Origin of the sequence: Nesterenkonia muleiensis (assembly GCF_003600155.1) — a bacterium.
Taxonomy (GTDB): domain Bacteria; phylum Actinomycetota; class Actinomycetes; order Actinomycetales; family Micrococcaceae; genus Nesterenkonia; species Nesterenkonia muleiensis.
This window is the reverse complement of the sequence record NZ_QWLD01000035.1, coordinates 1-110,240: the sequence shown is the minus strand read 5'-3', so window position 1 is coordinate 110,240 and position 110,240 is coordinate 1. Positions and strand designations below refer to the sequence as shown.

The 110,240-nt window shown below is 63.9% G+C and carries 92 protein-coding genes and 1 pseudogene; 53 read left to right on the top strand and 40 right to left on the bottom strand.

From position 1 onward, the window contains the following. The first annotated feature begins 138 nt into the window (after positions 1 to 138). From DVO78_RS09635 to DVO78_RS09605, 7 genes are all read left to right on the top strand, one after another. Positions 139 to 1,359: a DUF418 domain-containing protein gene (locus DVO78_RS09635; RefSeq protein WP_120004608.1), complete on the top strand. Its 1,221-nt coding sequence runs from the start codon at positions 139 to 141 to the stop codon at positions 1,357 to 1,359. A 230-nt stretch (positions 1,360 to 1,589) separates the two neighbouring features. Beyond that, positions 1,590 to 2,513, top strand: a complete 924-nt coding sequence (locus DVO78_RS09630) for an ABC transporter ATP-binding protein (RefSeq protein ID WP_120004606.1) — start codon at positions 1,590 to 1,592, stop codon at positions 2,511 to 2,513. Continuing rightward, positions 2,510 to 3,376, top strand: a complete 867-nt coding sequence (locus tag DVO78_RS09625) for an ABC transporter permease subunit (RefSeq protein ID WP_120004605.1) — start codon at positions 2,510 to 2,512, stop codon at positions 3,374 to 3,376. The genes DVO78_RS09630 and DVO78_RS09625 overlap by 4 nt, the downstream gene beginning before the upstream one ends. A 12-nt stretch (positions 3,377 to 3,388) precedes the next feature. After that, positions 3,389 to 4,843, top strand: coding sequence for a sensor histidine kinase (locus tag DVO78_RS09620; protein ID WP_120004603.1), 1,455 nt, complete (start codon positions 3,389 to 3,391; stop codon positions 4,841 to 4,843). Then, positions 4,840 to 5,637, top strand: a complete 798-nt coding sequence (locus DVO78_RS09615; RefSeq protein WP_120004601.1) for a response regulator transcription factor — start codon at positions 4,840 to 4,842, stop codon at positions 5,635 to 5,637. Before DVO78_RS09620 ends, DVO78_RS09615 begins: the two co-directional genes overlap by 4 nt. A 100-nt stretch (positions 5,638 to 5,737) precedes the next feature. Further along, positions 5,738 to 5,977, top strand: coding sequence for a type II toxin-antitoxin system Phd/YefM family antitoxin (locus tag DVO78_RS09610; protein ID WP_202912145.1), 240 nt, complete (start codon positions 5,738 to 5,740; stop codon positions 5,975 to 5,977). Next, positions 5,974 to 6,348: a type II toxin-antitoxin system VapC family toxin gene (locus DVO78_RS09605; RefSeq protein ID WP_120004599.1), complete on the top strand. Its 375-nt coding sequence runs from the start codon at positions 5,974 to 5,976 to the stop codon at positions 6,346 to 6,348. Before DVO78_RS09610 ends, DVO78_RS09605 begins: the two co-directional genes overlap by 4 nt. A gap of 30 nt (positions 6,349 to 6,378) precedes the next feature. On the opposite strand, the gene DVO78_RS09600 is transcribed toward DVO78_RS09605, so the two are convergent. Continuing rightward, positions 6,379 to 6,885: a hypothetical protein gene (locus tag DVO78_RS09600; protein ID WP_120004593.1), complete on the bottom strand. Its 507-nt coding sequence runs from the start codon at positions 6,883 to 6,885 to the stop codon at positions 6,379 to 6,381. A 170-nt stretch (positions 6,886 to 7,055) separates the two neighbouring features. Here DVO78_RS09600 and DVO78_RS09595 point away from each other — a divergent pair, with 170 nt between their 5' ends. The 4 genes and pseudogenes from DVO78_RS09595 (at position 7,056) to DVO78_RS09580 (ending at position 10,659) form a co-directional block, all read left to right on the top strand. Further along, positions 7,056 to 8,168: a sensor histidine kinase gene (locus DVO78_RS09595; protein WP_120004592.1), complete on the top strand. Its 1,113-nt coding sequence runs from the start codon at positions 7,056 to 7,058 to the stop codon at positions 8,166 to 8,168. Continuing rightward, positions 8,165 to 8,766, top strand: a pseudogene (locus DVO78_RS09590) (response regulator transcription factor). Before DVO78_RS09595 ends, DVO78_RS09590 begins: the two are co-directional and overlap by 4 nt. Before the next feature lie 90 nt (positions 8,767 to 8,856). Then, positions 8,857 to 9,174 (top strand): hypothetical protein, encoded by a 318-nt coding sequence (locus tag DVO78_RS09585; RefSeq protein ID WP_120004591.1) that lies wholly within the window; start codon positions 8,857 to 8,859, stop codon positions 9,172 to 9,174. 189 nt (positions 9,175 to 9,363) lie between these two features. Next, positions 9,364 to 10,659 (top strand): M18 family aminopeptidase, encoded by a 1,296-nt coding sequence (locus DVO78_RS09580; RefSeq protein WP_120004590.1) that lies wholly within the window; start codon positions 9,364 to 9,366, stop codon positions 10,657 to 10,659. 355 nt (positions 10,660 to 11,014) lie between these two features. Here the strand turns inward: DVO78_RS09580 and DVO78_RS09575 are convergent, their stop codons facing one another. The 5 genes from DVO78_RS09575 to dctP are packed head-to-tail and all read right to left on the bottom strand — an operon-like array spanning position 11,015 to position 17,047. Then, on the bottom strand, positions 11,015 to 11,857 hold the full coding sequence (locus DVO78_RS09575) for a carbon-nitrogen hydrolase family protein (protein WP_157983979.1): 843 nt from the start codon (positions 11,855 to 11,857) through the stop codon (positions 11,015 to 11,017). Positions 11,858 to 11,882: 25 nt separating this feature from the next. Beyond that, positions 11,883 to 13,649 carry a gamma-glutamyltransferase family protein gene (locus DVO78_RS09570; RefSeq protein WP_120004589.1) on the bottom strand — a complete coding sequence of 589 codons (1,767 nt, stop codon included), beginning with the start codon at positions 13,647 to 13,649 and terminating at the stop codon, positions 11,883 to 11,885. A gap of 46 nt (positions 13,650 to 13,695) precedes the next feature. Beyond that, positions 13,696 to 15,180 carry a TRAP transporter large permease gene (locus DVO78_RS09565; RefSeq protein ID WP_120004588.1) on the bottom strand — a complete coding sequence of 495 codons (1,485 nt, stop codon included), beginning with the start codon at positions 15,178 to 15,180 and terminating at the stop codon, positions 13,696 to 13,698. Continuing rightward, positions 15,177 to 15,740 carry a TRAP transporter small permease gene (locus DVO78_RS09560; protein ID WP_157983978.1) on the bottom strand — a complete coding sequence of 188 codons (564 nt, stop codon included), beginning with the start codon at positions 15,738 to 15,740 and terminating at the stop codon, positions 15,177 to 15,179. Before DVO78_RS09560 ends, DVO78_RS09565 begins: the two co-directional genes overlap by 4 nt. Positions 15,741 to 15,745: 5 nt before the next feature. Further along, positions 15,746 to 17,047 carry a TRAP transporter substrate-binding protein DctP gene (gene dctP / locus DVO78_RS09555; RefSeq protein ID WP_120004586.1) on the bottom strand — a complete coding sequence of 434 codons (1,302 nt, stop codon included), beginning with the start codon at positions 17,045 to 17,047 and terminating at the stop codon, positions 15,746 to 15,748. Positions 17,048 to 17,226: 179 nt separating this feature from the next. Here dctP and DVO78_RS09550 point away from each other — a divergent pair, with 179 nt between their 5' ends. Beyond that, positions 17,227 to 17,448, top strand: coding sequence for a helix-turn-helix domain-containing protein (locus tag DVO78_RS09550; RefSeq protein WP_120004585.1), 222 nt, complete (start codon positions 17,227 to 17,229; stop codon positions 17,446 to 17,448). 522 nt (positions 17,449 to 17,970) lie between these two features. Here the strand turns inward: DVO78_RS09550 and DVO78_RS09540 are convergent. The 6 genes from DVO78_RS09540 to pdxR all read right to left on the bottom strand — a co-directional run bounded on the left by DVO78_RS09540 (position 17,971) and on the right by pdxR (position 26,359). After that, entirely contained in the window at positions 17,971 to 19,464 is a 1,494-nt protein-coding gene (locus tag DVO78_RS09540; protein ID WP_157983977.1) for an ABC transporter substrate-binding protein, read from the bottom strand. Between the two features lie 97 nt (positions 19,465 to 19,561). Further along, positions 19,562 to 20,506 (bottom strand): ABC transporter permease, encoded by a 945-nt coding sequence (locus DVO78_RS09535; protein ID WP_120004583.1) that lies wholly within the window; start codon positions 20,504 to 20,506, stop codon positions 19,562 to 19,564. Further along, on the bottom strand, positions 20,503 to 21,423 hold the full coding sequence (locus tag DVO78_RS09530) for an ABC transporter permease (RefSeq protein ID WP_120004582.1): 921 nt from the start codon (positions 21,421 to 21,423) through the stop codon (positions 20,503 to 20,505). The genes DVO78_RS09535 and DVO78_RS09530 overlap by 4 nt, the downstream gene beginning before the upstream one ends. After that, entirely contained in the window at positions 21,420 to 23,069 is a 1,650-nt protein-coding gene (locus DVO78_RS09525; RefSeq protein WP_157983976.1) for a dipeptide ABC transporter ATP-binding protein, read from the bottom strand. Before DVO78_RS09525 ends, DVO78_RS09530 begins: the two co-directional genes overlap by 4 nt. A 59-nt stretch (positions 23,070 to 23,128) precedes the next feature. Then, the gene (locus DVO78_RS09520) at positions 23,129 to 24,301 is read right to left on the bottom strand and encodes a MalY/PatB family protein (protein WP_120004580.1); all 1,173 of its coding nucleotides are present in this window, start codon (positions 24,299 to 24,301) and stop codon (positions 23,129 to 23,131) included. Positions 24,302 to 24,856: 555 nt separating this feature from the next. After that, positions 24,857 to 26,359, bottom strand: a complete 1,503-nt coding sequence (pdxR, locus tag DVO78_RS09515) for a MocR-like pyridoxine biosynthesis transcription factor PdxR (RefSeq protein WP_120004579.1) — start codon at positions 26,357 to 26,359, stop codon at positions 24,857 to 24,859. A gap of 231 nt (positions 26,360 to 26,590) precedes the next feature. Between pdxR and DVO78_RS09510 the strand changes: the two genes are divergently transcribed. After that, entirely contained in the window at positions 26,591 to 27,913 is a 1,323-nt protein-coding gene (locus tag DVO78_RS09510; RefSeq protein WP_120004578.1) for an NtaA/DmoA family FMN-dependent monooxygenase, read from the top strand. Beyond that, entirely contained in the window at positions 27,906 to 28,919 is a 1,014-nt protein-coding gene (locus DVO78_RS09505; RefSeq protein ID WP_120004577.1) for a uroporphyrinogen decarboxylase family protein, read from the top strand. Before DVO78_RS09510 ends, DVO78_RS09505 begins: the two co-directional genes overlap by 8 nt. A gap of 28 nt (positions 28,920 to 28,947) precedes the next feature. Here the strand turns inward: DVO78_RS09505 and DVO78_RS09500 are convergent, their stop codons facing one another. Together DVO78_RS09500 and DVO78_RS09495 are read right to left on the bottom strand one after the other, a co-directional pair. After that, the gene (locus DVO78_RS09500; protein WP_120004576.1) at positions 28,948 to 30,414 is read right to left on the bottom strand and encodes an aldehyde dehydrogenase (NADP(+)); all 1,467 of its coding nucleotides are present in this window, start codon (positions 30,412 to 30,414) and stop codon (positions 28,948 to 28,950) included. Between the two features lie 39 nt (positions 30,415 to 30,453). Further along, positions 30,454 to 32,157 (bottom strand): thiamine pyrophosphate-dependent enzyme, encoded by a 1,704-nt coding sequence (locus tag DVO78_RS09495; RefSeq protein WP_157983975.1) that lies wholly within the window; start codon positions 32,155 to 32,157, stop codon positions 30,454 to 30,456. Positions 32,158 to 32,390: 233 nt separating this feature from the next. Here DVO78_RS09495 and DVO78_RS09490 point away from each other — a divergent pair, with 233 nt between their 5' ends. The 7 genes from DVO78_RS09490 to DVO78_RS09460 all read left to right on the top strand — a co-directional run bounded on the left by DVO78_RS09490 (position 32,391) and on the right by DVO78_RS09460 (position 37,938). Then, entirely contained in the window at positions 32,391 to 32,888 is a 498-nt protein-coding gene (locus tag DVO78_RS09490; protein WP_157983974.1) for a flavin reductase family protein, read from the top strand. Then, the gene (locus DVO78_RS09485) at positions 32,885 to 34,207 is read left to right on the top strand and encodes an MATE family efflux transporter (RefSeq protein ID WP_238385229.1); all 1,323 of its coding nucleotides are present in this window, start codon (positions 32,885 to 32,887) and stop codon (positions 34,205 to 34,207) included. The genes DVO78_RS09490 and DVO78_RS09485 overlap by 4 nt, the downstream gene beginning before the upstream one ends. A gap of 471 nt (positions 34,208 to 34,678) precedes the next feature. Further along, a complete protein-coding gene (gene rpsF, locus DVO78_RS09480; RefSeq protein WP_120004573.1) occupies positions 34,679 to 34,978 on the top strand; it encodes a 30S ribosomal protein S6 in 300 nt (99 codons plus the stop codon). Between the two features lie 59 nt (positions 34,979 to 35,037). Next, entirely contained in the window at positions 35,038 to 35,604 is a 567-nt protein-coding gene (locus DVO78_RS09475) for a single-stranded DNA-binding protein (protein WP_120004572.1), read from the top strand. A gap of 128 nt (positions 35,605 to 35,732) precedes the next feature. Next, positions 35,733 to 35,975 carry a 30S ribosomal protein S18 gene (rpsR, locus tag DVO78_RS09470; RefSeq protein WP_120004571.1) on the top strand — a complete coding sequence of 81 codons (243 nt, stop codon included), beginning with the start codon at positions 35,733 to 35,735 and terminating at the stop codon, positions 35,973 to 35,975. Positions 35,976 to 36,003: 28 nt separating this feature from the next. Next, positions 36,004 to 36,456, top strand: a complete 453-nt coding sequence (gene rplI, locus DVO78_RS09465; protein ID WP_120004570.1) for a 50S ribosomal protein L9 — start codon at positions 36,004 to 36,006, stop codon at positions 36,454 to 36,456. A gap of 174 nt (positions 36,457 to 36,630) precedes the next feature. Continuing rightward, complete coding sequence (locus tag DVO78_RS09460) at positions 36,631 to 37,938, top strand: glutaminase (RefSeq protein WP_120004569.1); 1,308 nt, start codon at positions 36,631 to 36,633, stop codon at positions 37,936 to 37,938. 24 nt (positions 37,939 to 37,962) lie between these two features. Here DVO78_RS09460 and DVO78_RS09455 read toward each other — a convergent pair whose 3' ends face one another. Continuing rightward, the gene (locus tag DVO78_RS09455; RefSeq protein WP_120004568.1) at positions 37,963 to 39,078 is read right to left on the bottom strand and encodes an LLM class flavin-dependent oxidoreductase; all 1,116 of its coding nucleotides are present in this window, start codon (positions 39,076 to 39,078) and stop codon (positions 37,963 to 37,965) included. A gap of 786 nt (positions 39,079 to 39,864) precedes the next feature. Next, positions 39,865 to 40,647: an alpha/beta fold hydrolase gene (locus tag DVO78_RS09450; RefSeq protein WP_120004567.1), complete on the bottom strand. Its 783-nt coding sequence runs from the start codon at positions 40,645 to 40,647 to the stop codon at positions 39,865 to 39,867. A gap of 198 nt (positions 40,648 to 40,845) precedes the next feature. On the opposite strand from DVO78_RS09450, the gene DVO78_RS09445 reads away from it, so the two are divergent. The 3 genes from DVO78_RS09445 to DVO78_RS09435 all read left to right on the top strand — a co-directional run bounded on the left by DVO78_RS09445 (position 40,846) and on the right by DVO78_RS09435 (position 44,734). Then, complete coding sequence (locus DVO78_RS09445; protein WP_120004566.1) at positions 40,846 to 42,288, top strand: condensation domain-containing protein; 1,443 nt, start codon at positions 40,846 to 40,848, stop codon at positions 42,286 to 42,288. A 48-nt stretch (positions 42,289 to 42,336) separates the two neighbouring features. After that, complete coding sequence (gene dnaB, locus DVO78_RS09440; RefSeq protein ID WP_420799085.1) at positions 42,337 to 43,701, top strand: replicative DNA helicase; 1,365 nt, start codon at positions 42,337 to 42,339, stop codon at positions 43,699 to 43,701. Between the two features lie 310 nt (positions 43,702 to 44,011). Then, a complete protein-coding gene (locus DVO78_RS09435; RefSeq protein WP_238385228.1) occupies positions 44,012 to 44,734 on the top strand; it encodes a hypothetical protein in 723 nt (240 codons plus the stop codon). 94 nt (positions 44,735 to 44,828) lie between these two features. Here DVO78_RS09435 and DVO78_RS17555 read toward each other — a convergent pair whose 3' ends face one another. The 5 genes from DVO78_RS17555 to DVO78_RS09410 form a co-directional block, all read right to left on the bottom strand. After that, complete coding sequence (locus DVO78_RS17555) at positions 44,829 to 45,278, bottom strand: hypothetical protein (protein WP_157983973.1); 450 nt, start codon at positions 45,276 to 45,278, stop codon at positions 44,829 to 44,831. Between the two features lie 45 nt (positions 45,279 to 45,323). Then, positions 45,324 to 45,527, bottom strand: coding sequence for a hypothetical protein (locus tag DVO78_RS09425; RefSeq protein ID WP_120004564.1), 204 nt, complete (start codon positions 45,525 to 45,527; stop codon positions 45,324 to 45,326). 215 nt (positions 45,528 to 45,742) lie between these two features. Next, the gene (locus tag DVO78_RS09420) at positions 45,743 to 46,510 is read right to left on the bottom strand and encodes a pyroglutamyl-peptidase I (RefSeq protein ID WP_120004563.1); all 768 of its coding nucleotides are present in this window, start codon (positions 46,508 to 46,510) and stop codon (positions 45,743 to 45,745) included. A gap of 3 nt (positions 46,511 to 46,513) precedes the next feature. Then, positions 46,514 to 46,732: a hypothetical protein gene (locus tag DVO78_RS09415; protein ID WP_120004562.1), complete on the bottom strand. Its 219-nt coding sequence runs from the start codon at positions 46,730 to 46,732 to the stop codon at positions 46,514 to 46,516. A gap of 318 nt (positions 46,733 to 47,050) precedes the next feature. Beyond that, complete coding sequence (locus DVO78_RS09410; protein ID WP_120004561.1) at positions 47,051 to 48,391, bottom strand: galactokinase; 1,341 nt, start codon at positions 48,389 to 48,391, stop codon at positions 47,051 to 47,053. A 151-nt stretch (positions 48,392 to 48,542) separates the two neighbouring features. On the opposite strand from DVO78_RS09410, the gene DVO78_RS09405 reads away from it, so the two are divergent. After that, positions 48,543 to 48,974 carry an organic hydroperoxide resistance protein gene (locus DVO78_RS09405; protein WP_120004560.1) on the top strand — a complete coding sequence of 144 codons (432 nt, stop codon included), beginning with the start codon at positions 48,543 to 48,545 and terminating at the stop codon, positions 48,972 to 48,974. 129 nt (positions 48,975 to 49,103) lie between these two features. Here the strand turns inward: DVO78_RS09405 and DVO78_RS09400 are convergent, their stop codons facing one another. Next, entirely contained in the window at positions 49,104 to 49,418 is a 315-nt protein-coding gene (locus tag DVO78_RS09400) for a hypothetical protein (RefSeq protein ID WP_120004559.1), read from the bottom strand. Between the two features lie 324 nt (positions 49,419 to 49,742). On the opposite strand from DVO78_RS09400, the gene DVO78_RS17550 reads away from it, so the two are divergent. Then, positions 49,743 to 49,898 (top strand): hypothetical protein, encoded by a 156-nt coding sequence (locus DVO78_RS17550; RefSeq protein ID WP_157983972.1) that lies wholly within the window; start codon positions 49,743 to 49,745, stop codon positions 49,896 to 49,898. 154 nt (positions 49,899 to 50,052) lie between these two features. Here DVO78_RS17550 and DVO78_RS09395 read toward each other — a convergent pair whose 3' ends face one another. Then, positions 50,053 to 51,369, bottom strand: coding sequence for a hypothetical protein (locus DVO78_RS09395; RefSeq protein WP_202912144.1), 1,317 nt, complete (start codon positions 51,367 to 51,369; stop codon positions 50,053 to 50,055). Positions 51,370 to 51,401: 32 nt separating this feature from the next. On the opposite strand from DVO78_RS09395, the gene DVO78_RS09390 reads away from it, so the two are divergent. After that, on the top strand, positions 51,402 to 52,631 hold the full coding sequence (locus tag DVO78_RS09390; RefSeq protein WP_120004558.1) for a pirin family protein: 1,230 nt from the start codon (positions 51,402 to 51,404) through the stop codon (positions 52,629 to 52,631). Between the two features lie 7 nt (positions 52,632 to 52,638). Here DVO78_RS09390 and DVO78_RS09385 read toward each other — a convergent pair whose 3' ends face one another. Continuing rightward, positions 52,639 to 53,355 (bottom strand): GNAT family N-acetyltransferase, encoded by a 717-nt coding sequence (locus tag DVO78_RS09385; protein WP_157983971.1) that lies wholly within the window; start codon positions 53,353 to 53,355, stop codon positions 52,639 to 52,641. A gap of 52 nt (positions 53,356 to 53,407) precedes the next feature. Here DVO78_RS09385 and DVO78_RS09380 point away from each other — a divergent pair, with 52 nt between their 5' ends. Next, complete coding sequence (locus tag DVO78_RS09380) at positions 53,408 to 53,950, top strand: NADPH-dependent FMN reductase (RefSeq protein ID WP_157983970.1); 543 nt, start codon at positions 53,408 to 53,410, stop codon at positions 53,948 to 53,950. A 224-nt stretch (positions 53,951 to 54,174) separates the two neighbouring features. On the opposite strand, the gene DVO78_RS09375 is transcribed toward DVO78_RS09380, so the two are convergent. Beyond that, on the bottom strand, positions 54,175 to 55,326 hold the full coding sequence (locus DVO78_RS09375; protein WP_120004555.1) for a mandelate racemase/muconate lactonizing enzyme family protein: 1,152 nt from the start codon (positions 55,324 to 55,326) through the stop codon (positions 54,175 to 54,177). A gap of 348 nt (positions 55,327 to 55,674) precedes the next feature. Here DVO78_RS09375 and DVO78_RS09370 point away from each other — a divergent pair, with 348 nt between their 5' ends. The 4 genes from DVO78_RS09370 to DVO78_RS09355 all read left to right on the top strand — a co-directional run bounded on the left by DVO78_RS09370 (position 55,675) and on the right by DVO78_RS09355 (position 59,871). After that, complete coding sequence (locus tag DVO78_RS09370; RefSeq protein ID WP_120004554.1) at positions 55,675 to 56,604, top strand: carbohydrate ABC transporter permease; 930 nt, start codon at positions 55,675 to 55,677, stop codon at positions 56,602 to 56,604. Between the two features lie 130 nt (positions 56,605 to 56,734). After that, positions 56,735 to 57,583, top strand: a complete 849-nt coding sequence (locus DVO78_RS09365; protein WP_120004614.1) for a carbohydrate ABC transporter permease — start codon at positions 56,735 to 56,737, stop codon at positions 57,581 to 57,583. A gap of 24 nt (positions 57,584 to 57,607) precedes the next feature. After that, the gene (locus DVO78_RS09360) at positions 57,608 to 58,981 is read left to right on the top strand and encodes a Gfo/Idh/MocA family protein (protein WP_120004553.1); all 1,374 of its coding nucleotides are present in this window, start codon (positions 57,608 to 57,610) and stop codon (positions 58,979 to 58,981) included. Next, positions 58,978 to 59,871, top strand: a complete 894-nt coding sequence (locus DVO78_RS09355) for an NAD-dependent epimerase/dehydratase family protein (RefSeq protein WP_120004552.1) — start codon at positions 58,978 to 58,980, stop codon at positions 59,869 to 59,871. The genes DVO78_RS09360 and DVO78_RS09355 overlap by 4 nt, the downstream gene beginning before the upstream one ends. Before the next feature lie 28 nt (positions 59,872 to 59,899). Here the strand turns inward: DVO78_RS09355 and DVO78_RS09350 are convergent, their stop codons facing one another. Genes DVO78_RS09350 through DVO78_RS09330 form a run of 5 tightly spaced genes read right to left on the bottom strand, consistent with a single transcriptional unit; the run spans position 59,900 to position 66,426 of the window. After that, positions 59,900 to 61,045, bottom strand: coding sequence for a M24 family metallopeptidase (locus DVO78_RS09350; protein WP_120004551.1), 1,146 nt, complete (start codon positions 61,043 to 61,045; stop codon positions 59,900 to 59,902). Continuing rightward, positions 61,042 to 63,102: a DUF6807 family protein gene (locus DVO78_RS09345; RefSeq protein ID WP_120004550.1), complete on the bottom strand. Its 2,061-nt coding sequence runs from the start codon at positions 63,100 to 63,102 to the stop codon at positions 61,042 to 61,044. Before DVO78_RS09345 ends, DVO78_RS09350 begins: the two co-directional genes overlap by 4 nt. Next, entirely contained in the window at positions 63,102 to 64,013 is a 912-nt protein-coding gene (locus DVO78_RS09340) for a sugar phosphate isomerase/epimerase family protein (protein WP_120004549.1), read from the bottom strand. The genes DVO78_RS09345 and DVO78_RS09340 overlap by 1 nt, the downstream gene beginning before the upstream one ends. Further along, positions 64,010 to 65,248, bottom strand: coding sequence for a dihydrodipicolinate synthase family protein (locus DVO78_RS09335; RefSeq protein ID WP_120004548.1), 1,239 nt, complete (start codon positions 65,246 to 65,248; stop codon positions 64,010 to 64,012). Before DVO78_RS09335 ends, DVO78_RS09340 begins: the two co-directional genes overlap by 4 nt. Positions 65,249 to 65,259: 11 nt before the next feature. Further along, positions 65,260 to 66,426 (bottom strand): Gfo/Idh/MocA family protein, encoded by a 1,167-nt coding sequence (locus DVO78_RS09330; RefSeq protein WP_120004547.1) that lies wholly within the window; start codon positions 66,424 to 66,426, stop codon positions 65,260 to 65,262. 106 nt (positions 66,427 to 66,532) lie between these two features. Between DVO78_RS09330 and DVO78_RS09325 the strand changes: the two genes are divergently transcribed. The 11 genes from DVO78_RS09325 to DVO78_RS09275 all read left to right on the top strand — a co-directional run bounded on the left by DVO78_RS09325 (position 66,533) and on the right by DVO78_RS09275 (position 81,988). Further along, entirely contained in the window at positions 66,533 to 67,543 is a 1,011-nt protein-coding gene (locus DVO78_RS09325) for a LacI family DNA-binding transcriptional regulator (RefSeq protein ID WP_120004546.1), read from the top strand. 403 nt (positions 67,544 to 67,946) lie between these two features. Beyond that, entirely contained in the window at positions 67,947 to 69,227 is a 1,281-nt protein-coding gene (locus DVO78_RS09320; RefSeq protein WP_120004545.1) for an ABC transporter substrate-binding protein, read from the top strand. Positions 69,228 to 69,238: 11 nt separating this feature from the next. After that, entirely contained in the window at positions 69,239 to 70,522 is a 1,284-nt protein-coding gene (locus DVO78_RS09315) for an ABC transporter substrate-binding protein (RefSeq protein WP_120004544.1), read from the top strand. Positions 70,523 to 70,585: 63 nt separating this feature from the next. Further along, a complete protein-coding gene (locus DVO78_RS09310) occupies positions 70,586 to 73,291 on the top strand; it encodes a glycosyl hydrolase (RefSeq protein ID WP_120004543.1) in 2,706 nt (901 codons plus the stop codon). A gap of 231 nt (positions 73,292 to 73,522) precedes the next feature. Continuing rightward, positions 73,523 to 74,821 (top strand): ABC transporter substrate-binding protein, encoded by a 1,299-nt coding sequence (locus tag DVO78_RS09305; RefSeq protein ID WP_202912143.1) that lies wholly within the window; start codon positions 73,523 to 73,525, stop codon positions 74,819 to 74,821. Between the two features lie 196 nt (positions 74,822 to 75,017). Next, positions 75,018 to 75,884 (top strand): DeoR/GlpR family DNA-binding transcription regulator, encoded by an 867-nt coding sequence (locus tag DVO78_RS09300; RefSeq protein WP_202912142.1) that lies wholly within the window; start codon positions 75,018 to 75,020, stop codon positions 75,882 to 75,884. Beyond that, positions 75,881 to 76,984: a galactose-1-phosphate uridylyltransferase gene (galT, locus tag DVO78_RS09295; RefSeq protein ID WP_120004541.1), complete on the top strand. Its 1,104-nt coding sequence runs from the start codon at positions 75,881 to 75,883 to the stop codon at positions 76,982 to 76,984. The genes DVO78_RS09300 and galT overlap by 4 nt, the downstream gene beginning before the upstream one ends. Further along, positions 76,984 to 78,174 carry a galactokinase gene (gene galK, locus DVO78_RS09290; protein ID WP_120004540.1) on the top strand — a complete coding sequence of 397 codons (1,191 nt, stop codon included), beginning with the start codon at positions 76,984 to 76,986 and terminating at the stop codon, positions 78,172 to 78,174. The genes galT and galK overlap by 1 nt, the downstream gene beginning before the upstream one ends. 102 nt (positions 78,175 to 78,276) lie before the next feature. Beyond that, positions 78,277 to 78,537, top strand: coding sequence for a hypothetical protein (locus DVO78_RS09285; protein ID WP_120004539.1), 261 nt, complete (start codon positions 78,277 to 78,279; stop codon positions 78,535 to 78,537). Between the two features lie 137 nt (positions 78,538 to 78,674). Next, complete coding sequence (locus tag DVO78_RS09280; protein WP_120004538.1) at positions 78,675 to 79,958, top strand: ABC transporter substrate-binding protein; 1,284 nt, start codon at positions 78,675 to 78,677, stop codon at positions 79,956 to 79,958. Further along, on the top strand, positions 79,958 to 81,988 hold the full coding sequence (locus tag DVO78_RS09275; protein ID WP_120004537.1) for a beta-galactosidase: 2,031 nt from the start codon (positions 79,958 to 79,960) through the stop codon (positions 81,986 to 81,988). Before DVO78_RS09280 ends, DVO78_RS09275 begins: the two co-directional genes overlap by 1 nt. Positions 81,989 to 82,044: 56 nt before the next feature. Here the strand turns inward: DVO78_RS09275 and DVO78_RS09270 are convergent, their stop codons facing one another. The 5 genes from DVO78_RS09270 to DVO78_RS09250 all read right to left on the bottom strand — a co-directional run bounded on the left by DVO78_RS09270 (position 82,045) and on the right by DVO78_RS09250 (position 87,596). Further along, positions 82,045 to 83,661 (bottom strand): aldehyde dehydrogenase (NADP(+)), encoded by a 1,617-nt coding sequence (locus DVO78_RS09270; RefSeq protein ID WP_238385227.1) that lies wholly within the window; start codon positions 83,659 to 83,661, stop codon positions 82,045 to 82,047. 39 nt (positions 83,662 to 83,700) lie between these two features. Continuing rightward, complete coding sequence (gene kdgD, locus DVO78_RS09265; RefSeq protein ID WP_120004536.1) at positions 83,701 to 84,654, bottom strand: 5-dehydro-4-deoxyglucarate dehydratase; 954 nt, start codon at positions 84,652 to 84,654, stop codon at positions 83,701 to 83,703. A gap of 126 nt (positions 84,655 to 84,780) precedes the next feature. Beyond that, entirely contained in the window at positions 84,781 to 85,683 is a 903-nt protein-coding gene (locus DVO78_RS09260) for a LysR family transcriptional regulator (RefSeq protein WP_120004535.1), read from the bottom strand. Between the two features lie 78 nt (positions 85,684 to 85,761). Next, positions 85,762 to 86,469: a FadR/GntR family transcriptional regulator gene (locus tag DVO78_RS09255; protein ID WP_238385226.1), complete on the bottom strand. Its 708-nt coding sequence runs from the start codon at positions 86,467 to 86,469 to the stop codon at positions 85,762 to 85,764. After that, positions 86,466 to 87,596, bottom strand: a complete 1,131-nt coding sequence (locus tag DVO78_RS09250) for an L-talarate/galactarate dehydratase (RefSeq protein ID WP_120004534.1) — start codon at positions 87,594 to 87,596, stop codon at positions 86,466 to 86,468. The genes DVO78_RS09255 and DVO78_RS09250 overlap by 4 nt, the downstream gene beginning before the upstream one ends. Positions 87,597 to 87,703: 107 nt before the next feature. On the opposite strand from DVO78_RS09250, the gene DVO78_RS09245 reads away from it, so the two are divergent. After that, positions 87,704 to 88,723, top strand: a complete 1,020-nt coding sequence (locus DVO78_RS09245) for a LacI family DNA-binding transcriptional regulator (RefSeq protein ID WP_120004533.1) — start codon at positions 87,704 to 87,706, stop codon at positions 88,721 to 88,723. On the opposite strand, the gene DVO78_RS09240 is transcribed toward DVO78_RS09245, so the two are convergent. Continuing rightward, on the bottom strand, positions 88,720 to 89,142 hold the full coding sequence (locus tag DVO78_RS09240; protein ID WP_120004532.1) for a hypothetical protein: 423 nt from the start codon (positions 89,140 to 89,142) through the stop codon (positions 88,720 to 88,722). The genes DVO78_RS09245 and DVO78_RS09240 overlap by 4 nt on opposite strands. A 224-nt stretch (positions 89,143 to 89,366) precedes the next feature. Between DVO78_RS09240 and DVO78_RS09235 the strand changes: the two genes are divergently transcribed. The 6 genes from DVO78_RS09235 (at position 89,367) to DVO78_RS09210 (ending at position 97,263) form a co-directional block, all read left to right on the top strand. Continuing rightward, entirely contained in the window at positions 89,367 to 89,714 is a 348-nt protein-coding gene (locus DVO78_RS09235; protein ID WP_120004531.1) for an L-rhamnose mutarotase, read from the top strand. A gap of 9 nt (positions 89,715 to 89,723) precedes the next feature. Then, positions 89,724 to 90,884 (top strand): L-rhamnose isomerase, encoded by a 1,161-nt coding sequence (rhaI, locus tag DVO78_RS09230; RefSeq protein WP_120004530.1) that lies wholly within the window; start codon positions 89,724 to 89,726, stop codon positions 90,882 to 90,884. Positions 90,885 to 90,980: 96 nt separating this feature from the next. Then, the gene (locus DVO78_RS09225) at positions 90,981 to 93,017 is read left to right on the top strand and encodes a bifunctional aldolase/short-chain dehydrogenase (protein WP_120004529.1); all 2,037 of its coding nucleotides are present in this window, start codon (positions 90,981 to 90,983) and stop codon (positions 93,015 to 93,017) included. 9 nt (positions 93,018 to 93,026) lie between these two features. Next, complete coding sequence (locus DVO78_RS09220) at positions 93,027 to 94,499, top strand: rhamnulokinase (RefSeq protein WP_120004528.1); 1,473 nt, start codon at positions 93,027 to 93,029, stop codon at positions 94,497 to 94,499. A 142-nt stretch (positions 94,500 to 94,641) separates the two neighbouring features. After that, complete coding sequence (locus DVO78_RS09215; protein WP_238385231.1) at positions 94,642 to 95,829, top strand: alpha-hydroxy acid oxidase; 1,188 nt, start codon at positions 94,642 to 94,644, stop codon at positions 95,827 to 95,829. A 156-nt stretch (positions 95,830 to 95,985) separates the two neighbouring features. After that, positions 95,986 to 97,263: an FAD-dependent oxidoreductase gene (locus DVO78_RS09210; protein ID WP_120004526.1), complete on the top strand. Its 1,278-nt coding sequence runs from the start codon at positions 95,986 to 95,988 to the stop codon at positions 97,261 to 97,263. A gap of 19 nt (positions 97,264 to 97,282) precedes the next feature. On the opposite strand, the gene DVO78_RS09205 is transcribed toward DVO78_RS09210, so the two are convergent. Further along, positions 97,283 to 97,591, bottom strand: a complete 309-nt coding sequence (locus DVO78_RS09205; protein ID WP_120004525.1) for a helix-turn-helix domain-containing protein — start codon at positions 97,589 to 97,591, stop codon at positions 97,283 to 97,285. A 167-nt stretch (positions 97,592 to 97,758) separates the two neighbouring features. Here DVO78_RS09205 and DVO78_RS09200 point away from each other — a divergent pair, with 167 nt between their 5' ends. Both DVO78_RS09200 and DVO78_RS18165 read left to right on the top strand, forming a co-directional pair. Then, positions 97,759 to 100,299 carry a winged helix-turn-helix domain-containing protein gene (locus tag DVO78_RS09200; protein WP_162301582.1) on the top strand — a complete coding sequence of 847 codons (2,541 nt, stop codon included), beginning with the start codon at positions 97,759 to 97,761 and terminating at the stop codon, positions 100,297 to 100,299. Continuing rightward, positions 100,296 to 103,022, top strand: a complete 2,727-nt coding sequence (locus DVO78_RS18165) for a LuxR family transcriptional regulator (RefSeq protein ID WP_120004523.1) — start codon at positions 100,296 to 100,298, stop codon at positions 103,020 to 103,022. Before DVO78_RS09200 ends, DVO78_RS18165 begins: the two co-directional genes overlap by 4 nt. 149 nt (positions 103,023 to 103,171) lie before the next feature. On the opposite strand, the gene DVO78_RS09190 is transcribed toward DVO78_RS18165, so the two are convergent. From DVO78_RS09190 to DVO78_RS09180, 3 genes are read right to left on the bottom strand one after another with little or no spacing between them, the layout of a single operon-like run. Further along, the gene (locus DVO78_RS09190; protein WP_120004522.1) at positions 103,172 to 104,398 is read right to left on the bottom strand and encodes a Dyp-type peroxidase; all 1,227 of its coding nucleotides are present in this window, start codon (positions 104,396 to 104,398) and stop codon (positions 103,172 to 103,174) included. After that, positions 104,395 to 105,234, bottom strand: coding sequence for a hypothetical protein (locus tag DVO78_RS09185; RefSeq protein WP_120004521.1), 840 nt, complete (start codon positions 105,232 to 105,234; stop codon positions 104,395 to 104,397). The genes DVO78_RS09190 and DVO78_RS09185 overlap by 4 nt, the downstream gene beginning before the upstream one ends. Next, a complete protein-coding gene (locus tag DVO78_RS09180) occupies positions 105,231 to 106,607 on the bottom strand; it encodes a right-handed parallel beta-helix repeat-containing protein (protein WP_120004520.1) in 1,377 nt (458 codons plus the stop codon). The genes DVO78_RS09185 and DVO78_RS09180 overlap by 4 nt, the downstream gene beginning before the upstream one ends. A gap of 249 nt (positions 106,608 to 106,856) precedes the next feature. Between DVO78_RS09180 and DVO78_RS09175 the strand changes: the two genes are divergently transcribed. After that, a partial coding sequence (locus DVO78_RS09175) for an SdrD B-like domain-containing protein (protein ID WP_157983969.1) occupies positions 106,857 to 110,240 on the top strand: 3,384 nt, incomplete at its 3' end.

The window sequence follows — 110,240 nt, the reverse complement described above, 5'->3', positions numbered from 1 at the left end:
ATGAAATCCCCACCCCAGCAATACCACGACGACATCGCCCACCAGAAGGTCGAAGCCTTCATCCGGGGCGAGACGGACCGGTAGAACTACGCCCCAGGGTGCATGCGGCACGGCACGGCAGTGTCCTAGGCTGGCTCCATGAGTGCTGAACACGGAGCCCAGAGCACCCAGACCAGCGCGATCCCGCAGCGGCTGCATGCGGTTGACGCACTCCGGGCTCTGGCGCTGCTGGGTATTCTCAGCGTCAACATCTGGTTCTTCGCCCATCCGGAGATGCTCCTGGGAGTCCGTGGCTCGGCGCCGGAGTCATCTGCGGATCAGCTGGTGCGCTTTGCCTCCTCGCTGATCTTTGAGGGCAAGTCCTATGTGGTGTTCAGCTTTCTGTTCGGGCTCAGCTTCGTGCTGGCCTGGGCGCGGGCCTACGAGACCGGCACCAGTGAGACCCGGCGGTCAGCACGCCGCTGCACCGCTCTGATGGTGCTCGGAGTGCTGCACGGACTGTTCCTGTTCGCCGGTGACATTCTGCTGGCCTACGGAATTCTTGGGTTCATCCTGCTGGGCCTGCGCCGCATCTTGGCCAAGGCGGCACTGATCACCGCAGCAGTGCTCTATGTGGCCGTGGTGGGCCTCCTGCTGCTGGTGGGCCTGGTCAGCATGTCCATGGAGGACTCCATGGGAGAGATGACCGAGTGGATCGGCGATCCGGAGCAGGCGGTTCAGGCCTACACCGGAACGGTGGGCGAATGGTTCGGCTTCCAGGCCGGGGTCTATCCCATGGTGGCGTTCTCGCTGCTGCTCGGTCAGGGTCCCTTGGCGCTGGCGGCCTTCCTGGTCGGCCTGGTGGTGGGTCGGGCACGGATGCTGGAGCGGATCGCCGCCGGGGAGTTCAGCACCGCACGCCTTCTGGCCATCGGTGTGCCGGCGCTGCTGTTAGGACTGGCGGTGAGTGCACTGGCTGCCGTACTGGTCTGGGGCGCACCCGGAAGCACCCGGGACACCACAGGCTATGGCTCCGATCTGCTGGGCACTGTGCTGAACCTGGCCGCCGGGCCGGTCCAGGCCTGCGGCTATGTGATTCTCCTGCTGCTGATCTTCCGCTCCACCGCACCGTTGACCAAAGCCTTGGCACCGGCTGGCCGGATGTCACTGACCAACTACCTGGGCCAGTCGGTGGTGATGGTGATCATCTTCGCCGGGATCGGATTCGGCCTGGGTGGGCAGCTGAGTGAGGTGACGGTGGGCGCCGTCGTCCTGGGAATCTGGGTGGTGCAGCTGCTGGTCTCCCACCTGTGGTTCACCCGGTTCCGCCGCGGTCCGCTGGAGGCTCCCTTCCGTGCGTGGACCTACGCGGGGCGCTGATTGCGGTGGACCTCGGTTTTTCGTAGGGCTTTCGACTCTGCGTAGCGCTGTAGCCCCACGCAAAGTCGAAAGCCCTACGAAGAATGACTGGAACACAGCAAACAGACCTACAGGATGAGGTGAAGATCCGTCTCCCGGCGGATGTGCTCAGCCCCACGGTGGAGAAGACTAGGGGGTGACCGAGCCGGGTATCCGGCTATGTGAGCACCCACCACCGGAAGCGAGCGCACGTGATCACCGCAGAGAACCTGCACAAGAGATACGGCTCAAAGACCGCCGTCGACGGCATCAGCTTTCAGCTGCCGCCCGGCAAGGTCACCGGCTTTCTGGGCCCCAACGGCTCCGGGAAGTCCACCACCATGCGGATGGCAGTGGGGCTGGACCGGCCGAGCTCCGGGACCATCACCATTGACGGGAAGCCCTTCGCCCAGCACAGGGCTCCTCTGCGCACCGTCGGGGCGGTGCTGGATGCCGGTGCCACCCACCCCGGCCGCACCGGACGAGCCCATCTGAGAGTGCTGGCAGCCACCCACGGGATCAGCCACCGGCGGGTCGAGCAGGTCATCGAGCTCACCGGTCTGGGCGAGGCCGCCCGCAAACGCATCAAGGGCTACTCCCTGGGGATGAACCAGCGGCTGGGCATCGCCGCGGCTCTGCTGGGCGATCCGGCGGTGCTCATCTTCGACGAACCGGTCAACGGGCTCGACCCCGAAGGGGTGCGCTGGGTGCGCGGCCTAGCCCGCGAGATGGCGGCCGAGGGCCGCACCGTGTTCGTCTCCTCCCATTTGATGAGTGAGATGTCCCAGACCGCCGATCACCTGATTGTGCTGGGCCGTGGCCGCATCATCGCCGATGCGCCCATCCATGAGCTGCTCGAGACTGGCGAGCATCGGGTGCTGGTGCGCACCGAGCAGGTGGCCGAGCTGGCCAACGCGCTGGAGTCCTCTGCGGTGAGCATCGAGCACATCGATGCCGAGACCCTTCAGGTGACCGGCCTCGATCCGCGCAGCATCGGCCGCCGCGCCCTGGAGATCCAGGCGGTCATCCATGAGCTCACCCCGCAGCTGGGCACCTTGGAGGACCAGTACATGAAGCTCACCGGAGAACACGTCGAGTACCGCTCCGGCAGCATCCCTGAGGAGGTCGCACAGTGAATCCCAATATCAACACCGCCACGGCCACCCCGGCTAGCTTCGAGGTGGACCCCACGCTGCCCGGAGTCAGCTTCTTCGGCACCGTCCGCTCTGAACTGGCCAAACTCAGGGCGCTGCGCACCAGTTGGTGGCTTTCGGCCATCACGGTGGGGCTCGGTGCCTTCATCGCCGGTGCAGTGGCCTTCTCCTTCCGATACTTCATGTCCAACGATCCTGATATCACCATGGACGCCTTGGAACTGGCTGTCCAAGGACAGGCCGGGGGCTACTTCGCGATGATCCTGATCGGTTCCCTGGGCGTGGTCGCGGTGACCACGGAGTACTCCACCGGGGCCATCCGCTCCTCACTGACCGCGGTGCCGCAGCGTCCTCTGCTGCTCAGTGCCAAGGCGCTGGCCCTGGCGTTGTGGACCGCAGCTGTGGCGGTGGCGCTGATTCTGGTCAGCCACCTGCTGACCAGTCTCATCGCTGAGCCGCTGGGTCTGGCGGATATCGCCGACCCAGAGATTGCCGGACTGTATCTCAGCACCTTTGCCTCGATTCTGCTGACTGCGCTGCTCGGCTTCGCCCTGGGTGTGCTGCTGCGCAGCTCCGCCGGGGGGATCGTGGTGCTGGCGGTCATCATGTTCGTGTTTCAGATTGTCCTCAACATCCTCTACGGGGTCACCCAGGGCGCAGCCTGGGTGGAGATCCTGGTACGAGTGGAGTTCATGCATTTGGTCGACAACCTCACCAACCCATTCGCCGGCGAGTACGGTTCGGTACCCGCCTGGGAGCCCTGGCAGGCAGGAATCGGCCTGGTGATCTGGGTGGCGGTGCCTCTGGTGGTCGGCGCCATCAGCTTCAGCCGCCGTGACTCGTGATGAGATAGGAGTATGACGACGACGCCGGCGGGCAGGGAGACTGATTCCGGCGGCGTCGTGCCCTCCTTGGCCCCAGCTCCCCTCGGATCGGCAGATCGGCAGGCCGAGCACGCCCCGGAGATGTTCGAGCGCTGGGAGTCGCTCGGGCTGGTCCGCAAGCCCGGGATCCGGGGCTGGTTCCGCCGGCACCCCGGGTGGATGACTGCCGTCGTCGTCGCTGTCTATGGGTTGTTCACGCTGGCGGCTCTGCCGCCGGCCTTCGTGGATATGGGCACCGGGGCCTGGTGGCTGCTGCTGGGCCATGGGGTGATTGCTGCTGCTCTGTGCTTCCGGCACTACCGGCCTGTGGCGGTGCTGATCATGGTCGTCCTGTTCGAGGCTGCCTTGCTCTTCTACTACCCCTGGCAGGGCGCGCAGATGATCGGGCTGTGCTTCGCCGCCTACGCGGTGGCCTATCGCTACGGTCTGCGCTGGGGGTTGGTCGCCGCCCTGCCGGTCTGCGGATTCGGGTATTTGACGTTCTTCGGTTTCGAGGGGTGGACCGCTGGGTATGGTGAGGGGTTCTGGGCGGAGTACTACCGCGAGCAGATCGGCATCGCCCCGTTCGAAGGGCTGATGATGACCGCGGTGATGATGTTCTTCTTCGTGGGGATCTCCACCGGCATCGGGGCGGCAGTCCGGCGCGGTCACCGGCATGAGCGGGAGATCCTGGACTGGGCGCGGAAGTCCCATGAGCTGGCCCAGCTGGGCGAGCGCAACCGGATCGCCCGGGAGATGCATGATGTGGTGGCGCATTCGCTGTCGGTGATGATCTCTCTGGCCGACGGCGCCCGGGTGGTCGCTAAGAAGAACCCCGAGCGTGCCGCCGAGGTCATCGGCGAGGTCTCCTCCACCGGGCGCGGGGCCCTGGCCGATATGCGCCGGGTCATCGGCGTGCTGCGCAAGGGTGAGCAGGTGGAGCAGGCGCGCCGGCCGATCGCCGATTCGCTGGAGGAGCTCTACGAGAGCTTCCGCCAGGCGGGGCTTCCGCTGCGGGTGGAGCAGACGGGACCGCCGCTGCCGGAGGACGCCGCCTTCGAGCTCACCGTCCACCGGATCATCAGCGAGTCACTGACCAATGCTCTGCGCTACGGAAGAGAGGTCACCCAGGTCGAGGTCGTCATCGAGCATGTGCCGGGCACCGACCAGGAGACCGCCGAGAAGCTCAAGAAGCAGGGATTCTCGGAGAAGGAGCAGCAGGCGCTGGGGCTGGTCGGCGAGGCGCAGGTGATCATCAGCGTCACCGATGACGGAGTGTCCCCTGCCGCGGGGACCAGACGCGAGTCGGTCGGCTCCCAGCTGGGCATCAAGGGGATGCAGGAAAGGGCGAGCTTCTACAACGGATCGGTCTACGCTGGTCCCGGCAGGCACCGCGGCTGGATGGTACGTGCGGTGCTGGAGCCTCCGCACCAGAAAGGAACGGCATGAGTGAGACGATCAAGGTGATGCTGGTCGATGATCAGCACCTGCTGCGGATGGGTTTCAAGCTCATCCTCGAGGGTGAGGATGACCTCGAGGTGGTCGGCGAGGCCGGTGACGGGCTCCAAGCTCTGGAGACCCTCGAGGCACTGGGTGAGCAGGGGCCGGATGTGGTGCTGATGGATGTGCGCATGCCCCGGATGGACGGGATCGAAGCGACAGCCAAGATCGCCGAGCGCTTCTGCGAGACCAAGGTCATCATCCTCACCACCTTCGACCTGGATGAGTACGCCTTCTCCGGGCTCCAGGCCGGCGCCAGCGCCTTCCTGCTCAAGGATGTGGAGCCCGATGACCTGGTCGATGCGGTGCGGGTGGTCGCCTCAGGTGATGCGGTGGTGGCCCCGCGCATCACCCAGCGGCTGCTGGAGATGTATGTCCGGAAGGGGACGCCGCCGCCGGCGGCTCCTCCGGCAGGCACCGGTGAGACTGCCCGGCCCAGTAGTGCCAAGGGCCGCGGTTCCGCCGGGTCGTCGGGAATAGCTGAGAAGTCTGCCCCCAACCGCAACGGAGCAGAGATCGCCCAGGCTCTCGACGACGGTGTGGTGCGTGAGGCGCTGACCGCCCGGGAGACCGAGGTGCTCTTCGCGGTGGCCGAAGGGCTCTCCAACGCGGAGATCGCAGCGCGGTTCTTCCTCTCCGAGGCCACGGTGAAGACTCATGTGCGCCGTATCCTCACCAAGCTCCAGCTGCGCGACCGGGTCCAAGCCGTGGTCTACGTGTACCAGTCCGGCCTGGCCGGCTGAACTGTGTCAGACGCTGCCTCCGCACGGCACCCCTGCGCGCGGGGACCGGCTTGATCACCACAAGTTGACCAACTTGGTCAACTAGGGGTATTTTCAATGCATGGGCGCTGAGATGATGAATGTCTATGAGGCGAAGTCACAGTTCTCGAAGCTGCTGGATCTCGCCGCACATGGTTCGGAGACGATTATCGCCAGATCGGGGAAGCCCATTGCGAAGCTCGTGCCCTGGCAGCCGTCGGCTCAACGCTCACCCGGAATCTGGGCGGGCAAGATCACCCTCAGCGATGACTTTGATACGTTCACCGAGCAGGATGCGCAGGACTGGTACGGCGAAGCGTGAACCTACTACTGGACACCCATGTGGCGCTCTGGTGGTTTGGTGACTCACCGAAATTGAGTCCACGGCACCGGGAACTCATCCACGACACTGGCCGTCGGGTGTTCGTTTCCAGTGTCTCGGTGGTCGAGATATCCATCGAAGCTTCCTTAGGAAAGCTCGATGCCCCACAAGGTGTGGTTGATGCCGTAGTTCAGAGCGGATTCGAATTGCTGGCGCTCGAGGGTTCCCACGCAGAGGAGCTGCGTGAGCTCCCGTGGCACCACAGAGACCCTTTCGACCGGATGCTCATCGCGCAGGCAAAAGTCGAGAAACTGACCTTTCTCACTGTCGATGAGAATATTGCTCGCTACGAAGGCTTCACCGTCGGTTGAGTCGTACTAGAGCTCACTGAGTTCCACGGCTCATAGGAAGAATCTGACCACGGCCTCGCCGAAGAAGCCGAACAGCACTCCCCAGCCGAGGATGGAGATGGCCTGCCAGATGTACACGGTGGTTTTGGAGGCTCCCAGGGCCACCAGTGTGGGCGCGGTGATCTGACTGGCCACCACCAGCGGGCCGAGCAGGCAGACGCCGGGCACTCCGAGGCGGTCGGCGTATGTGGCCACCTTCTGATGCCGTGCTGAGCGTTCCTTGGCGGGCCGTGCGGTGCGATGGCGGGTCGCAGCACCGCGGGCCCCGCCGGCCAGAGCAATCAGCAGGAAGGTGCTGACCACGTTGCCCGCCACCGCGGAGCCCACCACCAGAGCAGGGTTGATCCCCAGCAGCACGCCCAGGAAGCTGCCCAGGTAGGACTCGATGAAAGGGATGGCTCCGGCCAGCACAACGACCCCGATCTGCTGCCAGGGGTCAGCTCCGGTGGCCATCTCAGCCAGCCGGGCGAAGAGATCTGCGACGAAGTCGAAATTCATGAACAAGCACTCCTGATGATGTCTAGCCGGAGACCCGGATCAGATGCCGGGCTGTGTGGACACTGATCAGCCTCGGCCACACACGGGCTCAGCAGCAGGGCCGCAGCGTCCGGGGCTGATGTGACACAGCGTCACTGGTGGACCCGGCATCACTGAGTAGCCTGGTGCCCATGACCACCGTTGCGGCGACGTCCCAGGCCGCCTACCGCACCATCACCTCGCGCACCAGGAGGGCTTATGCCACCGCATTGTGCGTCAACGTGGGCATCGGTGCGCTGATCTCATCGGGCTGGCTGAGCATCGTCATGGTGATGCCCAGCATTGGCCTGGCCTCCGCCGTTCTGCTCACCGGGTGGCAACGGCCTCCGCACCGGCCCCTGCTGATCAGTTCGGCGCTCGTCTCAGGTGCGACACTGGCCTGGTCGGCACTCTCGCAGTCCACGCCCCTGGGCTCTCTGGGATTCGGGATCACCGCGGCGGTATGGATCATTCATCAGCGGCGTCCCAGGCGCCCGCTGGCACTGCTGGTGTGCTTGGTGATCATCACGGTGAACGTGCTGATGGTCTGGATGGTCGCCGGTCAGGTCCAGGACTGGGTGGCGACTGTTCCGATGATGGTCTTCGGTCTCATCTGGGTGCTGGTCATCGTGGAGGGCAACCGGGAGTTCCAGCTCTATGACCTGTTGAACCGTGCCAAGGATGCTGAGCGGGAGGCCTCGATCCTGCGAGAACGGAGCCGGTTCGCCGCGGACCTGCATGACATTCAGGGCCACACCCTGCATGTCATCAAGCTCAAAGCCGCAGTGGCCGCGCGGCTGCAGCACACCGATCCGGAACGTACCGCGGAGGAGCTGGCAGCCATTCAGCGCCTCACCGCTGAGACCATCGAAGAAGCGCGCAGCCTGGCCCACTCCACGCACCGGCTGGTCCTGGCCGCGGAATTGGCCAATGCGGTGGAGCTGCTGGAAGCGGCAGGAATCAGCATTGAGGTCCAGAACGCCGGAGCGCAGGACACCGCCTTCGATGCGGACTTCGCCCTGGTCCTGCGCGAGGCGACCACCAATATCCTGCGCCACTCCAGAGCCGAGCGGGTAGGGCTCACCATCACTGAGGACTCCTTGACCATCTGCAATGACGGTGCTCCCCGGGAGCAACGCGGCACCCTGGGCGGCCTGGCGAACCTGCGGCAGCGCATCTCCACCACCGCCGGAGGGGTACTCAGCGTCGACCAGGACGGGGAGATGTTTACGGTCTCTGCGCAGTTCGGTCAGGGGCAGGCATGAGCATCGGTGTGTTTCTGGCCGATGATGAACGGCTCATCCGCACAGCACTGGCCACATTGCTGCCGCTGGAAGGTGACATCGAGGTGGTCGCCGAGGCTGAGACAGGCACCGCGGCGCTCGCGGCATTCTGGGAGCATCGGCCCGATGTGGCCATTCTGGATCTGGAGATGCCGGAGCTGGATGGTCTGGCCGTTGCCTCCAGGATCCTCTCTTCCAGCCCGCAGCAGGCGGTGATGATGCCCGGCATGCCCGCCCCGGCATACTGCGCAGTGCCCTGCGTGCCGGTGTCCGAGGCTTTCTGGGGAAGGACTCGGACCCGGCGGTCATTGCCGCCGCAGCCCTTGAGATCGCTGCCGGGGGCCGGTACATCGATGCCAATATCTCGGCCCAGGCGGTGGTGGACGACTGTCCGCTGACTGATCGCGAACGCGATGTCCTGCGCGTGACCGGGGAGGGCTACTCGGTGCAGGACATCGCTCAGATCCTGCACCTGGCCGAGGGTACCGTCCGCAATTATCTCTCCGGGGCCATCGGCAAGACCCATACCGCCACCCGGCACGACGCCGCCCGTTACGCCCGCCAGAAGGGCTGGCTGTAGCTGACCGCTGAGGCGGCGCTCCACGCTGCGGCCCAGGGTGATGTGCTGAGAGGTGTTCTGATATTGAGCCGAGTTTGGGAGAATGGGGTCATGAACAGGTATCCACTGCCGCTGACTCCGGACCTGGCCCGTGCAGGCAGGGCGCTTGCCCAGGTGTCGGCCGAGGAGATCGCCAAGGCTTCCGGACTGGAGCCTCAGCAGCTCCGGCACTTCGAGAGCTCGGGGGCCTCCCTGGATTCGGCGGCCAAGGACCAGCTCCGTGCAGCCCTGGAGGCTTACGGGGTGGTCTTCTTCGCCGAAGACTCCCACGGAGGCTACGGGGTGCGCAGGAAGCACACCGCGGCGAAGGTCCGCCAGCTGCAGCGCTGGGAGGGCGAGGGCGGCCCCGCCTACGAGGACGATATCTAGGTCAATCATGATGGGCTCAGCGGTCCAGGGGCGCTGCCACGCCATGGTGGTCGAAAGAGTTTCATTCGGACTGGACACGTCCTCGCGGCAAGCCCTACACCTTCCGCCACCGGGCGGTGGAGGCTTACCTGACCAGCGGCTGGCTGGCTCTGGTGTGACCGGCTGACCTCCTTGGATAGTCTGGTCTCCATGGTTGCGAATACTGATGAGCTGATCGAGGATCTGGGCACCTACGTGAGGGAGTCCCCGTCGTCCTACCATGCGGCGGAGGTGGCCGCGCGCAGACTGGCGCAGGCCGGATTCACCCAGCTGGGGGAGCATCAGGACTGGCCGGCTGAACCGGGCAAGTACGTGGTGGTCCGCGACGGCGCGGTGCTGGCCTGGGTTCTTCCGGAGACAGCAGGGCCGACGACGCCGCTGCGCATCCTCGGTGCCCACACCGACTCCCCCGGATTCAAGCTCAAGCCGAAATCCACAGTGGTCAGGCAGGGCTGGATCCAGGCCGGGATGGAGGTCTACGGCGGTCCGCTGCTGAACTCCTGGCTGGACCGTGAGCTGCGCCTGGCCGGGCGGCTCGTCACTAGCGACGGCGCCACCCATCTGGCTGCCACCGGGCCGGTGGCGCGCATCCCGCAGCTGGCCATCCATCTGGACCGCCAGGTCAACGAGGGTCTGAAGCTGGGCAAACAGCAGCACACCACCCCGGTCCTGGGGCTGGCCGGTACTGCGGCGGGTGCCGCCGAAGCCGATGTGCTCTCGGTCATCGCCGCTGCCGCAGGCGTCTCCGCCGGGGAGGTCGACGGCTACGACATCGTCATCGCCGACGCTCAGGCCCCGGCACGGTTCGGCGCTTCCGGCGAGTTCTTCGCCTCCGGGCGGCTGGACAACCTCTCCAGCGTCTACACCGGTCTGCAGGCGCTGCTGGACGCAGACGGCCAGGCCCCGGTGATCCCGATGCTGGCCGCCTTCGACCATGAGGAGCTGGGTTCGGCCTCCCGCTCCGGTGCGGCCGGGCCGTTCCTGGAGGAGGTGCTGGGCCGGATCTACGAGTCCCTGGGCGCCACCGCCTCCCAGCGGGCGCAGGCCTTCGCCGCCTCCTGGCATCTGAGCTCCGATGCCGGGCACGCGGTGCATCCGAACTATTCCGAACGGCACGATCCGGCCAACCGCCCGCTGCCCAATGCCGGGCCGCTGCTGAAGATCAATGCCAACCAGCGCTACACCACCGATGCCACCGGTGCCGCCATGTGGGCCCAGGTCTGCCGCACCGCCGGGGTGCCCAGCCAGGAGTTCGTCTCCAACAATGACATCCCCTGCGGCTCCACCATCGGTCCGATCACCGCCACCCGGCTGGGTATCCGGACGGTGGATGTGGGCATCGCGCTGCTGAGCATGCATTCGGCCCGGGAGATGTGCGGAGCCGACGACGTCGCCCACCTCCGCGACGCCATCGCCGCCTTCTTCACCGCCAAGCTGACGGTCTGAGCAGCCTGGTCCCGGCCGCGGGGAGACCCCGCTGGCCTCTCGGTCGGCTCAGCACCGACCTTCACGTCTAAAGCTGGTCTGGTGACAGAGGAAGTTCGGCACACTGCGTTCACCGTGATGTGGTCCAGAGAATGGCGAGAGGCGCGGCGGTGCTCTGGTCACCGATGGGTGCTGTGCTGCGGCGAGTGTGCAGCAGGATGTTGATCAAGTGTTGGTCAGAACAGAGCAACCGCAGATCGACGTCGAATTCGCCTGCAGGCACGAAGTCTACCGTGCTGTTGTTGAGCGTCTCGGCTCTCAGCGGGGGTGACGCCGTGACTGAGGACGGTGGGGCACCAAACGTCGATGAGCTCTTTCAGACCCAGGTTCTGTAGACACAGTTGTCCAGGACAGGGTTTTCCGCCCTGGTCCGAGTGATCTTCTCCTTACCGAGGGTGCGGACCAACACAGTCTGCTCCGCTCCGGCTTCGCCTTCGACTGCGCCCATGGGGTCGGCGATCAGTGAGCCGCCGATTGCTTGCGGGCCGGCCTGGACCAGGCCGGCCACGAAGAGGGTATTTTCGATGGCTCGCGCTTTGACCAGAGTCGCCCACTGGTGTTCCTTCCGCGGACCCGGGACCCACGCGGTGGCGTAGACCAGCAGGTCAGCGCCGGCGTGGGCTGCCGCCCGCGCCCCTTCCGGGAAGCGCAGGTCGTAGCAAATCAGCAGTGCGACCTTCCAGCCATGGACATCGACCAAGGCCGGAGTCAGGTCTTCCCCGGCGGAGAAGTAGTCGCTTTCCACGTAGCCGTGGGCGTCGTAGAGATGGACTTTGCGGTAGATCTGGACGATCTCGCCGGAGGGGCCAACTGCTATCTGGGTGTTGAACGGCTTCTCCGAGTCCATGTGTGCCTCGGCCAGATTGCACAGAATGGTGACGCGGTGGGTGCCCGCCAGTCTCCGGACCTCGGTGATGAAGGGCCCGTCCAGGTTCTCTGCTTCGTCCCAGACCTGCGTGGTGAGTTGTCCGGGCATGTACATGAGGTACTCGGGCAGGACCACCAGGTCTGCTCCCTGTGCGCATGCCTGCTTCACCCACGGTTCAAGCAGCTGCAGGTTCTGGGCCTTGTCCGCCGTGGCGCTGAGCTGGCAGAGCGCTATGCGTAAAGGGGGGTGGTGCGGATCCTCTGTTGACGGTTCTTCGGCCAGTGCTGACATGTGGTGACCCTCCTGTGTCGGATTCTCAGTAGTCGTAGGAGCGGCCGTCGATCGCCGAGCTGCAGCGTCCTTCGGCATCTGCGGCGGCGATGTTGGCCCGCGCGAAGTCCAGTTCATGGGCGTTGGCGCTTTGCGGGACCACGGTGCGGTGGGCAGCGGCACAGTGCTTGGCATCCATCTGATGCACCACCGTGGTGGGGCCGCTGGAGTCGATGCGCGGTAAGGCCAGGGCTTCGGCGGGATCCATGCCGTCCTCCACCAGGGAGATGATCAGCTGGGTGACGGCACTGATGATCCGCCGGCCGCCGGAGGCTCCCAGTGCAGCTGTGGACTGTCCGCCGCGGGTGACCAGCGCCGGTCCCATGTTTGCCACCGGCCGCGCCCCGGACGAGATGCTGTTTGCCGCCCCCGGGGAGGCGTTGAACCAGGCCATGGCGGAGTCGAAGAGCAGGCCGGTGCGGGGGCACATCAGTCCGGAGCCGAAATGATGGGCGGAGGTGTGGGTGATCGACACCATCCACCCTTCCGGGTCGATGGCCGAAACGTGGGTGGTCCCTGAACTGGGGGTGCTCGCAGTCTTTGGCCTCCACTGCGGTGCTTTGCGGCCCATCGGGTCGAAGGTCCAAGGGTCGGTGACCGGGTGCCCTGCGAAGTGGATCCACGGGGGGACGCCTGGCGGCGCCAGGACGGGCATGCTTTCCTGGGAGCCTAGGCGCTGCGCCGCATGCCGGGTATAACCCTCGCTGAGCAGTGCCTCCGCGGGGACCGGCACCTTGTGCGGGTCGCCCAGCCAGTGGTAACGGTCCGCGAAGGCCAGGCGGAGCACTTCGTCGAGCCTGGTGAGTTTCTCCTCCCGCGGTACGGCTGATGCCCCCTCTGGGTAGAGCCTCTGCCAGATGGAGAGCGCTTGGAGTTCGGTGATGCCACCGCCGGGAGCTGATGGTGTCCACACATCATGTCTGTGGAACGACAGGTGCAGAGGCCGGACCATGCCGGGTGCGGAGCGGGCCAGGTCTTCTCGGCTCAGGAGCATGCCGAGCTCCTCTGAGCTCTGTAGGAGGCTTGTGGCCACATCACCCTCAGTAAGCGTGCTCAACGGCTGGTCGGCCACTGTTTCCAGGGTCGAGGCCAGACGGCTTTGCTGCACCGGGCGGGCGGAGTCCACTGACCTGCCGTAGGCAGCGGCGGAGTCGCAGCCGAGCGGGAGCCCCCGTTCGTCCAGGAAGGTCTCCCGGGTGACAGGATTCTCCCGGAGCGGATCGATGAGCTGTAAAGCGTGAACGATGAACCAGGCGTCGGCTGGAAACCCCGCACGGGCGGCCTGAATAGCAGGTGCCAGAATGGCTTTGCGTGGGAGTTTCCCCCACCGTTGGTGTGCTGTCAGCAGTCCGAGAAGGGTGCGCGGAACCCCGGAGGCCAGGGGTCCTATCACGTTGGCGTTGCCCACGACGGGTGCCAGGCCCAAGACGTTCGAGGAATCGTTGTTGTGCTCCATCTCGAACATGTCTGCATGAGCCGCCAGCGGTGCGAGTGGTCCGAACTCTATCGAGTGAGGGCCGTGATCCGGGTGATGCAGCAGCAGAAAGCCGGAGCCTGCCAAGCTCGTTTCGACCGGCTCCACCACTCCTGCCACCAGTGCTGCGCAGACACTGGCGTCGACGGCGTTTCCGCCGGCCTCGTACATCTCTAGCCCGGCGCGCACACTCTGGTCCCTGGTCGCAATGACAGTTCCCCGATCGCCGCCTGACCTACTGGCTGTTGGGATGCCGTCGGCGCTGTGGGATAGTTGCATATTCCTCTCCTTTGAGGTGCTTCGGTACGGAGCTGATTCCGTGCTCTCAGTCGCGGTTCTGCATCATCTCCGGGATCCACAGGGCGATCTCCGGGACGAATATCAGCAGTACGAGCATCGCCAGCGGGACGGGAAGGAACCAGACGGCCCCGATGAACACATCACCGAGGGTGACTTTCTTGCCGAGGTTGACTTCGGGGTCCTGGGCGATCTTGTGGACGATGAACGCCATCATCCCGGTCGGTGGGGTTATCACGGCCAGTTCCCCCATGGCCACCACGAAGACCCCGAAGAAGATCAGGTTGATGCCCAGCATGTCCACCGAGGGCAGCAGGAGGGGAACGGTGATCAGCATCATGGTCAGCGGGTCCACGATCATGCCCAGCAGGAAGTACATCACCATCAGGACCAGCAGGAAGGTGACCGCAGTGAGCCCGAGGGAGTCGATGAAGGTGGTGACCACATTGGCGGCGCCGCTGACGGTCAGTGCGCGGTTGAAGATCATCGCCCCGATGAACAGGAAGAAGATCGCCGCGGTGGAGCCGACCGTGCCCTGCAGGGACTTTCCCAGTGCGACGGTGGCGGCGCGGGGCCGCAGGTAGGTGAAGGTCAGCACCACCGCGCCCAGCGCTCCGATGGCTCCGGCCTCGGTGGTGGTGAAGTAACCGGCGTACATCCCGCCGAAGATGAAGATCACCAGCAGCGGCAGCGGCCACACGCCGGTCAGCGAGCGGAGCCTCTGCCCCCAGCTGTACTGCACCCGCCCGGTCCTGGAGCCCCTGACATGCCCGACCAGACTCGGCACAGCCATCACCACTGCGGCAATGACCGCCCCGTAGAGGACCAGCAGAAGCAGGCCGGGCACCAGGCCTGCCAGCAGCTGCGGTCCCACCGGCACCGAGACCAGCCCGGCGAAGATCACCAGGTAGATGCTGGGCGGGATCAGCTGACCGCCGGTGCCTGCCACCAGGATGGACCCGGCGGCCAGCCGGGGGTGGTAGTTCATCTTCAGCATCTCCGGCAGTCCGATTCTTCCCAGGGAGACGACGGTGGCCACTGTGGAGCCGGAGATCGAGGCCATGCCGCCGCCGGCGAAGTTCGTGCCGATGGCCAGCCCTCCTGGCAGCCATGAGAGCCATTTGGCCGCCGCGTCATAGATCCTGGCGGTGATCCCCGATCTCCACAGCAGCAGCCCCATGAAGATGAACATGGGCACCACGGTGTAGCTCCAGACCGCCGCGGTGCCGAAGGGAAGGGAGCGGAAGGAGCCGGCCATGACGTCGGCTCCTCGCATCGCGAGCAGCGCCAGCGCACCGGCTGTGCCCATGGCCACACCGATCGGCACGTTCATGAACAGCAGGGCGATCATCAGGCACGCCGCAAGACCGCCGACCGCCGGCAGCGGGAGGTCCAGGAACATGGCTGCTGCGGACAGCCCCGCCGTGCCGTAGAGGATCCCCCTGATGAGTGTGGAGTTCCAAGGTCTCTGGCTGGAAGCCTTGGTTGAGGTCAGGACCTGGGCAGTGCTCACGGGGTGTTCGCTCCTATGAGTTCGTCCTTGTGCTCTTCGGGCTGAGCCCCGGATCCGGGGCGGGGTGCGCGCAGATCACGGACCAGGCGGACAGCGATCTCGGAGGCGAAGAGCAGCGAGCAGAGGGGGACCAGGAAACGTGGCGGCCAGATGCTCACACCGCTTCCGATGCCGATCGCTCCTTGGCGCATCTGTGTCATGGCCTCTTCGAACCCCCACCACGCCATGGCCAGTAAGAAGACGATGGAGAGCATCGCGGCGATGAGGTGGAACTCCCTCTTCAGCACCGAGGAGACACGTTCATAGATGATGGGGGCACTGATGTGGTCATCGTTGCTGTAGGCCGCAGCCATGCCGAGGAAGATCGCTGCCGGCAGATACCAGTACTGGGAGATCTCCAGAGTGCCCGGCATGGTTCTGTTCACCGTGAACCGGAGCGCGACGTCGGCCACGACGTGGAGCATGAGCACCATGACCCCGATGCCACCCAGGTACCCGCCTGCGCGGGAGGCCGCAGCGACAATTCGGGGAATGAGAGCTCGGTGAGCCTCCGCGGTCATGGGAGTCACTCCGGACGGTGGGGTTGGACAACCTCTTCCTCGAAGGCTTCGAAGAACGGGTCCAGGTCCACAGGCTGGTCGCGATGGCTCTCTGCCCATTCCAGCCAGGTGGAGTGGTCGTCGTCGGAGTAGCCCAGGGCTGTGACCAGCTCCAGCCACCGCTCCTGATTCTCCTGGTAGTCCCCGATGAGGGTGTTCTCCCCGATGAGGTCGGCGAGACGGGCCTCAGCGTCGGTGATCGTGTCTTCGTGGTGGGCATTGAGCGCCTGGCGCACGTCGTCCTCGAACTCCAGGATCTCCACCTGTTCGTCGGCGGTGAGCAGCTCCTCGGCCGAGGAATCCATGCTGTACTGCATCATCGATCTCAGCAGTGTGGACCCGGCCTCGTCCCAGAGGATCTGCTGGGCCTCCAGCGGCAGGTCCTCCCAGACCCGCTCGGCGATGAGGATGTGGGTCGAGTTCCAGCCCTGGAAGGTGGTTTCCGAATCGACCACCCAGTAGTCGGCGACGTCGAAGAGCCCGGCCTCGTAGCTGTTGCCCGGGGCGACGATGGCGCAGTCAACGACCCCGCGCTCCAGGGACTCGTACACCTCGTTCTGCACGATGTTGACCGGGGTGCCGCCCAAGGACTCGACCTCACTGGCCCATCCGGCACCTGGTACCCGTATCCGGCTCCCGGCGAAGTCCTCCAGTGAGGTGACCGGCCCACCGGCGCACAGCAGCGGGTACCCGGAGTATTGATGGACCAGGGCGCTCAGAGACACCAGGCCGGCATTCTGGAGCTCGTTCTGCAACGGCTCGGCCAGTGACCCGAACTCTGATGAGCCGTAGCCCTGCAGGAAGGACAGCTGCGGACTCTTCTCCGGCAAGAAGGCGATCTCGGTGAACAGAGCGTTGATGGGCAGCTCACCGGGATCATAGGCCGGCATTGACCAGGCCATGTCCAGCAGTCCGTCACGCAGGGCGGCCTCCTGCTCGGCCACCTCCACGATGGAGGAGGAATAGGAGATCTCGAAGGTGATCTTCCCTTCGGTGGCCTCCTCCACCGCGTCCGCATAGTCATCCCACATCCGGGACATGAAGTGGTTCGGCCCGTACGGCGACTGCACCACCAGTGTGGTGTCGCCCATCTCCTCAAGAGACTCCGCGGAGCTTTCGTCTGCTCCGCAGCCGGCGAGCAGTAGGGCGGAGGCTATGGAGAGTCCGAGGATTGCCTTTCGGCGCCTGCGGACGATGCCCGGGGTTCCACGGGATTGAGTCGTGATGTGGTGGTCGAGCTGATGCGCGCTGTGATAGGTGGTGATCATTTTCCCTCTGCCTCGCGGTCGAGTGACGTGTGCCAAAGACCACTTTGGCGAATGGAACCACAAAAAATCCACATACTCATCAGTATCCACACTGATAAGTAGCACGCGAAAACATCTATCACCACTTGATACATATAAGTATGTAGACCGCAGCAAAAACTGTTTGAAAGATCGTTTATGTGGCGAAAGGGGATCTGCAGAGAAGAGTCGGGGTAAACCTCCGGCGCTACCGCCTGAAGCGCGGTATCTCACAGGAAGCCTTCGCCAACGTCCTCGGCGTCCACCGCACCTATATGGGCGGAGTCGAACGCGGCGAGCGAAACCTCACCCTGCAGTCAGTGGAGTCCATCGCCGAGCGGATCGGCCTGGACCCGCTGACCCTGCTGACCCCGGAGCGTTGAGTAAGGCGGCACACTCCACCACACGGGAAGTCACCCCTCATCCCTGACTTCAGCCTCAGGCTGTGCCCTGCTCCGGCACCCACTCAATGAGCTGAGGGGCCGATCGCGACTCAACCCTGACTGACGCGGTTCGCACACGGGACGCATCACTGGCCACACCCCACCCACACCGCTGCACGCTGTGCTGGCAGGGACACTCCGGCTAAATCAGCGCAGAGTAGCCACCGTCCACCACCAGCGAAACTCCGTTGACGCAGCTGGCCATCGAACTGGCCAGGAAGACCACCGTAGGTCCACGTCGAAGAAGTCGACCCGGTCGCTGAATCCTGCCTTGTTGACCATCACGTCGACGCCCCCTGCTTCGCAGCAACCCCTATGGCCGACCTGAACCTCAGGACTGCGGGGACAAGCTGGTCACACGGAGGTAGGGGATCACCACCGAGACAAACGCCCGGACCGGCAGTGACTGGCCAAATACCATCCTGCTAGTTGTGCCTGCGGAATGAGGCCTCCTGAAACGGTTCACTTGAGCACCATGTTCACAAAGTCGGGATCGGTGGCAGCGGTGGGCGACCACTGCAGGTTCTCGGAAACGGCGTGGTATCGCTCAAGCACCCCGAAGTTGAGCGTCGGCACCACCGGTTCGAGGGCTCGTGAAACCTCCTGGAAGGCGGCGTTGCGCTCCTCGCCAGTGAGCATCATCGCCGATTCGTAGAGCTCATCAATCTGCGGGTCACTGAACAGGCTGGCGCTTCCGCCAGAGTAGACGAATCGGCCAGCGCGACTGAAATCCATCGTCGGGTTGTCCGAGTCCACATAAAGCATGTCTGCGACCGTGTCTGAGGTGGGATCCGGGTCGTGGAACAGGCTCACCCACTGTTCGGGTTCAAGTACTTCGATCGTGACATTGAGCCCGAGCTCGTTCCAGGTCGCTGCAGCGTACTCGACGAACTCCGAAGAGCGCGGGAAGCGCCCGCTGCCCATCGGGTTGATCGTGATCTCGGCGCCTATATCGACGCCATCGGCACCTGCCTCTTCGATGAGGGCGGCAGCTCGGTCGGGGTCGTACTCCCATACGTCCAAGTCGTCGACATAGCCGATCGCACCGGGGTTGACCGGCTGGTTTCCGGTGACAGGTTGGGCCACCCCTTCCAACAGGGTCTCGGCTACCGAGGCAACGTTGATCGAGTCGAGCATCGCCTGGCGCACCCGACCATCAGACAGCGCAGGATGGTTGATCGTGTTCGGCCGCATCATGACGATGCTCGTTGTGTCCTGCTGAATGAGCTGCGGTACATCGGGGCTGTCGGACTCGACTTGCCAAGCCAACTGTGCCTCGTCTGCCCTGACCATGCTCGCCCGGACGGAGGGGTCCTCCCGGAACAGAATTTGCACCTCTTCGATACTCGGCGGTGAGTCCCAGTACTCCTGGTATCCGCTGAGCACGATCTCCTCACCGCGCGTCCACTCATTGAGTGTGTAGGGGCCGGTGCCATCCACCTCGGTGCTCAGGGCGTTGTCATCGCGATCCTCGGCGAACTCCTTCGAGGAGATGAAAGTACGAATCAGGTTCGCGTCGAGGATGGGGTCGGGGCTCTCCGTGGTGATTTCGACGGTTAGCTCATCAATGGCTTCGACCGATGCGATCGAGTCATGGTCGCTAGCGACGGTAGACTCCGGATCGATATAACGCTCGATGCTGTACACGACGTCCTCTGCATCCAACGTATCGCCACTGTGGAATGTCACGCCCTCGCGAAGTGTGAAAGTCCAGACCAGGTCACCGTCCCAGTCCCAGTCTGTGGCGAGCACCCCGACCGTTTCGCGCGCCTGTTCGTCGTAGCGCACGAGCGGCTCCTGAATCGACGTTGCGACGAACATGTACGAACCGGTCAGCCCTGATGCGGCGTAGTCCATAGTCGGCGGCTCTGCCGCCGTGACGACCGTCAACCTTGATGGTGCCTCCTCCTCAGGCATGCCAGCCGCACAGCCCGCCAGCGCAAGACCGCCTGCCATAGCGAAAGCGACTCCACAGGTAACTCGCCCATATTTACTTGTGATCATTATCTCTCCATTTCATAGCGGCAGCCTGGCTTCAGGCAACCTCGTATCGTTATCCGGCCGTAGGGGACTTTCTCTTGGACTGGTGGCGAATCTGAGAGCGCAGTTGCGGGTCAACCAGCATTCCCACCCGCCCACTGAGCGAATTCACCGCCAAGGCGGTAAGCATGATCGAAAGGCCCGGGAACACAATGAGCCACCACGCGGTGTCAATGTACGGTCTCGCCTGGGCCAGCATGAGGCCCCAGGACGCCTCAGGCGCTCTAATCCCGAACCCGAGGAAGCTCAGCCCAGCCTCGGAGAGCATTGCCCGGGTGAACTCCAGGGTTCCGAGCACCACAATGCTCGGATACAGGTTGGGAAGGATCTCCCGAAACATGATCCGCGCCTGCCCCGCACCCGCAGTGTGTGCCGCCAATACGAACTGTCGCTCGCGCAGCGAGAGCACGGCCGCGCGGGTGACGCGAGCGACGACCGGCCAACGGGTGAGGGCGAGCACCAGTGCGACGTTGACAAACCCTCCGCCCAACACGTATAGAACGAACAATGCAAGCAACAGCCCGGGGATCGACATGAAGACATCGGTCAGGCGCATGAAGACCGACTCGAGCCATCCGCCGTAGTAACCCGCGAGCAGGCCGATGATGACCCCGATGACGATCGAGCAGATCACCGTTAGAGCGCCTACCGCAAGCGAAAACTGTGCCGCGCGGATAATTCTGGAGAGCGCATCGCGGCCGAGGTAGTCGGTTCCCAGCAGGTGGAAAGAGCCGTCGGCGGCTGTGCCGGGCGAGCTGTTGCGAAGGAGCAGATTCTGCTCCTCTGGCGAGTACATCCATCCCATTGCCACAAGCAATGGTTGGGTGAGCGCAGCCAAGACGAGCGCGGTGAGGAATACCAGCGCGCCGTAGAACGCGAGATCCCCGATCCGCGCACGGGCCAGGCGGGCGCGGATTGTTCGGTGCACTTCGATTCGTGGAGCCCCGACCGTGCTCATCTGCGTCTCCTGACCCTCGGATCGATCCTGCCGTAGCAGGCGTCGATGATTGCATTGAGGCCGACGATCGCGGTCGCCGTCATCATGACGCTCGCCTGCACCACCGGCAGATCCCTTCCTTCGATGGCACCTACTGTGAGGTACCCGATGCCTGGCCAGCCGAACAGCACCTCGATCACTGTTGCGCCACCGATCAAAGTTGCGAACTCATCACCGCTGACGGTGAGCACCGGCCCCATGGCATTGCGCAAGACGTGACCGAAGACGATCCGCCGCTCCGGCACGCCCTTCGCACGGGCGGTCTTGACATACTGTGAGGTCATCTGCTCCTGCACCGAGGCTCGCACCACTTCCGCCAGGCGCCCGGTGATGCCCAGAGCGAGAGCGAAAGTGGGCAGCACGAAGAAGTGGAGAGCGCCGTAGCCGGAGGTCGGCAGCAACCGCAGACTGACTGCGAAGACGCTTATCGTGATCATGCCGGCCCAGAAGGTCGGCACCGAGATTGACACGATCGACAACGTTGAGGTGAGACGGTTTGCGAAGGAGTTTGGTCGCATACCGGCGACAGTTCCGACCGGCACGGCGATGAGCAGCGCCACGAGCTGGGTGGTGAAGGCCAGTAGCAGCGTCGGCACGAATGCCCGCAGGACGAGGGACTTCGCATCTACTCCGCTTCGAAGTGAGTCTCCGAAATCTAGCGTCACGACGCCGCCAAGATACTCTAGGAACCGCACGTGTATTGCTCGGTCGAAGCCCCGTTCTCGGCGAAACGCCTCGTAGGTCTCTTGGCTCGCGTCCATGGGGAGCATGAGCCGCGCCGGGTCACCGACGACCTCTCCGATGAGAAAGATGAGGATGGCGATGCCGAGCAGCACCGTCAGCGACTCGAGGACTCTTCGGACGATGACGCTGATCATGACAGTCTCTTCATCTCGCTGGCCGCGTTGGGGATGGCTTCCAGGAGCAGCCGGGTGTAGCTGTTCTGCGGATTGCCAAAAACCTCCGCAGTGGGGCCCTGCTCGACGATTTCTCCCGCGTTCATGACGATGACGCGGTCACACACCGACTTCACGGTGGCGAGATCGTGGGAGACAAACAGATAAGTGAGGTTGCGCTCTGCCTGCAGCCGGACAAGCAGGTCCAGCACGTGTGCCTGAACGGATACGTCCAGTGCTGAGAGCGCTTCGTCGAGAATGACGACATCCGGTTGAAGGATCAGCGCCCGCGCGATCCCGAGCCGTTGCCGCTGACCGCCTGAGAGTTCGTGCGGATATCGATCGAAAAACTCTGGCCCCAGGCCGACGGCGGTGAGCACGTCCTCGATGCGCTCATCGCGGTCCTTGCGGGATTGTCGCGACTGCCCGCGCAGTACGGCGTCGAGCGTGCGACGCACCGTGCGGAACGGGTTCAGGCTGGAGAACGGGTCCTGAAACACCATTTGGATCCGCGTGCCCACGCGCCGCATTCGGCGTGGAGACAGCGCGAGCAGATCGACGCCCTCGAACATGATCCGCCCTCGCTTCGGCGCGAGAAGGCGGACGACAGATCGGGCGGTCGTGCTCTTGCCGGAGCCAGATTCGCCGACGATGCCAAGGATCTCTCCTTGTTTGACGTCGAAACTAATGCCGTCCAGGGCGAGCTTGTACCGCTTCGAGAATAGTTGGCTGTTGGGGAGGCGGTACTGCACCTTGAGGTCCTCAACCCGGAGCAGGTCGGCCGGTTCCCGCTTGTGTCGCGGTTCGAGCTCGCCCGCCGGAGTGAAACGGCGGCGTGCCAGCGACGGCCCGTCCATCTCAGGTACCGCGTCGAGCAGCTCTTTTGTGTAGTCTCTGGCTGGTGCGGTGAGCACAGAGCGGACCGGTCCTGCCTCGAGCACTTCGCCGTGCCGCATCACAGCGAGATCGTTGGCGATCGAGGCGACGACGTTGATGTCGTGGGAGATGAACAGCATGGAAAGGCCGTCCTCGTCGCAGAGCTTCCTCAGGAGCCGGATGATCCGATCCTGCACGGAGACATCGAGCGCGGTCGTCGGCTCGTCGGCGAGGATGAGGGATGGGCTTGTGCCGATGGCCATCGCGATAGCGGCGCGCTGGAGCATCCCGCCGGAGAATTCGTGCGGAAAGGCATCGACCATTTCGTACGGCTGACGTACCCCGACGCGCTCGAGCAGATCGATCGCCTCGTGCCTTGCCTGGCGTCGCGACCAGCCACGGTGGATGACCAGCGGTTCGGAGATCTGCTGACCAATCCGCATAGACGGGTTGAACGAGGCCATGGGGTCCTGCCCAATGAGGGCGATGTCGCTGCCGCGCAGCTGCCGAAGACGGGCTTGAGTCGCGGCGGTTAGGTCCTCTCCCTGGAAGCGGATCGTCCCGTCGACGAGAAACCGCGGCGACGTCGGCAACATGCCCATGATCGCAAGCGCCGTGAGGCTCTTGCCGCTTCCGGACTCACCGACCAGACCCAGCACTTTGCCTTGCGGGACGTGAAGATTGACGTGGCGCAGAAGCTGCCTCGCGGAGTGCTGGCTTTCGATCTCGACCGAGAGATCCTCGATGCTCAAGAAGGCACCGTTCCCGATTACCTCCGCTCTTGCCGTGGTGCTCCCAGTGCCTTGCGCGTTCACAGTGACTCGATCCTGAGAGCAGATGCTCCAAGCCGCTCGATCAGACGATCAAGGGTTGACGCGTCAGTCGCGCAATTGATGCGTGCCCATTCGTCATATGCCCCTGCGATGCCGCAGGAGGCTCCGGGGAGCCATTCCACTCGCGCGCGGTCTGAGAGCTCAGCTACTGTGAGGCCAGAGTCGAGATAGGCACCAAGGTCCACCCAGGAAAGATAGGTCGCCTCGGGAACCTGCCACCGTGCCAGGGGGAGTTGCGTTGAGAGCCTTGCATGGAAATGCTCTAATGTCTCTCGGTACGCGGCGTTAGCTCCGTGCAGCCAGGCTCGTCCCTCGCTGGAGTAGGCCAGTGTCGAGGCGACGACGCCCAGAGTGCTCGGACCTGTGTGCCCGCTGATGACATGCTCATCCCAGCGACGGCGCAGCTGCGGATTGTCGATGACGACCTGGGCACACTTGAGACCCGCGATGTTCCATCCCTTGGATGCCGCGGTCGCGGTGATTGTGTGTTCGCGAGCGGAGGGAGAGACACTGGCATACGAGCGCATGGGACTGGTGCCGTGCACAACGGGCGCATGGATCTCGTCCGAGAAGACATGCCAGCCGTGCGCGGTGAGAACCTCGGAGAGGGCTGTCAGCTCCTCGAAGGTCGCGATGGATCCGGTCGGGTTATGCGGGTTGCACAGTACGAACAGTCCACCCGGATGGTGTGCGACGACTTGTTCGATGTGGTCCAAGTCGACGCTCCAGTGGCCAGCGGCATCCCATCGCATGGGGGAAGCGACCAGCCGCTTGCCGAACCTTTCAGGGATATCGAGAAAGGGCGGGTACGCCGGAGTCGGCACGAGGACGACGTCACCATCTCGGCCGACGGTCTTCAGCGCGATATCGAAGGCAGAGAGGACATCGGTGGCCAGTCGGACCGTTTCCCGATCGACCCGCCGATCGCAGAGCGCCGCATAGGTGACAAGGAATGAGTCCACCAGCGCCTGCTGTGGCTGATCCCAGAGGTATCCCAGCGAGCCCGAGCGCACGTAGTCGGCAAGAGCTTCTCGGATGAATTCTGGAGCGCCATAGTCGGATTCGGCGATTCCCACGCCGATGACGTCGGGAGCGACATCCCACTTGGAGGACGAGCGCAGCCGGATGGATGCATCGATCAGCGTGCTCATGCTGTTCTCCTGCCTGTGTCGAGATGCCGATAAGGTAAGAATTCTCTGCTGGATGTCGTCTTGCCTGGATGCCAACTCGCCCACCGGATGCCGAAGCGGACAGCGGTCGAACCCTCAGTGCGGATTGGCCGGTAGCAAACAAACGAGATAGGTCCTTCGCCCATCACCTTGTCGCACCAGTCGCCGTGTGGATACAAGCCAGACTATGAGCGGCGTTGGAATACAGCAATAGCCACTTCAGCCGTATTAGAGTAGACCACTTTGAAGTATGTCCGCCCTCTCCTAAGAGCGTTGCTGTTTGCCGAGCAGTCTTTCCTCAGAGGGCTTCCGCTGTGTCCACGCCATTGACCGATCGAGCGCGCTGGGACCAATTAACTGAGAGATGCTGAGCAGTTGGGCCGATGATCGCAGGCAAGGATGGGATGCCTGATTGGGAGGCCACCCTGAGCCCCATCCACCTTTTGGGAAGTATCCATGATGTTGGGCAGTCGTCTTCGGAACCCACCTGACCTTCAAAAGGCTCTGCAAACCCACGTAGCGGGTGCCGCGGTTTGCTCAGCCCAGAGCCGAGGTGAGCACCTGGCGCAGCACGGTGATGGCTCGAGCGAACTCCCGCGCTGAGCCCGCCGCGAACCCCAAGACGAGCTGGTTATCGCCCCTGGCGGACTGGCTGTAGTTACGTCCGGGGAGGCTCTCGACCGCCCGGCTACGCAATTCTGCGATCACGTCATCGACTGACACCCGGTCGGGCAGTTCGACTGGGACGTGCATCCCGGCGTCTGGTGCGGCAACGGTGGACTCTCCTCCCAACACGTCGTTGAGGGCAGCGACAAGCCGGTCTCGCTTGCTCATATATGACACTCGCATTCGACGAATATGACGAGCCAGATGACCATCTGCCATGAACGAGGCCATCGCGATCTGAGTAGCCATTGGCGGAACCCAGTCGTATTGCTCTAGCACATTCGTCACCACGTCGACGATGCCTCGGGGGACGACGAGATATCCGAGTCGAATTCCTGGATACATGCTGCGTGTAAAGGAGCCGATATACACAACCTGATCGATTCGATCAATCCCTTGAAGGGCGCGCAAAGAGCGGCCAGAGTAACGGAAGTCGCTGTCCAGATCATGCTCGAGAACCCAGAACCCTCGTGACTTCGATTCCTCCAGCAATTCCATCCGGCGACGCATGCTCATGATGACCCCGGTAGGAAACTGATAAGACGGCGAGACGCACGCGAGAGCCGGCGACGGCGCCACTGCTATGGCCCGCTCCAGATCGAAGCCATCGGCATCGACATTGACCGGTTGATTGTTCAATCCGGCCGCAGACAGGACCCCGCGCGCTTCTGGGCTTCCTGGGTCTTCGACCCAGGCGATCTGGCCGGGGTCGGACAGGGTTCTTGCGGCCAATGCCAACGACGCCGGCGATCCACTGGTGACGATTACCTGTTCCGATACACATCGAACTCCGCGGGTCACAGAGAGATGCTGGGAGATCTGCTCGCGCAGTGGCCCGTATCCGATCGTCGGCCCGTAATCCATGGTGAGCGCCTTCGGTGACTTGCGCCAGGCCTGCAAGACGTAGCGGCTCCATGTGTCAATCGGGAAGTCGCCGAACGACGCCGCCCCGGGACGAAACGGAAGAGGTCGTGCCTGCGGAGGCAGGTGGCTGGTGCGGATCGTCCGCCCGGATGTCGCTCTGGCAGAGACGGAGGCGCCAGGTTTTGCCTCGCTGGTGGCGAGTGCTCTCCCTTTCTCTTCGCCCCTACCGAAGGCAAAAGCACTCAGATCATTGGAGACGTAGGTCCCAGAGCCCTGCACCCGCTCGAGGAAACCCTCGCCGGTGAGCTCGTCGTAGACCCTGGTGATAGTCATGCGTGAGACGCCGATGTCTTCGGCCCATCGCCGACTGGAGGGTAGTCGTGAACCTGTGGGGACTTGACCGCCAAGGATCATCTCGCGCAGCCCCTCGCGGAGTTGTTCGTACACCGGGCGGGAGCTTCGGTGGGTATCGGTGAGGATGGAGTTCACGAGGCTGGCCGTGTGGGACATGCGACAGGGTCCTCGCTTTCGATCAGGTCGACGCCACCGTCCTATGCCGACTACCGGAATCCGTGTGCTGAACGGACCAAGTGGTCTAACCGATAGCGTCCAGAATGGCCTTAACTATAACGCCAGATCCGTCCTAACCTGACAGGACAATCAAAACTTCGACAGGATTCCTCGATCGCGCGGAGACAGGCGCAAAGGGCGTCGCTGTCGGAATGTCTGAGAGGAATCGTCATGTCGCAGGGTCGGCCATTAATTTTCGGGTTCAACATCGACCCAATGGGGCATCACAACGGTGCCTGGCGTCACCCGGGCAGCGACCCGAGCAAGTTGCACTCCATTGAGTATGAGATCGAACTTGCGCAGAAAGCGGAGGCGGCGGGGTTCGAGATGCTCTTCATCGCCGATTCGCTCGCCTTCAACCATGGTGCCGCTGACGAAACCGCCTTCGTCAAGGCATTCGAGCCGTTCACACTTTTCGCGGCGGTTGCCTCGCACACGCGCTATCCAGGGTTGGTCTGCACAGTTTCCTCCACCTACACCGAGCCCTACAACCTCGCCCGGTACCTCACCTCGCTCGATCACGTCAGCCATGGTCGCGCCGCCTGGAACATCGTCACAACGGCTGATCCGCTCTCCCCGAAGAACTTCGGACTGGAGGCACCGGTGTCGCACGGCGAGCGCTACGCAGTGGCGAACGATGTGGCTGAGGCTGCATTCGCACTCTGGGACAGTTGGGAGAACGACGCCGTGGTCGCCGATCAGGGCGGCGGTCGGTTCTTCGACAAGAAGAAGGTCGCACCTGCGAACTATCAGGGCCGCTACCGCTCGACCGCAGGTCCACTTAATGTGGTGCCGAGCCCGCAGAAGAGACCAGTGATCGTGCAGGCGGGACAGTCCCCGGATGGACGTGCGTTTGCCGCGAAGTACGCAGAGGTCGTCTACATGGTCGCCCAGCATATCGACGATGCGCGTGAATATTACCAAGACATCAAGCGGCGCATCGCCGACGCTGGACGCGATCCGAAAAAAGTGTTTGTCATCATGTCGGTGCGTGTGCTCGTCGAACCGACAAGCGAGGCGGCAGAAGCCCGAAATCGAGAGTTGTTCGATCTGCTTCCGCTGGAGAAGACCCTGGCGAATGTGTCGAAGCTCATCGGCCTGGACCTCACCTCTGCAGCCTTGGATGATCAGATACCGGAGTTGCCCGAGCCCGGGAGCACCGAGACCTTCCAAACGCAGCTTGCCATGGTGCGCAACCTCGTCGCACGAGGTCAGATTCGCACGCTTCGCGACCTTGGCGTACTTATGAACGGCGGCCAGGGCGTGCTGAGCATCACGGGTGCCCCGCAGACGGTGGCCGACGAGATCCAGCGCTGGGCAGATGCGGGCGTCACGGACGGCTTCATGATCCTGCCCCAGCAAACACAGGTCGATGGCCCCAACTTCACCGACCTTGTCGTGCCTCTCCTCAAGGAGCGCCGTCTTATGGCGGGTGCCAGCCCACAGAAGATGACATTCCGGCAGCGGCTGAACGCCACCGCTGAGCGTGGCTGAACCCATGCTGCCCTCTGAGCGTGTGAAGGCCGCCCTAGCCCGCCAGGATCTCGACCGCCCACCTATCAGCTTCTGGGGGCACGACTACTTCGCGGAGTGGTTCCCAACCAAACTCGCCGCATCGACGCTTGCGGCGGCAGGGGGTTACGGATGGGATTGGATCAAGCTGCATGGAAGACTGTCTGTCCTTGCGGAGAGTCTGGGGGCTGCCTTCAGACCGCACCCCTCCGGAGAAACTCACCCGATGGTGCTCCGCAAACGTGTAGAACGGCGCGCCGACTGGTTTGACGTCATCGACCGCGCCGAACGCACGGATCTCGATACCGTGTTGCAGGAGCAGCTCAACGTCCTTCGCACCGTGAGGGAGGCGGTGGGTGAGGATATGCCGATCGTCCAGACGGTCTTCTCACCAGCATCCGTCGCCGGCCACCTGCTCGGACGTGATCAGAACGCAGTGCGGCGCTGGCTGGCTGACGACCCCGGGCTCATGAGTCGGGTGCTCACTGCGATCTCCGGCTACATCGGCCGGTTTGCCCAGGCTGCTCTCGCCGAAGGGGCAGATGGCGTATTTCACGCGATTTTCCTGTATGCCACGAGCGATTTCATGTCTGAGGAGGAGTATCGTCAGACGCTGCTCCCCTACGACCAGGCTGTGCTGGAGCAGGCTGCGGCTGGGTGGCTGAACATTGTGCACCCATGCGGTGCCCGCATCCACTTCGACCTGGCCGATGCATTGCCGGTGGCGGCACTGAGCTGGTCGGTGCATGACCACGGAAACCCGGACGTCGATGAGGCGCACGCTCGTACCGATAAAGGGCTCGTGACGGGCGTTCGCCGTGACGAATACCTCCTTACCGGAACACCGCAGGAAGCGTATGAAGAGGGTCTGAGGCTGCGCGCCGCGTCGGTACCCGGTCTGATGCTGTCTCCGGACTGCTCCGTGTCGCCGTGGACACGACTGAGGTCGGACAACCTTCACGAACTGCTGCGCGGCGTCCGGGACTGACCCCGGAACAGCCGCGCCGGACGCATTCTCAGTGTAGGCACAGCACTCCGTCGACCCGGCGCGGCAGGCCTGCGCTGTCGTCGCGAAGCTCAGGCGGAAGCACCCACTCAGGCGCATCCTGGTATGCAATCGGGCGAAGGAACCGGCGGAGGGCGGTCGCTCCCACGGAGGTGTGTAGCGAGTTCGTCGACGGCCAAGGGCCGCCGTGGTGCTGCGCCCAACTTACCGCGACTCCGGTGGGATAGCCATTGACGATGATCCGCCCGACTCGTGACGCCATTGCGTCGATGACCAGCGTCACCAGTTCGCCGTCTGCTGACTCCGCGTGGACGCTGCCAGTGAGGGACCCTTCCAGCTCTCGCAGTACGGCAAGTAACGGGCGGATGTCGCTGAAGCGCACGATCATCGTCGTCGGTCCGAAGCACTCCTGCCGATGCGCGGACCGTAGGCGATCGAGCTCCACCGCGAACAGCTGAGGACGAACGCCCGCCGCCTCGGTGCCGTGGCTGATGACGGTCACTGCCTCCGCGTCCGTACGTGCATGGATACCGGAGCGGTAGGCATCTTCGATTCCGCGCGTCAGCAGAGGCGCGCCGGTCTGGCCCGAGAACTGGGCGCTCAGAGAGTTGAGGAAATTGTCGCCTGTCTTGCCCGCAGGAATGAAGACGAGACCCGGTTTCGTGCAGAGCTGTCCCATACTGCCGACCACTGATGCAGTGAGGTCGCTTGCGATCTCTTCCCGGCGTGCTTCCAGGGCGTTCTCAGTGAAGACCATCGGATTCGGCCCGGAGAGCTCGCCGTAGAATGGAATCGGTGTCTCTCGGGTGGCCAGGATGGCCTGGATCGCTTGACCTCCTTGTGCGGACCCCGTGAACGCGACGGCGGCGAGTTGATTTTCCAGGAGCGCTCGCTGGGCCGTCTGGCGGCCCTGCACGAGAGTGAGGAGATCAGGGTGCCCGGCTTCACGGGCCGCTTCCGCCATCACGGCTCCGGTGAAGCGGGACGTCTCCGGATGCCCCTCATGCGCCTTCACGATGACACTGCTGCCCGCCGCGAGAGCGCTTACTGTGTCGCCCCCCGGGACGGAGAAGGCGAGGGGGAAGTTGCTGGCGCCGAAGACCATGACCGGCCCCACCGGGGTGAGCATGCGCCGCAGATCCGGTCGAGGGCCCATCGGTGTGCTGCCGGGATGGTCGATGATCGCCTCGAGGTAGGATCCTTCACGGATGACGTCGGCGAAGAAGCGGAACTGATACAGGGTGCGTGCGAGTTCTCCCTGGATTCGGGTCTCGGCGAGGTGGGTCTCTTCGCAGGCGCGGATGACAATCTCTGACTGGTGTGCTTCGAACGCAGTGGCCATCGTCTCGAGCACGTCTGCGCGGTCTTGACGTGATCGACGACTCCACCGGGTGCTCTCAGCGGCGGAACGGGTGATGAGTTCCGCAACGTCGTCAGGTGTGTCTGCATGGAGGAAAGGGAAGGATTCTGTGGACATTGTTTTCCTGTACTCGGGTATGGCGTGCTGTGGAAGCGTTCAGTCGAGTTCGACGATGGAGGAAATCGAGATCTGTTCGGGGTCTGTGCGCACTTCGAGAACGTATGGTGCGTCCGAGGTGAATGCGCGGTCTAGCGCTGCTGAGAATTCCTCTGCTTCGAGGACGAGCTCAGCCCCGCAACCGAGCCCACGAGCGAGCGCGACGAAGTCCACCTCACCCAGCGTTGTGGCGATCGGACGACCGGGGTATTTGCGTTCCTGGTGCATACGGATCGTGCCGTACTGGCCATTGTTGAACACGACCACGACGATCGGAAGCTGCTCGCGCGCAGCGGTTTGCAGGTCCATCGCGGTCATGAGGAAGCCACCATCACCGGCCACTGCCAGCACCGGCCGGTCGGGGCGGGCCAGCTGCGCTCCTACCGCTCCCGGGATGGCATAGCCCATCGCCCCGGAGCCAGGCCCGACGAAGGTGAAGGGCGCGTTCCACCGAAGAAAACGGGCACTCCATGCGGAGAAGTTCCCCGCATCCGTGACCACGATGGTGTCGGGTGGGAGATGTTCGCGCATCGTCCTGGCGATCTCAAATTGGTCCGCATATCCCGGAGACACCGCACGTCCTTCCGGCGTGGTCTGCGCTTGCCAGGTTTCGTGAGTATCGGTGATCCACGCGCGGCGCTCGCCGGCGCTCGCCGGTTCGAGGGGGTCGGTGCTGAACGGCTCGGCGAGGAGCCGGAGAAACGCCGCCGATGTGGAGACCACACCGAACCCCTCACCGCGCGGGTCAAGCCCGTCGGCATCGACTCCGACGTGAACCACAGACGTCTCTGCGGTGGGTAGCGTATAACCATCGAGGGTGTTCTCATCCAAGCGGCCGCCGACAACGATCCAGAGGTCTGACCCAGTCATCGCTTCCCGGACGATGGGTGCAGCCCCCAGCCCCGCATGCCCGAGATAGTGCGGATGATCGTTGGGGAAGGCATCGGGGCGGCGCCACAGGGTGACCACGCCGGCAGACGCCGACTCAGCCAGGTGCACGGCGGCGGGTGTCGCAGCAGTCGTCATGATCTCACCGCCCACCAGCAGGAGTGGGCGATGCGCGTCGCGAAGCAGGGCCTCGACGACGGCGATCTCGTCGCTGGATGCCTCTGGCTCGGGCCGATGGATCGTGCTGTAGCTCTCACGGCGAACGGGCTCGCGAATAACGTCTTCACGCAGCGAGATCGCCACCGGGCCAGGACGACCGGAAATGGCCGTCCGCACAGCGCGGTGCGTTAGCGCTCCGAGCTCGCTGGGGGCAGTCGGTTCGAAGGCCCACTTGGTAAACGGGCGGAGGAACTGGTCGAGGTCGGTTTCCTGGAAGGACTCTCGGTGTCGGGCTCCGTTGGACACCTGTCCGAGAATCGCAATCATGGGTACCGAGTCCTGCTGGGCGTTGTGGATGCCGATGGAGAGGTTGGCCGCCCCTACCGCCCGCGTCGCCATACAGATGGCCGGCGTCTGAGTGAGCTTGGTATAGGCGTCTGCCATGAACGAAGCTCCGCTCTCATGCCGCGTGGCGACCGTGCGGATGCGCGGCTCATCGTATAACGCATTGAGAACGGCGAGGAAGCTCTCGCCCGGAACGGTGAATGCGATGTCGACGCCGGCATCGGCCAGGGCCCCGACCACGTTTGTCGCCGCCTCCACCGGCTCACCCGTCATGTGTGTTGTCGTATCCATCGACTGTGCCTCAATCGTCATGATGCAACTGTGCATGTTCGTCATTCGAATGGACAAGACCACTCGGAGGCGTGCCCAGGGAGCCACTTCGCCGACGGGCACAGATCTTCTCGGGGTTCAACCTGCCTTCAAGTGGACTACTGGCGCTAGATAGAAATGGGCTGACTCTCATTCCATTTTTTGGGCAGACTGAAGATCCACGTACTGACCTCATGAGAGCGAGCGACACAATGGTGCAGTCAATCCAGGAAAATATGAGTGAGGTGTTCGCGAACGCGCATCCCGATCTCATGCGCGAGCTGTTCGCGAGGTTCCCCTCGGGCGTTGCCGCGATCTGCATCGAGAGTGACGGCGAACCCGACGGGTTTGCGGTGTCATCCTTCGCAGCAGGAATCTCTTTGGAGCCGCCGATCGTGTTATTCAGCGCGATGAAGGAGTCGCGCACGTGGGGAAGACTTCGTCAGCACGATCGCATAGGAGTGTCGATTCTCGGTGTAGAGCAGTCGCTGGTGTGCCGTCGTCTGGCCGCTCGCGAGGGTGATCGCTTTCGTGACGTGCGCATTGAGACCGGAGAACACGGTGCCCTGTTCATCGCCGAGGCTCCTGTGCACTTCGAATGCTCAGTTCACGCCGAGATCGAGGCCGGAGATCACGTGCTGGTTCTACTCCAGGTGCATCGTGGCCGCTTCCATGCCGACGGGAGTCCACTGTTGTACCACCTCTCGAAGTTCCACCGCCTCCTCGCGGCGTGAAGATATTCGACCCTCTCAATCGTCAGATTCTGCGTTTGGCGCTTCCGACGTTCATCGCCGTCAGCGTGCAGCCCCTATTCCTGCTTGCAGATGGAGTGATGATCGGCCGTCTGGGCGTCGAGGCACTCGCAGGTTTCGGGATTGCTTCTGCGGTTTTGCAGACGGTCACAGGGCTGATGGTCTTCCTCGTTTTCTCCACCACCTCGCGTGTCGCCCGGACGATGGGGGCGGGCCGGATCGATCAGGCGATCGCCGAGGGCGTAACCGGAATCTGGTTCGCGGTGGCGATCGGGGGACCCGTCGTCATCGTTGGGGTGTTCGTCTTCCCCGGTGTGCTCACTCTGTTCAATCCGACACCGGCGGTGCACGCCGAGGCCACGGCCTTCATGGCGGTGGCGTTGTTCGGCATTCCCGCTTCGCTCCTCGTCTACGCCGCCACGGGACTGCTGCGGGGGCTGCAAAACGCGGTGATGCCCATGGTCGTCTCCACCGTGGCCTTCGGGATAAACATCCTGCTGAACTGGCTGTTCATCTACGGGTTCGGTCAGGGCGTGGTCGGTGCGGCGATCGGCACTCTCATCGCGCAGTGGGGTATGGCGATCGCCTATCTCGCAGTGATCGTCCGGTATGCGAGGCGCTCTGGGGTGCTTCTTCGTCCGCAGACCGGTCGATGGACCGGAGCAATACAAGATGGCGCCTGGCTACTGCTTCGCACGGCGGCGCTGCGTGGAGCTCTGCTCGGAACTGTCGGTGTGGCGACAGCGCTCGGGACTGCGGAACTTGCTAGCTGGCAGATCGTATTCACAGTGTTCTCGATCACGGGTTTCGTCTATGACGCGCTCGCCGTTGCCAGTCAAGCGTTGGTCGGGTCGGGCTCAGGGCGCAACGACAAGGCATACGTGGCTCAGGTCATCCGGCGTATCGTGGCATGGGGGCTCTGGGTAGGGGCGGTTGTCGGGTTTCTCGTCGGCTTGTCGGCCGGCTGGATCGGTATCTTGGTGTTCGACGATCCCTTGGCCGCATCGCTGGTTTGGCCGGGACTGATCGTCCTTGCAGTGACACAGCCGTTGTTTGCGACGGTGTCGATTCTCGACGGCGTTCTCATGGGTGCAGGTCACATGCGTTATCTCGCGTTCTCCGGCGTCGTCATCTTGGTGCCTTTTGCGCCTCTGCTCGTGCTGCCGCCTCTGCTTTCTTCGGGAGGCGAGGTAGGACTAACCTTTCTCGCCCTCGCGTTCTTCGGGGTCTACATGTTCCTTCGCCTGTGCACGCTGGTGCTGCGGCTGAGGAGGAATCGCGAAACGCTCGGCATTGGCTGATAGCGGTGGCGATGCGGACCTCTCGCTCTGCCGTCAGACCCTCTGAGCTGTGTCAAGAAATTCGGACAGTTTGTGTGCTTTCTCTGGCAAGAGAGACCTGATGGTGGCCACAGTGTCTCGCACCCGTCGTTACTGTCGATGATCAGTCAGTTGCTACTAGACCTGCATGAGGATATTCCGCGGGTCATTCACGCTTCGACGCGATTAGGACATAGCTATACGCTAGATTCTCTGCGCCATATAGACGTCATTCTCTGTAGGCCTTCCCACTGCTGAGGACTGGGAGCTCTGCGCAACCGGAAACTCTAGACCAGACTGGTGTTTGGCGCTGAGCAGGCCAGATGGCGTCGTCGTCGTCTTCCCGGTAAGATGAGCCGGTCTGTGCAGGCGCATGTCTGGGCAGCAGTAACGCAGAGAACCTCCTGTTACGGAAATCCCGTGACCGCAAGACCGAAGGAGGTGGGTTCAATAATGCGTCATTACGAACTGATGGTGCTGGTCGACCCCGAGGTCGACGAGCGCACCGTAGAGCCCACATTGGGCAAATACATGGAGCTGGTCAAGAAGGAAGGCGGCACCGTCGACGAGATCGACATCTGGGGACGCCGCCAGCTGGCCTACGAGATCCAGAAGAAGAACGAGGCCATCTACGCGGTGGTCAACTTCCACTCCACCCCCGACTCCGCCAAGGAGCTGGACCGTCTGCTGCGGTTGAATGAGACCATTCTGCGCACCAAGATCATCCGGCCCGAAGAGTTCAAGATCGCCTGAACCGGCGTCTCGGCCTCAGCTTTTAGGTACACACACCATTCCAGAAAGAGGTACAGACCATGGCCTATAACGAGACTGTCGTCACCGTGGTCGGCAACCTGACCGCCGACCCCGAACTGCGGTTCACCCCCTCCGGTGCGCCGGTGACCAACTTCGTCATCGCCTCCACCCCCCGGTACTTCGACCGGCAGGCTAACGAGTTCAAGGACGCCGAGACACTGTTCGTGCGCTGCTCACTGTGGCGCGAAGCTGCGGAGAACGTGTGCGAATCCCTGACCAAGGGCACCCGGGTGGTCGCCCAGGGACGCCTCAAGGCACGCAGCTTCGAGGACAAAGAGGGCAACCAGCGCACCAGCTGGGAGCTCGACGTCGACGAGATCGGCCCCTCACTGCGCTATGCCACCGCCAAGGTGGAGCGCCAGGCGCCCCGCCAGGGCGGCGGAGGAGGCTTCGGCGGCGGCAACCAGGGTGGCGGCAACTTCGGCGGCGGCCAGCCCTCCGGCGGTTTCGGCGGAGGAGGCGGAGGCGGTTCCTTCGGCGGCGGGCAGCAGCCCGACCCGTGGGGTGGCCAGCCCTCCCAGGGCGGCGGCTGGGACACCGGCCGCAACGACGAACCCCCGTTCTGAGACGGGACACCATTCAATTAACACATTCACCATCCCGCACTCCATGAGGAGCTGCGGGCTCCAACAGATCGGACGACGCTGTCTGAAGAAGGCAGCGCGGCCTGAAGATACAGAAAAGGAGCACCACGATGGCAAAGCCTGACATCAAAAAGCCGGTGAAGCCGAAGGCCAACCCGCTCAAGGCAGCTGACATCAAGGTCATCGACTACAAGGACACCGCCCTGCTGCGGAAATTCATCTCTGACCGGGGCAAGATCCGTGCCCGCCGGGTGACCGGCGTCTCCGTCCAGGAGCAGCGCAAGATCGCCCAGGCCGTCAAGAACGCCCGCGAAGTGGCCCTGCTGCCGTACTCCGGCGCCGGCCGCGGCTGAAACGACTGAGGAAGGAAAGGACAGACCTATGGCAAAGCTCATCCTGACTCAGGAAGTGACCGGCCTCGGCGCCCCCGGCGATGTGGTCGAGGTCAAGGACGGGTACGCACGCAACTACCTGCTGCCCCGCGGCTACGCAATGACCTGGACCAAGGGCGGAGAGAAGGACGTCGAGCGCCTCCGTGCTGCTCGGAAGTCCCGCGAGATCGCCACTGTCGAAGAGGCCCAGCAGATCGCCGAGAAGCTGCAGGCTCAGCCTGTGCAGATCGGGGTGAAGTCCGGTGAGTCCGGACGCCTGTTCGGCACCGTGGGCGCCGCCCAGATCGCTGAGGCCGTTGAGGCCTCAGGGCTGGGAAGCATCGACAAGCGCACCGTCGAGCTGCCGGAGCGCATCAAGGCAGTCGGCAGCTACCATGCCACGGTGAAGCTGCACGCCGATGTGACCGCCACCCTGGACCTCCAGGTGGTCGCAGCGAAGTAAACCGGGTATTCGCTTCACCAACGGCGGCGGGCTTCACCGGGCACATGCCGGGTGGGGCCCGCCGTCGTTCTACGGTGTTCCGCCGCAGAGACTGATGGTCGGCGCAGAAGTACTAGACTCGCCGCACGTGGCCCCGCGTGCCGCAGGGCGGTACACCAATGTCGAAAGGGACCGATGCGTTCGCCTATACCGGATTACCTGCAGGAAGTTCTTCAGAACTGTTCGGCCGATACCTCAGGCCATGTGGCCGACTACATCCCCGAACTGGCCCGGGCGGATCCTGACCGCAGAGCCCTGGCGGTGGCCACAGTGGACGGCTCCACCTACGGCAGCGGAGACGATGAGCACCAGTTCACCATCCAGTCGATCTCCAAACCCTTTATCTACGCTTTGGCCATCGATGACATCGGCCTGCAGGCGGTGCTGGAGGCCGTCGGCGTGGAACCCTCGGGCGAAGCGTTCAACGAGCTCTCCCTGGAGGGCGGAACCGGCCGGCCGCTGAACCCCATGATCAATGCCGGTGCCATCGCGGCGCACCAGCTGCTGAATGCCGAGAGCAAGGACACTGAGCACAAAGACAGTGAGCACCGCGGCACCGCGGACCGTCGGCCCACCGCACCGGAGCACCCGGCACGCACCGATGAGGTGCAGCGACGCACTGACCGGGTGCTCACCGGGCTTTCGGCATGTGCCGGGCGTGATCTGAGCATCGACTACGAGGCTGCAGAGTCGGAGTACCGGGACGCTTACCGCAATCTGGCCATCGCCCATATGCTGCGCACCCACGAAGTCATCACCAATGAGCCGGTCGAGGCAGTCCGGGGCTATATCGACCAGTGCGCAGTGCTGGTGACGGTCCGTGACATCGCGCTGATGGCCGCCACCCTGGCCAACAACGGTGTCCAGCCTTGCACCGGGGAGCGGGTGGTCTCGGCCAAGGCCTCCAGGCAGGCGCTGAGCGTGATGACCACCTGCGGGATGTATGACGCCTCTGGGGCGTGGCTGGCCCGCATCGGGATTCCCGCGAAATCGGGCGTCTCCGGCGGAATCATCGGGGTGCTGCCGGGCCAGGTCGGCATCGCCAGCTTCTCTCCCCGGCTGGACGCCGCCGGCAACAGCGTTCAGGGGGTGGAGATGTTCGAACGTCTCTCGCAGGACATGGGGCTGCACCTGATGAGCAATGAACAGCCCTCCAACACTGCGGTGCGCGGGATCCGGACCATCACGGAGGAGGGCACCTCCACCAGCCGGATCAGGCTGCAGGGGACCATCAGGTTCTCCGGTGCCGAACGCGTGCTGCGCAGTGTGGTCGCCGCCAGCGAATCCGGGCAGCTGGAGGACCGGATCAGGCTGGACCTCAGCAGGGTCGAAAGCGTCTCGGAGACCGGGGTCAGGATGCTGGGCGAACTCATCCGGCGTCTGGAGGAAGCAGGCTACGGGGTGGCCGTCGATGATCCGGAGGGCGTCTGCCCGCACCGCTGAAGCCGGTGGGCGCGGCACGCCTGCCTACGACGCCTGGGCGCCTCCTGGCACCGGGTCCCGGCCCTCTGCTCTGCGCTGCGTGAGATTCTGGTGGGTCGGTGCCGGCGGTGTCCCCTCCGGCTGCCGGGCGGCCACCTCCTGGCGCAGCACCGGTACCACCTCTTCGCCGAGGAGCTCAATCTGCTCCAGAACAGTCTTCAGCGGAAGTCCCGCATGGTCGATCAGGAACAGCTGACGCTGGTAGTCCCCGGCGTAGTCGCGGAAGCTCAGGGTGCGCTCGATCACCTGCTCAGGAGTGCCCACTGTTAGCGGAGTCAGCTCGGTGAACTCCTCCAGTGAGGGGCCGCCGCCGTAGACCGGTGCGTGGTCGAAGTAGGGACGGAACTCGCGGACGGCATCCTGGGAGTTGTGGCGCATGAACACCTGCCCGCCGAGCCCGACGATGGCGTCTTCGGCACGGCCGTGCCCATAGTGGGCGAAGCGTTCCCGGTACAGATCCACCATCCGCCCGGTGTGCTCCTTGTTCCAGAAGATGTTGTTGTGGAAGAACCCGTCGCCGTAGTACGCCGCCTGTTCGGCGATCTCCGGGGAGCGGATGGACCCGTGCCAGACGAAGGGCGGGACCGCATCAAGAGGCCGCGGGGTGGAGGTGAAGTCCTGCAGCGGTGTGCGGAACCGGCCCTGCCACTGCACCTGCTCTTCTCGCCAGAGCCGGTGCAGCAGCGCATAGTTCTCGACCGCCAGCGGGATTCCGGAGCGGATGTCCTTGCCGAACCAGGGATAGACCGGGCCGGTGTTGCCCCGGCCCAGGGTCAGGTCGATCCGCCCCTCTGTGAGGTGCTGGACATAGGCGTAGTCCTCGGCAATGCGCACCGGATCGGTGGTGGTGATCAGCGTGGTGGCGGTGGAGAGCAGAATACGTTCGGTCTGTGCGGCGATGTGGGCCATGAAGATCGGCGGGTTGGCCGGGGCGACGAACGGGGGGTTGTGATGCTGCCCGATGGCGAAGACATCGAGTCCCACCTCCTCGGCCTTCTTGGCCACGGCCACAGTGGCGGTGATCCGCTCGTGTTCGGTGGGGGTGCGCCCGGTGACGGGGTCGGGAGTCACATCACCGATGGAAAAGATGCCGAACTGCATAATGCTCCTGCCCAGAGTAGGTGAGGGGGTGAAAGAAAGGCCATGAAGCCACCACACTTGATATTACTTCAAATTTGAAATACTTGCACATCGCTGTGACCAGGGGGTTTGTTTCCCTTCCGCGCATAGGTTCTCCATGTTGTGGATTATCTTGTGGAAAAAGTGGTGCATCTGGGCGCTCATACACCCATATCCGGCCGACAGCAAGTGCCTCCAGGGGATGGAGAAACGGGTAGAAAAAAGTCTGAATCCACAGCGTGTCGCTACATCATCCCATGTCAGAGCAATACTCATGAGACCTACACAGTGTCATCCACAGGTTTACCCTCAGGTTCTGCACAGGACACGCCGTACTCTCCACATTTTATCCACAACCCCTGTGGCGAAAGGTCTTGCTCGGGGGCCAAACTCGGCCTACAGTGGCAAACGTCCCTCCGCACCAGTGTGGGGTGCGTCTCCGCCCATCAGGAGTGGGGACACAGCCCCGGAAGGTGTGGGAGCTGATGTATTGAGTTCCCGACTGACGTGGGTATTGGCCGGCTGTACGCCGGCGTGCATCCTCGTCGGCCACCGTCCGCCTCACAGCGGCCGGACTGAGTGAACCGGACAGGCGATCTCCTGCTGCCAGGAGAGTTCGCGGCTGCCCTGGGATCTCCGAGGGACGCAGTGAGATCGGATCGCCGGACCTAGGCGAAGGGAAGGGGATCACGGCCGGTCGGCCGTGATCCTGCCGAAGACCCCACCAAGGGCCGGTCCGGTGATCCGGTCGTCTCATCCTCCCCACGGTCAGTCACGGCTGCGCTGGACAAACCTCGCCACTCTGTCTGGCCACGTCTCCAGGTCCTCAGGGGTCTCCGCAATCGCCAGCTGCGCCCCTGGAATCAGCCGCTGCAGCTGTTCGGCGGTGGACACCGGGTGAGCATGATCGTCCACCCAGGCCAGGATCTGCACCGGAATCTGCAGCTGGGCCAGCTGCTCCTTCGGCGGCAGATCGGTCAGGGCAGCGCCCCGGAAGATGGAGGGAAGCAGTTCTTGGCTCACCGCCGGCACCCGCTCCTTGGTCCGATCGGCCAGCGCGGGGGGAGGAAGCACAGACTCTCCCACCCGGATGAAGGCCCCGATGCCCTCATTCTCCACCAGCGCTGCTGATTCCTCGTAGTGGCCTGCCTGCCCCCTGCGAGTCTCCCATCCGGTGGGCGGTACCAGCAGGGTCAGCGAAGCGAACCGCTCAGGGGCCTTCAGCGCCGCATAGAGCTGGGTGGCCGCGCCCATGGAGGGCCCGCCGGTATGCACGGCCATCCCTGGGGCCACCGTCTCCAGCAGCGCCAACAAGTCATCTGCCAGTTGGGGCCATACGTAGTCCTCCGGCACGGCGCGGCCGGTGGAGGACCCGTGCCCCCGGGCGTCGTAGCGCAGGACCCGAAAGTCTCCGAGCCGCCCGGTGACGTCCAAGCCTGCCCGGTGCTCGCGCCACGCCGAGGAGGTCAGCCCATGCATCTGAACGAACAGCGGAGCGCCGTCGTCGCCGGTCAGCTCATAGGCGAGCGTGGCTCCTACCGTCTGAAACATGCCCACGGCTGCGTCTTTTACCTTTCAGTCAGTGCTTGTCCCGGTGGCGGGGAGACCCCGCGCGCCTCTGGACCGGCTTGCACCGGCCATCGCGCCTCAAGCAGCTGCTCAAGGCACCCCCCATGTGTCCGGATCATTGTTAACCGGAGGTTTCGGCGGCAACATGTTGACGACGCCGCATCCGTCTACAATACGCCCATGCGGCTGACCAATGTCTCGCAGATGCAGGTACAGCCCGGAAGGCTGTACAGCTATTCGGTGCGCACCCACCCTCCGGACCGCCATCCGCCACTCCGGCTGCCGGTCTCCTTCGACCAGGACCGCCATGTCAGCTTCGGCTCCCGGCCCGGCTCCTGGATGGCCGTCGCCTTCTCCCTGCCGGTGCCCGCCAGCCGCGAGACCATCGCCGAAGCATGGTCACAGGTCATCAGCCGGCACGGCACTCTGCGCAGTGTCTTCACCTGGAAAAACCACAACGACGGCGCCCCAGAGCCTGACCCGCCCAGCCGGCAGCTCAGCGGTGGTCCGCAGACCCGGCTGTGCCTGACGGCGGTGAACATCACCCCGGGTGAGTGGGAGGAGCTCAGCGATGCTGGTGCCCAAAGCCCCGATGTTCTGCGCAGCCGCCTGCGCAGCCACTTCGACCAGGTCTGCCGATCCTTCGCCACCCCGTCCTACCGACTGTGCGTGATCGAAGAAGAGACCGGAGAGCGCACCCCCCAGGTGATCATCGGCTCCGACCACGCTCATATCGACGCGTGGAGCCTGCTGGTGCTGGCCCGGGATATGGCCGAATGCGTCCAGGACGTGCTTGCCGGAGAGCCCGTCGGCGCGCGGCTCCCCCCGGCTGAGGCCTTCGCCGCCCATTCCCAGCAGCTGGAGGACCAGCCGTTCCCGCCTCAGGAGGTGCTCTCCCGCTGGAGCGACATTCTGGCCGCCGGCGGTGGTTCGATGCCCCGGTTCCCGCTGGATCTCGGCGACATCTCCCAGCCGGTGGAGGAGATCGTGGAGATCCGCGACGTGTTCGACTCCGAAGAGCTCGCCCAGGTGGAAGTCCATGCCGCTGAGCATCAGGTGAGGCTGATCGCCGTCGCGGTCTCTGTCATGACCCGACTGGCTGGCGAACTCTCCGGCGAACCCTTCCGCGCGGTCTTCCCGGTCCATTCCCGCCATGACCGCCGCTGGTTCGACTCAGTGGGCTGGTTCATCACCAACTCGGTCCTGGAGAACCACCAGGACGACTATCAGGGCTCATACGCCGCGGTGAAGGAGGCCGCCCGGCTCGGCTCCTACCCCCTGGCACCGATCATGCGGCCCCACGGAGGGATGCCGCAGGACCCCGGAATGTTCGCGATGTCCTGGCTGGACCACCGGAAGCTGCCGGTCAATGTGGCTGAGGAGCTCAACCCACAGCATGTCTCTGCGGTGATTCGCACTGACGGGGTGATGATCTGGTTCGTCATCAACCAGACCGGAATGCACCTGCGCTGCCGCTACCCGGACACCCGGCAGGCCAGGCGCTCGATGCGCACCTGGCTGGCAGGTCTGGTCTACGGGCTGCGGGCACCGCTGGAGCAGCAGGCGCTTCGAGCACTCAGAGCAGACCCCTCCTCAGAGTTCCCCTCCAGCAAGAAAAGGTAGAGTGGTGCCCCGCTTCGATCCCCCTATGCGCCTAAGGAGACTGCCTGCGTGAGTGTGGACACCTACGACCCCAGCACCGGTGCCGGGGCTGAGTCGCGCACCCCGCCGCAGGACATGGTGGCCGAGCAGTCTGTGCTGGGCGGCATGATGCTCTCCAAGGACGCCATCGCCGATGTGGTGGAGATCCTGCGGGGCCGTGACTTCTACCGCCCGGCCCACGAGATGATCTTCGAGGCCATCATCGATCTCTACGGCAGGGGCGAGCCGGCCGATGTGGTGACCATCTCCGACCAGCTGACCAAGACTCAGCAGCTGCAGCGGGTGGGCGGACCGGCTTATCTGCACAACCTTGCCCAGGCCGTTCCCACTGCGGCCAATGCCGCCTTCTACGCAGATATCGTCCGCGAGCGCGCAGTGCTGCGCCGCCTGGTGGAGGCCGGGACCAAGATCGTGCAGCTGGGCCACACTGCCGATGGTGAGGTCGACGCCATCGTCAATGAGGCGCAGGCGGAGATCTACAGTGTGGCGGAGAACCGGCAGACCAGCGATTACGCGCGGCTTTCGGAGATTCTGGCTCCGACCATCGAGGAGATTGAGGTCAACGCCGCCAACGACGGCACCCTCAGCGGAATCCCCACCGGTTTCCGTGACTTGGATGACCTCACCCACGGGTTCCACGGCGGGCAGCTGATCGTCATCGCCGCCCGCCCGGCTATGGGCAAGTCGGTGCTGGCCCTGGACTTCTCCCGCTCGGCATCAGTGGCCCAGGGGATGACCACAGCGTTCTTCTCCCTGGAGATGAGCAAGGTCGAGCTGACCATGCGCCTGCTGGCCGCGGAGTCCCAGGTGCTCTTCGGTGACCTGCGCCGGGGCTCCAGCCTCAAGGACGAGGACTGGGAGAAGATGGCCCGGGCCATGGACAAGTTAGAGCAGGCGCCACTGTTCATTGATGACGCGCCGAATCTGACGCTGATGGAGATCCGCGCCAAGTGCCGGCGGCTGAAGCAGCGTGAGAACCTCAAACTTGTGGTGGTGGACTACCTGCAGCTGCTGATGTCCGGCAAACGGGTCGAATCCCGCCAGCAGGAGGTCAGCGAGTTCTCCCGCACCCTGAAGCTGCTGGCCAAGGAGCTCGATGTGCCGATCGTGGCCCTCTCTCAGCTCAACCGCGGCTCTGAGCAGCGCCCGGACAAACGCCCGCAGGTCTCTGATTTGCGTGAATCGGGTGCCATTGAGCAGGACGCCGATATGGTCATGCTGCTGCACCGTCCAGAGGTCTACGACAAGGAGACCGAGCGCGCTGGTGAGGCCGATATCATTGTCGCCAAGAACCGTAACGGGGCCACCCGGGACATCACGGTCGCCTTCCAGGGCCACTTCCAGCGGTTCAGGGACATGGCCCGGGACTTCTGAGCGGTGCTGGTTCCGCCGGGCGGCAAAGCCACCTCGGCTCTCGGCCGCGCGCAGAGGCCGCGGCCTTCACACCTGAAGCTGGTGTCACGCCTTCGGCGCTCAACCCTCAATCGCCTCGGAGGAGATCGAGCAAGCTCGACTCTCCGCTCGGCTCAATCGGGTCTCCTCCGGCGAGCCCAGTCCGCTGAGCTTTCGGCCGGGTGAGCCCGGCCATCACGCCTGTCTGAAGCGAGTGTTGTGCTGTCTGCTGGGCATCAGCCCAGGGCAGCTCTTCGGATCGGGGGCCGGTGGCGGCAGTTAGTCTTGGGTGATGAACTCCCGTTCTTCCGATGTCGGTGATGAGCGCCCGCAGCAGACAGCGGCGGCACGAGCGTCGTCGGCTGCTGGGGAACTCACTGACACCGCCCTGGGGAACGTGTCCCAAGAGCGCGCTTCTGCGATCGAGCAACGGTGGGAGAGATGGCTGGTCTGGCCGGTACTGATCGCGGCGCTGGTCTCCGTGCCTGCGGTCTTCCTGACCCTGATGGATGAGCCCTTCGAGATGATCGGGCACGTAGGTCTGTGGATCACCAGTGCGGTGCTGGTGTTCGAGACCATAGTCTTTTTCCTCGTCTCGCCCAGGAAGGTCGACTGGCTGCGCCGGAACTGGTGGCTGGTGGGACTGACAGTGCTGGTGATCATCGGTCTGGTCTTCAGCATCGGGCCGATGCAGATCCTTCGACTGTTGCGCAGCGTCGGCGCGTTGCGGGTGCTGCGTGCCAAGCAGGTCGCCAAGGCCGGGCACTCCCTGCAGAAGTCGAGCTCATCGCGGTGGCGGCGGCGTCTGGGAACCATGCTGGCCACAGTTGTGGTCTCGGCCTTCGTGGTGGTGGCGCTGATCGATCCCGAGTCGCCGGCAAGGACGTTCCTGGACGACCTGGTGGGTGAGGACTGGGCAGTGGTGGCAGCCATCGGGGCCGGGGTCCTGCTGTTCGGGGCGACGTATCTCCTGGTGCGCCAACCCCGGGGCAAGGATGACGAGTCCGATGACTAACCGGCGGGCAGCCTTCGGCGCGTGGGCTTCAGCTCAAGCGCCGGTGGTCTCACACTCACTGGCCTGCGGTTGAGACCCCAGAGGCGGTGGCCCGTTATCCGTTGAGCAGCACCAGAATGTGTTCGAGGAACAACACGCCGGCCACGGAGTAGACCACGCCGATCCACAGTCCGTGGGTGAGGCTGAACCAGAACCGGCCGGTGGCCACCAGCAGGCCGAAGGCAGCCGGCAGGCAGGACATGCCGTAGCCGACCACCACCAGCCAGAGTCCGGTCAGTTCCGCATTGGCCAGCATGAACAGCCCCACGCCCAGTGTCCAAACCATGGTGGGTTCGAACAGCAGGGCGGCGATGATCAGCCCGGTGAGCACCGCCCAGAGGTAGCGGGCTGCCCTGACGCCGCGCCGTGCCGCAGTACGCCCACGGTGTGGGGTCTTAGCGGTGCGTCTCCCACTGCGCGGTTTCGCCGAGGGGCGCCCCTGACCACCTCGTGCGGATGTCGGCTTCCGCGGCGGGCTGGGGCGCTTCTTGGTGTTCCTGCTCATCCTTCCGCCAAGCCTACCGCCAGGGCAGGCCGCCAGCGGGAAGGCTCAGAGGTCGGAGAGGTAGGGGAGCAGAAGAACCAGTAGCATCAGACCCACGCCGATGACCAGGGTGATGGTCACGGTGCGGTTGGACGCCGATAAGCCCAGGTCATCATTGTCGTCATGGTGGGGGCCCGGACGGACTTTCTCACGCCGGGCAGGCTGCAGACCGAAGCCGACATGGGCTTGGTCTTGTTCTTGTGACGTCATGGTCACCTCGCTGAACCCGTTGGTCGAAAAAAATAACTCTGTGTTGGGTTCGACTGTAAGCACCTACGCTGGAAGCGGCCTGAGCAGAGGGTCAATCTTTGCGTCGAATTCTCGCGGGGGCTGGATGCACGGTGGAGAGGCGTGGGCTCCGGAAAGGACGTTTGCGGCGTCGTGCGGTGCTCATCACGGTCCCACAGAGGACCAGGGCTGCCCGATCAGTGGAGCGCACCACCTGGTGTGGCGGTGTCGGGCAGCGGTTTCAGCGACTCGGTGATGAGCAGGTCTACTGCTTTTGCGGCCTGTTCCATGCTGACTGGGCAGCCGGGGGCGCGCAGATCGGGGAGGTGGACGAAGCCGGCGCTGCTGCTCAGTTTCTGGGTGCGGAGGTGGTGGAGCAGGGTGTAGAGGACATCGTTGCAGACATAGCTGCCGGCGCTCAGCGACAGTGAGACCGGGACCCCTGAGGCGGCGATGCGTTCGCGGGCGGCTTTCAGGCGCAGGGTGCTGAACAGGGCGGTTTCCCCGTGGGCGATGACCGGTTCGTCAGCTGGTTGGGCACCGGCGTTGTCCGGGATCCGGGCATCGCGGAGATTCAGCCCGACCCGTTCCAGCCGGATGGTCTCTGTGCCGGCGGCCAGGCCCAGGGAGATCACCAAGTCCGGTGAGTACATGTCGATGAAGGTGCTCAGCAGCTGACCTGCGGTGCTGAACTCCACCGGCAGCAGGACCGGGATGATCACGACGCCGGGGTGCTCTGACTGTGCGGTGAGCTCACCTCTGTCTGCCCGGCGGGCAAGTTCCTCTACGACATCCTGTGAGGGATTGTGGTTGGCACCTCCGAAGGGCTCAAAGGCCGAGAGCAGGACGCTGCTGGCCCCGGCGGCAGGGGAATCCTGCTCGCTGCCCGGCCTGGAAGCGCCGCTCGGCCGGCGGCTGAGGGACGGACCCTCGCGTCCGGCGCAGGATGAGGCAGTGTTGGACACGGTTTAGAGCCGGCGGCCGGTGCGCTTGGAGACCTTGAACCAGCGTTTGCCCAGGAAGGCGAAGCCGACCAGCGCCAGCGGGGCCACGACGAACACGAAGGACCACAATGCGCCCCAGAAGCCCAAACCGTTGAAGACCCCGATGATCACCAGCAGCGCCACCAGCGCGGCGATGCCGATCAGCAGCCATCCGAGCTTGAAGAGCTTGTTCAGATCAGCCATAGCTCATACCTCCATTCCTGAATTCTCCCAGCCTACCGACTGACATCCGGTGATGGGTGCCAACACTGTATTCAGCCCCGACGATGAGGCAGTTCCGGGCGAGGTATCTCGGCAGACCACATGAGTGCCCACTTCGTGAAGACTTCGAGGGTTGCTGTGGTTGACTCAGGCGTTGCAGCTAACCTGGTGGGCTCATCCCCGCGGGTGCGGGGAGTACTTATTGGCCGTGTTGCAAGAAACAACGTCTCTCGGCTCATCTCGGTCAATCCAAGCACTGACCAGTATGCAGGGAATCGCCTCGAAATGTTAGATGAGCATTCACACCACCCGCGCCGGCGCTGACGGGATGGCCGCCAAAAAACGGATGCGGGGAGAGAGGCGGGCGGCCGCCGTCGTGATCTTCTCCACCTGGCGGCGCGGAGCCAGAACCAGCACTGAGCCGCCGAATCCGCCGCCGATCAGCCGCGCCCCCAGAGCCCCGGCAGAGAGCACTGTATCCACCACCTGGTCCGCCAGGGTGAAGCTGACCTCGGCGTAGTCCCGCATGGAGGCGTGCCCCTCATTCATGATTCTCCCCACCACCTCGGCAGTGTGGTCCACCCCAGCGATCCCGCTGGCCAACGCTGTGAACAACAGGTGAAGCTGCCCGCTGCGCAGCATCTCGGTCAGGGCATGCCTGAGGCGGCGGCGACAGGCGTCCGCATCCCGTCCGCCCATCTCGGCTCCCTGCGCCACGGAACGGTCGAAAGTCTCCAACACCAGCTCGACGTCGTGCTCTGAGGGGCTCTCCGGCAGAGCATCGCGCAGCCGCTCGACTCCCAGCACGGCGGCCGCAGCCTCTGCCTCGGCCCGCCGGGCGGCGAACTGGCCGTCGACCAGCTCATGGGGCTGGCCGGTGTCCACGGCCAGGAAGCAGTAGTCCTCAAGCAATGCTGTCAGGTCCGTGCGCTGGAGTGAAAAATCGCGGCAGTCCAAGGAGACCAGCTTCCCGGCCTCAGCCCGCAGCGCGGTGTTCTGGTCCAGCCCTCCAGTGCCGGCGCCGACAGCCTCGACCTCGGCCCGGATGCACACCTTGGCCAACACCGCACGGCGCTCATCAGTCAGCGCGCGGGTCAGTCCCTCCCCGGCATGCTCAGCGCCCAAGGGGGATCCGATGCCCACAAAGGCCAGGGCGGCCGCACACTCCAGTGACGCCGAAGAGGACAGCCCGCCTCCGATCGGCAGTGTGGAGCAGATCAGCAGATCTGCCCCGAAACCCTCCCCCAGGTGAAGCTCAGGGTACTCGTTGCCCGCCTGAACAAGCGCCCACAGCACCCCGGAGACATAGGTGGTCCACGAAGGTGCCGTCACCGGTGCAGGAAGGGCCGCGGCATCGGGAATCTCCACCACCCCGGTGTCCAGCTCGGGGTCCAAGGTGCGCAGCCGCAGCATGCCGTCGAACCTGGGCGCGGCGGCCACATAGGTCCCGTGCGGCAGGGCCATGGGCAGGCACCGCCCGCCGTGGAAGTCGATGTGCTCGCCGTTGAGATTCGCCCGGCCCGGAGCGAAAAACAGCCCCGAGGGCTCAGCGCCGTAGATCTGCCGGAACTGGGAGGTCAACGCCGCGGAGGTGGATTGAGGATCCCCGGGCGTCAGCCATCGGGCAGAGAGGTCACGCATAGGCTCCAATTCTGCCACTGCGAGGCCCCGCTCAGCGCACAGCCGAACCGAACCCCCTAGCCAGCGCTCTAAGACTGTGGTGGTCTAGTACAGCAAGCAACGACGACGCCGCAGCGGCTCGTCACACGACCACTTCAGGAGGAGCCCCACCATGGCAGTAGATGTGAAGTACACCGCGGAAGCGCTGGCCACCGGCGACGGCCGCAATGGCCAGGTCAAGACCGCAGACGGCGCGCTGGACCTCAAGCTTGCCGCCCCTGAGGCGATGGGCGGCTCAGGGGACGGCAACAACCCCGAGCAGCTCTTCGCCGCCGGCTGGGCAGCCTGCTTCCACGGCGCTCTGCGCAGGGTCGCCGGTGAAGCAGACGCCGATGTGACGGACTCAGCAGTGGGCGTGAAGGTCGGCATCGGCGGTGACGACACTGACGGCGGCGTCGCCCTCACCGCCACTATCGAGGTGGTCCTGCCCAACCTGGACCAGGAGGCCGCTGAGGACCTGGCCAAGAGGGCGCATGACTTCTGCCCCTACTCCAAGGCCACCCGCGGCAACATCGAGGTGGAGGTCAATGTCGTAGACGACTGATCCCCGTTCCGCGAATCGGCGACGCGTTGTCTGCACTGATGGTGGCTGAGAGCCGCTCAGTGCACACAACGCGTCGCTTGTTTTGGCATGCGAATCGCGCCTGCTTGCCTTCGTCTGTGCGCGGGCGGATCAAGCTCCGGCCAGCACCTGGGGCGAGAGTGTGCGGCGCAGCACCTCTTCCAGCTTGGCGCCGAGACGATCATCCTCACTGTCGCCACGACCGGGGAGGATGATGTCACGGGTTGCGGCCGAGGTCGGCTTCCCCGCCTGCGCGGCGAGTTCCGCGAGCTGCAGGTACTGCTCCGCTCTCCGCCGTGCGGACAGCACCGCGGGGTTTCCTGTGCCCGCGCGGCGCTGGGGGCGGATGCCTTCAGGGGGTTCCTGGCGCCGGTTCTGTTCGGCATCGTCGGATGCGGTGGTGAGCATCTTGTTAATGTCGCTCATTGCTCCTCCTGTGCACTCAAATAGTGACGTTCGCCGATCAAGTGAGGCCGAAACGCTGCCGCGTCCCAGAGATGCCCGTCTTCGTCGCCAACGGTGATGACAGTGATGATTCACTCGGCCCGGTCTGACCAGCCGATCGTGCGAACCGACGCTTCTGACGCCGAGGCGTAGTCCGGGTTGAACACCGCCGCCTAGGGATCGCGATGCTCCTCCATCCACCCAGGCTGATTACAGAGAAATATTTGCAGAGCTAACTATGCAGTGTTAGTGTTGCAGAGAAAACTTTGTAATTGATGATCGTTTCCGCAGAGGAGAGACTGGACAATGACACCCCAAGCCAGGCCCATGGCACACCGCACTGAGCAGAAGAAGAACACTGCCGGAATGACACTGCTGCGCCAGCTCGCCCGCCGCGAGGCAGAGCAGGCGCGCGAAGAAGCGCTGCTGTCAGCACTGCAGAAGGGGCTCTTACTGCGGTGACCGACGGCAGAGCAGGTCGCCATCATGCCGGCCGCTCGAAGGCGCAGCCCCGCGACGTTGCTGCGAATGCTGAGGCCCCGGGTAAAAATCAGCGCCCCTGCCGTGTTCCCCGAGGGGGCTGTGAATGAGGTGATCAGCGCTCATCCGGCTGAGTCTACGCAGGTCTGACATCTGGTCCGAGCCCTTCGGCTTCGTTCAGACATCTCATAAGGCTCACTTTGCGCCTGTGCGCCTGCCTGATGGCGCTGAGGCGTTCAGAAAACTGCGGCAAGGTCCCTTCCCGCTCGGCGATCTCTCTGAGATCCTTCAGGACCTCGACCGCGAGGGTGTACCCTTCGGCGGTCTTCTGCCCGATAGCAGCATCTACTTCTGACCAGGCCGCCTGCTGATCGGCAGATACCCGGGCCAAGCGCTCCTGGCGTGCTGTGGCCTCAGCTGCTTCACGCTTGGCCCTCTGCTCGGCCCGCCGCTGTGCTTGAGCCTCCTGACGTTGAACTCTGCGCTCTTCGGCAAGGTCCAGCAGCTGGCGGGCTCTCCGGCGCGCAGAACCTGGTGTCTCGGAGGAGGAATGCTGCCGGATTCGGCCCAGCAGCTCCGTGCGAGCCGCCGCGGGCTTCTCCAGCAGAGACAGAATGATCCGGTCCTTCTCCTGTGGGAGGAGCTGCTGCACCCATGTGCGGGCAGCAGAGTCCTGAGCATCCCGGTGCAGGGGCGGGCTTGCCTCACGGGCAGCGCCGAACAGGTCCTCGTCCAGCTGAAGAAACTCTGCCAGCACCTGTTGGGCCGGGCTCAACTCATTCAGCCCCGGAGGCAGCGGGGGTTCCAGCGCATCGGGGCCACCGGCGTCGTCGCTCTCCCGCTGACTGAGGGCAGCCAGCCAGGCCAGGTACAGTCCGCGAAGGTCACCGGCGAGAAGCTCCTCCCGGATCCCAACAACGGACGAGAGGGTGAACCAGTTGTCCGGGTCATAGTCGTACCCGTCATCCTGTTCACTGGTGATATCGAGGATCAACCATTCTCCTGCGACCTGGACCTCCACGTGGTCCTCAACACAGAACGTCTCGATGAGTTCGGTGTCCAATGCCGAGCGGGGGATGCGGAACATGACCCGCCGGGTGCCCCAGTTGGCCCAGTAAAGGTGCGCGTCGTAGAACTGGCTCATCAGGCTGGTGACGTCGCCGCGAAAGTCGCCCCAGTGGTACTCGTTGACGAAACTGTTGGCGGTGATGCTCGCCCGGGTGGACAATGTGCGGATGTCGGAGAGCTGGTCCTGGTCCAGAGGCTGGTCGATGGCGAGGAACTCGTAGTACTGGTACTCACTTATGGGGAAGAAGCCTAGCGTCAGGCTCAGACGACGCCAGGCCCCCAGGCACTGACCGGTGCCCGCACGGCTGACCCCCGCAGAGTCCGCGTCAACAGAAATCGCTGAGCCTTGGCGTGTTCTTTCACCTTTGAAAGACTGGGGTCGCACAAGCTCGCAAGGACGCCGGCAGGAGACCCCAGATGAGCAACACCGAAACCCAGCCCCAAGAACAGGTGTGCATCAATGGGCCCTACACGCCCGACGACGCCCCAGGACCCTCTCAGCCCAGAAGCGGCGAGCTCAGTCCCGGCCTCGTCAGCACCTCCAGCGGGGTCCAGCTGCTGGAGCCCCGTGAGGTGCCGCTGGGCGGACCGCGGGCGATGCACGTGCGCCGGACCCTGCCGCAGCGAGCCCGGTCCCTGGTCGGGGCCTGGTGCTTCCTGGACTTCTACGGACCCGACGATCTCACCGAGGCCACGCCGATGCGCGTGCCGCGCCATCCGCACACCGGGCTGGCCACCTGCTCCTGGCTGTTCTCCGGGCGGATCGACCACATCGACTCCGCCGGGAACTGGGCCACCGTCCGTCCCGGCGAGGTCGCCCTGATGAACGCCGGGCGCGGGATCAGCCACTCCGAGCACTCCACCGCTGACACCAAGACCCTCCACGGCGCCCAGCTCTGGTACGCCTTCCCCGATGAGCACCGTTTCACCGAGCCCAGCCTGGACACCCACCGGCCCGAGCCGGTCCGCGGGGAGGGTTGGGAGGCCAAGGTCTTCCTCGGGGATCTGCTGGGATACCGTTCCCCGGTGAAGACCCACATCCCGCTCACCGGGGCCGAGATCCGCCTGGAGCCCGGCCAGCAGCTGGACATCGAGGTGCCCGCCGGTCACGAGCACGGGCTGCTGCGCATCTCCGGAGCGGTGGCGCTCAACGGCTGTGAGATCCCGGCCGATCACCTTGCAGTGGTCGAAACCGGCGCCGACCAGCTACGGCTGCAGGCCCACGAGGACCCGGTGCTCGCCCTGCTGATCGGCGGGCAGCCGCTGGATGAGCAGATCGTGATGTGGTGGAACTTCGTCGGCCGCTCCCATGAGGAGATCGCCGCCTACCGAATGGCCTACCAGGCGGAGATGGGGTTTGAGGCACCCCAAGGGGACTCGCCGCTGCGGCAGCTACTGGCGGATACGGCGTCGTCGTCCCGTCCCCGCACCGAGCGGGCCTCCCAGCCCGATGGCACCCAGGAGGAGGTCGAGGTGGAGACCGGTGCCCTGGGGGAGCCCATCGGCGGGGAACTGCGCGATGCGCTCGCCGATGCTCAGTACCACGACGGCCGGAATTTCCCGCAGTTCGGCGACTTCCCTCCCGGCCAGCCCGCCCCACTGCCTGCCCCGGCGCTGCCGAACACCCGGATGAAGCCGAGGGGTTGAGGCGTGTTCAGTCTAAGGTCACGGTGGTCTGGTGACCGGCCTGGGCGAATCCGAGGCTGACGGCCATCCGCAGCGATCCCGGGGACTCACCGGCAGCCCGCCACTGCGGAATCAGCCCGTTCACGAACGCCTCCTCGGTGGCCACCGCGGCGGCGAACCGGCCCAGGCCCAGGCCGCGGTGATCCGGGTGGGTGAGTATTCCGATGTGCCCGAGGATCTCCTGCCATGCCTCGCGTCCGGCGGCGGCCAGCACCTCCCCGGTACTGTCACGCACCACCGCGGCGGTCCATTCGGCGTCTCCGAGTCCGGAGCGGGCGACGTCGTCGGCCGGGGCGCGGCTGATCAGCTGGCGGACATGCTCTGCCTCGAAGGAGACTGAGATCCGGTCTGAGCCTTCGATCTCCGGGGGCTCCTCGCAGTACAGCAGGTGTGCCTCGCCCAGTATTCGGGCCCCGGGATAGTGGGCCCGGGCGATCTCCAGCAGCCGGGATTCCAGAGCAAGCTCTTCGTCCGGAATCCGCCGTGCTGCGGTCAAAAGCTCCGGCGGGCCGTACAGGGCGGTGCGCCCGAAGAGCTGGACCAGACTGACCGCCCTGACGTCGCTGTGCCCTGCCTCGATCCGCTCATCAGGTGAGGCGGTATCGAGCGCGGTGTCGCCCAGACCAAGGATGCGTGACCAGGCCAGCATGATGATCTGCTCGGTGTGGGCGTCGAGTCCCGTCATGAAACCAGGGTACTCAGCTTCAGACGGGCCCATGGCCCGGTACGGTAGGACCATGGTGAAAATCGGATACATTGTGGGAAGCTTCGCGCAGGACTCCATCAACCGGAAGCTCGCGCAGGTGATCGTGGACCAGGCACCGGAGCACGCTGAGCTGGTGGAGATAGACATCACGGTCCTACCGCTCTATGACCGGCATATGGACGACGACTTTCCGCAGGTGCTGCGCGAGTTCAAGGATCAGGTGGCAGCCGTTGACGGGCTGCTGCTGGTTTCCCCCGAGCACAACCAGTCCTTCCCGGCGCCCGTGAAGAACGCCATCGATGTCCTCACCCGTCCGCCGAAGGAGGGCCAGCTGGCTGGGCTCAAGCTCGGTATTGCGGGTGCCTCGCCCGGGCGCTACGGCAGCATCAATGGCCAGTCGCAGCTGCGCCAGTTCCTGCCGCCGCTAGGGGTGAAGCTGATGGGAACCCCGCTGTTGGCGGTCCATGTCACCGGCGAGACCTTCAGCGACGACGGCACAGCGGACGAGCAGACCACTACACGCGCGATGGCCTATATCGAAGCCTTCACCGAGTTCGTTGCGGACCACGGTTGATGACGACCCGCTACGAGATGTCACTATGGGGTGAGACGAGTCGCGATGTTCGGCAGGCGAGATAATTGGTCGTCGGTAAGAGCCAGAATCTCGCAGAACAAGAAATGGCCGTGCTCAAACTGGCAGTATGCGTTCCGCGCCGGTGCTTATTGTCGATTTCGGCGCGGCGCGGTAGAGGTTGTGGCAGAGCGTGAAGCCGTCAGGGTAGGCGTGGGGCCGAACGATCAGCCGATGGTTGCGCTGCGGACAAGGTGTTCGGCAAGCACCATCTCGTCGGTTACGAAGTTCAGCCCGGGACCATCACTGAGTTTGATGACCGGGGCTGGGCCGTGTAGCTGGTGCAGACGTTGAGGCCATGTCAGGAACGGGGCCTCCAACTGCACCTCCGGACCTAGAGCCGCCACGATCTCCGCGGAGGCGTTCAGCGCCGGTCCGTAGTAGAAGCAATGGGGCACTACGGGCACGTCGAGGGCCCGGGCTGTCCGGATGACTTCGAGCATCGCCGAAATTCCGCCGATTTTGCCGACACTGGGCTGAGCGAAGCTTACTGCGCCGGATTCGATCTGGTGGATCATGCCTAGCGTGCCAGATGCATTCTCCCCGGCGGCGATCCGTCCGGATGAGACATTGAGGCGTACCAGAGCAGAGCTGTCATCGGGCGGGAAGACAGGCTCCTCCAGCCAGTGCAGATCATAGGGTAGGAATTCTTCGAGCGCCTGTGCAGCGCCGGCCTCGTCCCAGTGGCAGTTCACGTCAGTCATGAGGGCGGCATCTGGCCCGGCCTGTAGGCGCGCAGCGCCCACAGCTTCCGGAGTTGACTCATGGAGCTTGAACGATCCAAAGCCGGATTGCTGGGCGCGACAGATGTGATGAGCCACTTCCTGAGGTTCCTCGCCGTAGTGCACCAGTGATGCGTAACAGCTGATCCGGTCAGCGGCCCCCGTCTCCAGTTCCTCGGCGATCAGCCGGCGCAATGGTTTTCCTTGTGCCTGAGCGGCAAGATCCCACAGAGCGGTGTCCATAGCTGAGAGGGCAAAATGCACTGGGCCGGTACGGCCGAAGGCATGGAAGGCGTATTCGGCTTCACGGCGAAAAGCCGTGGGATCAGTATTACGGCCGAGGGCAAAGGGCCCCACCGTACTTTCTAATGCAGCCCATGAGGCCGGATTGCTCCTGTGGCCGAAGGCCTCACCCCATCCGACTCGGCCCTGAGAATCATGGACCTTCACCATTAACGATTCCATGTGGGTGAAACTCTGCGATGACGCGTTGTACTCATCAATGCTCTCATCAGACGTGAGACGGCGTTCCGCAGAGAACGGCATGGAGGTCAGCAGCAGTTCTACTCGAGCGACAACGGGGTGTGGGCTGAGCATAGATGGAGCTTAGTCAGGGCTTTAGCCGTCCGTCTACGGCAGGATAGGCATAGATTGATACTCAAAGTGCATAAACATGACCTTCCTTGCAATGTAATCCGCATTATTGCGCGGTAATAGGCCCTTTTGCCTTGTAACGATTCAACCCTCTCGGGCGGCAACCTGGCATATATGGCCAAAGAGACTGCTGTACGCGCTTGACCCTCTAATGTGATGGTGCTTACAGTTGCCTCACAGTTCACCGGAAAGCGATTTCCCCCAGTTGTGAGGAGGCAGCCATGCTGTCCCATATGCATACGCCCTCTGGTTGCGCCCGCCAAGACGTCGCGGTGGCAGGGGGGTAACCACATGAGTGTGGTCGCAGAACTCAGCCGCCTGAAGAAGGGGCGCGGACAAGGCAAGCGGAAGCACAAGGACAACCTGGCCGGGCACTTGTTCCTGTCGCCATGGACCCTGGGTTTGTTCGCCATCACGCTCTTCCCTATGCTGGCGACCCTCTACCTGGCGTTTACCAACTACAATCTCCTGCAGGCCCCCACATGGACCGGCTTGGACAATATTACCCGCATGATCGGGGATGAGCGCCTCCACAATTCGCTCCAAGTGACCTTCACCTATGTCTTTGTGGGCGTGCCACTCCAGCTAGCGGTCTCCCTGGCCGTGGCACTGCTACTGGACCGCGGCATGAGAGGGCTGGCCTTCTACCGCTCGGTGTTCTACCTGCCTTCCATGCTCGGGTCTTCGGTCGCGATCGCGGTGCTCTGGCGCCAAATCTTCGGTCACTCCGGCCTGGTGAACCAACTGCTGGCCATGGTCGGCATCGAGGGACAGGGCTGGGTCTCCTCTCCGGACACCGCACTGGGCACGCTGATCATCCTCCACGTGTGGACTTTCGGTGCCCCCATGGTGATCTTCCTAGCCGGTCTTCGTCAGATCCCGGACATGTACTACGAGGCCGCCTCCATTGACGGAGCAACCCGGATCAAGCAGTTCATCACCATCACCATCCCGCTGCTGACTCCGATCATCTTCTTCAACCTGGTGATGCAGCTGATTAACGCCTTCCAGAACTTCACCCAGGCCTTCGTGGTCTCCGGAGGCTCCGGAGGGCCGGCGGATTCAACGCTCTTCTACACCCTGTATCTCTATCAGCAGGGTTTCGCGAGGTTCGATATGGGCTATGCGGCAGCCATGGCATGGCTGCTGGTGCTCATCATCGCCTCACTGACCGCAATCAACTTCTTCCTCGCTAAGTATTGGGTGCACTACGATGACTGATTCACTGCGGACCCGACACGAGCCCGACAACGCGCTGGCGGCAGTCTCCCGCGGACAAGCTGCTGGGCATCCCCGAGCCACCGTTCCGGTCAACGATCCCACTGACCTGGGGGCGAACCGCCCGAAGGCGATGAAGCAAAGCACGCCTGTGGGCAAGGCGGTCAAATCATCCCTCAAGCACATTGTGCTAGTGGCCGCTTCCTTCGCCATGATCTACCCGCTGCTGTGGATGCTGGTCTCCTCGCTGCGGCCCAATGAGGTCATCTTCCGGGAATCCGGCCTGCTGCTCACCACCTTGGAGTTCGAAAACTACATCAGTGGGTGGAACGCGCTGAGCCACCCCTTCAGTCACTTTTTAACCAATTCCGCGATCGTGGTCTTTGGTTCGATCCTGGCAAATCTGGTGGCCTGTTCCATGGCTGCCTACGCCTTCGCACGGCTGGACTTCAAGTTCAAGGTGCCAATGTTTGCCATGATGCTGCTGACCATCATGCTGCCGGTGCACGTGGTGATCATCCCGCAGTACATCCTGTTTTCCAACTTCGGATGGATCAACACCTTCTTACCGCTGATCGTTCCGAAGATATTGGCCACCGATGCCTTCTTCATCTTCCTGATGGTGCAGTTCGTCCGAGGCATCCCCAAGGACTTGGACGAAGCGGCACGAATCGACGGCGCCGGTCATATCCGGATCTTCCTTCAAGTGGTGCTCCCGCTGATGGTGCCGGCCCTGGCCACCACCACCATCTTCACCTTCATGTGGACGTGGAATGACCTGTTCAGCCAGCTGATCTTCCTCACCAGCCCGGACATGTATACCGTCCCACTGGCGCTTGCCGCGTTCATTGACTCTACCGGCCAGTCCAACTGGGGTGCGATGTTCGCCATGTCGATCGTCTCGGTCATACCCCTGTTCCTCATCTTCCTGTTCGGCCAGCGCTACCTCATCAAGGGCATGGCCACCACCGGTATTAAATAGTCCCCGTGAAGGAGCGGCTCACCTATGAGTGACAATACGGCGAGAACGAGGTACGCGATACTGGGGATGGGAAATCGGTGCTCGATGTACATCGATGCCATCGTGCAGACCCACTTCGATGTGGCGGAGCTCGTGGCACTGGCGGACACCAATCCCGGGCGAGTGGAATATTACGCCCAGCGGGTGCGGGACCAGCATGATGTTGATGTCACCGTGTTCGACCCCCGTAAGCTGGCTGACTTCATTCAGCGGGAACGGGTGGACAGGGTCATTATCACCACTCCTGACTACACTCACGCCGACCTGATTGTAGAATCTCTCCATGCGGGAGCGGACGTGGTGGTGGAGAAGCCGCTGACGGTGAATGGGTCTTCCAGCACTCGCATCGCAGAGGCCGTGGAACAGACCGGACGTGAAGTGATCGTGACCTTCAACTATCGGTACTCCCCGCGTAATACCGCACTGAAGGCTGCGATCCAGGAGGGAAAGGTCGGCGAGGTCACCTCCATTGACTTTACCTGGGTGCTGGACACCGTCCACGGCGCGGATTATTTCCGTCGGTGGCACCGGATCAAGGACAACTCCGGCGGGCTGCTGATTCATAAGGCCAGCCATCACTTCGATCTGGTCAACTGGTGGTTGGCCGACACCCCCGAGAAAATCTACGCCTCCGGCGGGCTGAAGTTCTACGGTGAGGAGGCCGCCTCGGCTCGCGGGATCACTCCCGCGGAGCGCGGAACTCGTGAGGGATCGGAAGAGGATCCCTTCGCCTTGGATCTGCGCACCGACGACAAGCTCAAACGCCTGTATCTGGACAATGAGCACTTCGACGGATACAGGCGTGATCAGGACGTCTTCTCACCGGGTATCACCATCGAGGACAACCTCGCGGTGATCGTGAACTACTCCCGCGGCGCGGTACTGAATTACTCACTCAACGCCCACTCCCCATGGGAGGGCTACAGGGTAGCTGTTAACGGGACCTTGGGCCGGCTGGAATTGGAAGTGGTCGAGCGCGCCGCAGTGCTTCCAGCGGAAGGTGGGTCCCCCGTTGACCCCTCCGTCAGCGATGACGGCCAGTCCAACCGGCTCAGGGCCAAGGGCGAACGCTTGATTCTCCAACAGCACTGGGAACAGGCCGAAGAGATCGAGATCATCAATGGGGAAGGTTCCCACGGCGGTGGTGACAAGTTGCTACTAGCAGACATCTTCAAAGGTGCCGGTGAGGACCCGTACCGCCGTCCCGCTGGTCTGGTGGACGGCATCCACGCGATCGCCGTGGGCGTGGCGGGTAACGAGTCCCTGACCAACGGGGTTCCGGTGATTCTTGAAGAGATAGATCTTGGCCTCGAGTCTGCCTCGTCTAGTGCTCAGCTGCGCACAGAGGTTAGCGCGTGAGCGACCGGGTGATCATCACTGGCGGTTCCGGGCGTCTAGGCCGTAGCGTGGTCGATGGATTCTCTGCGGCAGGTCACCAGGTGATCAGCATGGACCGCACGTTGCCGGAGACACCGGTGTCAGGAGTGGACTACCGTGCGGCGGACCTCCTCGACGCAGTCGCCACCGCGGAACTGTTCGCCGAGGTCGGACCGGACTCCGTTGTCTCACTGGCAGCCATAGCAGTCCCATTCTCCGCCCCGGAGGACGTGATTCTAAAGACCAACGTCGGGATAGCCCATAATGTGACGGCAGCAGCTGTGGCTGCCGGGGCTCGTACCGTCATCATCGCCTCCAGTCCCTCTATCATGGGCTACGGCTCCCCGGTGGAGTGGGTTCCTCCCCGCCTGCCCTTGGACGAGAACGTTACACCATATCCTTGGCACGCCTACGGGCTAAGCAAATATGCGGCTGAACAGGTCGCGGCCATGTTCGCCCAGCAGACCTCAAGGGTTAAGTTCATTAGCTTCCGCCCGTGTTACGTCATCGCCCCGGAGGAATGGCAGGGCGGTCCCACGCAGCAGGGACATACATTGGTTGAACGCCTGGACCGTCCCGAACTCTCTGCAGTCGCGCTGTTCAACTACGTCGATGCCAGGGACGTGACCGATTTCCTCCTCACCGCCTTGGCCAGTAGCGATCAGGTGAGTAATGGTGCGGTGTTCTTCGTCGGCGCGAAGGACGCGCTGGCTAGGAAGCCGTTGTCCGAACTGATCCCGGAGTACTTTCCCGAGCTGAGCCACCTCGCCGAAGGGCTCACCGGAGACTCCCCGGCATTCTCGGTGCAGAAGGCCAAGGACGTGCTGGGCTGGGAGCCGAAGCGGTCCTGGCGGACCGAACTGGTGGAATAGCGTTGTTCGGCTCCATGCCATCCGCTGCTCAGCGGTAGAGCGGAAGGGGACGCTGCCGGCCCCGCACGGAAGCGCTTGGCCATGAGGGATCTGCGCTGAGGATCTCGATGAATTCCTCTCCGCCATGGGCTTCAGCGGACAGCACTACGGTGTCCTCCGCCTTGGCACCAGTTGCCAGCTGCTCGCTGAAAGCGGAGGGGTTCCATGCGAACGCCTGCTGAGGGTGGATGAGGTCCGGCACGCCGGGGGCGGCCCGCGGGTCGCGGCCTTGATAGCCGGCGGCACCACCCTGGTGGTGCCGTGTCCATTCGTGGACATCGAATCCATGCCGTGGGTAGGCGCCCTTGACCACCTCCAGCACCGAGGCCAGCTCTGTCCCTGGAATAAGAGCATCGAAGATATCCGCTTCTACTTCCAGAATCGCGCGGTCCAGTTCAAGCTCTCCTGGAGCCGGATCACTAAAACACACCCAACGGGTGACATTGGCGATCAGCCCATCGCGGCGTGCGCAGACCACAGCCATGGCCCGGCGTCCCAAAGGCGCGTTGGTGGGCAGCGGGTGCCGGTGCCGTGCTCGGGAGTCGCCGGCGGCCAGGACGACGAGCGGATCAGCCCCCGCACTGATCAGTTCCCGGCCCAGAGCGGAGCAGGCCTCGCGTTCGGTGGTCTGTGGTGTGACCGATCCCCACACGGCGGTAAGAGCAGCTGCGGCATCGCGGCATAGTGAACGGTAGCGGCTCAACTCGGGCCCCAGCAGCGGTGCCCGCGCAGCCCGCAGTGGCAGTGCGGCGGTGCTTTCGTCCACCAGCTGGGTCGGCGGAGCAGCCAGCCAGGAGCCGGTGTCGTCGATGTTCTGGTGCCAGGCCAGCTGGCGAATGCGCAGTCTGGAGGCCTCCAGCAGAGCACTGACTTCCTCGGTCTGCAAACGCTCGGATTCATTGGAGAACACTGCCAGTTCGACTCCGTCACGGTGGGCCACCGCGCGGACAACAGGGGGGCCGGTGAGGCTGACATGGACCCGGGCTCCACCTAATAGCCAGGACAGCGCTCCGGCGGAGGAGAGGACTACGCCGTCTGCGCCGGTCTGGTCCAGCACACGGATAAGCCTTTGATGCTTCTGCGCGAACTCCTCTGTCACAGCGAGGCCACTGTGGGTCGCCTGGGTGCTGCTCACAGGCTGGTTCCTATCAGCTCAGCGGCATGCTGGGGTGTGAGGACTCCATCGACCACCAGCACCTGCACTTGCCGGGCTGCGGTCTCACCTGGTTGCAGCACCACCGGCTGTTCCCAGGCTAGGGACATACCCACGCCGGGATAGGAGCGGTGGCGCACGAACCACGGATCAGGGTTCCCTTCCTGGCGTTTCAGTAGCAGAGTGGCTGGCCCGCTGCTTCCGTAACGGCTGGGCAGTGGCGCGTAGTGGCCGGTGATCGCCAACCATTCCGTCATGCTGCCGTGGGCCTCCTCCTCACCCTCGGCTTCGGCGGTGAAGATGGAGGCGTCCTCTAGCATCGGCAGCCGCCAGAAGAATCCGCCGTAGCCGCCCTCTTCTCGACCATTGGCTCCTGGGCTACCCAGGCTCACCGGCTCCCTACCTGCGGGGGTGAGTTCATAGCTGTAGCTGAGCGTCCAGTGCTCCGGTGAGACTGAGTAGGTGCTCACGGTGCGCTTCTCGGTGAGGATCGCAGCGCCGTCAGCGGCATTCCAGTCCAGCTGTTGGTTCAGCTGCTGGCCATGAGCGTGGTCGCTGATGCTCTGCGACACGGTAGTGATACGGCCGTGGTCGCCGCGCCAGACGTAGCGCCCGGCGTCACGGGTGTAGGTCCGTCCACCCCAGAAGTTGTGGCCGTTGACATCCTGCAGTGCGGTGCCCACGCCAAGGTGCCAGGTATGATCCAGCGGTTGCTGATCAGTGACCACGACGCCGCCCAAGGTGGTCACCGCATCCAAGAAGGGGCGGGGCGAATCGGTGGGGGAGATGTCCTCACCGGTGCGCAGCTGGGCCACCATCGCGGTGCGCGCACCGGTTCCGGCGCTCAGGCTACCGCTGGTGGACGGCTCGGCCGCCCAAGGGGCACCAAGTGAGGAGAACGAGGACGGTGCTGCCTTGACCGCACGGGCAAGATAATTCTCCACGTGGGGGATGATGGGGTGACGTTCGGTGCCTTTTCCGCCGTAAAGCAGATGCTCGGCACCTATGGCGGCCGGTTTCGGCGCAGTGCGCACACTTTCCAATACGGCCATGAATGCCCCGTGGTCTTCCAAGGGGGAGAGCAGCCTGCTGGTGAGCCCGGCTTGTACCTCGATCAGGTTCTCCAGCAGATCGGTGCGCTGGAAGGTCAGGGACTGCGCCTCCGTCGCACCCGGTCGCTGCGGATTAGGGGTGATGACCAACTCGTCCCGGGTGTAATACAGGATCGCCTCCCCCTCGGTGCCGGAGATCGTGATCCACGGGTCCTGCTGTTCGGCTGCGCACAAAGTCAGCGCGGCAGTGACCGGGATGCCTGCAGTGGTGCGCAGCTGGACGATCGACGTGTCGTCTGCTTCGATGCGGTGCGCATGGTGGAGCTCGGTGTGCAGGTCAGCCACATCACTTAAGTGTTTGGCCCCGGCGATGTGCAGGGCGGTCTTCACCGCATGGGCCAGCGGATTAGTGACCACTCCGTCCACCACCTGTACACCTTCAAGGGTGCGCCGCCCGGCCCACGGTGCACGGGCGTAGTAGGACTCGGTCCGCAGCCACAGTCCCGTGGCGCCTACAGCACGCAGTTGACCGATCTCACCGGATGACAGTAGCTGCTCGATCGCGGGCAGGGTGTGGGAGCCGATCGACTGGAAGCCCACCTGCACATGTCGTCCGCAATTCTCCGCCACGGTCAGCAACCTCTGGAACTGCTCAAGGGTGGCGGTGGGAGGCTTTTCTACCAGCACGTCAGCGCCCATACGTAGTGCTTCGATGGCCAAGTCGAAATGTGTGTTGATGGGGGTGGAGACGATGATGATGTCCGGACGGTGGCCTGCGCCGCAAGCCTCAGCGAGGGTGCGGTAGACCGGGATCTCACCTCTGACCTCTGGGCCAGGATCGGAGAAGCCGACACCGGCGATCAACCTAACCTTCTGCAATGCGGTCAGGCGTGCAATGTTACGCAGATGCTGGCGGCCGAAGCCGTCCAGCCCGATCAGTATCACCTCAGGGGTGCGGACGGGCGCGGCCGCAGCGGTGAATGCCATTACTCTCCTTTGAGGAAGGGAAGAACCAGATCTTCGTACCGGGCCGTCATGGTCTGTAGAGTGACCGAGGCATCCTGGGAGTTGATCTGCTCATTGAAGATCTCCACCTCGACCGGGCCGGTATAGCCCGCCTGGGCGACCCACTGGCTGATGGTGGGGAAGTCCACATAGCCATCGCCCATCATGCCCCGGGACTTCAGGGCGTCGGCGGCGATCGGCAGGTTGAAGTCACAGACCTGATAGCTGGCGATCCGGTGCTCGCGCCCGGCGCGTTCGATCTGCGCCTTCAACTGCGGATCCCACCACACGTGGAAGGTGTCGACCACCACGCCCACGGTCTCCGAAGAGAACGGTGCGGCCAGATCTAGAGCCTCACCCAGGGTGGAGAGCACTGCACGGTCCGCCGCATACATCGGATGCAGGGGCTCCAGCACCAGACGGACATCATGTTCGGCGGCGTAGGGCTGCAACTCAGCGATGCCTTCGGCAACCCTCTGGCGGGCAGCGACGACGTCCTTGTCCTTCGTGGAGCCGCCATGGGAGCTGCCGCCCAGCAGGTGAGCCGCAGCTGGAAGGCCTCCGACCACCATGATCAGTTCTTTGGTGCCAATGGTGGCCGCCTCCCGGATGGCCGCCCGATTGGATTCCAGGGCCTCGGACCGGGGCTGCTGTCCAGAGACTGTGAGGAAACCGCCTCGGCAGAGCGTGGTGGCGGTCAGGCCGTGATCAGCAAGGATGGTGCGGGAGGCCTCGGCCCCACCGGCCTGCTCCAGTAGGTGCCGCCACGGGCCGATGTGGTCCAGCCCGGCCTGGGTCGTGGCAGCGCATGCTTCCTGCAGCGAAAGGTGCGGGGTGGTGCCGGTGTTCAAGGAGAGCGCGAACCGGTCCGCGCGGCTGCCCGGATGGGTCATCTCAGCCCTCCGCTCTTCAGCAGCAGACGCATCCGTTCTGCCGCCAACTCAGGTTTGGCCAATAGGCCGGCCTGGTCGGCCAGCACCAAAGTGTGGGCCAGATGCGGCAGCGAACGCCCAGCGTGGAGCCCGCCCACCAGTTGGAACCCCCTCTGGTGACCGTTGAGCCAGGAGAGGAACGCAATCCCGGTCTTGTAGTACAGAGTGGGCGCGGCGAAGATGTGCTTGCCCAATTCACGGGTGGAGTCCAGGATCGCCCGTGCACGGTCGGCATCGCCGGCGTCGTAGGCCTGCAGGGCAGTCGAGGCTGCGGGATAGATGGCGGCGAAGATGCCCAGCAACGCGTCGGAATAGACCGACTCGTCACCGTGGATCAGCTCTGGGTAGTTGAAATCGTCACCGGTGTAGAGGCGCACTTCCTCAGGCAGCTGCGCTCGCAGTTGCTTCTCATGATCGGCATCCAGCAGAGAGACCTTCACGCCGTCGACCTTCTCCGCATTCTCCCGGATCAGCTGCAGGAAGGTCTCCGTGGCTGCCGCAACGTCGTCGGAGCCCCAGTAACCTGCCAGAGCAGGGTCGAACATGGGGCCCAGCCAGTGCAGGATCACCGGCTGCTGAGCAGTCTGCAGCAACTCCGAGTAGATGGCGAGGTAGTCCGCGGGATCCTGAGCCACCTTGGCGAGGGCGCGGGAGGCCATGAGAATCACCTTCGCACCGGAGGACTCCACCACCTCCAGCTGCTCCAGGTAGGCGTTGCGCACCGTCTGCAGGCCAGTGTCACCGGGAGCCACCGCGGCGGGGTCCACCTGGTCTGTGCCCGCGCCGCAGGCGATGAGATCCCGGACGGTACGCCCAGCCAGGGCGGGGTAGGTCTGCTCTGTGAGGACTCGCTCGGCCTCGGCGGCGGAACGGCGGATCAGCGCTTTGGTGGCCGCATAGTCAAGACCCATCCCGCGCTGGGCGGTGTCCATGGCGTCGGCCACACCGAGCCCGTAGGACCACAGTTCATGCCGGTAGGCCAAGGTGGCCACCCAATCCAGCTCAGCCGGAGCCCCCGGGGTGTTGTCGGCGTTCATCACCGGGACTACATGCGCGGCGGCGTAGACCTTCCGGGAGGTGATGGGCGCACCGGGACGGGTGAATTCACCCAGGTCAGGGTTGGTCTGACCCTGCAGGGTGTAGTCAATGCTGCCCCCGGAGAGGGTCGGCAGCGTCACAGTGAGTGAGGATGACATCGGCGGCCTCTCTAGAGGGTGATTTCGGGGATATCTAGGGTGCGGCGCTCGGCGGCCGACTGCAGGCCGAGTTCGGCCAGCTGCACACCGCGTGCGGCGGAGAGCAGCCCGAACCGGTGCTCACGCCCGGCGACGACGTCGGCGAGGAACTCCTCCCACTGCAGCTTGAACCCGTTGTCCAGCTCAGCGTTGGCCGGCACCTCGCTCCACTGATCGCGGAAGGACTCGGTGACCGGAAGGTCCGGGTTCCACACCGGCTTAGGTGTGTGGGCGCGCTGCTGAGCCACACACTTGTTCAGTCCGGCCACCGCGGAGCCGTGGGTCCCGTCAATCTGGAACTCGACCAGCTCGTCGCGGTAGACGCGCACCGCCCAGGAGGAGTTGATCTGAGCCACGACATCGTCACCCTCGGGGGTCTCCAGGTCAAAGATGCCGTATGCGGCGTCATCGGCGTCGGCAGCATAGGGCTTGCCATTCTCATCCCAGCGCTTCGGGATGTGGGTGGCGGTCCGGGAGGTCACGGTTTTGACCTTGCCGATGATGCCTTCCAGGACATAGTTCCAGTGGCAGTACATATCCGTGGTCATAGAGCCGCCGTCGGCGAGGCGGTAGTTCCAGGAGGGGCGTTGGGCCGGCTGGACCTCGCCCTCGAAGACCCAGTAGCCGAACTCGCCGCGCAGCGAGAGGATGCGCCCGAAGAAGCCTTCGTCCACTAGGCGGCGCAGCTTGACCAGGCCGGGAAGATAGAGCTTGTCATGGACTACTCCGGCGGTGATCCCGACGTTCTTGGCCTGACGTGCAAGGTCAACGGCCTCCTGCAGGGTTTCAGCAGTGGGCTTCTCGGTGAAGACGTGCTTTCCTGAGGCGATCGCCTTGGAGAGGGTCTGGTAGCGCAGGGAGGTCATGGAGGCGTCGAAGACGATGTCGATTCCCGGATCATTGAGCTGACCTTCCAGATCAGTGGTGTAGTGCTCGACGTCGTGCTTGGCTGCGAGTTCCTTGATCTTGGCCTCGTTGCGGCCGATGAGCACTGGCTCCACGGTGACCTTGGACCCGTCGGGAAGGGTGATGCCTCCCTGGTCACGGATGGGAAGAATGGAGCGCAGCAGGTGTTGGCGGTATCCCATGCGGCCGGTGATGCCGTTCATGGCGATGCGCAGAGTGCGGGACTCAGACATTGGGTCTCCTTGTGGAAGTCAGCGGGAATACGCTTTCCACGCTAATATTAGGCGAAACGCTGTGTCAACTGTCACAGTGGCGGGATCAGTAGAAAACGGAGGTGTCATGGCTGTCAGGCTGGCAGAGGTGGCCGAGGCTGCGGGGGTCTCTCAGGCGACGGCCTCCCGTGTGCTCAACGGCTCGAACCGGCGTCCCGCGCCAGAGGTGGCAGACAAGGTGCGCGCCGCTGCGGAACGTCTGGGATACGTTCCCAATGCCCAAGCCCAGGCGCTGGTGCGCGCCAGTGCGCGACTGATCGGTCTAGTGGTTCATGATATCGCCGACCCCTACTTCTCCTCCATCGCTCGCGGTGCACAGCGCGGATTGGCCGGCTCGGGTATTCAGCTCATGCTGGCCTCGACAGAGCGAGCCGCGGAGGCTGAAGTGGAGGCGGTCCGCTCGTTCATGTCATATAGGACAGACGCCATACTCCTTGCTGGGTCCAGGGGATTCGGCGACGACGTCCTCTTGGAGAGGCTCCTGCAGGCCTATCGGGGCAACGGTGGGCGGGTGGCCATGATCGGTCAGCCCCTGGCCAGTGCGGGCGGGGTGCAGATCGACAACGAAGGTAGTGCCGCGGCTCTGGCCGATGAACTGTTGAGACTCGGTCACCGCCGGTTCGCTGTGCTCTCGGGGGAGCCCGAGTTGCAGACCGCCTCTCAACGGGCTGCGGGATTCCTGGCCACGCTCAAGAGCGCAGGCGTGATGCCTGAGGTGGTGAGCCAGGGCGCTTTTACTCGTGAAGGCGGCTACCGGATGATGGTCGACCTGCTGGCCTCAGGTGTGAGCGGCGAGGAGCGGAAGCTCTGCGTGTTCTGTGTCAATGATGTCATGGCTTTGGGCGCGTTGGCGGCCCTGCGTGAAGCCGGGCTTAGTGTTCCGGAGGACGTGGCGCTGGCCGGATTCGACGACATCCCTACGCTGGCGGATCAGTACCCCACCATTTCCACTGTGAGGCTTCCACTGGAAGAGATCGGCCGGATGAGTGTGGAAATGATGCTTGGTAACAGCGACGCCAGCCACCGTGTGGTGGTGGAGGGAGCCGTTGTTCTGCGTCAGAGCACGCGGCTGAGCTGACGGTACAGCAGGTTCTGACACCGGGTGGTGTTGAGGGCTCAGGTGCTTGCTGTCCTCGGTAGCGCATCCCCGCCGCTGGCTCTGACGGCCACCTCGATCAAGGGCAGTGCTGGGAATGCTCGCTCTGCTGAGCCCGTGTTGTCGGTGCGCCCCAAGAAGCGCAGGACTAGGGCGTCGAGCGGTCCGCGCAATGGTTCATGTGGCCGGGGAAGTGTGTTGCCCACGCTCCTGCCTGATTAGGGGAGATGGGGTCTGGGTATCAAGCGATAGCACGTTGGCATCACAGAAGTGAATCGATTTATTTACTGGACCACGATGCTGGCGTAGCGTGATACGTGTCACAGTCAGGTGGGCGCGATGAATCACGTCTGCACCGGCTATCACTAGTACCGAGGGAGTCGCGATGAAAAGAATAGGCAGAAATGGGGCAGCGATCAGCGCCGTCGTCAGCGTGGGGCTGCTGGTCACAGCATGCGGGGGTGAACAACAGTCAGAGGCCACGGAGGAGAACCCTGTGGAGCTGCGTTTCGCCTGGTGGGGTTCTGACCATCGCAGCGCTAACACTGAGGCCATTATCGAAGCTTTCGAAGCTGAGCATTCACACATCACCGTCTCTGGTGAATGGGCTGACTGGAACGGTTACCAGGATCAGCTCGCCACCCAGGTGGCTTCCCGGGACGCCCCGGACATCGTGCAGCTAGACGATGAGTTCATTCGCGAATATGCAGACCGCGGGGCGCTGCTGGAACTCACCGATGTGGACCTCTCAGGCGTCGACGAGACCATTGTGGAAGGCGGTCAGGCCGAAGGCGTGCAGTATGGCGTGCCCACCGGAGTCAATGCACTGGTCATGATGGCCAACCCGGAGCTGTTCGACGAGGCCGGCGTGGACCTGCCCGATGACACCACGTGGACTTGGGATGACTTCTCTGAAATCGGCGAATCTATTCACGAACAGACCGGAGCCTACGGGACAAATAATCCGATCACCCAGACTCTGATGGTGTGGTTGCGCCAGCATGACAAGCACCTTTTCACCGAAGAGGGTGAACTGGGCATGGATGAACAGGACGCTGAGGAGTACTTGGAGTTCCTCATGGATCTAATCGAGGTCGGGGCCCTGCCCAGCCCATCAGAGATGGCCGAAGAGGAGTCCGCCGCCATGGAGGACTCCCTGATCGGCACCGGTCGCGCGGCAATGGGCATGTCATGGACAAACCAGCTGCCCGCCCTCACCGAAGCCTCCGGCGTAGAGCTGGTACCCCTGCGGTTCCCCAGCCACACCGGCCAGGCAGAGGACAACGGACTGTGGTTTAAGAACACCATGCTGGTCGGCGCCACCGCCCAGACAGACCACCCGGAAGAGGCTCAGCTTTTCATCGACTTCATGATCAATTCCGAGGAGGCCGGCCTGGAGAACATGATGGACCGTGGACTGCCTTCCAACGCGGAAGTCCGCGACGCGGTGGTCGCCGAAGTGGAGGGCCAGGACCTGGTGGCTGCCGAACTGATCGAGGACTTGGACGGAGAGATCACCGAGGCTGAACCCATGCTGCCGGTCGGATTCACTGGCATATCAGACGCTGTCAGTCGGAGAAGCCAGGATGTGTTCTTTGATAGGGCTACGCCCACCGAAGCGGCAGAGGCCTTGATCCAGGAGATCGAATCCATTCTCAGCAATTGAGGAGAAGACCCATGAACAGAGCCCTCAGAAGGAAGGCGATCATTTCCGCTGCAGCCGCGGCGAGTCTAGTGCTTACTGCCTGCGGAGGAGCAGGCCAGCAGGAGGCATCAACCCAGGAGCCGGTGGAGCTGCGCTTTGCCTTCTGGGGGTCTGACACCCGGGTGCAGAACACGCAACGGATTATCGACGAGTTCAATACCGAACACCCGGACATCGACGTCGAAATCGAATACAGTGACTGGGGCGGGTTCTGGGACCAGCTCAACACTCAGATCGCCGGGGGAACTCCGCCGGATATCTTCCAGATGGATGCCCCCTACCTGCGCGAATACGGGGAACGGGGCTCGCTGCTCGACCTCTCGGGCGTAGACCTCGCTCATATTCCCGAAGAGATCGTGGAATCAGGAACCATCGACGGTGAGTACTACGGTCTGGCCTCCGGGGTGAACGCCGTTGCTGTGGTGGCCAACCCGCGGCTTTTCGACGAGGCCGGGGTGGAGATGCCCGATGACACTACCTGGACCTGGGATGACTGGGCGCAAACGGCCCTGGAGATCGCCGAGGAGCTTGACGGCGTCTACGGCTCCAGCGGTATTCAGCAGCCGCAGTTGATCCAGGCATGGTTGCGCCAGCAAGGACTGTTCTTCAACGATGACCAGGGACAGCTGGGATTCGGCCAGGAGGATCTTGAGGAGTTCTTCGAATGGGTGGATGAACTTCACGCCGACGGTGTCATCCCTCCGGCAGCGGTCATGGTCGAAGAGGAATCAGCCAGCCAAGACCAGTCCCTGGAGGCCACTGGCCAGGCGGCTATGGCCTTCACCTGGACGAACCTGCTGGGCGCACTGACTGATGCCGGCGGGGAGGACCTGACTCTATTGCGCTTACCCAGCTCCACCGGCACCGCGGAGGATGCCCAACAGTGGTACAACACCGGGATGGTCGCGGCGTCCTCGGCTACTGAGCATCCTGAGGAAGTCACCACATTCTTGGACTTTTTCGTTAATGATGAACGCTCCGCGTTGATCAACATGACAGACAGGGGTCTCTCCGCCAACACAGAGATCCGCGGCACGCTGATGGAGGAGATGGATGAGGCCAACCAGGAAGCAGCAGACTTCATCACCACCATCGAGAGCGAACTGGGGCCGCCTGAGCCCGTTCCGGCCACAGGGTTCGGCAACGTGGCTGACATCATGGGGCGGTACCAACAGCAGATCCTCTTCGAGCAGTTGAGTCCGCAGGACGCCGCTGAGGCGGCGTACCCCGAGCTGGAGAGCGAAATCGGAGGTTGAGGGGCCGACCCGGCGGGCCGGTATGAATCGAGGACAGTGACACGAGATAGCGGAAGGACCCCGATGCCGAAGACCGAAAGCATCCTCAACCGGCTACGCGCGGGTTTCCAGCACCCGGACCCCTCGGCGCGGGTGCTGATGCGTTGGTGGTGGTTCGGCCCGCAAGTGCACCGGGATGACCTGGTCCGTGACCTCGACAGGATGGTCCAGGTCGGTATTGGAGGTGTGGAATGCGCTTTTGTCTATCCGATGAGCGCTGACAGCGACCGGTTCCTCTCAGACGCCTTCCTAGCCGACCTCCGGTTCGCCGCCCAAGCCGCCCAGGACCGTGATCTGCGCTTCGATGTGACCCTGGGCTCCGGCTGGCCCTACGGCGGGCCACACATTGACGCCACTACCGCCTCCCGCCGCATTCACTGGGAAACAGAGGAGGTGCTGATCGGCCCACAGCGTATGCCCTTGCCGAAGGCTTGGCCGTATGATGAGTTCATCGCCGCATACATCGGTGAGGGCACACGCGCCGATGTGCCCCAGGAGTTCTGCGAGCTACAGACAGAATTCGTCGATGGCGTCCGTCACATCCTCATCCCACAGGGCAGAGGACCCCGGCTGATGCTCATTGCGGTCTCCCGGCCCACTGGACAGACCGTGAAAAGAGCGGCAGCAGGAGCCGAGGGGTGGGTTCTGGATCACTTTAGCCGCGCCGCCACCGAGGCCCACCTGGCTGCGGTGGCCGAACCTCTGGTGGAAGCCGCAGGAGGTGACCGAATCGGCACTGTGTTCTGCGACAGCCTTGAGGTCTACGACGCCGACTGGACCCCCGGTATGGCCGAAGAGTTCGCCGCGCGACGGGGCTATGACGTCATTCCGCAGCTGTGGAAGCTCACCCGCGCCGATGCGGCCGGCAGCGGCGTCAGGGCTGATTACTACCGCACCCTGACGGAACTGCTGGAGGAAAACTTCATTACCGTGGTGGCGCAATGGGCCCGTGCGAAAGGCCTGCGGTTGCGCATACAGGGCTATGGGGAGCCACCGGCCACTATCAGCTCCTACCGGCACGCACACGCGTTCGAGGGGGAGGGCTGGGGGTGGGATACGGTGACGGCCTGCCGGTGGGCCAGTTCGGCCGCGCAGATCTACGGTGAGCAGGTCGTCTCCTCCGAGACTTGGACGTGGGTACATTCGCCGTCGTTCCGTGCCACGCCCCTGGATATTCTGGGTGAGGCGCATGACCACCTGCTGATGGGCGTCAACCACTTCGTAGGACACGGATGGCCGGCCTCGGCGCGGCCCGTTGAGCAGGATGGGGGCAGCCCTACCGAACTGGGCCGGATCTTCTATGCCTCCGGGGCCCTGGACGACCGCAATGCGTGGTGGGCTGCGGCTCCCTCACTCTGGGGCACTCTGCACCGGCTCTGTTGGATCATGAGGCAGGGGCACCGGCTCTCCCAGGTGGGGATCTATGTACCGGCGCGAGATGTGTATGCAGGGTTCGTCGGTGCCGGACGCCATGACCTGTTCAAAGAGTTCAAGCAGTACATCGGTGAAGAGCTGCCCCGTGCGGTGCGGACTGCCGGCTATGACTTCGACCTTTTCGACGACGACGCCGTCTGCGCACTCGATCCACGGCGGTTTCCCGTGGTGGTGATTCCATGGGCACAGGACCTGCCGCAACGTACCCGTGAGTGGCTGGTAGAGGTGATCGATGCAGGCGGCGAGGTACTGGACTTGGGAGCCAGTGCGCAGATCGGCAGTGCGCTGAATGATCCCACGGCGGTGACCGGCCATCTTCCCGGCAACGCCGGAATACAGCTGACTACCTTCGATCCCCACACGGGCGAACAACGGCCGAATCAGGGCGTGGCGGTCACCTCCCGAGAGGTGAGGGAAGACCCTGGGGACGACGTGGTGCGTGTTCACTTTGTAGCCAACACTCAGGACGCTTCGACTCAGGTGCTGCTGGGGGTTCCGGGACGGTCCGGCGGGATGCACCCGGTAGTTCTGGAGCGCTGGGACGCTGAGTCCGGAAGGTTGCTAGGCGCGGTGACCGGACCCGAGATGACCGTGACTTTGGACGCCTATGAAGCCGCAGTGCTGGTGGAACGCGCTGACACACACGCACGGGGGTGGGACAAGGATGATCGACCTGCTGCGGCCCGCTACGAAGCGCCTGCCGGGAGCGCCTCCGATGCCGAGGTGAACGCGCTTGAAGGCTGGACGGTGCAATTCCCGGATGAATCCGCGCCGCGCCCAGTGGCACTGCCGCATCAGTGGGAGAACGAACCGGGCCGAGGTCACTATTCCGGAGAAGCGGTCTATACGGTTGCCTTCCGTGTGCCGTCAGGGGCCCGCTCCGTGGAGCTGGACCTGGGGGTCGTGGAGCCGCATCAGCCGGAGGACCCGCAGGCTGTGGGTCTCATGGAGGCATCCTTCAGTGCCGCGGTGCGCACCCCGGTGGGTTCTGTGGCAGGTGTGGAAGTGGACGGTCAGCAGATCGGGTTCCTGTGGAAGACCCCGTACCGGATCGACCTCACCGACTGGGTGGCCCAAGGAAGGGATCATGTGCTGCGACTTACCGTGGCGAACGTGACCAGTCACCGACTGGCGGTGGACCAAGGGATTCCACAAATGGTGGCTGAGGCCGAAGCGGCCTTCGGGCGCAGGTTCGGGATTCAGGCCGTGGAGTTGGCGATGGCGGATGTGGCCTCCGGATTGCTGGCAGTTCCGCAGCTGCGCTGGATGACCAGGGGTGAGCAGGAGAATCGGTGATCAGACCCATATTTGGGTATCGCTCAGGGATAGGTAATGCCTCTAGGGTATCAACGCATGTTGAAGTGACACCGGGAAATGGCGGTTTTTTCATTGACCAGGCTTGAGTTAGCTCAATAGAGTCAGGGTCATTGCTCCAGAGTGAACTGAGTCACACCAGCTGACTTTTGGAGCAGGTCGCCCCCGCCCTTGATGTGGTTTGCACCACTCGCTCAAAGAAGAGGACCCTTGATGAATGCCAAACGACTCACGACGCTCTCCGCCGCGACGATGGCAGGAGCGCTCTTGCTGACCAGCTGCGGCGGTGGCGCAGATGCTGGCTCCGAGACTGACGACGCGAACGGCAACAGCCAGGTCGACCTGCGCTTCTCCTGGTGGGGCTCCGACGCCCGCCACCAGGCGACCCAAGAGATCATCGATGCCTTCGAGGAAGAACACCCCAACATTTCGGTCTCCCCCGAATATGGTGACTGGGACGGTTACTGGGACCAGCTGGCGACCCAGGCCGCCGGCGGCGGTGCCCCTGACATCATCCAGATGGATGACAAGTACCTGCGTGAATATGCCGATCGCGGAGCCCTGCTGGAACTCAGTGACGTTGACGTCTCCGAGTTCGACGAGGATTCGGTGGACAATGGCCGCACCGAAGAGGGCTTGTTCGGCGTCACGACCGGGATCAACGCCCTCGCACTGGTCGCAAACCCCGCGATCTTCGATGAAGCCGGGGTAGAGATGCCCGACGACACCACCTGGACCTGGGACGAGTTCGCCGAGCTCACCATCGAGATCAGTGCAAACCACGATTCTGCCTTCGGTACCAATGATCCGAATGAGCCCGGCGGATTCCAGATCTGGTTGCGTCAGCAGGGCAAGCACTTCACCACCGATGAGGGTGAGCTCGGCTTTGACGTCGACGACGCCGTGGAGTACTTCGAGTACTACCTCGATCTGATGGGCGATGGCATGCCCACTGCTTCGCAGATTTCTGAGAATCAGAGCGCAGGTCCCGACCAGTCTCTGATGGGTACCGGTCAGGTGGCACTCGCGCCGTGGTGGACCAACCAGCTGCCGGGCCTAAGCGCCGCCTCAGGCGAAGAGCTTGAGCTGCTGAGGTTCCCCAGCGTTTCCGGCAACGCTGAGGAGAACGGCATGTGGTACAAATCCTCCATGCTGCTCTCCGCCTCAGCGGGAACGGACCATCCGGAAGAGGTTCAGACCTTCATCGACTGGTTCGTCAACTCCGAGGAGGCTGGCCAGATCAACCAGATGGACCGCGGCCTTCCCGGCAACAACTCCGTCCGTGAGTCGATCAGCTCAGATCTGGAGCCGGCTGATGAGCGGGTGGCGGAATTCATCGCCGAGATCGAGGCCGAGGTCGGCGCACAGGCTGCTGAGCCGGTTCCAGCACTGGGCTTCTCCGCTCTGCAGGAGATCCTCTACCGCTATGAGATCGACGTCTTCTTCGAGAACCAGACTCCGGAGGACGCCGCTGAGCGTATGATCAGCGAAATGGAGAGCGAAATCCAATAGCTACCTCCAGTGCATGAGCGTCTGACAGCGCAGGCTGCATCAGCGGGGCGTCACCTGAGAGATCAGGGGTGCCCCGCTTTGTGCTGCTGCGGGACGCGCCGGTATGCATGGCCGCACAATACGGCTCGATGGACACGCATGATGAGAATTAGCTAGCGTGTGTATTTGTTGATATATGTTGAATTCTGTGAAAAAAATGATGATCGCCGTCGAGCGCCGCGCGCGCATCACTGAGCACATTAGCGCTCACGGTGCTGCCAGCGTCTCCGACCTGGTCGCCCTCTTCGGGGTCTCCGATATGACCATTCGCCGGGATCTGGACGCCCTGGCCGCAGAGGGGACGGCGGTGAAGGTCCATGGAGGTGCGATCGTCCCGGCCGGGCGCCGTGCGGCGGAGCCGGGTTTCGACGCGAAACTCGCGCAGATGCGTGCCCAAAAGCTGGCGGTGGCCACGGCGGCAGCCGTCATGGTCCAGCCGCGGATGTCCGTCGGGCTATCTGGGGGTACCACTGCCGCAGCTGTGGCAGAGATGCTCCTGTCGGTACCGCAGTTGACTGTGGTCACCAACTCGGTGCGGGTCTCCGATCAGTTTCAAAGCCACCCTCGACCGGACCGTACCGTCATCCTCACCGGTGGCATCCGTACCCCCTCTGATGCGCTGGTGGGCCCGGTGGCCGAGGCCGCATTGCGGAACCTGCACACCGACATAGCCTTCATCGGCGCCCACGGGATCTCCGAGCATGCCGGATGCACCACGCCTCAAGTGCTGGAAGCTTCCACCAACCGGGCGCTGATGGCTGTGGCAGAGAAGACTGCCGTGGTCTCCGACAGCAGCAAGTGGGGGGTGGTCGGCGTCGTCGGGTTCGCAGATCTGGAAGAGATCGACGCTCTGATCATCGACAGCGGACTCCCCTCACATGCCCAGCGTGAACTCAATGACCGGGTCGGAAGGCTGCAGATGGTGGACTGCCCACCCGTAGCTGAGGCCTCTACTGACAGTGGCGGGGAAGTCCACCAGTCCGGGAGGGCAACCGAGCCGCCCTCCGAAAGGAAGAGAGTGTGAACAGAACCAGGGCGCAGTTGGCTGATGGTCGCGAGATATTCTTCTACGACGACGAGCCACGCACGCGCCAGGTAAGTGATCAGCGGGAGATTGCGCGGCAGCCCGGAGACACGCAGCTGCGCTTCGACCCGCTGCTGCGCGAATGGGTAGCTGTGGCCTCTGGCCGGCAGCAGCGCACCCACCTCCCGAGCGCTGACAAGTGTCCGCTGTGCCCCTCCAGTGATGGCCGTGCCACTGAGATTCCGCAGCCAGACTATGACGTGGTGGTCTTTGAGAACCGCTTCCCCTCCTTTTCCGGTGGTGGCGGTCTCCCCGAACCGGCTGAGGACATTGTGCAGCTCACCAGTGCTGAACCCGGCGGCATGGGTGGCGTTAGGCGTGAGGGCGCTGGACGGTGTGAGGTGGTCTGCTTCGCCGCAGATCATGTCAGCTCCCTGGCGCAGCAGACCCCTCGCAGGATGCGCACGGTGATCGATGCCTGGGCCGACCGCACTGAGGCGCTGATGGCCTCAGGGGATGTCGACCAGGTCTACTGCTTTGAGAACCGTGGTGAAGAGATCGGTGTGACGCTGCATCATCCCCACGGCCAAATCTATGGTTATCCCTTCGTCACTCCACGGACCAGCCGGATGCTCTCTTCCTCCGCCGCTTACCGGTCTCGGCAGGGGGCGGATCTGTTCGAGGACATTCTCGAGGCGGAACGCGCAGCACAGGAGCGCATCGTTGCCAGCACGGAGCACTGGACGGCTTTCGTGCCAGAATGGGCGCGCTGGCCTGTGGAAATCTGTGTCTACCCGCACCGCGGGGTGCGAGTCTTACCGGAGCTCACCGATGCCGAGCGCGGCGACTTTGCTGCTCTCTACTTGGAGCTTTTGGGCAAAGGGGACCGGGTCTTCGCCATGAACCTTCCCTATATCTCCGGCTGGCAGCAGGCACCGGCTTCCGCCGAGGGCACCGATTTCCGGCTGCACTTACAGCTGTTCTCCATCCGCAGGGCCGAGAACAAGCTCAAATACCTGGCCGGCTCGGAGTCCGGCATGGGTGTGTTCATCAACGACATCCCGCCGGAGCAGATGGCCCAGCGGCTGCGGGAGGCCTGATGCGCACGCCAGACCTCTCCGCAGCCGGAGACGTAGAGCAGAAAAGGGCCCAAAGTCTCTCTGATGATTATGTGCAGAGGTTCGGCCGGCAACCACAGGGGATCTGGGTAGCACCGGGGCGGGTGAACCTCATCGGAGAGCACACCGACTACAACGACGGTCTGGTGATGCCCTTCGCCCTGCCGCATTCGGCCATGGTGGCCGCCGCCAGCTCCACAACGGACCGGGTGCGGGTGCACTCGGTGAATCTGGGACAGACTGTGGAGGTTCCGCTGAGGGGGCTGGCCCCGGGATCGGTCACCGGATGGGCGGCCTATCCCGCTGCCGTGGTGTGGTCCTTGGGTCAGGCCGGATATTCGGTCGGCGGAGCCGATCTAGTGCTGGAGAGCACGGTGCCCCAAGGCGCGGGGCTATCCTCCTCCGCTGCGCTTGAGTGCGCGGTGGCGGTGGCGTTGACCGAGCTCTTCGGCCATGCTGTGGACCCGCTGGAGCTGGCGGAGATCGCTCAGCATGCTGAGAACGCCTATGTGGGAATGCCCTGCGGCGTGATGGACCAGATGGTGTCCATGCTGGGGAAGAAGAACCATGTGGTGCAGTTCGATGTGCGTGCACGCCGGGCCACCTTGGTGCCCTTCCGTGCTCAAGACGCGGCGATTCTGGTGGTTGACACCCAGGCTCCTCACCGCCTAGTAGACGGTGAATATGCCGCACGCCGGCAGCAGTGTAAAGCCGCCGCCCACGCGCTGGGAGTAAGCAGTCTTCGTGAGCTTCAGGATGCCGGCCCCCGGCTTCCTGAGCTGCTGGGCTCGCTGGATGACGTGGTGCTGCGCCGTCGTGCCCGGCACGTCGCAACGGAGAACCAACGGGTGGTCGCCGTCGCTGAGGCGCTGGCCCGGGGGAATCTGCGCTCTGTGGGAGAACACATGAACGCTTCTCATGCTTCACTACGCGAGGACTACGAGGTGACTGTGGAGGAGACCGAACTTGCCCAGCAGGTCCTGGCCGATGGCGGAGCCTATGGCGCTCGCATCACCGGTGCAGGATTCGGAGGGTGTGTGATCGGGCTGGTTCCTGAGCCAGAGGCAGAGCGTCTAGCTCAGGAGCTTGGGCGAGCCTTTGCGGAGGCGGGGTTCCGGCGACCATCTGCGTTCACCGCAGTGCCGGCTCAGGGGGCATGTAGAGTCAGGTGAGATCATGGCAGTGGCGGGCGAGATGGCGAATGCCTCATCGAGGTTCGCAGCAGTGGGAAGCTGTCAGCCCGGTGAAGGGGACGCAGGAGGATTGAGGAAAAGATGACCTTTGGGGCAGCCGATGGGATGGTCGCTGATGCCGTCAGTATGGTGTTGGTGGGAGTGATGTGGGTCCTGAGCCTGGCCGTGCTCGCTGGAGTGGCATATGTGATGGGTAAGTGGTTGCGTAACCGCGAGGAGCGTCGGAAGCGTCCCGCGGTGCCGCAGGATTTCCAGCCCGCGATGAGCCGCACAACCATGCGCAGTGTGAAGAAGGCTCAGCGCCGCAGCGATAACGCCAGTGATCTGGACGGCTACGTCTGAGCTGATTTACCGCAGTGCGAGCCCTGTGTGACTGTGTTGCCGGTGATCTGGGCCTGTGCGAGCTCTGCAATGCCCCCGCCGAATGTCAGTAGGTGTGATTCTTGACACGTGTGCCGGAATGCGCTTACCGTTTAGGCATGAAATTGAAACGATTTATCTCGATGGTGGCATTCACCTGTGTCGGCGCTTTGGCACTGTCCGCCTGTGGAGGAGCAGATGCCGACGATGGCCAGGTGACGCTGAGCTTCACCTGGTGGGGCTCCGACACTCGGCATCAGGCCACAGAGGAGATCATCGAGCTCTTCGAGGAGGAGAACCCCGGCATCACCATCGAGCCCTCCTACAGCGACTGGGACAGTTACTGGGACCAGCTGGCCACCCAGACCGCCGGCGGCACCCCGCCGGACATCATTCAGATGGATGACAATTATCTCCGCGAATATTCTCAGCGCGGGGCGCTGCTGGAACTCACCGACGTCGATGTCTCAGCTCTGGACGAGGAGTCAGTGGAGAATGGCCGCACCGAGAATGAGGGACTGGTGGGCATCACCACCGGTGTCAACGCGATGGTGATGATGGCCAACCCGGACATTTTCGAAGAAGCCGGCCTCGAACTGCCCGACGACACCACCTGGACCTGGGAGGACTACCGGGAGATCACTACTCAGATCAGTGACGATGTGGAGGGGGTTTATGGCGCGACCGGACCCGCCGCCCCGGCCGATCTACAGATTTGGCTGCGTCAGCAAGGCAAGCACCTCACCACCCAGGACAGCGAACTGGGTTTTGAGGTCCGTGACGCCGAGGAATACCTCGAGCATCTATATCACCTGATGGAATCAGGCGGATACCCGTCCGCGTCGGTGATTGCCGAGGATCAGACGCCGGGTCCGGATGAATCGATGACCGGTTCTAACGAGGTCGCCATGGGCATGTGGTGGACCAACCAGCTGCCGGCGATCTCCGGGGCATCGGGAACTGAGACCGTTCCGCTTCGTATGCCATCTCATTCAGGCAGCGCCGAGGAGAACGGCATGTGGTACAAATCCACCATGTTGTTGTCGGTCAGCTCGCAGACCGAACACCCCGAAGAGGCCCAGCAGTTCATCGATTTCATGGTCAACTCAGAGGAGACGGGGCTGCTCAACGGTACTGACCGCGGACTGCCCTCCAACCCCGAGGTGCGCGACGCCGTGTTCGACCAGCTGGAAGGTCCGGACCTGACAGCCTCAGAATTCATCGAAGAGATCGAACCGGAGATCGCAGCCCAGCCCATTGAGCCGGTGCCCGCCATGGGCTTCTCCGCGATGCAAGAGATTCTCCAGCGCTACGAGTTGCAGGTATTCTTCGGTGACCTCAGCCCAGCAGAGGCGGCAGAACGCATGGTCGCAGAGATGGAGCAGGAGCTCGAGGCGCCCTGATGCAGTGGCCCCACCAGGTTCCCGGTCTCGCATACGGCGGGGACTACAACCCCGAACAGTGGCCACAGGCCACACGCGAAGAAGACGCGCGTCTGATGCGCGAGGCCGGGGTGAACCTGGTCAGCGTGGGAATCTTCTCCTGGGCCATGCTCGAACCCCGGGAGGGGGAATATGACTGGTCCTGGTTGGACCAGACCATGGACCGCCTCCATGCCCATCAGGTTCAGGTCGCCCTGGCCACAGCGACTGCCTCGCCCCCGCCCTGGCTCACGCACAAGCATCCCGAGATCCTCCCTCAGACAGCCGAGGGGACCACACTGTGGCCGGGGTCGCGGCAGGCATACTCGGTCTCCTCCCGGGTGTTCAGGGACTATGCGCTGAGAATGACACAGGCGGTGGCTGAACGGTATGCCGGTCACTCGGCACTGGCGCTGTGGCATGTGGACAACGAGATCGGCTGCCACAATAGCCACGACTTCAGCGACGACGCCGCGCGTGCCTTCCGGCGCTGGCTGGAGAAACGGTACGGATCCGTGGAGGAACTCAACCGGGCGTGGGGAACGGCCTTTTGGTCCCAGCGTTACAGCAGCTTCGAACAGATCCTGCCCCCGCGCGCGGCACCGATGTTCGTCAACCCGACCCAGCAGCTGGACTTCCACCGGTACTCCTCGGACGAGTTGCTCTCCTATTTCCTGGAGATAAAAGCGACCCTCCGGGAGATCACACCGGATGTTCCGGTCACCACTAACTTGATGTGTACCACTCGGTCCAAGAACATGGACTACTTCGCTTGGGCCCCGGAGATGGATGTCATCGCCACAGACCACTACACGATCGCCGATGATCCGCTGCGCCATATAGAGCTGTCCTTCAGCGCTGACCTGACTAGAGGTGTTGCCGCAGGGGAGCCCTGGATGCTGATGGAGCACTCCACCTCCGCGGTGAATTGGCAGTTGCGCAACCGGTCCAAGAGTCCTGCGGAGATGATTCGCGACTCCCTGGCCCATGTGGCTCGCGGCGCCGACGCCGTCATGTTTTTCCAGTGGCGGCAAGCCCAGGCGGGGGCCGAGAAGTACCACTCGGCCATGGTGCCCCACGCAGGCACCGACTCCGAGGTGTGGCGCACCACGGTCCGGCTCGGTGAAATGCTGCAGCAGCTCGCCCCGGTGCGTGGCAGCAGGGTGAGCTCGCCGGTGGCGTTGCTGTTCGACTACCAGGCGTGGTGGGCCGCCGAACTGGATTCTCACCCGGTCAATGAGCTGTCTTATCCCGATGAGGTGATGCGTTGGTACCGAGCGTTGTGGAAGGCTGGAGTCACGGTCGACGTCGTACACCCCGGCACCGTCCTCAGCGGGTACCGCGCCGTGGTCGTGCCGTGCCTTTATATGGTGACCGATCACGATGCCGCAGCCATCCACGCTGTTGCCGAACAGGGCGCCTCGGTGCTAGTGAGCTATTTCAGCGGCATCGTGGACGTAGATGATCAGGTGCGGCTCGGTGGGTACCCCGGTGCTTTCACGCAGTTGCTGGGGGTGCGCAGCGAGGAGTTCTGGCCTCTGCAGCGCGGGGAGGAGTGCAGGCTCGACGACGGCAGCGTGGCTCGGTGCTGGAGCGAGAAGACCCAGGTGCCAGATTCAGGGGAGGGTGAGGCTGCGCAGGTTGTCACCAGCTATGCCGAAGGTCCGCTGACCGGAAGCCCGGCGGTTACCCGCCGCACTGTGGGGCGCGGAGCCGGCTGGTACGTCGGCACTCAGCTCGACGATGCCGCGACCTCCTCACTCATGGAGAAGCTTCTTCTTGAGGCGGGTATCAGCGCCGAACTGCCCTCAGCGCCACGGGGCGTGGAGGTGGTGCGGCGCCGCGGGGCCAGCTCAACGGGTTCGGAGGTGACCTTCCTATTCGTGCTGAACCACACTGAGGCTGAGGTGGAGGTGGAGGCTTCTGGGCGGGAGCTGTTGAGCGATCGCGCTGTGACCGGCCAGCTGACCCTTGCGGCGGGCGAGGTGGCCGTGGTGCGCGAACACGCCTAAGGCGTGTCAGACACCCACACCGGCGTTTCATTGCCCGCGACAGAACGGCCGGGGCGTCAGCCTTGAGAGTCCAGAACCCCGTTCACGCGTCGGTTCAGCTGCCATGGGTTCTCCGGCTGCAGAGCCTGGGGAAGAAGGCCTTCAGGCGCATTCTGGTATGCCACCGGGCGGAGGAAGCGCTCTATCGCCAGGGCGCCGACGCTGGTGGTGCGGACGTCTGAGGTGGCCGGGAATGGCCCGCCGTGAACCATGGCGTGGTTGACCTCCACGCCGGTGGGCCAGCCATTGAAGAGAATGCGCCCCACTTTTTCCTCTAATTGGGGAATCAGGGCTGCAGCTTTGCTGTGGTCCTCCGGCGTGCAATGGATGGTCGCCGTCAGCTGGCCCTCCAGGTGGGAGACAGCTTCGGTCAGGTCGCTGAGGGATTCGTAGCGAATCACCAGCGACGCCGCGCCGAAGACCTCTTCATGGAGTACCGGGTTGCCGGTGAAATGATGCAGCTCCGCCTGCAGGATGACAGGGGCAGGAGCATTGCGGGTGCTGCCTGGTGCACCGCGTCCTACCACTTCCACGCCAGTCTGAGCGGACAACTGCTCCACTCCGGCATTCCAGGAATCGGCGATGGACCGGGTCAGCATGGTCTGCCCAATGGTGGCAGAGACCGTCTCGGACACCTTCGCGAGGAACTCGTCACCCTGGGCGCCGCGGGGCACGAAGGCCAGGCCCGGCGCTGTGCACAGTTGGCCGGAGGATCCGGTGACTGAGGCCACGTAGGCTGCGGCGAGGTCGGAGAGCCCGCTCTCATCGATATCCAGGGCTCCGTCCAGGAGGAACACCGGGTTGATCGAGCTCATCTCCGCATAGACCGGGATCGGGGCGGTGCGCGCTGCTGCGGCGACCATCAGGGAGGTGCCCGCCATGCGGGAGCCGGTGAATCCGACAGCCTTGATGGCTGGGTCAGTGGCCAGCGCCTGGCCGATGGAAGCGCCGGGCCCGTAGATCAGGCTGAACACTCCAGGGTGCAGGCCGACCTGACCCACAGCATTGGTGATGGCTTTCCCCACGATCTCCGAGGTGCCGGGATGAGCGTTGTGGGCCTTGAAGACCACCGGACAGCCGGCTGCGAGGGCAGAGGCGGTATCCCCACCAGCGACAGAGAATGCCAGCGGAAAGTTGGAGGCGCCAAAGACGGCTACCGGACCCACGGGAATCTTTCGTTGGCGCACATCCGGGCGCGGCATGGGCTTGCGGTCCGGCTGAGCCGGGTCGATGCGCACACCCCGGTGGTCACCGGCCCGGACCACGGAGGCGAAGAGCCTCAGCTGGTTGGCGGTACGGCCCCGCTCCATGGTCACACGTGCCTCCGGGAGGCCGGTCTCAGCCTGGACACGGTTGCTGAGCTCTTCACCGGCAGCCTCTATATTCTCCGCGATCGACTCCAGAAGCGCCGCATGGGTCTGTGGGTCCAGAGCGGCGAAGGAGGCCGCGGCCTCTGCGGCAGCTGTGGTGGCCTGTTTCAGCTGCGCCTCATCGATCAAGGTATAGGCAGGCTCCAGTGGTTCGTCGCTAGCAGGATTCCATCCGTTGACGGTCCGGCCTGTACCGGTGACCTGCTCTCCGGCAATGATCGAATGCCCTGAAAGGTGCAGTGCTGTAGAGGTCTGCGGGGTCATGTTCGGCTCCTTGGTGATAGTCGGTGCCTGCTCAGAGATTCAGACGGCGGCGGGTGCGGCGGACTCTGCGCGCGGACGGATGCCGGCCGCGTCGATCAGAGCGCTGAGATCCTGGATGTCTACAGCGGTAAGATCCTGTAGGGGCGGGCGCACAGGGCCCGCGTCACGGCCTACGGCTTTCAGCCCGCCCTTGACGATCGAGACGCCGTAGCCTTTCACTCTATCCCTGATCTCCAGGTAGGGCAGGACGAACCGGTTGAGCTTCTCTGTGACCGCGGTGCGGTCCAGGCGGCGCACATCCGCGTAGAACTCCAGGGCGAACTCCGGAACGAAGTTGTACATCGCCGAGGAATAGGTGCTCATGCCCAGCTGCAGCATAGGTAGGGCGAAGGTCTCCGCAGTGGGCAGCCCACCCAAGTAGAACAGCCGATCCCCCGCGGTGGCCACAACACGGGTCACCGCTTCGATGTCTCCGGTGGCGTCTTTGAACCCGATGAAGTTCGGATGCTTCTCAGCCAGCCGGGCTACCGTCTCCGCAGAGTAGATGGCGTTACCCCGGTTGTAGACGATGACACCGATGCTGGTGGCTGAGCAGACGGCGTCCACATGTGCCATCAGTCCCGTTTGGTCACATTCGGTGAGGTAGGGCGGCAGCAGCAGCAAGCCCTCGCAGCCGGCGGCCTCTGCGGCCTTGGCGTTCTGCACGGCCTGATGGGTGGATCCTCCGGCTGAGCCTAGGACGGGAATCACACCGCTGGCCTCCTGCACTGCCATGGTGATGACCTGGGTATTCTCCTCCGGGCTCAAGCTGAAACCCTCGCCGGTACCACCGGCAGCGAACAGACCGGCTGCGCCCTGACGGGCCTGCCAGTGCAGATGCTCTCGGTAAGCCTGTTCGTCCACGCGTAGGTCTGCAGTGAAGGCAGTCACGGGAAAGGAGAGCAGACCATCCTTCAGATGGGTGGCAAGTTCTTGAGGCGTGTACTGAGGCACCGGGGCATCCTGACTATGGGGTCTGATCACTGCGGTTCACAGCGAGGGTCTCCGCGCTGCCGCGCGTGGTCGTCATCACTCTAAAGGGGACGAATGATGCCTGTCCAAGCCATTCTTTGGATTCATTTATGCTTTTGGTGCATCGAATGTGGAGTTCTTGGCGACGGCATCGAGTAATACGTGCACCGCGGGATTCCGCTGCCCCCGGCGCCAGATCGCGTGGAGTTCCACAGCGTGGTCCGCGGATGCTGGCAGCTGGAGGTGACGGACCCCTTCGATGCCCAGCCGGGAAGCTGATTCGGGGACAAAGGCAACGCCACGGCCGGCGGCCACCAGGGACACCGTGGTGACGATCTGGCTGACGGTATGAGCCACGTTGCCGTGTTGGATGGGTGCATGACGGATCGCCAGGTCATAAAAGTAGCGTGCGCTCAGCGGGGAGTACATGATCAGCGGCATGCCGGAAAGATCCTTGCCCTCGATGGGCCGCTCGAGTTCGGTCAAGGGGTGCCTCTCCGGAGCCACCAGGCGCAGGGCTTCAGTCTGCAGCAGCCGCGAGGAGAAGTGCTTATGATCCACCGGAGGGCGCGCCAGGGCAATGTCGAGTTCCCCGGCGCTGAGTGCAGCCAGCTGCTCGCGAGTGACCATTTCCCGTAGGTCGATGTCGACGTCAGGCAAAGCGTCTTCCACCACCGCCAGTAACTGACCCAGAATGCTGAATCCCGAGGCTGCGGTGAATCCGATGCGCAGCAGGCCTGCCTGCCCCCTCGCCACGCGACGAGCAGTGATGGGGGCCTGTTCCGCTGAGCCCAGGAGGCTGCGAGCGTCTTCGAGGAAGGCGGTGCCGGCGATGGTCAGGACGACCTTCCGGTTGTCCCGTTCGAAGAGCCTTACGCCCACGGCTTTCTCTAGTTTCTGTATCTGGCGGCTCAGGGGTGGCTGCGTCATATTCAGCCGCTGCGCGGCGCGCCCGAAATGGAGCTCCTCGGCCACGGCAATGAAACTGCGAATCTGGTCCAGGGTAAACATCATGCACTCCGGGCATCAGTGAGGGGCAAAGGGCGGGTTTTTATGCATCCTAGCTTGGAGTGTCTCTCATCACATGATTTAGAGGTGATCGGAGAGCATTCGACGCCGAGAGTTGGTGAGGTGGACTCGGGCGGCGGCAGCAGCCCCGGCGGAGTCTGCTTCGGTGACCGCTGAGAGGATGTCGCGGTGCTCCTGTGTGGCCATCTCATGGTGCCGCGCGGCCGCGTCACTGTTGTCTGTGCGGAGGCGGGGGCTGGGCATGGCGATCATGACCGGGCCCAGGGTCTCCACTGCGTCGAGCAGATAGGTGTTGCCGCAGGCTGCGGCGACACTGCGGTGAAAGGCGAAATCGTGGCGCATAGCAGATGCCGGGTTCGTGACGGCTGCGGAGAAGGCTTCACATTCGGCTTCCAATGCCGCCTGCTGCTGGGTTGTGACCGCACCGGAGCTCACAGCCAGTGCGGCCAGAGCCGCTGCCTCCGGTTCTAGCGCGAGGCGGTACTGCAGAAGATCCAGTCGGTCATTTAGAGTGCGTATCGGCCGGGCTCCCCGCGGCGCCGTCGTCCTGGGAGGAGTGAGGGCGAAGCTGCCCAGGCCCCGGCGCGTGCTGATGAGACCCTCGGCGTGGAGCCTGCCCAGGGCCTCGCGCACTACCGTCCGGCTGACGCGGTGCTCGGCCATGAGCGCTGATTCACTGGGCAGCTTCTCTCCTGCCGGAATGCGCGCGGAGGCGATCTTCTCACGGAGGTGCTCTGCCAGGGCGTCGCTGCGGCGCGGTGTTCTCACCCCGTCAACTCTATGGAGTCGGTGGTCCAGGTGCGCGCCTGCTCACTGAGGGAAATCCCTAGACCCGGCCGGTCAGAGAGGTGCATGCGGCCATCAGCGATCTCGAGCCGTTCATTGAAGAGCGGATCCAGCCAGTCGAAGTGCTCCACCCAGGGTTCGCGCGGGTAGGCGGCGGTGAGGTGAAGGTGAATCTCCATGGCGAAGTGCGGCGCCACGTCCAGTCCAGCGGTGTGAGCCAATGTCGCAAGCCGGAGGAACTGGGTGATGCCGCCGACCCGTGGCGCATCGGGCTGGATGATGTCACAAGCACGCGTGGCGATCAGGCGTTCGTGCTCTGCCACTGAGGCCAGCATCTCACCAGTGGCGATAGGCGTATCCAGCGTGGCGGCCAAGGCTGCGTGACCCTCGGCGTCGTAGGCGTCCAGCGGCTCCTCGATCCAGGTCAGCTCGAACTCCTCCAGAGCCCGGCCCATGCGCAGTCCGGTGGCGCGGTCCCATTGCTGGTTGGCGTCCACCATCAGCGGAACCTCCGGCCCCAGATGCTCCCGCATGGCCCGCACCCGGCGGAGATCCTCCGCCGAGTCCGGCAGGCCGACCTTGATCTTGATGCCTTCGATGCCAGCGGCCAGGGACTCGGTGGCGCGGTCTTTGACCTCGTCGATAGAGGCGTGAAGAAACCCGCCGGAGGTGTTATAGGTGCGTACGGAGTTCCGGTGTGCACCCAGCAGTTTGGCTAGCGGCAAGCCTGCCCGCTTGGCCTTAAGGTCCCACAGGGCCACGTCGATGGCGGCCAGTGCTTGGGTGGCCACACCCGAACGCCCCACAGAAGCACCTGCCCATAGAAGCTTATCGTAGATCTTGCCGATATCACTGGGGTCCTCAAGGAGGAGACCTTCGCCCACCTCTTTGGCGTGAGCGTACTGGGCCGGTCCTCCGGCGCGCTTGGAGTAGGAGAACCCCAGCCCCTCGTGGCCTTGCATAGTGGTGATCTCTGCAAAGAGAAAGACGACTTCGGTCATGGGCTTCTGGCGGCCGGTGAAGACCTTCGCATCGGAAATGGCGGTGGTCAGGGGGAGAGTAGCAGTGGAGAGGCGTACCTGGCGAATGGCGTCAGAGTGGCGAGTCATGAAGGTTATCGTACAGGTTGACTGCTTGTAGAATAAGTGCTCTTTTGGTATCGCATGATCCTTCTCGAGCCAGGGGGCGGCCTGCTTTCGGATGTATTCTCTTGTTCATGGCGATTGCGCAGGTGAGGGATGTGGCGAAGCGCGCCGGCGTCTCCCCGGCTACCGTCTCTAATGCGCTGAACCACCCGGAAAAGGTGTCTCCGCTGACTCGGGAACGAGTGCGCACGGCGATCGACGAGCTCGGTTATGTGCGTAACGACGCAGCGCGGCAGCTGAGGCAGCGCGGCAACCGCGCCGTGGGAATGATCCTCTTGGATGTGGGCAATCCGTTCTTCGCCGGGGTGGCCCGTGGCGCAGAGCTGGACCTGGCGGAGAATAACCGTCCGCTACTGCTGGGGAACTCTGCGCAGCAGGAGCCTCAAGAACTCAAGTATCTCAGCCTCTTCGAAGAGCAGCGGGTGGCCGGCATCCTGGTTACTCCGGTGGGAAACATCCTCTCCAAGCTGCGACGGATCAAACAGCGTGGTACTGCTGTGGTGATCGTGGACCGCAAAGCTGGTGCCAAGGAGTTCTCCTCTGTCTCTGCCAATGACCACCATGGCGGTCGGGCCGCAGCGGAGCATTTGGTGTCCTTGGGGCGAAGGCATATCGCCGTGGTGGGAGGGCCGGCGTCGATCCGCCAGGTGGCTGACCGGCTGGCTGGTGCCCGGAGCATCCGTGATGAGCGCGACGGCGTCACAGTGGAATATGTCGGCACCGGTGGGATGGACGCCGAGGCCGGGCGGGTAGCAGCGCGTGAGTTTTTGGCGCGGCCGCCAGAGTCTCGGCCCGACGCTGTCTTCGCAGCCAATGACCTTGTGGCCCTCGGTGTCCTCCAGGAACTGGTCAGAGCTGGAATGGCGGTGCCTGAAGACATGGCGCTGATCGGCTACGACGATATTGAGTTCGCCGGATCGGCGACAGTGCCCATCAGCTCTATCAGCCAGCCCGCGGAGGAGATGGGTCGCAGTGCTGCACGGTTGCTCCTGAGCGCGCTGGAGCGCCCCGATGCGCCGGTCCAGCATCCTGTATTCACCCCGGAGCTGGTGGCTCGCCAGTCCACACTTGGCCTCTCGGATTCGGCCTAGGCCTGATGCAGCGCGAGGTGGCGGTCAGCACCCATGCTCGCTGCACCGATGACTGGACCCAGAAGCAAAATCCATAGCACCTGTGCCACCGGTGTGAGAGTGGCTGCCAAGAGTCCAAAGGTGATGATGGCCCCGATGCCGCACGCTCCAACCCCAGCTGTGACGGCGGTGCCGGTGACTCCAGTGGCCCAGAGCCACCGGGAGGCCGCGGCCATGAGACCACCGATCAATCCTGCTGCGGTGCTTTCGCCTAGCAGGGGCAGGACCAGTTCAGCCATCCTCGGTTGAGCCCCGACGTTCAGGTCATAAAGGTTCAGCACAAGCGCCACTGCAGCGAAGCCCAGGCCCAACACCATGCCTGCCAAGAGGCAGTAGGTAGTGCGGCGGCCGAACCCAGGAGGCGGAGGTGTCTCGGTCATAGGAATCACACTCTCATACTGAGCACGTTCCGTGCGGTGTCTAGCGGAATGGGAGCAGTGTTGACAGCCCTGTGAGGTGCATCATACTGTGAGATGGATATATTGAATCGTTTCAAAGCTAGCTGGTCTTCGTCGTAGTACCTCATTCACTGAGCAGTGCACGAGAGTACGTGATGGCCGTGAGAAGTTGCCACCAGAATACGAAGAGTTTTAGGGGTGTCACCATGCGACGAGTCTGCTTCCAGCTGCAGGTCAAGCCTGACCGGCTGGAGGAGTACAAGCAGCGGCACCGCAGCGTGTGGCCGGATATGCTCCGGGCGCTGAAGCGTGCGGGCTGGAACAACTATTCGCTCTTCCTGGGTCACGATGGACTGCTCATCGGCTACCTGGAGACCGAGTCGCTGGAGGCCGCGCAGGCGGCGATGGAGCGTGAAGAGGTCAACGCCCGCTGGCAGGCAGAGATGGCCGAGTATTTCGTGGAGCTCGACGGCGCCCGCCCGGACACCGGCTTCGGGGAGCTGGAGGAAGTCTTCCACCTTGAGGATCAACTGGCAGCCCTGGAAGGGAACTGAAGAGGATATATGACAACGTTCGCAGAGATCGCTCCAGACCTGGAGCACCAGGCCATCGAAGTTCCCTCCTGGGCCTACGGGAACTCCGGCACCCGGTTCAAGGTCTTCGGCTCGCCTGGGACGCCCCGCAGCGTGGAGGAGAAGATCGACGACGCTGCCACTGTCCACCGGTTCACCAGGCTGGCTCCGACGGTGGCGCTGCACATTCCCTGGGACATGGTGGAGGACTTCGGCGGACTGACCCGCTACGCCACCGATCAGGGCATCGAGATCGGGACCATCAACTCCAACACCTTCCAGGACGAGGACTACAAGCTCGGCGGACTCACCCACCACGACCCCGCCGTGCGTCAGAAGGCCATCGACCACCATCTGCAGTGCATCGAGATCATGGGCGTCACCGGCTCCAGGGACCTCAAGATCTGGCTGGCCGATGGCTCCAACTACCCGGGTCAGGCAGACATCCGGGCCCGGCAGGACCGCTTGGCCGAGTCCCTGGCCACCATCTACCAGGCCATAGGTGACCAGCAGCGCCTGGTGCTGGAGTACAAGATCTTCGAACCGGCGTTCTACCACACCGATGTGCCGGATTGGGGCACCGCCCTGGCACACGTGCAGGCCCTGGGGGCCAACGCCACGGTATGCTTGGACACCGGGCACCACGCGCCCAGCACCAATGTGGAATTCATCGTCGCCCAGCTGCTGCGCCTGGGCAAGCTCGGATCCTTCGACTTCAATTCCCGCAACTACGCCGACGACGATCTCATCGTCGGTTCGGCAGATCCCTTCCAGCTGTTCCGCATCCTTTTCGAGGTCATCCGCGGCGGCGGTTACGGGCCGGACTCAGAGGTGGCCTTCATGCTGGATCAGTGCCACAACATCGAGAAGAAGATCCCCGGCCAGATCCGCAGTGTGCTCAACGTCCAGGAGATGACCGCCCGGGCCCTGCTGGTGGACCGGGAGGAGCTCGCGGCTGCGCAACAGGCCGGTGACGTCCTTGGGGCCCACCAGGTCTTCATGGACGCCTTCTATACCGATGTCCGCGCAGATTTGGCTTCATGGCGTGAGTCACGCGGGCTGCCCGGCGACCCCATGGCCGCCTACGCAGCGTCCGGATACCAGGAAAAGATCGAAGCCGACCGCGTCGGTGGAACCCAAATGAGCTGGTGAGTCTGCTGCGCAGATTCGCCCTCCACTCAATCGTCTCGGGTGCGGAAGCAGGCTTTCGCCCCACTCAGCTCAATCGTTCGCGGTAGGAGAGAAAAGATGACGCATCCAACAGTCGAAGCACTCATCGACCGGTCCAACCGGCTCGGCGCAGATCCGAAGAACACCAACTACGCCGGGGGCAACACCTCCGCCAAGGGCACTGAGCGCGATCCGGTCACCGGGGAGGACGTCGAGCTGCTCTGGGTCAAGGGCTCCGGCGGTGACCTCGGCACTCTCAAAGAGTCCGGCCTGGCCACCCTCCGCCTGGACCGCATGCGCGCGATGGCCGGCACCTACCCCGGGGTGGAGCGCGAGGACGAGATGGTCGCCGCCTTCGACTACTGCGCCCACGGCAAAGGCGGGGCAGCCCCCAGCATCGACACCGCCATGCACGGACTGGTCGACGCCGCCCATGTGGACCACCTGCATCCGGATTCCGGGATTGCCATCGCCTGTGCGGCCGACGGCCCGGAGCTGACCCAGAAGATCTTCGGCGAGAAGGTGGTCTGGGTTCCCTGGCGCCGGCCAGGCTTCCAGCTCGGCCTGGACATCGCCGAGATCAAGGAGCAGAACCCCCAAGCCATCGGCTGCATCCTCGGCGGCCACGGCATCACCGCCTGGGGAGACACTTCGGAGGAGTCCGAGCAGAACTCGCTGTGGATCATCGACACGGCCGCCCACTACATCGCCGAGCATTCCACGCCCGAGCCCTTCGGCGCGGCGCTGGAGGGCTACGGCCCGCTCCCCGAACCGGAGCGGCGCGCCAAGGCCGCCGCGCTGATCCCGACTATCCGCGCCATCGCCAGCTCCGATAAGCCCCAGGTGGGTCACTACAACGACGACGCCGCCGTCCTGGACTTCCTCGCCCATGCCGAACACCCCCGGCTGGCCGAACTGGGCACCTCCTGCCCCGACCACTTCCTACGCACCAAGGTCAAGCCCCTGGTGCTCGACCTGCCCGCCGAGGCCTCCGTGGAGGACTCCATCAGCAGGCTCAAAGAGCTGCATGAGACCTACCGGAAGGACTACCAGGCCTACTACGACCGGCATGCTGAGACCGACTCCCCGGCCATCCGCGGCGCCGACCCGGCCATTGTGCTGGTGCCCGGGGTGGGCATGTTCAGCTTCGGCAAGGACAAGCAGACCGCACGGGTGGCCGGAGAGTTCTACCTTAACGCCATCAACGTGATGCGCGGAGCAGAGGGACTCTCCACCTACACCCCCATCGATGAGCGCGAGAAGTTCCGCATCGAGTACTGGGCCCTGGAGGAGGCCAAACTGGCCCGGATGCCCCAGCCGAAGGAGCTGGCCACCCGCATCGCGCTGGTCACCGGAGCAGCCTCCGGCATCGGCAAAGCCATCGCCAAGCGACTGGCCGCCGAGGGCGCCGTGGTCGCCATCGCCGATCTCAGCCTGGAGAAGGCCCGCCAGGCCGCCGCAGAGATCGGCGGACCGGACAAAGCCGTCGGGGTGGCCGTGGATGTCTCCGACGAAAGCGCTGTCCAGCAGGCGATCAACGACACCTTGCTGGCCTTCGGCGGACTCGACATCGTGGTCAACAACGCGGGCCTGAGTCTCTCGAAGTCCCTGCTGGAGACCACCGAGAAAGACTGGGACCTGCAGCACAACGTGATGGCCAAGGGCTCCTTTCTGGTCTCCAAAGCAGCCGCCGCAGTGCTCATCGACCAGGACCTGGGCGGGGACATCATCTACATCTCCTCCAAGAACAGCGTCTTCGCCGGCCCCAACAACATCGCCTACTCCGCCACCAAAGCCGACCAGGCCCACCAGGTGCGGCTGCTGGCCGCCGAACTCGGTGAGCACCAGATCCGGGTCAACGGCATCAACCCCGACGGCGTCGTCGCCGGTTCCGGCATCTTCGCCTCCGGCTGGGGCGCCAACCGCGCCAAGACCTACGGCATCGAGGAGAAGGACCTGGGCGCCTTCTACGCCCAGCGCACCATCCTCAAGCGCGAGGTGCTTCCGGAGAATGTGGCCAATGCCGCCTTCGCCCTGCTCAGCTCCGACCTCTCCCACACCACCGGGCTGCACGTGCCGGTCGACGCCGGCGTCGCCGCCGCCTTCCTGCGCTGAAAGGCTGGGATGAGCACGACGACGCCCCCTACCGTCACCACCCACGCGGCCGTGGACCTCGGCGCCTCCTCAGGCCGGGTCATGCTCGGCCGCATCGGCCCCGACACCCTGGAGCTCACCCAGGCCGCTCGCTTCCCCAACACTGCGGTCAACCTGCCTGACGGGCTGCACTGGGACATCATCGGCCTCTACCAGCACACGCTGAACGGCCTCGCCGAAGCTGTCCGGGAAAGCCACGACGACGGCGGGCTCACCTCCGTCGGCATTGACTCCTGGGCGGTGGACTACGGGCTGCTCACCGGCGCAGAGCCCACCCGGATGAGCCTGCTGGGCACCCCCTACCACTACCGGGATCAGCGCACCGCCCGGGGAGTGGACCGCACACACCGGCAGATACCGTTCAGCGACCTCTACCGGCGCAACGGCCTGCAGCACCTGCCGTTCAACACCCTCTACCAGCTTGCCGCCGAAGACCTGCTCGGCACTGCGGACAAGCTGCTGCTCATCCCGGACATGCTCGGCTACTGGCTCACCGGGGAGATGCTCGCTGAGCAGACCAACGCCTCCACCACCGGGCTGCTGGAGGTGCGCAGCAAGGGATGGGACACCGAACTGATGCGCACCCTGGGCCTGTCCCCGGACCTCTTCGCCCCGGTGGCCGCGCCCGGCACCTCCTTGGGCACCACCCGTCCAGAGCTCGCCGGCATCCTCGGCGCCGAGGCGCTGCCGGTGACCCTGGTCGGCTCCCATGACACCGCCTCTGCGGTGGTCGGGACCCCGCTGTCCAGCCCCAACGCCGCCTATATCTCCTGCGGCACCTGGGGACTGGTCGGCCTGGAGCTCGAGGCCCCGGTGGTCACCGAAGCCTCCCGTGAGGCCAACTTCACCAACGAAGGCGGGGTGGACGGCCGCACCCGGTTCTTGACCAATGTGATGGGCACCTGGCTGCTCTCCGAAACCCTGGCGACCTGGCGCCGTCGTTCCGGCGAGGAGGACAGCCTGTCCGCACTTCTGGAGGCCGCCGCAGACCTCCCGGAGTCACGCGTGGCCGTCTTCGACGTCCAGGACCCCCGGTTCATACCTCCAGGCGATATGCCCCAACGCATCGCCGAGCTGTGCGGCGAACAGGATCAGCCGGCGCCTCAGACCAAGCCGGAGATGGTCCGCAGCATCGTGGAGTCCATCGCCCAGAGATTCGCCCGTGCGCTCGCTGATGCCTCCCGGCTCGCCGGGCGCAGCATCGAGGTGGTGCATATGGTCGGCGGAGGAAGCCTCAACGCCCTGCTCTGCCAGGCGACCGCTGACCGTTCGGGGTACCCTGTGATTGCGGGTCCCGTGGAGGCCACCGCCATCGGCAACCTCCTCATCCAGGCCCGCACCGCCGGAACACTGACCGGTGAGCTTGCGGAGGTGCGCAGTCTCATCGCCCGGACCCACAACTTGATCACCTACCGTCCACGGTCGGGCCCCGACCGCTACTGATGTGACGCCCGTGTCATCGTCATGAGGAGAGTCCATGTTTAACCGTCCCGGTCAGCACAGCGTGAGTTCTCAGAACGCGGAGAACCCGGCACGACGGCGGGTGCAGCGGCGGGTGCCCAAGCCTGCGGATCTGGCGCCGTTGATGCAGTTCAAGAAGATCGACCTCAGCGCCTCGCGCAGGCGGCTTGCCGCGGCGCTGACCATTGAGGACCTGCGGAGGATCGCCAAGCGCAGGACCCCGAGGGCCGCCTTCGACTACACCGAGGGTGCCGCTGAGGGTGAGCTGTCTCTGGCCCGTGCCCGGCAGGCGTTCAAGGATGTCGAGTTCCACCCGGCCATCCTGCGCGATGTCTCGGAGGTGGACACCAGTTGCGAGATCTTCGGCGGGCCCTCGGCACTGCCCTTCGGTATTGCTCCGACGGGGTTCACCCGGTTGATGCAGACCGAGGGCGAGGTCGCCGGGGCCACCGCGGCAGCTGCGGCCGGGATCCCGTTCAGCCTCTCTACCTTAGGCACCACCAGCATCGAGGATGTCAGGGCGGCGAATCCGCACGGTCGGAACTTCTTCCAGCTCTATGTGATGAAGGACCGGCAGATCTCTTACGATCTGACCGAGCGCGCCGCAGCAGCAGGGTTCGACACGCTGCTGTTCACCGTGGACACCCCGGTGGCCGGCGCGCGGCTGCGGGATAAGCGCAACGGGTTCTCCATCCCGCCGGCGCTGACGGTGAGAACCATCGCCAACGCGGTCCCGCGCCCCTGGTGGTGGTATGACTTCCTGACCACCCCGCCGCTGGAGTTCGCCTCCCTGAGCTCCACCGGGGGCACTGTCGGTGAGCTGCTGGACAACGCGATGGACCCCTCGATCAATTTCGAGGATCTCAAGACCATCCGTGAGCTGTTTGACGGCAAACTGGTGGTCAAGGGCGTCCAGACGGTGGAGGATGCCACGAAGCTGGCCGGTCTCGGGGTCGACGGCATTGTGCTGTCCAATCACGGCGGCCGCCAGCTGGACCGCGCCCCGGTGCCGTTCCACCTGCTGCCGGAGGTGGTCCGCGAAGTCGGTGATGACCTGGAGGTCACGGTGGACACCGGCATTATGAACGGTGCTGACATTGTCTCCTCCATCGCTCTGGGGGCGAAGTTCACCTTCGTGGGGCGGGCCTATCTGTATGGACTGATGGCCGGCGGGCGGCCCGGTGTGGACCGGATGATCCAGATCCTCACCGACCAGCTCGTACGGACCATGAAGCTGTTGGAAGTCAGCACCCTGGACGAGCTGGAGCCCAAGCACGTGACCCAGCTGCAGCGGCTGGTGCCGCGCCGGTAGCGTTCAGACATCCTTGGCGCGGACGACGACCGCGACATTGCTGAGGCAGTGGACGCTGCTCCTTTGTCAAAGGTGGCCAGTTCTCCATGACGGGCACTGGCACGTCCGGGGAGGTAGGCGCTGGCGGCCTGCCGGTGCCCACGTAGGCTGAGAGCTATGGGGCAATCAGCTGAGCCGAGAACCGCAGTGGTCGGAGGCGGCGTCGTCGGGCTTCTCACCGCATGGCAGCTGCGGCTGGGTGGGCATGCGGTGACCATCTTCGATCCCGCCCCCGGCGGGGATGCTTCGTATGCGGCTGCGGGAATGCTGGCCCCCATCAGTGAGGTCCAGTACGGCCAGCAGCAGCTCTGGGAGCTGATGACTGCCGCCGGTGCGCAGTATCCGGAGATGATTGCGCAGCTGGAGCGAGCCACCAGTGAACCTGCTGGCTACCGGGAGAACGGGACCCTGCAGATTGCCGTTGACCCCGGGGACCGGGCGGCGGTCGCTGACCTGGTTGCGGTGCAGCAGAGCCACGGAATGAGAGTCAACCCGCTGACCAGCGCTGTGATGCGCCGAAGAGAACCCGCGTTGAGCCCCGGTCTGGCCAAGGCCTGGGAGATCCCGGGTGACCACCAGGTCAATCCCCGGCAGCTGGTCCGCTGCGTCACCGAAGCCTTGAACGCCCGGCTGGATGCCGGCCACTTTCCCGGGGCTGGGCCGGCGGCGCAGTGGGTGGCCGCCCGGGTCACCCATGTGGAACAGGACAGCGGAGGCGGCGTCCGCCTCGAATGCGCACCACCGCGCCGCGCCGGTTCTCGGGACAACGGCGCTCCTGCAGCCGCTTCAGAGCACGCCGCCGCGGGGGTCTTCGACCGGGCCGTGGTGGTTCCCGGGCTCGGATACGGCCAGATCACGGGGCTTCCTCAGCGTCACCGGCTGCCGCTGCGCCCGGTGTACGGTGATGTGATCCGTCTGCGAGTACGTGGCGCGCAGCTGGGCCCGGGGGATAAGCACATCATTGCCGCAACCATCCGGGCCAGGGTGGCCGGCCGCTCGGTGTATATGGTTCCGCGTGCGCCAGATGACCCGTTGGAGCCGCGCGGGCTCGTGGTGGGGGCCTCCTCGCGTGAGGACGGGCTGGCCGGGACCCACGCTGGAAGTGTGGCCCAGCTGCTGGAGGACGCTGTTGCGGTGCTGCCAGCGGTGCGGGAGATGGAGCTGGCGCAGATCACCACCCGCGCCCGGCCGGGCACCCCGGATGACCGTCCGTACCTGGGGCCGCTGACTGACGACGGCGCCGTCGTGGTCTCTACCGGCTTCCACCGGCACGGGATCCTGCTGGCCCCGCTGGCGGCTCGGCTCACCGCGGCCCTGCTCCGCGGCAACCGGATTGCCGACGACGATGCCGCCCACCTGGCTGCGATGAATCCCGGGCGCGAAACAACGCCTTAGATCACGCGAAAGCCTGGCTTCAGGCGCCCTGACCCGGGTGCTCCGGGTGCTCTGGGAAGATTGAGTAGTCCACCTGCAGCGGTTCGATCAGGTGTCCGATGTCGACGCTCAGCGCCCCCGCCAGGTTGAGCAGGACGCCCAGGCGGGGGTTCGCCGGGGACCGGGTGCGCCCGTCGCTGAGTCCGCGCTCCAGCAGGCTCAGGTGCTGCAGGGATATTCCTGCCTGCAGGGCTACCTTCTCTTGGGACCAGCCGAGCTCAGACCTCGCTGCGCGAAGACGGACACCGAGTAGGCGGGCTTGCTGGGGCGTGGGATGGGGCTGGGACACCCCCTTACTTCACGTGAAGAGCGCCATCTTGTCTTCAATGTATAGATTAAATACTGTGGTGTGTGGAAAGGGGTCGATGATGAGGTGGGTATATCATGAAGTCAGGCCGATCTTCCAGCTCCTATGAAGAGTATTCCTGGAGTTCCTTGAGCGAAACAACAGAGTCTATGACCGGAGTGCCGCGTTTGCCGGAGGACCTCATTCTCCGGGATCGCCTGCTGTCCGCCCTGGCGGCTGAATCGCCGCTCACCGTGTGCCGCGGGCCGGCCGGCAGCGGAAAGACCACATTGGTGGCTCAGTATGTGCAGACAAACCCTGCTTTGGGCGTGTGGCTCTCTGCAGGCTGCCCGGCATCCACCCGGCGCAGTCTGTGGGTAACTGCTGCCCACATCGTCGCTGGACGATCCCCACGTGCAGCTGACTTTGCCGAGGCGCTGGGGAAGGCCCCTGATATGCGAGCTGCCTTGGTGCAGCTCTTCATCAGCGCTGAGACAGAACTGCTGGTCATTGACGATCTGGACCGCTGCGAAGATGCCGAGCATGTTGCCGAAGATGTCTTCCATCTGCTGCGGACCTGTCCGAGACTGCGGATCATCGTCACCACTCGCACCCGAGGTTATCTGGAGGGCGGTCTGGTGGGTGCAAGAATCGGCAGGACCATCATCAGCCCCTCGGCCCTGCTGTTGACTCCGGCTGAATCGTCCCGGCTGATCGCCGCAAGCCTCGGTAATCACGGCGTCGGCGATACTCTGCACGAAGCATGCGGCGGACACCCGCTGCTGCTGCGCGCCATGATCGTGGGCATACAGGACCGTGCACCGGGAGAGACTGTGGCACAGGTCGCTGTCAGAGTGGCCGGTGATGTGCTGCGCGGTATGGATTCTCAGTGCCGCAGCTTCATGCTCAGCACCTGTGTGCCCGAGGAGTTCGACCTTCAGCTGGCCAGTGAACTGTCCGAGAACGACGATCCGCAGAAGATCCTGGAGGCGCTGGAGAGAGAGGGGGTTATCACTCGCGTCGAGCGCTGTGATGATCCGCTGTGGCACTACCACGCCGTCATTCGGCAAGGACTGATGGAGCACGCTGCCGAGCCCGCTGCTCAGCGTGCTGCCCGGCGCATCACCGCGCGCTGGTGCCTGGAGCACGGCAGGCACCAGGATGCTGTGAAGTACGCGGTGGCCGCGGAAGCCTACGATCTTGCCTCCGAAGCCCTGCTGGCAGATGGTATGCAGCTGATTGTCCAGGGCAGCGTGTTCGACGCCTGCGCCCACCTGAAGCCGAAGGAGGTGGCACGATACCCGTTGCTCGCCTTCGCCATCGCCATGGGCTGTTATGTGCGGCGCAGCCGCCGGCTCATCGCGCAGGACTACTTCGACGCCACCGTGGCAGGGTCCAGGCTGCTGGCCGGCCGTGGGGACGAGTCCGAGACAGCTGTGCTGTGGACTGCAGAGGCGATCTCGCTGAGACTCAGCGGGAAGGCGTCCCAGGGTGCCGCTCCAGCGCGTCAGGCACTGGAGCTCCTCCGGGAACCGCACAGCGACCTTTCTCGGCTCAATGACCAGACCGGCTGGCTGCGGCTGGAGAACGCCCTGAGCCTGATCGCCGCCGACCACGTCGCGGAGGCCTGGGAAGCCCTCGACGAGAACGTCGCCGCCTTGGAGGCCCTGCTGCCTGTGGTGGCGTTTCAGACCCTGGGTGCTGCCGCCTACCTGCACACCGCAGCCGGCGATCTCCCCGCAGCCGGCAGGGCTCTTGAGGCGGCGGTCCAGCTTGAGGTGCCAGCACACGTGCTCCACAGTCATCAGGGGGCGCTCTACCGCCTGGCCCGGGGACTCATCGCTCTGGAATCGTTCGACACCCGTGCAGTGCGTGCTGAGGTGCAGGCTCTGGCCCTTCATCGGGAAACCATGGAGTTCCGTGCCCAGTTCCTGGCCCTTGAAGCGCTCGCGGACCTGGTCTCTGGGCAGTCGCCCCGCGGACTGCAGCGCATCGATGCCTACCTGCGCAGCCAGCGGCGCAGCAGGACCATCGCCGATGAGTCGGAGACCCTTGCGCCGGTGCAGGTCATTCTGCACTTGGCCGAAGGTCAGGGCGTACAAGCCCGTGCGGTGCTCGAACGACTGCCGGCCGGCCCAGGTTTTTCCTTGGGCAGGCTCTTGGGAACGTTGACAGGGCATCTGGCCCATGACCGCGAAGCGATCAATCTGCTGATGGGTGCGGACCTGGCCGGGGCGTCTGCACGTCAGGTCGCCTCGGCGCATCTGATCTGGGCCGCAGCGGCAGGCAGGCACGGTGAGGTCGAGACGGCGTCACGCCATGTGCACCATCTGTTGGCCGTCATGATGGAAAGTGGGCTGCGTTCCCATTTGCTGCTGCTACCGCGGCAAGAGTTGGAAGATCTCCATGACCTGGCGGTCAGTTCTGGGTTTGCCAACGCCGAGCTCCTCGGCGGGCAAGGTGTGCCCAGTGTGATGCCCCTCAGCATGCTGGTGCCTGACCTGACCCAGCGGGAGCACGTGATCCTGCACGCTCTTGCCCAGCATTCCGAGGTGGCAGGGATCGCTGATGCGCTGGTGGTCTCCCGCAACACGGTCAAGAGCCAGTTGCGCTCTCTGTACCGAAAGCTGGGTGTCATCAGCAGGGAACAGGCACTGGCGGCGGCTCGTGTTCACGGTTTGTTTCAGGGTCACCAGGGGGTGCTGCGATGATGCCCGGCTTCGAGGCGGGAGCTGCAGCCCAGCACTCAGGTTCAACGCAGCCACAGTACTTCTCCCCTCGGCTGCCGGCGGTGCCCCAGGACGTGCCGGAGCGTCCCCGACTGGTGCGTCTCCTCGAGGACAGTGTCGCCAGCAGTGGTCTGGTGCTGATGGTCGCCTCCGAGGGCACCGGCAAAACCACGGTGGCCGCCCAGTGGGGCAGACAGCACACGCAGCGGCCAGTGATCTGGCTCAATGCCGAGGACTCCGGCGGCAACGGGTGGGACTTCTACGTCGATCTCGTAGACGAGCTGGATGCTGCGGAGCTCTTGGGCGAGGACGAGAAGAACCTTGGCGGCGCAGGGGCCCCGCGCCCGCTGCGCCGGATGGGAACGGTTCTTTCCCGGCAGCTGCAGCGCTGTGGGACAGAGGCGGTGGTCGTGGTGGAGCGGGCCCATCGGCTGACGGAGGAGGCTTTGGACCTCATCACGAGGTTGGCGCATCGCGGGACGTTGCGCTTCCTTCTGCTGGCTCTGTGGTTGGACGAGGATTTCATCTTCGAGGCGCAGGACGTTTTCCACGCGCCAAGGATCGGCGACGCAGATCTGCAGCTGACCGAGGCGGAGATCCTAAGCTCCTTAGAGCTTGCCGGTCTGACCATGACTGATGCGGAGGTGATCCGTGGGATTTCCTCGCCACTGATGTTGCAGGCGATGGTGTACCGTGCTCGCGAGCAGCGGGATTCGGTCATTACCGCTGAGACTGCGCGGAATGTGCGGCATCAGCTGAACCTGAGACTAGTGCGGCGGCTGCTGGCAGAGAACACTCCTGCGCAGGACCAGAGGCTCCTGCTGCGGCTGGCCTTTCCCCCTATGCTCGATGAGCAGCTCACCGCCGACCTGCTTGGCATGGATGGCTCCGGAGCCCGGAGGGTCCTGCGGCGCTTGCGCGATGCCGGGCACGGAGAGTTCCACGAGGAGGGCACTTTTTATCTGGACCCGGCTCTGGTGGAAGGGCTGCGGGAACTCGCACTGGAGCGGATCGAACCCGCCGAGCTGCGCCGTGTCTATGTGACCATATCTGTGTGGTGTGAGCACAAGGGGCACATTCGGCAGGCCCTGCAGTTCGCTGTCCGCGCGGAATCCTGGGAGCAGATCGCTACACTGACACTGCTGCACTTCAACGAGCTCCAGCATGTCGCCAGAGAAGAGCTCAGCAGCATCCTTGACCGGGCCACCCCCGAACTGATTCGGCAACGGCCGTACCTGGGCTGGTTCCGTCTGGTGCTGCTGGCCGGCCGTCCGGAGACCACCGTGGCTGCCTTGACTGCCGTGGGAGACCACACGCTGTCGATGTTGGATCCAGACGCCCGGGGACTGCATCGACTGATCAACCAGACGATCACATTCGCATATCACTATATGCTCGGCGACTTTCACCATGCCGAGGAGATCATCGCTGACCTGCTTCCCCGGGTCGAGGGGCTCGCCGTGCAGGGGGAGAGCGTGGAGGTTCCGCCGGACCAGCGGTTCGTGCTGACGGCGGCCCAAGGCTGGGTGGTCACGGCGATGCGGCAGTTTGCGGCCAACACCAAACTGCTTCTGGGGCACTACACTGACGCATTGAGTCTGATCGAGCCGATCGTTTACTCATTGACCGACGAGCAAGGGGGCTTCAGCTGGCGCAATCTTCACAGTGCCGGCATCAAGGCCCTGATCCATGCGGCGTCAGGAAACATCAATGCCGCCCGCCGGACGCTCAGCTGGATTCACTCCTTCGAACTGCCGCCGGCATGGGACGAAAGCTATTTCGGCGCTCCTGCCTGCATTGCTTCCGCTTACGTCTCTCTGGCTGACCGGCGGCCGCAGACTGCTACGGCAGAGCTTGACCGCCTCAAGCATCACCAGGGCGGCACAGAGTATTGGGCGCATATCCTCGATGCTCGCGCACGCATCACCGCCTACTTCGAGGAACCGGGCATGGTGAGCTATGTCGCTGCGGAGCTTGCTGCCCGCGGTGATCGGCCGCCCACCAGCCCGTACATGCAGGTTCAGCTGCTCACCCGGGCCGCGGCGGTCGCTTTCTCCGCGGGCACACTGACCACTGCCTCCAGGTATCTTGACCAGGCTCGGGACGCGGACTACCCGGGACGGCCCGGGGTGAGCATTGAGAGAGCCGTTGCGGTGCTCGCTCTCTACGAAGAGGACTGGCTGAAAGCACGGGACATTGCGTCTGACATCCTGGAAAACACCTCGATCACCCTGCGGGAGGAGATCAGCATGAGACTCTGTTGGGTGCAGGCAGAACTTGGTCTCGTCGAAGAAGGGTTCCCCGATGCTGACAGCACAACTGCTGGACGGCATTTCATGGCTGCGCTTGCCCTGGCGGATGAGTGCGGCTCGCCGTACGATGTCATGATCATCTCGCCGCGGTGGTTGACCGGGTTGCTGAAGGAGTATGCGCCGGACCGTCATGATCTCGCTGAGGCGATGCACGGCGATGCTGAGTCTTCCTCCCCGGAGGGGCGCCAGGAGGTGCAGCTGACCGACAGCGAACATCGTGTGCTTGAAGAGCTCGCCCAGGCCGAGTCTCGTGCGGTCATCGCCCGCAGACTTGCCATCTCTGAGAACACGGTCAAGACACACCTGCGGAGGATCTACCGCAAATTGGGCGTGCGCTCGCGTGCTGAGGCGCTTGAGCGTGCCTATGCCAGCGGATTGTTCCTCTCGTCCTAGCGGTACTTGGTGAAGGGTCTGACGCGTTGGCAGTGGCTGAGGATGCGGACCAGCATCCATTGTGCGGAGCTGTCAACAGGGGGTGGCTCCACCCCGGTAGACCAGATCAAAGGATGAACTGCCGGGGCCCAAGCGTTGCTTAACGAAGTTCAGGACCGTAATGAGCTGCCCAGGGGCTGGTCCCCGGTGCGTCCGGGGAGTATCAGGAACGACGCCGAGGCGGTGGTGGTCACAAAGTTCATCAGATCATCGGTTTCATCCATCCGGTGCTGAGTGCGCACGAATGCCTCCAGGTCATTCTGGAAGCAGACGAAGACCATGCCCTCTTCCAGCGTGTCTGGTTCGGCGAAGCCATAGCTGCGGCGCAGCATCAGCGGGCTACCGGTGAAGCTGGGATGGGCGGCCCGGGCATGGGCGCGCAGCGGGATCGTCAGATCCCCGGTCTCCGTCCGTGCAGTGAGGTCGACCTCATCGGTGGGGGAGCCGCCTGACATCGGCCTGCCGTCGTCGCGGTGCCGGCCGAAGACGGCGTCCTGCGCCCCGGGCCCGAGGGCGCGGAAGGCGGAAACGTCCAGACTCATCCGGCGCAGCACACAGACGGTGCCTCCGGCAGCCGGACCGCCTTGGATCCACACGTTCTCCGCCAGTTCCTCATCAGTCCTGGGCACCACCACACCATCGTGGTAGCCGAACGGGTTGCGCGCGACGGTTCCTTCACCGGGCCCGCGATGTCCCGCCTGAACCCAGCGCACCGAGGCGTCGGGCACGAGGTCCAGCAGATGCATGGCGGCAGAATGGAGGACGGTGACATCGGTGGCGTAGAGCGCCAGAAGCACATCGCCTCCACTGATTTCGAGCTCAGTGTCTGAGCCGAATTCCGGCAAGGGCTCTGCCCCGGGTAGGTCGGGGTCTATGAGACTCACCAGCTGCGGACCGATTCCTACGGTGATGACAAGATCCCCAGGATCGTCAGGCAGCACCTCAGTGAGATGACCCTTCGGATCGGTCAGTGAGTCGATGCCTTCGCCGAGGTTGGCCAGCATCTCGAAGACCTCCGTGGAGGAGGTCTTCGGGACATCGGCAATCACAAACAGCGCATTCGCCTGCGGGGTCTGGGGACGGTCCACACCAGCTTGGTGTCGTCCCCGGGAGTCCACAGGGCGTCCAGCTTCGGCGGAGCCCGATGCGCGACCAGGGCTCTCAGCGGTGGGGTCGCCTGTGACCCAGGGCCTCCACAGCACTGCAGACGCCGCCGCCCCGACGCCGACCCCTGCTCCCGAGCCGAGCAGAAAGCCGCGGCGGCTGACTCCCGGCGCCGGTCGCTTCTCCTGGGGGCGCTGTTGTTGCGGGCCTGTTTCGCTGTCGCCGGTGGTCATTGCCCAGCGTCCCGGTCGTCGTCGGAGTTACCCTGGCCGGTGGTCTCTGCCTCGCCGAAGGGGTCGCCGAGGTCAACGTCCCCGGCCTCGCTGAGGACAATCGTGGTCCACTCTTCGTCCCCGCTCAGCAGTACCTCTGCCTCGGACATGACACCGGCCTCGTCGATGAGGAACCGTGTGGTGATCTCATCGGGGTCGATCTCCTCCCCGGCGGTGACCTCCTCTTCGGCCGCCGGTCCGCCGAACAGGGTGAAGGTGCCGGACCCCTCCGCATTCTCCGAGAGCCAGAGCGCCCCGCCCTGCTGGAGCAGCAGGGGATTGTCCGGACGTTCGGAGCCCAGCGAACCGACGACCGCGAAGAGCGTGTGGATTCGCGATGCACTCGGATCTAAGGGCCCCCCATCCCATGCTGCGTCCAGCTCGTCGGTGCCCGGGATCGGCAGTGGGGCCTGGGATTCGGTGTCTTCGGCGTCGGAGTCTTCGGGGATCTCGTTCCACGGCTCGCCGGCCGCGTAGTAGCCGACCACCTGCTCGTTCCAGAGCATCAGACTGGACTCCTGGACCGCTCCATCATTGTCAAGAAGGCTCAGCTCGCCGTAGCCGGTGCCGGTGATGTAGTCGAACCAGCCTTCAAAGCTGTAACGGTCTCCGAAATCGTTCAGGCTGAACTGCACACCGCGGGTGCCGGCGTCGAAATTGTTGAACCGGCTGATCGCCAGCAGCTCGGCTTCCTCATTGGTCAGCGGCCGCGGTTCGGGGTCGCTGCTGCCGCAGGCGGTCACAGCGGTGAGACTGAGCACCGCTGCCAGCTGAGTGGTCCTCGAGATGCGCTTCACGGGACTCCGTGGCGGGAGCGCTCGGCGAGATAATCCGAGCCCGGAACCTCAGCGACGTCGTCGGTGACGGCGATCTCGCCCAGTTCCCGGGCAGCGGGCTCATCCTGCATGGTCGGCTGTGCCGGTGGGGGGTCGATCTGCCGGAAGCTGACTCCGGACGGCACCTCCACCTGGGGCAGCTCTGCGGGGTCAATGGCCGGCTGTGTGCCCGAACAAGAGGAGAAGAGGTCTTCGGGGAGCAGGGTGGCGTCGTCGTCGGTATCTGGCTCGGTGCTGGGTGCGTCAGTGTTGCAGTTGTCGGCTGCAGGCGCCCGTGCCCCGGCAATGTTGGCGATATCGACCCCGTTGGTGCTGAAGGCATTTCCGGCGATGCGGTTGCCGACTGGGGCGAGGTCCTCCTCGGAGGAGAGGGTGACGCCGCTGGAGGGGTTGTTCTCGATGCGGTTGTTCACAAAACGGTTGAGCGTGCCGGCTCCGATGCCGATCCCGACGCCGAAGGCACCTTCGGCCTGTGCGGGGGAGTGCGGCTCGGCATTCTCACCTACTAGGTTGCCGTGAACAGTATTGGCCTGCTGCGGATGGAAGGCCTCGCGGTAGTTGGACAAGAAGGTCATGCCCACCCGGTTGTGGGTGAACCGGTTTTCGCGGACCCCCGCGAGTTCGGAGGCATTGGCGTTCTCGAAGCCGACCGCGTTGTTCTCTGCGACATTATGGGATACGTCGATCCAGCATTCCTGGCACTGGCCCACATAGATGCCAGAGTCGGCATGGCCCGAGGCGTAGGACTCAGTGATGGTGCCCTGCTGGGCGTTGAAGGCGTAGAGCCCGTAGAGTCCGTTGTTGTAGGCGGTGATGTGGTCGAAGCGGAACCGCTGGACCGGTGGGAAGTCCTCCGGATCGAAGGTGGAGTAGCCGTCTCCTCCGTGGGCGGCCGGACCGTTCTCATCGTGCAGTCCGGTCACCAGCACGCCGTAGAAGGTATGGTCGGTGACGGTGAGGTTCTCCACGCTGACCCCGTCGGCGATGGCGGAGATGCCGAAGGGGCGGACCCCTCCGCCGTCGATCACCACCTCGTTGCGGTCCTCGCCGCGAACGGTGACATCCTCGACATCTATGAGCACGGATTCCTCATAAGTTCCCGGACCAATGACGATCAGACCTCCGGGCTCAACGAGGTCCACGGCGTCGTTGATGGTCTCCGCGTCCTGGGGGACGTAGACTGTGGCGTCGGCGCGGGCACTGTCATCCTGGGGCCCACCTTCATTGTCTCCGGTGTCCGGATCTGCCGAGCAACTTGAGAGTGCAGTGAGCGCAGTGACCCCGACGATCGCTGTCAGTGTGCGCACTGCTGAACGGGTACCTCCCCAAGACATAGGCTTCAATCTAACACTGCTCCATAAGAGGGTGATCACCCTCGGACCCTGAGGGTGAATGCGAGGGTGAAAAACAACCTCTGGCCTCTGTTCAGGTTGTCAACAGGTTTTCCCAAGGCCAGACTTGAGCCTCAGAAATACCCATATGTTCAGGCGCGCACACAGGTGATCTGTGTGCTTGGGGGCTAGGCGGCATCACAGTTGGTTCCGCACCTGAGAAACTCGCACTCACTTTGAGGAGCACATTCAATGGACGAACGTGTGTCACGCAGTCGTCGACAACGGCGAAAGCTCACACCGCAGCCTTCTATGGCGCAGGTGCGCAGAGGAGCGGCAGCCGCGCTCACAGGCGCGCTGGCCCTGGGCGGCAGCATCGTGGCGATGCCGGCGGCCTATGCAGCGGACGGGGAGGTGACTGGCACTGTCTTCCGCGACTTTAACCAGAACGGCGTCTTCGACACCGGAGGTACTGTCAGCGATGAGGGTCTCGGCGGCGTGACCGTCGCCGCCTACGACAGCACAGGGGAGCAGGTCGGCAACACTGTCAGCGACTCCGACGGCTCCTACACCCTGAGCGTCTCGGATGCTGAGACCGAAGATCTTCGGATTGAGTTCAGCGATTGGCCTGATCAGTACCAGCCGTCCGGCACTTCTACCGGTGGTACCAACGGCACCAGCGTGCAGTTCGTTCAGCTCGGCGATGACCCTGTCACGGATGTGGACTTTGCGCTCAATGTCCCTGCTGATTTCACCGTTGCCGAGGGTGAGCCATCGGTCTCAACACTGATCCACTCGGCCGGAGACCCGGAGCACTCCGGTGTCAATGACGAGCCCGCAGTGGTCAGCACTCCGTGGAGCGTGGAGGAAAACAGTGGTGGGGGCGGGAGTATGGTATTCCCGGACCGCACTGTTCATGCTACCTATGGTCAGGTTGGCTCAGTGTGGGGCTCGGCATTTGACCGTTCGCAGGGCGACCTCTTTGTCGCTGCTACCTATAAGCGCATGTCGGGCCTCGGTCCGCAGGGCCTGGGTGGGATCTACCAGATCCAAGGTGCTTTGGACGCTGACGGTGAGGTTCAGACTGGAACCCTGGTGGAATGGCTTGATGTCACCTCCCTGGGTATCGACGTCGGGCAGTCCCTCGAAGATGGTGACGAGAACAGGGCACTGACAAACGATGAGCGGGGGCTCGACGCTCCTGGTGATGACAACGAGGATCCGAACGCGTTCGCCAATGCGGCCAAGGTGGGAATCGGCGACATTGCCATTGATGAAGCGGGCGAGAGGCTCTACTTCGTGAACCTCTTCGACAATACTGTCTACGGTGTCGAAATCGCCTCTGGGGAACTGGCTGGTTCCTGGGCGATCCCTACTGGCGCGAACCAGCAGGCATGGGCGCTGCAGATCCATCACGGTGAGCTCTACGTCGGCTGGAACGACACCGGCACTGAAGGTTTCCAGTCCGCAGCTGACGCAGGACTGCAGTATCACGTTGCCAAGGCTGACTTGGCTGACCTAGATGCGGGCTTTGAGACCGTGCTTGACGGTGGTAACCTCGGCTACTCCAAGGGCGACCCGGTGTACCGCTGGGGTGGGACCAGCGGTACTCAGGTTGCGGACAGCAACCCCCAGGTGATCCAGTGGAACACCTGGACAGATGTGTGGAGCGCTGGCGATAACTCTGTAGCCTTCACCTCGGGTTGGGGCAACACACACGTCTACCCGCAGCCTGTGCTTTCCTCACTGGCCTTCGACTCAGGCGGATACCTGACACTCGGTTTCCAGGACCGCACCTCGATTCAGGGCGGCAACCGCAACCGGGCGGCCGACGGCTCGTCACTAGGGACAGGGCAAAATGCGCTGTACTTCCAAACGGTAGCCTCCGGGGATTTGCTGATTGCAGGGCCGGGCGAAGACGGCACGTTCGTGACGGAGTCCGGTGGAGTGGTGTCGAACGAGATCACCGGTGACTCACGCAGCGCCGTCACCGAAGGGCGCACCCCGATCAGCCCATCCTTGGCCGACGGCGGTGAGGGCCCAGGCGGAGACGAGTTCTACTTCGATCGCCAGGACGCCACAAATCCTGAACGGGTCAACACCAATCACCTTGAGGTCGGGCTCGGCGCGGTGATCGCGGTGCCTGGTGCGTCCGAGATCGCCTCCACCGCCATGGATCCGCTGGAGGACGTGCGCGTCACCGGACTGACCTGGTTCAACAGCGCGGACGGCAATCTCGCCCGGGGCTACAACCACGTCCGCGATACAGGGGATGGCAATAATAGTGCCAACTTCCAGAAAGGTGGCGGCTTAGGCGGAGTGTCTCTGCTGACCGAGGAAGCACCGGTGGAGATCGGCAACCGGGTCTGGTTCGACGCTGATCGCGATGGTATCCAGGGCGCAGATGAGCCTGGCCTGCCCGGTGTGACAGTGCGTCTGCTGGACGACAATGGCGAGCAAATTGCCGATACCGTCACTGATGAAAACGGTGAGTACTACTTCCGTACCAATGAGATTGACGATTTCTACACTCGCGGCGACTACACAGTCGTCTTCGAGCGTCCTGACGAGGGAACTATTGACCTCGGCGGGGAGATCGGTGAGGTCAACTGGGCCGACCTGGAACTGACCCTGCAGGAATCTGGCGACAATACCGCAATCGATTCGAACCCTGATCCAGATACGGGCAGGGCTGACGTGACGGTCAATGGACCAGGTCACAACGATCACACGATCGATGCAGGCTACACACTGCCTGCTCCGACCGGTGACTTTAAAGTCAAGAAGAACGTTGAGGGTTCGGACGAGCTGCTTGAAGATATTAGCTGGCCTGAGCACCCGTTCACGGTTGAGTACACCTTTGAGCTAGACGGCGAAGAAGAAACGCTTTCGTTTGAGGTGATCAACGGTGGCGTGTGGTTCCGGTCGGAGCAACTTCCAGTTGGCACCGTGGTTACCCTGGAGGAAGTCAATTTCCCTGACATTGATGGTGTCGTCTGGGGTGACCCAGAGTTCAGCAGTGACTCTTTTGAGATCGGCACGGGCAAGGATTCAACCAAGAAGATCACTCTGACCAATTTTGCCGAGCCTGAGCCTGAAGAGCCTTCGGTGTCGATCATCAAGGGTGACGGTAATACTGAGGATGGTGTCATCAATGACGCCAACACTGAGGAAGAGGCCGTCCAGTATGAGGCTGGTGAGCCCCGCGATATTCTGATCGAGGTGGTGAACACCGGTCCGGAGGATCTGGTTGAGGTTGAGCTGACTGATCAGACCATTGCTGGTGATGCCGCGATTGAGGATCTTGAGTGGTTCTTCCCGGATGGTTCTTCGGTGGAGGCTTCCTTCGATGAGGCGACTCTGACCTGGATTGCTCAGTGGGATGCGACGTTCCTGGATCCTGAGGATGAGGATGCAGCGGTCTGGGTGGTTGATGATGTCATCACTGGTGTGGCGACTCTGACGCTGCCTGCTGGTGGTGAGCTGCACACCAACGTGGCCTCGGTGAATGCTGCCGGTGCTGGTACCGGTATCCCGGTTGAGGATGAGGACCCGTACAACGCGGTCCCACCCGATCCGACGTATGCGATCGGTGATTATGTCTGGGTCGATGCGAATAACGATGGTCTCCAGGAT

What these genes read in the sequence shown, in the direction of transcription:
- DVO78_RS09635 (WP_120004608.1), top strand. Translation starts at nt 139, where the DNA reads ATGAGTGCTGAACACGGAGCCCAGAGCACCCAGACCAGCGCGATCCCG.
- DVO78_RS09620 (WP_120004603.1), top strand. Translation starts at nt 3,389, where the DNA reads ATGACGACGACGCCGGCGGGCAGGGAGACTGATTCCGGCGGCGTCGTG.
- DVO78_RS09615 (WP_120004601.1), top strand. Translation starts at nt 4,840, where the DNA reads ATGAGTGAGACGATCAAGGTGATGCTGGTCGATGATCAGCACCTGCTG.
- DVO78_RS09610 (WP_202912145.1), top strand. Translation starts at nt 5,738, where the DNA reads ATGGGCGCTGAGATGATGAATGTCTATGAGGCGAAGTCACAGTTCTCG.
- DVO78_RS09600 (WP_120004593.1), bottom strand. Translation starts at nt 6,885, where the DNA reads ATGAATTTCGACTTCGTCGCAGATCTCTTCGCCCGGCTGGCTGAGATG.
- DVO78_RS09595 (WP_120004592.1), top strand. Translation starts at nt 7,056, where the DNA reads ATGACCACCGTTGCGGCGACGTCCCAGGCCGCCTACCGCACCATCACC.
- DVO78_RS09585 (WP_120004591.1), top strand. Translation starts at nt 8,857, where the DNA reads ATGAACAGGTATCCACTGCCGCTGACTCCGGACCTGGCCCGTGCAGGC.
- DVO78_RS09580 (WP_120004590.1), top strand. Translation starts at nt 9,364, where the DNA reads ATGGTTGCGAATACTGATGAGCTGATCGAGGATCTGGGCACCTACGTG.
- DVO78_RS09575 (WP_157983979.1), bottom strand. Translation starts at nt 11,857, where the DNA reads ATGTCAGCACTGGCCGAAGAACCGTCAACAGAGGATCCGCACCACCCC.
- DVO78_RS09570 (WP_120004589.1), bottom strand. Translation starts at nt 13,649, where the DNA reads ATGCAACTATCCCACAGCGCCGACGGCATCCCAACAGCCAGTAGGTCA.
- DVO78_RS09560 (WP_157983978.1), bottom strand. Translation starts at nt 15,740, where the DNA reads ATGACCGCGGAGGCTCACCGAGCTCTCATTCCCCGAATTGTCGCTGCG.
- dctP (WP_120004586.1), bottom strand. Translation starts at nt 17,047, where the DNA reads ATGATCACCACCTATCACAGCGCGCATCAGCTCGACCACCACATCACG.
- DVO78_RS09540 (WP_157983977.1), bottom strand. Translation starts at nt 19,464, where the DNA reads ATGGCAGGCGGTCTTGCGCTGGCGGGCTGTGCGGCTGGCATGCCTGAG.
- DVO78_RS09535 (WP_120004583.1), bottom strand. Translation starts at nt 20,506, where the DNA reads ATGAGCACGGTCGGGGCTCCACGAATCGAAGTGCACCGAACAATCCGC.
- DVO78_RS09530 (WP_120004582.1), bottom strand. Translation starts at nt 21,423, where the DNA reads ATGATCAGCGTCATCGTCCGAAGAGTCCTCGAGTCGCTGACGGTGCTG.
- DVO78_RS09520 (WP_120004580.1), bottom strand. Translation starts at nt 24,301, where the DNA reads ATGAGCACGCTGATCGATGCATCCATCCGGCTGCGCTCGTCCTCCAAG.
- pdxR (WP_120004579.1), bottom strand. Translation starts at nt 26,359, where the DNA reads ATGTCCCACACGGCCAGCCTCGTGAACTCCATCCTCACCGATACCCAC.
- DVO78_RS09510 (WP_120004578.1), top strand. Translation starts at nt 26,591, where the DNA reads ATGTCGCAGGGTCGGCCATTAATTTTCGGGTTCAACATCGACCCAATG.
- DVO78_RS09500 (WP_120004576.1), bottom strand. Translation starts at nt 30,414, where the DNA reads ATGTCCACAGAATCCTTCCCTTTCCTCCATGCAGACACACCTGACGAC.
- DVO78_RS09495 (WP_157983975.1), bottom strand. Translation starts at nt 32,157, where the DNA reads ATGACGATTGAGGCACAGTCGATGGATACGACAACACACATGACGGGT.
- DVO78_RS09490 (WP_157983974.1), top strand. Translation starts at nt 32,391, where the DNA reads ATGAGTGAGGTGTTCGCGAACGCGCATCCCGATCTCATGCGCGAGCTG.
- rpsF (WP_120004573.1), top strand. Translation starts at nt 34,679, where the DNA reads ATGCGTCATTACGAACTGATGGTGCTGGTCGACCCCGAGGTCGACGAG.
- DVO78_RS09475 (WP_120004572.1), top strand. Translation starts at nt 35,038, where the DNA reads ATGGCCTATAACGAGACTGTCGTCACCGTGGTCGGCAACCTGACCGCC.
- rpsR (WP_120004571.1), top strand. Translation starts at nt 35,733, where the DNA reads ATGGCAAAGCCTGACATCAAAAAGCCGGTGAAGCCGAAGGCCAACCCG.
- rplI (WP_120004570.1), top strand. Translation starts at nt 36,004, where the DNA reads ATGGCAAAGCTCATCCTGACTCAGGAAGTGACCGGCCTCGGCGCCCCC.
- DVO78_RS09460 (WP_120004569.1), top strand. Translation starts at nt 36,631, where the DNA reads ATGCGTTCGCCTATACCGGATTACCTGCAGGAAGTTCTTCAGAACTGT.
- DVO78_RS09455 (WP_120004568.1), bottom strand. Translation starts at nt 39,078, where the DNA reads ATGCAGTTCGGCATCTTTTCCATCGGTGATGTGACTCCCGACCCCGTC.
- DVO78_RS09450 (WP_120004567.1), bottom strand. Translation starts at nt 40,647, where the DNA reads ATGTTTCAGACGGTAGGAGCCACGCTCGCCTATGAGCTGACCGGCGAC.
- DVO78_RS09445 (WP_120004566.1), top strand. Translation starts at nt 40,846, where the DNA reads ATGCGGCTGACCAATGTCTCGCAGATGCAGGTACAGCCCGGAAGGCTG.
- DVO78_RS09435 (WP_238385228.1), top strand. Translation starts at nt 44,012, where the DNA reads ATGAACTCCCGTTCTTCCGATGTCGGTGATGAGCGCCCGCAGCAGACA.
- DVO78_RS17555 (WP_157983973.1), bottom strand. Translation starts at nt 45,278, where the DNA reads ATGAGCAGGAACACCAAGAAGCGCCCCAGCCCGCCGCGGAAGCCGACA.
- DVO78_RS09425 (WP_120004564.1), bottom strand. Translation starts at nt 45,527, where the DNA reads ATGACGTCACAAGAACAAGACCAAGCCCATGTCGGCTTCGGTCTGCAG.
- DVO78_RS09415 (WP_120004562.1), bottom strand. Translation starts at nt 46,732, where the DNA reads ATGGCTGATCTGAACAAGCTCTTCAAGCTCGGATGGCTGCTGATCGGC.
- DVO78_RS09410 (WP_120004561.1), bottom strand. Translation starts at nt 48,391, where the DNA reads ATGCGTGACCTCTCTGCCCGATGGCTGACGCCCGGGGATCCTCAATCC.
- DVO78_RS09405 (WP_120004560.1), top strand. Translation starts at nt 48,543, where the DNA reads ATGGCAGTAGATGTGAAGTACACCGCGGAAGCGCTGGCCACCGGCGAC.
- DVO78_RS09400 (WP_120004559.1), bottom strand. Translation starts at nt 49,418, where the DNA reads ATGAGCGACATTAACAAGATGCTCACCACCGCATCCGACGATGCCGAA.
- DVO78_RS17550 (WP_157983972.1), top strand. Translation starts at nt 49,743, where the DNA reads ATGACACCCCAAGCCAGGCCCATGGCACACCGCACTGAGCAGAAGAAG.
- DVO78_RS09390 (WP_120004558.1), top strand. Translation starts at nt 51,402, where the DNA reads ATGAGCAACACCGAAACCCAGCCCCAAGAACAGGTGTGCATCAATGGG.
- DVO78_RS09385 (WP_157983971.1), bottom strand. Translation starts at nt 53,355, where the DNA reads ATGACGGGACTCGACGCCCACACCGAGCAGATCATCATGCTGGCCTGG.
- DVO78_RS09380 (WP_157983970.1), top strand. Translation starts at nt 53,408, where the DNA reads ATGGTGAAAATCGGATACATTGTGGGAAGCTTCGCGCAGGACTCCATC.
- DVO78_RS09375 (WP_120004555.1), bottom strand. Translation starts at nt 55,326, where the DNA reads ATGCTCAGCCCACACCCCGTTGTCGCTCGAGTAGAACTGCTGCTGACC.
- DVO78_RS09370 (WP_120004554.1), top strand. Translation starts at nt 55,675, where the DNA reads ATGAGTGTGGTCGCAGAACTCAGCCGCCTGAAGAAGGGGCGCGGACAA.
- DVO78_RS09365 (WP_120004614.1), top strand. Translation starts at nt 56,735, where the DNA reads ATGAAGCAAAGCACGCCTGTGGGCAAGGCGGTCAAATCATCCCTCAAG.
- DVO78_RS09360 (WP_120004553.1), top strand. Translation starts at nt 57,608, where the DNA reads ATGAGTGACAATACGGCGAGAACGAGGTACGCGATACTGGGGATGGGA.
- DVO78_RS09345 (WP_120004550.1), bottom strand. Translation starts at nt 63,102, where the DNA reads ATGGCATTCACCGCTGCGGCCGCGCCCGTCCGCACCCCTGAGGTGATA.
- DVO78_RS09340 (WP_120004549.1), bottom strand. Translation starts at nt 64,013, where the DNA reads ATGACCCATCCGGGCAGCCGCGCGGACCGGTTCGCGCTCTCCTTGAAC.
- DVO78_RS09335 (WP_120004548.1), bottom strand. Translation starts at nt 65,248, where the DNA reads ATGTCATCCTCACTCACTGTGACGCTGCCGACCCTCTCCGGGGGCAGC.
- DVO78_RS09330 (WP_120004547.1), bottom strand. Translation starts at nt 66,426, where the DNA reads ATGTCTGAGTCCCGCACTCTGCGCATCGCCATGAACGGCATCACCGGC.
- DVO78_RS09325 (WP_120004546.1), top strand. Translation starts at nt 66,533, where the DNA reads ATGGCTGTCAGGCTGGCAGAGGTGGCCGAGGCTGCGGGGGTCTCTCAG.
- DVO78_RS09320 (WP_120004545.1), top strand. Translation starts at nt 67,947, where the DNA reads ATGAAAAGAATAGGCAGAAATGGGGCAGCGATCAGCGCCGTCGTCAGC.
- DVO78_RS09315 (WP_120004544.1), top strand. Translation starts at nt 69,239, where the DNA reads ATGAACAGAGCCCTCAGAAGGAAGGCGATCATTTCCGCTGCAGCCGCG.
- DVO78_RS09310 (WP_120004543.1), top strand. Translation starts at nt 70,586, where the DNA reads ATGCCGAAGACCGAAAGCATCCTCAACCGGCTACGCGCGGGTTTCCAG.
- DVO78_RS09305 (WP_202912143.1), top strand. Translation starts at nt 73,523, where the DNA reads ATGAATGCCAAACGACTCACGACGCTCTCCGCCGCGACGATGGCAGGA.
- DVO78_RS09300 (WP_202912142.1), top strand. Translation starts at nt 75,018, where the DNA reads ATGATGATCGCCGTCGAGCGCCGCGCGCGCATCACTGAGCACATTAGC.
- galK (WP_120004540.1), top strand. Translation starts at nt 76,984, where the DNA reads ATGCGCACGCCAGACCTCTCCGCAGCCGGAGACGTAGAGCAGAAAAGG.
- DVO78_RS09285 (WP_120004539.1), top strand. Translation starts at nt 78,277, where the DNA reads ATGACCTTTGGGGCAGCCGATGGGATGGTCGCTGATGCCGTCAGTATG.
- DVO78_RS09280 (WP_120004538.1), top strand. Translation starts at nt 78,675, where the DNA reads ATGAAATTGAAACGATTTATCTCGATGGTGGCATTCACCTGTGTCGGC.
- DVO78_RS09275 (WP_120004537.1), top strand. Translation starts at nt 79,958, where the DNA reads ATGCAGTGGCCCCACCAGGTTCCCGGTCTCGCATACGGCGGGGACTAC.
- DVO78_RS09270 (WP_238385227.1), bottom strand. Translation starts at nt 83,661, where the DNA reads ATGACCCCGCAGACCTCTACAGCACTGCACCTTTCAGGGCATTCGATC.
- DVO78_RS09260 (WP_120004535.1), bottom strand. Translation starts at nt 85,683, where the DNA reads ATGTTTACCCTGGACCAGATTCGCAGTTTCATTGCCGTGGCCGAGGAG.
- DVO78_RS09250 (WP_120004534.1), bottom strand. Translation starts at nt 87,596, where the DNA reads ATGACTCGCCACTCTGACGCCATTCGCCAGGTACGCCTCTCCACTGCT.
- DVO78_RS09245 (WP_120004533.1), top strand. Translation starts at nt 87,704, where the DNA reads ATGGCGATTGCGCAGGTGAGGGATGTGGCGAAGCGCGCCGGCGTCTCC.
- DVO78_RS09240 (WP_120004532.1), bottom strand. Translation starts at nt 89,142, where the DNA reads ATGACCGAGACACCTCCGCCTCCTGGGTTCGGCCGCCGCACTACCTAC.
- DVO78_RS09235 (WP_120004531.1), top strand. Translation starts at nt 89,367, where the DNA reads ATGCGACGAGTCTGCTTCCAGCTGCAGGTCAAGCCTGACCGGCTGGAG.
- rhaI (WP_120004530.1), top strand. Translation starts at nt 89,724, where the DNA reads ATGACAACGTTCGCAGAGATCGCTCCAGACCTGGAGCACCAGGCCATC.
- DVO78_RS09225 (WP_120004529.1), top strand. Translation starts at nt 90,981, where the DNA reads ATGACGCATCCAACAGTCGAAGCACTCATCGACCGGTCCAACCGGCTC.
- DVO78_RS09220 (WP_120004528.1), top strand. Translation starts at nt 93,027, where the DNA reads ATGAGCACGACGACGCCCCCTACCGTCACCACCCACGCGGCCGTGGAC.
- DVO78_RS09215 (WP_238385231.1), top strand. Translation starts at nt 94,642, where the DNA reads ATGCAGTTCAAGAAGATCGACCTCAGCGCCTCGCGCAGGCGGCTTGCC.
- DVO78_RS09210 (WP_120004526.1), top strand. Translation starts at nt 95,986, where the DNA reads ATGGGGCAATCAGCTGAGCCGAGAACCGCAGTGGTCGGAGGCGGCGTC.
- DVO78_RS09200 (WP_162301582.1), top strand. Translation starts at nt 97,759, where the DNA reads ATGACCGGAGTGCCGCGTTTGCCGGAGGACCTCATTCTCCGGGATCGC.
- DVO78_RS18165 (WP_120004523.1), top strand. Translation starts at nt 100,296, where the DNA reads ATGATGCCCGGCTTCGAGGCGGGAGCTGCAGCCCAGCACTCAGGTTCA.
- DVO78_RS09190 (WP_120004522.1), bottom strand. Translation starts at nt 104,398, where the DNA reads ATGACCACCGGCGACAGCGAAACAGGCCCGCAACAACAGCGCCCCCAG.
- DVO78_RS09180 (WP_120004520.1), bottom strand. Translation starts at nt 106,607, where the DNA reads ATGTCTTGGGGAGGTACCCGTTCAGCAGTGCGCACACTGACAGCGATC.